Source organism: Serratia sp. CY56464, assembly GCF_052168435.1.
GTDB lineage: Bacteria > Pseudomonadota > Gammaproteobacteria > Enterobacterales > Enterobacteriaceae > Serratia > Serratia marcescens.
Genome location: NZ_JBJNMV010000007.1, coordinates 56835 through 170880, shown reverse-complemented (window position 1 = coordinate 170880; position 114046 = coordinate 56835). Strand labels below are relative to the sequence as shown.

The following is a 114046-nucleotide window of genomic DNA, read 5'->3' as shown; positions in this document are numbered from 1 at the left end:
GCGCATAAAAAAGGGCAGCCAATGGCCGCCCTCTTGTCTCGGGATTGCGTTCTGCTTAGTGGCAGCCGCAACCGCCGTTACCGCAACCGCCTTTACCGTGGTCGTGACCATGGTCGTGATCGTGGCTGTGGCCATGACCGCCGCAGCAGCCTTCACCGTGCTCGTGGTGATGGTCGTGCTCGCCGTGTACGTGACCGTGCGCCAGCTCTTCTGCGGTCGCTTCGCGGATCGCGACAACTTCCACGTTGAAGTTCAGGTTTTGGCCGGCCAGCATGTGGTTGCCGTCAACCACCACGTGGTCACCGTCAACTTCGGTGATTTCAACCGGTACCGGGCCCTGATCGGTGTCAGCCAGGAAACGCATGCCGACCTGCAGTTCGTCAACGCCCATGAAGACGTCTTTCGGTACGCGCTGCACCAGGTTTTCGTCGTAGTTGCCGTACGCGTCGTTCGCGCCGACGTGAACGTCAAAACGATCGCCAACGTCGTGGCCTTCGAGCGCTTTTTCCAGACCTGCGATCAGAGAACCATGCCCGTGCAGATAGTCCAGCGGTGCGCTCACCGGAGACTCATCAACCAAAACACCGTCTTCTGTACGTACTTGGTAAGCCAGGCTGACCACCAAGTCTTTTGCTACTTTCATGATATCTCCTACCGTTGGCTACTAGGACGCGCACCGTTATCGGGATGCGCGCCTTTTCCGGACAGATTGTAACGGAAATCTGCCTCGCTGTACCCTCCGGGATAAAAAAACGCTACTTCGGCTGGAAAATGCCGATCACCTGCTCTTGCGGGCGAACGTGTTTTTCCACCTGTTGTTCGGTCTGGCGCTGATGGTGGCCGCACTTGACGCACTCCACCACTTCCACCTGATTCTCCCGCCATACCGCCAACGTATCCATAGCGCTACAGCTCGGGCACACCGCCCCGGCGATAAATCTCTTACGTGTTGCAGACATCGTTATGCTCCCGCTTATTCGTATTCGTCCCAGCCGTCGAACTGGCGACTTTCTTTTTGCATTTCGCGATGGAACAGCTCTTCCAGCTCGCGCCGCGCCTCTTTCACGCGGGAAATTTGCGCCACGTCGCCCTGATGCGGCGGCATCAGTTCACGCAGCATGCGCATATCCAAGCGGCGGAAATGCTGCTGGGCGCGGAAGGCCTGATGCGGGTGCATGCCCAACTCCATCAACGCCTTGCGCCCCAGTTCCAGCGCGCTGGAGAAGGTTTCGCGGCTGAACTGTTTCACGCCCGCCTGCAGCAGCTCATGCGCCTCCACGCGGCCGCGTGCCCGCGCCAGAATGCTCAGATTCGGGAAGTGCTGTTGGCACAACCGCACGATCTCCATGGTGTCTTCCGGCTCATTGCAGGTGATCACGATCGACTTGGCCTTTTCGGCGCCCGCCGCGCGCAACAGCTCCAGCTCGGTGGCGTCGCCGTAATAAACCTGATATCCGTAACGCCGCAGCACACCGACGGCGCTGACATCGCGTTCCAGTACGGTAATGCGCATTTTGTTGGCCATCAACAGGCGGCCGATCACCTGGCCGAAACGCCCGAAGCCAACGATGATCACCTGCGGATCGTCGTCCTCTACGTACGGCGTCTCCTCGTCTTCGCCTTTGGCGTTGTAGCGGCGCGCCAAAATGCGGTCGATGGCCTGCATGAGTAGCGGCGTGGTCATCATCGACAGCGTCACCACCACCAGCAGCAAAGAGAGTTGATCCGGCTGCAGCACCTTTTGCGCGCCCGCCGCAGAAAACAGCACGAAGGCAAACTCGCCGCCCTGGCTGAGCACGCCGGCAAACTGCAGGCGCACCGAACTACGCAGGCCGAACAGCCGCGACACCCCGTAGAGCACGCCGGATTTGACCGCCACCAGCGCCAACACGCCGATCAACACCTCGGCCAGATGGGTGTAGAGCACGCCGATATTCAACACCATGCCCACCGAGATAAAGAACAGTCCCAGCAGCAGCCCTTTAAACGGCTCGATGGAGATCTCCAGTTCGTGGCGGTATTCGCTCTCCGCCAGCAGCACGCCGGCAATGAAGGTGCCGAGCGCCATCGACAGGCCAAGCGTCTCCATAAACAGCGCCGAGCCGAGCACCAGCAACAGCGCCGCGGCAGTGAAGATCTCGCGCACGCCGGAAGCGGCGATATAGCGGAACAGCGGCCGCAGCAGGAAGCGGCCGCCGATCAGCATGCCGCCGAACGCCGCCACCTTGAGCGCGATCTTCGCCCAGTCGTCGCTGGTGCCGCCAGCGCCGGCCAGAATGGGGATCAACGCCAGCGCCGGGATCACCGCCATATCCTGGAACAGCAGCACCGAGAAACCCAGCTGCCCGCCTTCGTTGCGATTCATGCCCTTTTCGCGCATCAGCTGCAGCGCCATGGCGGTGGAAGACATCGCCAGGCCGATACCGCCGATCACCGCCGCCTGCCAGGCGAAGTGCGTCAGGTACAGCAGCGCGCCCAGCACCGCCGCGGTGATCAACACCTGGCCGGCGCCGGCGCCGAAAATCGAGCGCCGCAGCTCCCACAGCTTGCTGGGATTCAGCTCCAGGCCGATGATGAACATCAGGAATACCACGCCCAACTCGGAGAAGTGCAGGATCTCGTCGACGTCGCGAATGAAGCCCAACCCCCACGGGCCGATGGCGATGCCGGCGATCAGATAGCCCAGCACCGCGCCAATCCCCAGACGACGGGCGATCGGCACCGTCACCACCGCGGCGAACAGGAACAGCAAAATGGCGGTCAGTAAGGTCGATCCTTCCATGATCACCGCCCTCCATGCGGCAGCGGGTGGCTCAGCCACTCCCCGTAGGCGTCCGCGTGGCTGCGCAGCACCTCCGGCTTTTGCCGCCGCGCCCAATAGACCACGAACGGCGTCAACCAGTGCATATGGCACATCCCGGCGGTCAGCTCGAACGGCCGCAGGATATCTTCCATCGGATAGTGGTTATAACCGCCGGTGCGGTAGGCGCCTTCCGGCTCGCCGGTGGTGATCACCGAGCGCCAGTATTTGCCCGCCAGCGCATTGCCGCCCACGCCGCTGGCGAAGCCGCGCGCCAGCACGCGATCCAGCCACTCCTTCAGCAGCGCCGGGCAGCTGTAGGTGTACAGAGGGTGCTGAAACACGATGACCTGATGCTCACGCAGCAGCTGTTGTTCGTGATGGATATCGATAAAAAAATCAGGATAGTGCGCGTAGAGATCGTGCACGGTGACATGTTCCAACTGCTGCGCCGGTCGAAGCAAAACCCGGTTCGCCACCGAGTCATGAGATTCCGGATGGGCATACAGCAGCAAGACCTTGGGCGGCTGCGACATCATTCCCCTCCAAAGCGTCGTCAGGGTAGCGGTTTTCCGTTACCATGCATCGCAAAGACAAAAACAGCGCGCGGTGCGCGTTCTGTTACCTTAATGATAATTTAACATACTCTGAACATACGGCGCTTTATGATTGTATTCTCCTCGCTACAAATCCGACGCGGCATCCGCGTCCTGCTGGACAACGCCACGGCGACGGTTAATCCAGGTCAGAAGGTCGGCCTGGTGGGCAAAAACGGCTGTGGCAAATCCACGCTGTTGTCACTGCTGAAGGGCGAGATCGCGGCGGACGGCGGCAGCTTCACCTTCCCCGGCAACTGGGCGCTGGCCTGGGTCAACCAGGAGACGCCGGCGCTGGACGTGCCGGCAATCGAGTATGTTATCGACGGCGACCGCGAGTTTCGCCAGCTTGAAGCCGAGTTGCAGGCGGCCAACGATCGCAACGACGGCCACGCCATCGCCACCCTGCACGGCAAGCTGGACGCCATCGACGCCTGGACCATCCGCTCCCGCGCCGCCAGCCTGCTGCACGGTCTCGGCTTCTCCAACGAACAGCTGCAAAGCCCGGTGCGCGACTTTTCCGGCGGCTGGCGCATGCGTCTTAACCTGGCGCAGGCGCTGGTGTGCCGTTCCGACCTCCTGCTGCTCGACGAACCAACCAACCACCTGGATCTCGATGCGGTGATCTGGCTGGAGCGCTGGCTGAAAAACTATCCCGGCACGCTGGTGCTGATCTCGCACGATCGCGACTTCCTCGATCCGATTGTCGACAAAATCCTGCATATCGAACAGCAGACCCTGAACGAATACACCGGCAACTACTCGTCGTTCGAACGCCAGCGCGCCACCAAATTGGCGCAGCAACAGTCGCTTTATCAGCATCAGCAAGAAAAAGTGGCGCACCTGCAAAGCTATATCGACCGTTTCCGCGCGCAGGCCACCAAGGCCAAGCAGGCGCAGAGCCGCATCAAGATGCTGGAGCGCATGGAGCTGATCGCCCCGGCGCACGTCGACAACCCGTTCACCTTCAGCTTCCGTCCGCCGGAAAGCCTGCCGAACCCGCTGCTGCGCATGGAAAAAGTCAGCGCCGGATATGGCGATAAAGTGATCCTGAAATCAATCAAGCTGAACCTGGTGCCCGGCTCGCGCATTGGCCTGCTCGGCCGCAACGGCGCCGGGAAATCGACGCTGATCAAACTGCTGGCCGGCACCCTTGAGCCGCTGAGCGGCGAGATAGGTCTGGCGAAAGGCATCAAGCTGGGTTACTTCGCCCAGCACCAGCTGGAATTCCTGCGCGCCGACGAATCGCCGTTGCAGCACCTAAGCCGCATCGCCCCACGGGTGCTGGAGCAGCAGCTGCGGGATTACCTGGGCGGTTTCGGCTTCCAGGGCGACAAGGTCAGCGAAGTGACCGAACGTTTCTCCGGCGGCGAGAAGGCGCGGCTGGTGCTGGCGCTGATCGTCTGGCAGCGCCCTAACCTGCTGCTGCTCGATGAACCGACCAACCACCTGGATCTCGACATGCGTCAGGCGCTGACCGAGGCGCTGATCGATTTCGAAGGCGCGTTGGTGGTGGTATCGCACGACCGTCACCTGCTGCGTTCCACCACCGACGATCTGTACCTGGTGCACGACGGTCAGGTCGAGCCTTTCGAGGGCGATCTCGACGACTACCAGCAGTGGCTTGTCGACCTGCAGCGCCAGGAAAGCCAGCAGGACGCACCGGAAAAAGAGAGCGGCGGCAACAGCGCGCAGGCGCGCAAGGATCAAAAACGCCGCGAGGCGGAGTTCCGTACGCAAACCCAACCGCTGCGCAAGCAGATCGCCAAGCTGGAACAGCAGATGGAAAAACTGGGCGCCGAGCTGGCGGCGGTGGAAGAGCAGTTGGCGGATCCCGCGCTGTACGACATCAGCCGCAAGGCCGAACTGACCGACTGCCTGCAAAAGCAAAGCCAGGCCAAATCCGCGCTGGAAGAGACGGAAATGACCTGGCTGGATGCGCAGGAACAGCTGGAGCAGTTAACGCAGGCGTTCGACGCCTAAGCCTCAGGCTTTGTAAAAAGGCCTATCCCCCAGAATGGTCGCGCGGTGCATGATGCGCCGCTGCGGCAGATAATCCGCGTTGGCGTAGTGCTGCGTCACGCGGTTATCCCAGATCGCCACGTCATTTTCCTGCCATCGCCAGCGCACCTGAAACTCCGGTTTGGTGATGTGAGCAAACAGGAAGTTCAGCAAAGCGTCGCTCTCCTTCGGCGCCAGATCGACGATCCGCGTGGTGAACCCTTCATTGACGAACAGCGCCTGCCGGCCGCTGACCGGATGGGTACGCACCACCGGATGCAGCAGCGGCGGGTTTTTCTGCACCGCCAGTTGCCAGCGCTGATGCTCCTCTTCACTGCCGCGATGCTTGTGCTCCGGGAACGACTTGGTGAAGTCATGCTCCGCGCGCAGCCCCGCGAGCAGCGTTCTGAACGGCGCCGACAGCGCCTCATAGGCGGCGATGCCGCTGGCCCACAGCGTATCGCCGCCGGTGGCAGGCAGCGTCTTGGCCGCCAGGATCGCTCCCAGCGGCGGGTTCTCGATAAAGGTCACGTCGGTGTGCCAGTTGTCGTTGTCCGGCGGGTTGTCGTCGTGGGTATCGAGCACGATGATCTCTTCCACGTCGGTGGCGTGCGGATAGACCGGATGGATGTGCAGATCGCCGAAGCGGCCGGCCAGATCGCGCTGCTGCAACGGCGTGATCGGCTGGTTGCGGAAGAACAGCACCTGATGCTTGAGCAGCGCATGATAAAGCTGTTCAAACTGGCCGTCGCCCAGCGGCCGGGCCAACTCGACGTTTTCCACCAGCGCCCCGATGTAAGGCCCCAGCGGGGTGATATTCAGACGTTCGTTCATTGCTGTACTCCATGCCACGGGGTCAGTCGGCGCTGCAGGGCGCGCAGCCCCAGCTCCAACCCAAATGCAATCACCGCAATCACGCCGATGCCGGCCAACACGACGTCGGTCGCCAAAAACTCACCGGCGGATTGCACCATAAATCCCAGGCCGCGCGTGGCGGCGATCAGTTCGGCGGCCACCAGCGTCGACCAGCCGACGCCCAGCCCGATGCGGATGCCGGTCAGGATCTCCGGCAGCGCGCTCGGCAGCACCACGAAGCGCAGCACCTGCCAGCGCGTGGCGCCCAACGCGCGGGCGGCGCGCACCCGCACCTGCGCCACGCTGCGCACGCCGGCCACGGCGGACAGCGTCACCGGCGCGAAGATCGCCAGATAAATCAGCAAGATTTTCGAGGTCTCGCCGATGCCGAACCAAATCACCATCAGCGGCAAATAGGCCAGCGGCGGCACCGGGCGATAGATCTCAATCAGCGGATCGAGGATGCCGCGCACCGTGTCGTTCAGTCCCATGGCGATGCCCACCGGAATGCCGACAATCACCGCCGCCAGCAGCGCCACCAAAATGCGCCCCAGGCTGGCCGCCAGATGCTGCCATAGCGTGGCGTCCATAAAGCCTTGCGGGCTGGCAATGGTGATCAGTTGGTGCAGCACCTGCTGCGGCGCCGGCAAAAATAGCGGGCTGATCAGCTGCAGCGCCGTCACGCCCCACCACACCGCCAGCACCGTCAACAGCGTGGCGCCGCTCAACCAAACGTTGCGCGGCACGCTGAAACGGCGCGCCGCTTTGCCCTGCGGCTGGGCCGCGGCCTTCATAGTGGAATGCAGGCTCATAGCAAGGCCTCGCGCTGTTGGAAAACTTTGCCCAGCACGTATTCGCGCTGCGCGATAAATTCAGGATCGGACTTAATTGAGCGGCAGGCTTCGCCGTCGGCATAGCGCTGGCCGAAGTTCAGCGACAGCCGCTCCACCACCTGCCCCGGCCCCGGCGACAGCAGCAACAGCTCGCTGGCGAGGAACACCGCCTCTTCGATATCGTGGGTGATCAGCAGTACCTGCTTGCCGGTATCACGCCAGATGGTCAGCAGCAGCTCCTGCATTTGCTCGCGCGTGAACGCGTCCAGCGCGCCGAATGGCTCATCCAGCAACAGCAGACGCGGATCGGCGGCCAGGGCGCGGGCAATGCCGACGCGTTGGCGCATGCCGCCGGAAAGCTGCCAGATGAAGTGCTGTTCATAGCCCGCCAGCCCCACGCGCTGCAGCATCTGCTCCGCCACCTGGCGGCGCTGCGCCTTGCCGATGCCGGCCAGTTGCAGGCCGAACTCGACGTTGTCCACCACGTTGCGCCACGGCAGTAAGCCCTCATGCTGGAACACCACGCCCCGTTCGGCCCCCGGGCCGTGAACGGGCGTTCCATCCAGCGTGATGCTGCCAGCTGAAGGCTCGATAAACCCGGCGATCAAATTCAGCAGCGTGGTCTTGCCGCAGCCCGATGGGCCGAGCACCACCACCAGTTGCCCAGCGGCGATCTGGAACGACACGTCACGCAGCGCGGGCCGCCCCTGATACTCTGCTGAAAGATGATTGACGTTTAGCATCCTGCTTCCTTACGACTGCGGCGCAGCCTGCACCTGTTTCACAAAACGGTCGGTGACGTAAGCGCTGTAGTCGCTGTCGACCTGCGGGATCTTGCCCTGCTGCTTGAGGAATTCGGCGGTATCGCGGATTGCCTTGTCCACCGGCTGGCCGAGTTGGGCAACCTGATCGGCCACCGGCAGATAACGGTTCCCCTTAACCAGTTCAGGCACCTGCGCTTCCGGTACGCCGCTCAGGCGCGCCAGCGTGCTGAGATGGCTCGGATCTTTCAGCCACTGTTCCGGCGCCGCCAGGTAGGCCTTTTGCGCCTGCAGGGCGCTGGCGGCAAAGGCGGTCACTACGTCGGGATGTTTCTCGGCGAAGTCTTTGCGCACCACCCACACGTCCAGCGTCGGTGAACCCCATTCGCCCACCTGCGCGGAGTCGGTCAGCACCTTGCCCTGTTTGGCCAGTTCGTTGACCACCGGCGCCCAGACATAAGCGCCGTCGATGTCGCCGCGCTGCCAGGCGGCGGCGATGGCCGGCGGCTGCAGATTGAGGATCTTCACCTGTTCAGGCTTGATGCCCCAATGTTTGAGCGAGGCCAGCAGGCTGTAATGGGTGGTGGAAATAAACGGCACCGCAATGCGCTTGCCGATCAGATCCTGCGGGGTTTTGATGTCATTTTTCACCACCAGCGCTTCGGAGCTGCCGAGCTGCGAGGCGATGAGGAACACTTCGATGGGGAGTTTTTGGCTGGCGGCCACCGCCAGAGGGCTGGAGCCGATATTGCCGATCTGCACGTCGCCGGAGGCCAGCGCGCGCAGCACGCTGGAACCGCTGTCGAACTTACGCCAGTCGACGGTCGCGCCGGACTGTTTGGCGAAGCTGTTTTCCGCCTGCGCCACCTTGGCCGGCTCCGCCGACGTCTGGTACGCCACGGTCACGTCCACCGCGTAGGCGCTGGCCGCGCTGAGCGACAACGCCAGCAGCGCCGCGTTACGTAAAGAAAAGAGTTTGCCCGCCATGTTGCGCTCCGTTGATAAAAATCTGTTCAGTTGCTGACAGTTTTATCTGAGCGATGACGGGCGATAAAAGAATAAAAAAGTCTTCTTTATTACCTTAGGTAATATTAAAGCGGATCACAGCGCGATCGACCCGCGCAAGAACACGTGAGCGTAGCCGCCCAGCAGCGTGCGGTCCCCTTGCAGTTCGCAGAACAGCTCGCCGCCGCGCGCCGAAATCTGCCGGGCGTGCAACCGATGGCGGCCGAGACGCGCCGTCCAGTAAGGCATCAACGTGCAGTGCGCGGAGCCGGTGACCGGATCCTCACCGCCGTCGAGCGTGAAATAGCGCGAAACGAAGTCCACGGTGTCACCGGGCGCGGTGACGATGACCGCACGCCCGGCCAGCGCGATCAACGCGGGAATGTCCGGCCGCAGCGCGCGCACCTGCGCCTCGTTTTCCACCACCACCAGCAGCGCTTTCGCCTGCCACACTTCCCGCGGCTGCAAGCCCAGCAGCGCCGCGAGGCCCGCCGGTTCGGCGACTTTTTGCGGCGGCCGGGCGGGGAAATCAAGCACCAACCGTTCCCCGTCTTGCGCATCGCGCTTGACGAACAGCTCGCCGCCGGCCGAACGGAAGCGAATATCCTTCAGCGCCGGGTTAACCGCGCTGAACATCACATGCGCCGCCGCCAGGGTGCCGTGGCCGCAAAGGTCGACCTCGCGTTCCGGAGTAAACCAGCGGATGGCGGTCATGTCGCCGTCATCCCAGACAAAGCTGGTTTCCGGCAGGCCGATCTCGTTGGCGATCGCCTGCAGCCGCTCCGCCGGCAGCGGCTGCGTCAGCAGGCAAACCCCGGCCGGGTTGCCGCGCAACCCTTCGCCGGTAAAGGCGACCACGTGATAATAGTTTTCCGCCATCGTTCCGCTCCTTAATGCCAAATCAGTAATACGCAGGCTGCCGTCAGCAGCCCCATGGAAACGTTGAAGATAACCCAGGCCTTTTTACTGCGCAGCAGGCGGCCGATCAGGGTGCCGAACGCCAGCCAGATAATGCCGGCGACGATGTTCACCGCCACAATGCCCAGCGCGATCGCCGCTATGGAACCGTTGTACTTATCGCCCGCCAGGCTGAAGCTCGCCACCGCGCCCAGCGCCATCAGCCAGGCTTTCGGGTTGAGGAACTGCAGCAGCCAACCCTGATACAGCCGCACCGGCTGCGGCGGCGCCACGTCGGTTTCCAGTTTTTCATAGGCGGCGGTGGCGACTTTCCACGCCAGCCACAGCAGGTACAAACTGCCGAGGATTTTCAGGATCAGGTGCAGCGACGGGTAAACCAAGATCAGGCTGCCGACGCCAAACGCCACCAGCAGCAAAATGCTTTGCATGCCGAACATGATGCCAATCATCAGCCACAGCGAGCGCATAAAGCCAAAGTTAGCGCCGGAGGTGGTCAGCAGCAGGTTATTGGGGCCTGGCGTGATGGCGGCGACCCACAGGAAGCCCAGCATCGAAAGGAATAAACTCGGTTCCATGGCACGGGTGCTCCTCACCCAAGGCGCTTTTTTGCAGTATCATTGTTAATTCTTGGTATTGAAGCTAACAGTGCGCTAGGGATCTCACAATAGCCGCCCACAACATTTTACTCAGCCTATGCCTAACACCTTTCGCCCCCTGACCGGGGCCAGTAACCCGCACCTGCAAACGCTGTTGCCGCGGCTGGTGCGCCGCCGCGTGTTATTGAAACCGCATTGGCAACGGCTGGAATTGCCCGACGGCGACTTCGTCGATCTCGCCTGGAGCGAGGATCCGGCGCAGGCGCGCGACAAACCGCGCGCGGTGCTGTTCCACGGTCTGGAGGGCAGCTTCTACAGCCCCTACGCGCATGGCCTGCTCAACGCCTAGCGCGATCGCGGCTGGCTGGGCGTGGTGATGCACTTTCGCGGCTGCAGCGGCGTGCCCAACCGCAAACAGCGCATCTATCACTCCGGCGAAACCGAAGACGCGCGCTTCTTTCTGCGCTGGCTGCGCGACCGCTACGGCGAAGTGCCAACCGCGGCGGTAGGCGTTTCGCTCGGCGGCAACATGCTGGCCTGCTATCTGGCGCAGCAAGGCGCCGACAGCCTGCTGCAGGCGGCGGTGGTGGTCTCGGCGCCGCTGATGCTGGAACCCTGCGCCTACCGCATGGAGCAAGGCTTCTCCCGCGTTTATCAGCGCTACCTGCTGGGGCAGCTGAAACAAAACGCCACCCGCAAGCTGTTGCACTATCCGGACACCCTGCCGCTCAAGCTGTCACAGCTGAACGGTTTGCGGCGCATCCGCGAGTTCGACGATGCCATCACTTCGCGCATTCACGGCTTCAGCGACGCCACCGACTATTATCGCCGCTGCAGCGCCCTGCCGCTGTTGCCGTCCATCCAGACGCCGCTGCTGATCATCCATGCGAAGGACGACCCTTTCATGACCCCTGAGGTGATCCCCGACGTCGCCGGCCTGCCGCGCAATATCGAATATCAGCTGACTGAGTTCGGCGGCCACGTCGGCTTCGTCGGCGGCACGCTGAAAAAACCGCACATGTGGCTGGAGCATCGCATTCCGGCCTGGCTTTCCCCTTATCTGGACATTCCGACGTGATTATTCCCTGGCAAGAACTGGCAACCGACACCCTGAACAGCCTGATCGAATCCTTTGTGCTGCGCGAAGGCACCGATTACGGCGAGCACGAACGATCGCTGGAGCAGAAGGTGGAGGACGTGCGCCGCCAGCTGAAAAACGGCGAAGTGGTGCTGGTGTGGTCGGAACTGCACGAGAGCGTCAACATCATGCCGCGCGGCCAGTTCCGCGCCGGGCAGGAAGAAATTTAGTGGCGCCCGGTTCTATGACTGACGGAAAAAATCAGGTAACAATGGGACATTGCAAACCAGCGCGCGCCATTTTTTCCTGACATAGAGAGCGTCAACAAGAGCCACAATAATCCCCTGACGCCGGCGCATTCAACACGGAGTGACAACCACCATGTCTGCCAAACATCCCGTTATCGCGGTGACCGGTTCCAGCGGCGCCGGCACCACCACCACCAGCGTGGCGTTCCGCAAAATCTTCCAGCAGCTCAACATTCGCGCCGCCGAGCTGGAGGGCGACAGCTTCCACCGCTATACCCGGCCGGAAATGGACGCGGCGATCCGCAAGGCGCGCGATCTGGGCAGACACATCAGCTATTTCGGCCCCGAGGCCAACGACTTCGGCCTGCTGCAGCAGAGCTTTATCGAGTACGGCAAAAACGGCACCGGCCGTTCGCGCAAGTACCTGCACACCTACGACGAAGCGGTGCCCTACAATCAGGTGCCGGGCACCTTCACCCCGTGGGAGCCGCTGCCGGCGCCGACCGACGTGCTGTTCTACGAGGGGCTGCACGGCGGCGTGGTCACCGAGCACCATGACGTGGCCAAACACGTCGATCTGCTGGTCGGCGTGGTGCCGATCGTCAACCTGGAGTGGATCCAGAAGCTGATCCGCGATACCGGCGAACGCGGCCACTCCCGCGAAGCGGTGATGGATTCGGTGGTGCGCTCGATGGAAGACTACATCAACTACATTACGCCGCAATTCTCGCGCACCCACATCAACTTCCAGCGCGTGCCGACGGTGGACACCTCCAACCCGTTCGCCGCCAAGGCCATTCCCTCACTGGATGAAAGCTTCGTGGTGATCCACTTCCGCGGCCTGGACCAGATCGACTTCCCCTACTTGCTGGCGATGCTGCAGGGCTCGTTTATCTCGCACATCAATACGTTAGTGGTGCCGGGCGGCAAAATGGGGCTGGCGATGGAGCTGATCATGGCGCCGCTGGTGCAGCGGCTGCTGGAAGGCAAGAAGATCGAATAAGCGCGTTGAGCGCGGCGCCGAGCCGCGCTCCGTCTCGATTACGCCGGCTGGCGGATCTCGAAGCTGTGGGTCACCGTGGCGGCCTTGTTGAGCATCAGCGCCACCGAGCAGTACTTCTCCGCCGACAGGTTCACCGCTCGCTCGACGATTTTGTCGGTCAGATCCTGGCCGGTAACGATGAAGTGCAGGTTGATATGGGTGAACATGCGCGGGGCTTCTTCGCGGCGCTCGGAGGTCAGCTTCACCTCGCAGTCGCGCACGTCGTTGCGCCCTTTTTGCAGGATGGAAACCACGTCGATCGCGCTGCAGCCGCCCACCGACATCAGCACCATCTCCATCGGGCTGGGCGCTTTATCACCGGCGTTGCCGTCCATCAGCACCTGATGGCCGGAGGCCGATTCACCCAAAAACGTTAACCCTTCCACCCATTTAACTCTTGCCTGCATTCTGGTCACTCCGGTTGATTTCTTAAAATCAGAGTACGCTTTCGCATAGAAACAGGCAACGTAACCTGATGCTAATCATGCTGAAGCGAGACAACACGAGACACCCGCCTTACTCTGTGCTACAAACAGAGCCGCAATAAATCTTTCCGGGACACTGTATTTCAGGGAAACGCCCAGAGAAAGGCTCCTTTACCGGTATGTTAACAGAATGTAGCTTGCAGCGCTTACGGCAAGTTAATATGCTAGAGCGACAGCGTATTTTTATGACACGCCTCAAAACTTGCCGGTAGCCCTCGCTCATGACTGCGGCTACAGGTGGGTTTTACAGGGAACTCTGACCCCTGTGACACAAGGCAGCGATAACAACAGAGGATAACAGCGAATGGTTCTCGGCAAACCGCAAACAGACCCTACTCTCGAATGGTTCCTGTCTCATTGCCATATCCACAAATATCCATCGAAGAGTACGCTGATTCACCAAGGTGAAAAGGCCGAAACGCTTTACTACATCGTGAAAGGCTCCGTCGCGGTGCTGATCAAGGATGAAGAAGGTAAAGAGATGATCCTGTCCTACCTCAACCAGGGGGATTTCATCGGCGAGCTCGGATTGTTCGAAGAAGGCCAGGAGCGCAGCGCTTGGGTTCGCGCGAAAACCGCCTGTGAAGTGGCCGAAATTTCCTACAAGAAATTCCGCCAACTGATCCAGGTGAACCCGGACATCCTGATGCGTCTGTCCGCCCAAATGGCGAGCCGCCTGCAGGTCACCTCCGAAAAAGTGGGCAACCTCGCCTTCCTGGACGTGACCGGCCGCATCGCGCAAACCCTGCTGAATCTGGCGAAGCAACCCGACGCCATGACTCACCCGGACGGCATGCAGATCAAGATCACCCGTCAGGAGATCGGCCAGATCGTCGGCTGTTCGCGTGAAACCGTTGGCCGTATTCTGAAAATGCTGGAAGATCAAAACCTGATTTCCGCCCACGGCAAAACCATTGTCGTCTACGGCACCCGTTAATCTCCGAAGAAACGGCGCAATCTGCGCCGTTTTTTTATCTGCTCTCTGCCATGTGGCGCCGCCTGATCTACCACCCGGAAATCAACTACGCACTGCGACAAACGCTGGTGTTGTGCCTGCCGGTGCTGTTCGGCCTGCTGATAGGCCAGCTGCAGCTCGGCCTGATGTTCTCTCTGGTGCCCGCCTGCTGCAATATCGCCGGTCTGGACACGCCGCATAAGCGCTTCTTTAAACGGCTGATCGTCGGCGGCTCGCTGTTCGCCTTCAGCAGCGTGCTGTTGCAACAGGCGCTGCTGTGGCACGTGCCGCTGCCGGCACTGATGCTGGGCCTGGCGCTGCTGCTCGGCGTCACCGGTGAAATCAGCCCGCTGCACGCCCGGCTGTTGCCGGCGGCGCTGGTGGCCGCCATTTTCGCCCTCAGCACGGCCGGCACGGTGCCTCTCTGGCAGGCGCCGCTGCTGTACGCGATCGGCACCGTCTGGTACGGCTTATTCACCTGGTTCTGGTTCAAGCTGTGGAAAGAGCAGCCGATGCGCGAGACGCTGAGCCAGCTCTACCTGGAGCTGGCGGACTATTTCGAAGCCAAATACTCGTTGCTGACCCAGCACACCGATCCGCAAACCGCGCTGCCGCCGCTGCTGGTACGCCAACAAAAGGTGATGGATCTGATCAGCCTTTTGTACCAACAGCTCAATTTCCTGCCGCACGCCAACAACCTCGAACAAAAGCGCCTGCAGCGCGCCTTTCAGGTGGCGATGGATCTGCAGGAGCACATCACCGTCAGCCTGCATTTGCCGGAGGAAGTACAAAAACTGGTGGAGCAGAGCCAGGCCGAAGCGATCATTCGCCGCAATGCACTGGTGATCGCCGGCCGGCTGCGCGTGGTGGCGCACGATATCCTCTACCATCAGCATTCGAAGCGCTTCTCCATGAGCCACGAACTGGCGGCGCTGGAAAAAATGGCGGCGCAGCATCCCGATAACCCGGTCGGCCAGTTTTGTTATTACCACTTCAGCCGCATCGCCCGCCTGCTGCGCACCCAGCATCCGCTGTACCGCCGCGACCTGATGCCCGGCCAGCACCGCCTGCCGTTTTGGCCGGCGCTGGCCAGCTATCTGTCGTTCAAATCCACCGCCCTGCGCAACGCCGCGCGGCTGGGGGTGACGCTGGCGGTCGGCAGCAGCCTGGGTGCGGTCTTCAACCTGCCGAAGCCATACTGGATCCTGCTCACCATCATGCTGGTGAGCCAAAACGGGTATAACGCCACCCGGGTGCGTATTCAGCACCGTGCGCTGGGCACGATTGCCGGACTGTTGCTGGCGGCCGGGCTGTTGCAGCTGCAGCTGCCGGAAGGAGAAACGCTGAGCATCATGCTGGTGATCACGCTGTTGGCCTACCTGGTTTCGCGCAAGAACTACGGGCTGTCGGTGATTGGCTTTACGGTCACGGCGGTTTACACCCTGCAACTGCTGGCGCTGAACGGCTCGCATTTTCTGGTACCGCGCCTGATCGATACGCTGATAGGCTGCGTGCTGGCGTTCGGCGGCACCATTTGGCTGTGGCCGCAGTGGCAAAGCGGGCTGCTGCGCAAGAATGCCCATCAGGCGCTGGAAAACGATCAAGCCGCGCTGCGGCTGATGCTGAAGCAACCGGAACCGGACGCCACCGCATTGGCCTATACCCGCATGCAGGTCAACCAGGCGCACAACGCGCTGTTCACCTCACTCAATCAGGCGATGCAGGAACCGGGGTTCGCGTCGAATTATCTGGCGGACATGCGGCTGTGGGTCACTCACAGCCAGTTCATCGTCGAACACCTGAACGCCATGACCATTCTGGCGCGCGAGCACTACATGCTGACGCCGAAACTGGCGGAAGCCTATCTGCAAACCTGTGAAATCGCGCTGCAAAGCTGCCAGCAGCGGTTGGAATACGACGGCCCGAGCAGCGGCAACAGCGGCATCATGCAGCCACCGGATCTGCATCCGGAGATGCCCGTCACCGAGATGGAACGTCATTTGCGCCGCATCCTGTCGCACCTGAACGTGATGCATACCATTTCGTCGCTGGCCTGGCGCCAGCGCCCACACCACGGCATCTGGCTCAAGCGCAAACTGCGCGATCAATAAGGGCGCGGCATGCCGCGCCCCGTCATGCGCCGCACGGGCTTCAGGCGTTGATCACATCCTGCACCGCCAGCTCGAACAGCGCCATGCCGGCCTCGATATCCTGCAGCTCCACCACCAGCGACGGCGCGAAACGGATCACGTTCGGCCCGGCGTTGAGGATCATCAGCCCACGCGCGGCGGCGGCGGTGAGGAAATCGCGCGCTCTGCCGTGATAATGCGGCGTCAGTTCGGCGCCGATCAGTAACCCCATGCCGCGAATGGCGGTGAAAATACCGTATTTATCGCCGATATCCTGCAAAACCTGCACATACAGCGCGTGGCGCTGTTCGATGCCGCTCAGCACTTCCGGCGTATTGATCACATCCAACGCCGCCTCCGCCACCGCGCAGGCCAGCGGGTTGCCGCCGTAGGTGGTGCCGTGAGTGCCCACCTGCATCACCGACGCAATCTCTTCGGTGGTCAGCATGGCGCTGACCGGGAAACCGCCGCCCAACGCCTTGGCGGTGGTGAGAATGTCCGGCGTCACGCCATAATGCATATAGGCGAACAGCTTGCCGCTGCGCCCCATGCCGCTTTGCACTTCGTCGAACACCAGCAGCGCCTGATGTTGGTCGCACAGCTCGCGCACGCCTTTGAGGAAGCCGGCGTCGACCGGCGTAATGCCGCCCTCGCCCTGAATCGGCTCCATTACCACCGCGCAGGTATGGTCGTCCATCACCGCTTTCACCGCCGCCAGATCGTTGAACGGCACGTGTACGATGTCGGCCGGCTTCGGCCCGAACCCGTCGGAGTATTTGGCCTGCCCGCCCACCGACACGGTGAACAGCGTGCGGCCGTGGAACGCGTTATAGAAGGCGATGATTTTGGTTTTGTACGGGCTGTGGCGGGTGATCGCGTAATGACGCGCCAGTTTGAACGCCGCTTCGTTGGCCTCTGCGCCGGAGTTGGCGAAGAACACCCGGTCGGCAAAGGTGGCGTCGATCAGCTTGCTCGCCAGGCGCAGCGCCGGTTCATTAGTGAAGACATTGCTGGTATGCCACAGAGTCTCGCCCTGACGCTTGAGCGCCTCGACCAGCGCCGGATGGCAGTGCCCCAGCGCCGTCACAGCGATGCCGCCGGAAAAATCGATGTACTCTTTTCCCTGCTGATCCCAGACTCGGCTGCCTTGGCCGCGCACCGGCACAAACTGGGCCGGTGCATAAACAGGCAGGATCACCTGATCAAAGGTGCTGCGGCTCACTGCGGATTTTTCAGTCATTTTCGGCTCCACCCTGAAGGTTTTTCAGCGCTATCGTAATATTGGATTGAAAACATAATCACGAAATATGCATAAAAAACCAATCAAGCGCAAACGCAAAACGCCTGACGAGCGAAAAAAACGCATCGGGATTAACGGTTGAGGAAGTTATCCAGCAGCTGATGGCCCTGCTCGCTGAGCACGCTTTCAGGATGGAACTGCACGCCTTCCAACGCCAGCGTGCGGTGGCGGATGCCCATGATCTCGTCGCGCACGCCGTCGCGTTCGCTCCAGGCGGTCACTTCAAAACAGTCCGGCAGCGTATCGGCTTTCAGCACCAGCGAGTGATAGCGGGTCACGGTCAGCGGATCGTTCAGGCCGCGAAACACGCCGACGCCCAGATGGCGAATGGCCGAAGTTTTGCCGTGCATCACCGCGCGGGCGCGCACCACCTCGGCGCCGAACGCCTGCCCCAGCGCCTGGTGCCCCAGGCACACGCCGAGGATCGGCAGTTTGCCGGCGAAATGACGAATAGCGGCCAGCGAGATGCCCGCTTCGTTCGGGGTGCAGGGGCCAGGGGAAATCACCAGATGCTGCGGCGCCAGCCGCTCGATATCGGCCAGCTGCAGCTCATCGTTGCGCTTCACCATCACCTCAGCGCCCAATTCGCAGAAGTACTGGTAAAGGTTATAGGTAAAGGAGTCGTAGTTATCGATCAGCAGCAGCATGTTAGGTCCGGCAGAGAAAAATGCCGCCACAGTGTACTGATTTAACCCGCCGCTGCCGACGATAATTTCCGCTTACTTTTTACGGCCGCCGGTGATCGACCCTAGCACGCCGCGCAGGATCTGGCGGCCGAGATCGCGCGCCATGCTCTTGGCGGCGGTCTGGACGATGCCGTCGCGTTTGCCGCCGCGCGGGCCGGTGGAACCGAACAGCAGTTCGTTCAAACCGTCCATCAGGCCGCCGCCCGTCTGTTGCTGCGCTTGCGCCTGCGGTTGCTGCCCCTGCTGCGCAGTGCCGACGGTGGCGAAACCGCCCGACGACAGTTTCTCGTAGGCGGACTCGCGGTCGATCATGTCTTCATAGCGGCCATACAGCGGCGACTTGTTGATCGCGCTGTTCAGCCCTTCCGCGCCGAGCATGCCCATCTTGGATTCCGGCGCGATCACCATCGCCCGCTCCACCACGTTCGGCCGGCCCTTCTCGTCGAGGAACGACACCAGCGCTTCGCCCACGCCCAGCTCGGTGATCGCCGTTTCGGCATCGAAGGCCGGGTTGGCGCGCAGGGTTTGCGCCGCCGTCTTCACCGCCTTCTGATCGCGCGGGGTAAAGGCGCGCAGCGCATGTTGCACGCGGTTGCCCAACTGGCCCAGCACGCTGTCCGGGATGTCCAGCGGGTTCTGGGTGACGAAGTAAATGCCGACGCCTTTCGAGCGGATCAGGCGCACCACCTGTTCAATCTTGGTCAGCAGCGCCGCCGGCGCATCGTTGAACAGCAGGTGCGCCTCATCGAAGAAGAACACCAGCTTCGGCTGTTCAGGGTCGCCCACTTCCGGCAGGTGCTCAAACAGCTCGGCCAGCAGCCACAGCAGGAACACCGAATACAGCTTCGGCTGATTGATCAGCTTGTCCGCCGCCAGCAGATTAATCACGCCGTGGCCGTTGGCGTCGGTTTTCATCAGATCGTTGATGTCCAGCATCGGCTCGCCGAAGAACTGGTTGGCCCCCTGCTCTTCCAGCGTCAACAATCCGCGCTGAATGGCGCCGATAGAGGCGGCAGAGATATTGCCGTACTGGGTTTGGAATTGTTTGGCGTTGTCGCCGACGAACTGCACCATGGCGCGCAGATCCTTCATGTCCAGCAACAGCAGCGCATTGTCATCGGCGATTTTGAACACCAGCTGCAGCACGCCGCTTTGCACCTCGTTCAGATCCAATAGTCGCCCCAACAGCAGCGGCCCGAGATCGGAAATCGTGGCGCGGATCGGGTGGCCCTTTTCGCCGTAAATATCCCACGGGATAATGGTGCAGGCCTGCGGCTGCCAGTCGGTGACGCCAATCGCCGCCAGACGCGCCTGCAGTTTCTCGGAAGGCGCGCCCTCAGCGCCAATGCCGGACAGATCGCCCTTCACGTCCGACAGGAACACCGGCACGCCGATGCGCGAGAACTGCTCGGCCATTTTCTGCAGCGTCACCGTCTTGCCGGTGCCGGTTGCCCCGGTGATCAGCCCGTGGCGGTTGGCCAACGCAGGCAAAATCACCAGATCCTGCTCCGGTTTTCCGTCTTTCATCGCTTTGGCGATAATCCGTGGTTCACTCATTTTCGGTTCCTTTGACGCTGACGCGGCGCAAAACGCGCCTGTTGATGCAATAAAGCTATAAGCGCCGCGTAACCCCGTCAAGGACAAACAAAAAGGGCGCCGTCGGGACGCCCATGATGCCTGTCTTTTCAGAATCCCCCTAAGATCTGCGTCACCCCCGCAGCCCCAGTTGCTCCTTCAGCGCCTTCAAATAGCGCCGGCTGACCGGCACCGGATCGCCGGCCGACATGATCATCTCCGCCGCACCGCCCTCTTCGAAGCGGATCTCGCGCACCTGCTCCAGGTTGACCAGATACTGCCGATGGCAGCGCACCAGCGGCGTACGGCTTTCCAGCGTGCGCAGCGTCAGCTCGGTGAAACACTCCATGCCGTCGCTGCGCACCACGAATACCCCGCTCAGCTTGGAACGGATCGCCAGCACTTCATCGAATCGCAACAGATAGATGCGGCTATGGCCGGTGCAGGGAATGTATTTCAGGTAACCGGCGCTCTCATCCAGCGCCGTCACATCCTGCGGCGCACTGCGCTGCCGCAGGCGTTGCAGCGTCTTGCTCAGCCGCTTCGGCTCCGCCGGCTTCAGCAGATAGTCGAAGGCGTGCTCCTCGAATGCCTGCACCGCGTATTCGTCGTAGGCGGTCAGAAACACGATGTGCGGCATCCGGTTGGGATCCAGCATGCCGACCATTTCCAGCCCGCTGATGCGTGGCATCTGGATATCGAGAAACACCACGTCCGGCTGCAGCCGGTGGATCTGGCTGATGGCTTCGATGGCGTTGGCGCACTCGCCGATAATCGAGATCCCCGCTTCAGCTTCCAGCAGGTGGCGCAGGTTGTCGCGCGCGGAAGGTTCATCGTCAACAATCAGTGCGTTTAACATCAGGCGGCCCTCTCCATAGGGACATTAAGCGTAATGCGAGTGTAGGCATCCGGCCGGCAATCCACCTGCACGCCATAGCCTTCGCCGTAGCGCACGCGAATGCGTTTATCCACCAGGTTCATGCCCAGGCCGCTGCCGTCCGGTTTCGGCTGGAACAGCCCGGCGTTGTCCGTCACCTGCAACAGCAGATGCTCGCCTTCGCAGCAGGCGCCGATTTCGATGCGGCCCACGCCCAACAGATGCGAGGTGCCATGCTTGATGGCATTCTCGACGATCGGCTGCAGCGAAAACGCCGGCAGCCGCGCCGCCAACAGCGCCTCCGGCAACGATACCGCGATCTCCAGCCGATCGGCGAAGCGCGCTTTCTCTATCTGCAGGTAGGCGTTCACATGTTCAATTTCGTCCGCCAGGCTGACTTCGTCATCCGAGCGTTTGAGGTTTTTACGAAAGAAGGTCGAGAGGGACTGCACCAGATCGCAGGCGCGCTCGCCATCGCGGCGGATCACCGCTACCAGGGTATTCAAGGCATTGAACAGGAAATGCGGATTGACCTGCGCATGCAGCAGCTTGATCTCCGACTGCGCCAGCAGTTGCTTGTGGCGCTCGTACTGTCCGGCCATGATCTGCGCCGACAGCAGGCTGGCGATGCCTTCGCCCAGCGTACGGTTGATGGTGCTGAACAGCTGGCTTTTCGGTTCATACAGCTTGATGGTGCCGATGACCCGCTGGTTTTCGCCGCGCAGCGGGATCACCAGCGTCGATCCCAGCTTGCAGGCCGGATTGATCGAGCAGCAGTAAGAGAGCTGATTGCCGTCGGCGTACACCACCTCGTTGTTGTCGATGGCGCGATGCGAATGCACCGAGGCGATCGGCGTGCCCGGCAGGTGGTGATCGTCGCCGATGCCGATAAACGCCAGCAGCTTGTCGCGATCGGTGATCGCCACCGCGCCGATGCCCAGCTCCTGATAAATCACCCGAGCAACCTTCATGCTGTTTTCCTGATCGAAGCCCTGCCGCAGGATGCCCTCGGTGCGCTCGGCGATCTTCAGCGCCTTGGAAGAGAAAGCGCTGGTGTATTTCTCGAACATCGCGCGCCGATCCAGCAGGATTTGCATAAACATCGCCGCGCCGACGGTATTGGCGATCATCATCGGCAGCGCGATGTGTTCCACCAGCTGCAACGCCTCGTTATAAGGGCGCGCCACCGCCAGAATGATCGCCATCTGCAGCACTTCCGCCACCAGCGCCACGCCGCCGACGAACAGCGGATTGAACAGCAGCTCGATGCGCCCCCGGCGCATGGCGATGCTGTGCACGATGCCGCCGACCAGCCCCTCGGACACCGTGGAGATCGCACAGGCAACGTCGGTCATGCCGCCGAGCGTATACCGGTGCAAGCCGCCGGTCAGCCCGACTAGAAAACCCACGGACGGCCCGCCCAGCAGCCCGCCCAGGACCGCGCCTATCGCGCGGGTGTTGGCGATCGAATCCTGAATATGCAGCCCGAAGTAGGTGCCCATGATGCAAAACACCGAGAAGATCACGTAGCAGAGCAGCTTGTGCGGCAAGCGAATGGTCACCTGCATCAGCGGAATGAACAGCGGGGTTTTGCTCAGCAGATAGGCGATAACGAGATAGACGCACATCTGCTGCAACAGCAACAGCACCTGGTTAAATTCATACATGGCAGTAACTCATCCAGAGACAACAAAGGGCGAACGCCGGATTTCCGGTCTGGTTATTGTCTGCCGATTAGAGCATGGGGCGCGGGAGAAAACAGTGATGAAGGCAAGGCTTCGGGAGGAAGGACGGCCGACCCCGACGGGATCGGCCAAAAAATTTACGGCAGCACCTTGGCCGACAGAATCACTACCGGTTTGGTCGGCACATTCTGGTAAGGGCCGACGTTGCCGGTCGGCACCTGAGCGATCTTGTCCACCACGTCCATGCCTTTCACCACTTTGCCGAACACCGCGTAGCCGAAGTCGCGCTGGCCGTGATCCAGGAAGGCGTTATCCGCCACGTTCAGGAAGAACTGGCTGGTGGCGCTGTCCTTGTCGGCGGTGCGCGCCATCGAGATGGTGCCGCGCAGGTTGCGCAGGCCGTTGTCGGCTTCGTTCTTGATTGGCGCCTTGGTGGATTTTTGCTGCATGTCAGCGGTGAAACCGCCGCCCTGGATCATGAAGCCCGGGATCACGCGGTGGAAAATGGTGTTGTTGTAATACCCGCTGTTCACGTAATCGACGAAGTTCTGGGTGGAAACCGGTGCCTTCTGGCTGTCGAGCGCCAATTCGATATTCCCCGCCGAGGTCGTCAGCATGACGTGGGTCTCACCGGCGGCGAGTGCGGCTGGTGCCACTGCGGACAGGGAACACAGCGCGACGAAGGTCACTAAAGTACGTTTGAACATTAACGGGTCCTTTCTCTGAGAGACAAACAACGGAAAAGCGCTTTGATTCTAAAGAGCTGTATCGGCAAGTGCCAGCCATTTACCTATATTTACCCAATTACGGGACATATCCTAGGCGGCCCTGAATTTTGCTGCGGAAAGTATGGGCGCAGAAGGCTTTTTTGCCAACCGCATCACGCATTTTTTGCCCCGTGCCGCCCCGGGGCGGTTTTTGCGATCTCCCTCCCAGTTTGCACACGCATTGTCGTTACTCTATATAAATGAGAGCGCTCTCATTATAAAAAGAACGGATACTGAAGCATCCCACGGCGGCGTCGCCGCGCAACCCCTGGAGAAATGACGTGAGTGAATTGATGACTGAAGTCAGCCCCGAGTTTGAAAGCACCATCATGGAACTGCTGGTGTTCTCCGGCAGCGCGCGCAGCAATGCGTTGATGGCGTTGCGGCAAGCGCGCGCCGGCGACTTCGCCGCCGCGGCCAAACACATGGCCGAATCCAAAGAATGGGTGAAGAAAGCACACCTGATCCAGACCGAGCTGATCGGCCTGGACGAAGGCTGCGGCAAGCTGGCGATCAACCTGATCACGGTACATGCGCAGGATCATCTGATGAACGCCATGGTGATCCAGGATCTGGCCGACGACATGATCGAGCTCTATCGCCGTCAGTCGCAAACGGAGGGCCGCCAATGAGCACGCTCAAAATCGCGGTGATCGGCGGCGGCAGCAGCTACACTCCCGAACTGGTCGATGGGCTGATCCAGCGCATCGAGGAGCTGCCGGTCACCGAACTGGCGCTGGTGGACGTCGAGCCGGGCCGGCAAAAAGTGGAAACCATCGCCGCTCTGACCCGCCGCATGCTGGCGCGCCACGGGCTGGAGCAGGTGAAGGTCAGCGTGCACTTCACGCTGGACGACGCCATTCGCGGCGCCGCTTTCGTGCTGACCCAGTTCCGCGTCGGGCAACTGCCGGCGCGCGCCGCCGATGAACGGCTGGGCCTCAAATACCAGCTGCTCGGCCAGGAGACGACCGGCGTCGGCGGCTTCGCCAAGGCGCTGCGCACCATTCCGGTGATGCTGGATATCGCCCGTCGGGTGGAAAAGCTGGCGCCGGACGCCTGGATCATCAACTTCACCAACCCGGCCGGCATCGTCACCGAGGCGGTGTCTCGCTTTACCAAAGCGAAGATCATCGGCCTGTGCAACGTGCCGATCAGCATGCATCACATGATCGCCAACATGCTGCAGGCGCCTTACGCCGACGTGCAGCTGCGGTTCGCCGGCTTGAATCACATGGTCTGGGTGCATCAGGTCACGCAGCAGGGGCGCGACGTCACCGCCAAAGTGATCGACATGCTGTGCGACGGCGCGGCGCTGACCATGAACAACATCAAGGAAGAGCCCTGGCAGCCGGACTTCCTGCGCGCGCTCGGCGCGATCCCCTGCCCGTACCACCGCTATTTTTACCAGACCCGTGAGATGCTGGCGGAAGAGATGGCCGCCGCCGGCGAGCGCGGCACCCGCGCCGAGCAGGTGATGCAGGTGGAGAAAGAGCTGTTCGAGCTGTATGCCGATCCGCAATTGAACACGAAACCGGAACAGCTCAGCTTCCGCGGCGGTTCTTTCTATTCCGAGGTTGCGCTGGAGCTGATTCGTGCTATCCATAATAATCTCGGCACGCAATTAGTGGTCAACACCGCAAACCGCGGCGCGATCCATGGCCTGCCGGACGATGCTGTGATAGAAATCAACTGTATCGTCGATGCCCAAGGCGCGCATCCGCTGACGTTCGGCCCGCTGTCGGAGCCGATGCAGGCGCTGACGCAGCAGGTGAAAGCCTACGAACGCCTGACCATCGAGGCCGCGGTGCACGGCGATCGCCGCAGCGGCTTGCTGGCGCTGATCGCCAACCCGCTGGTGGGCAACGCCAACCTGGCGCAGCCGTTGCTGGACGAGGTGTTGACGATAAACGCGCCGTATTTGCCGCAGTTCAGGTAAGCGCCTGCGCGGTATGACAGGGGTTCGGCGCGCCGAACCCATTTTTTTAGCCGTAATCAGGAGTTGGACGATGGTGACACTGGAAGATGTCGCGGCGCTGGCGGGCGTTTCGCGCGCCACCGTATCGCGGGTAGTGAACGGCGACAGCAACGTCAAGGCGCCGACCCGCGAGAAGGTTGAACGCGCCGTCGCCCAGCTCGGTTACACCCCCAACCCGGCAGCCCGCGCGCTCGCCTCCAGCCACAGCAATACCCTCGGGCTGGTGACCACGTCGTATCGCGGCGGCTTCTTCGGCGCGCTGATGGACTTCGTGCAGACCGAGGCCGAATCCCACGGCAAGCAGCTGCTGGTGACCCAGGGCCGCAACAGCGCCGAAAACGAATGGCAGGCGGTGCAACGGCTGTTCAGCCTGCGCTGCGACGGCGTGATCCTGCACGTGCGTTTTCTCAGCGACGATCGGCTGCGCCAGCTGGCGGCGGAACAACGTGATTTCGTGTTGCTCGATCGTCTGGTGCCGGGGCTGGAAGATCGCTGCGTCACCTTCGATCACCCGCTCGCCAGCCGCATGGCGACGCAGCAGTTGCTCGACGCCGGGCACCGGCGCATCGCCTGCATCAGCGGCCCGCGCGAGCGCCCGTCGAGCCGCCTGCGGCTGCAGGGGTTTGAAGAGGCGATGCAGGCGGCGAATATCGAGCCGGTGGCCTGTCTGGAGGGCGTCTACGATCTGGAAAGCGGTTACCGCTGCGCCGATCACCTGCTGCAGCAAACCGCACGGCCCAGCGCCATCTACTGCTGCAACGAAGAGATGGCGATCGGCGCGCTGCTGGCGATCAACGAGCACCGCCTGCGGGTACCGCAGGATATCTCCTTGATCTGTTACGACAGCGGCGAACGCGCACCTTTCGTGCGCCCGGCGTTGAGCAGCGTACATTTTCCCATCAGCGAAATGGCCCAATACGCGGCGCGCAGGCTGATCGACCCCGCCACCCCGGCGCACCGGTTTGAGCCGACGATCATCAGCCGTGATTCCATTGTGACGGCACGCAAATAGATCACAATAATGCGTATCATCCCTTCATGGGTTGCATCAAAAAATCGACAGCCATCACAAAAAATCCCGTTGTCTGTGCTAGGATCCGCCCCCTGGTGGCCTGATCGGGACTTTTTTCTGCGTTTGCCAGGAAAAGCCAGCGGCCTTATGCCAGCGTTAAAACCTCTAACAGACATATTCAGGCCTATACAATGAATGACAGTAACCGCATACGGCTTACCTGGATCAGCTTCTTTTCGTACGCGCTGACCGGTGCTTTAGTGATCGTCACAGGGATGGTGATGGGAAACATTGCAGAGTACTTTAATCTGCCGGTTTCCAGCATGAGTAACACCTTTACTTTCCTCAACGCCGGTATTTTGATTTCGATCTTCCTTAATGCCTGGCTGATGGAAATCATCCCGCTGAAGCGTCAGTTGATCTTCGGCTTTGTCCTGATGGTGCTGGCGGTCGCAGGGCTAATGCTCGGCAAGAGCCTGACCATGTTCTCGCTGTGCATGTTTATCCTCGGCGTGGTGAGCGGCATCACCATGTCGATCGGCACCTTCCTGATCACCCACATGTATGCCGGCCGCCAGCGCGGTTCGCGCCTGTTGTTCACCGATTCCTTCTTCAGCATGGCCGGGATGATCTTCCCGATCGTCGCCGCGATGCTGCTGGCCCGCCATATCGGCTGGTACTGGGTTTACGCCTGCATCGGCCTGCTGTACGTGGCGATCTTCGTGCTGACCCTGTGCTCCGAATTCCCGGTGCTGGGCAAGAAAGGCGCCGATGCCGGTCAACCGGTCGAGAAAGAAAAATGGGGCATCGGCGTGCTGTTCCTGTCGATCGCCGCGCTGTGCTACATCCTCGGCCAGCTGGGCTTCATTCAGTGGGTGCCTGAGTACGCGACCAAGTCGTTCAACATGGACATCGGCCAGGCCGGTAAGCTGGTGAGCGACTTCTGGACCTCTTACATGGTCGGCATGTGGGTGTTCAGCTTCATCCTGCGCTTCTTCGATCTGCAGCGCATCGTCACCGTACTGGCCGCGCTGGCTACCGGCGCGATGTACCTGTTCGTCAGCACCGACAATCCGGAACACCTGGGCTACTACATCATGGCCCTGGGCTTCGTTTCCAGCGCCATCTACACCACGCTGATCACCCTCGGCTCGCTGCAGACCAAGGTCTCCTCGCCGAAGCTGGTCAACTTTATCCTGACCTGCGGCACCATCGGCACCATGCTGACCTTCGTGGTCACCGGCCCGATCGTGGCGAAAGGCGGCGCGCACGCGGCGCTGACTACCGCCAACGGCCTGTACCTGGCGGTGTTCGTGATGTGTCTGCTGCTGGGCTTCGTGACCAAGCACCGCAGCCACGGTCACGTGACGCACTAACGTCTTCGCATCAAATACATCAAGGGCGCCCGCAAGGCGCCCTTTTTTATGTACATTTTTCACACTTAATTATACATTGTTTATACATGAACAATGGAGAGGGATTGCTCATGAAAGTCTTTATCAAAAAATGGGGCAACAGCGCGGGAATGCTGGTGCCCTCAGCGCTAATGAACGAGCTGGAACTACAGGTAGGTCAGGAAATGGACATGCAGGTCATCGATGGAGCGTTGGTCATTAAACCGGTTAAGAAACGCTATTCACTGCAGCAATTGCTCGATGGCTGCGACGGTGAAGCGCCGGCCGCCGCAGACGACAACTGGGAACACATGCCGCCGGCGGGGAAAGAAGTATGGTGAAGCGCCCCGTTTTTCAGCGCGGAGATCTTATCCGGGTCAGCCTGAATCCCGTGGTTGGCCGTGAGCAGCAAGGCGACTTTCGTCCGGCACTGGTGCTCTCTCCCCGCGAGTTTAATGCGTTGGGCATGGTGCTGGTCGCCCCTATTTCGCAAGGGGCTAATTTTGCCCGTACAGCGGGTTTCACCGTCAGCCTGAGCGGGAGCGGCACCGCAACGCAGGGCGTCATCTTGATCAACCAGGTTCGCATGATGGATCTGGCCGGGCGCAGCGCGCAATTCATTGAACGTGCCCCTGGCGAAGTCATCGCCGACGCGCTGGCGCGGCTTCAGGCAATCATCGACTAGCGCCGAAAATCCACCGTCTCATCCTGCTGCAAATGCAGCGTGGTTTCCGCCGGCCGCGTTTCGGCGATCACCGCGCCCTGGCGAATCGAATAACGCACCGGCGTCTGGCGGCGCACCGCGTCGAAACCGCTTTCCGCCGGCAGGATCACCAGGTTGGCGCTGTTGCCGGCCGCCAGGCCGTAGTCGCTCAGGTTAAGGGTGCGCGCGCTGTGGTGGGTGATCAGCTTCAGTCCGTCGTCGATTTGGCCATAGCCCATCAGCTGGCACACGTGCAGCCCCATGTGCAGCACCTGCAGCATGTTGGCGGTGCCGAGCGGATACCAGGGATCGAACACGTCGTCGTGGCCGAAGCAGACGTTGATCTCCGCCTCCAACATCTCCTTCACTCGGGTCACGCCGCGCCGTTTCGGGTAACTGTCGAAACGGCCCTGCAGGTGAATGTTCACCAGCGGATTGGCGACGAAGTTGATGCCGGACATTTTCAGCAGGCGGAACAGCCGCGAGGCGTAAGCACCGTTGTAAGAGTGCATCGCCGTGGTGTGGCTGGCGGTGACTTTCGCTCCCATCTCCAGCTTCAGCGCCAGCGCCGCCACGGTTTCGACGAAACGCGATTGTTCGTCGTCTATCTCGTCGCAGTGCACGTCCACCAGCCGATCGTATTTTTGCGCCAGCGCGAACGCCTTATGCAGCGACTCCACGCCGTATTCGCGGGTGAATTCGAAGTGCGGAATGGCGCCCACCACGTCGGCCCCCAGCCGCAGCGCCTCTTCAAGCAGCGTTTCGCCGTTGGGATAGGAAAGGATCCCCTCCTGCGGAAAGGCGACGATCTGCAGCGTCACCCAGGGCGCCACCTCCTGCTTCACCTCCAGCATGGCGCGCAGCGCGGTCAGCGTAGGATCGGAAACGTCGACGTGAGTGCGCACATACTGCACGCCGTTGGCGATCTGCCACTTGAGCGTTTGCCAGGCGCGCTGTTTGACGTCTTCATGGGTCAACAGCGCTTTGCGTTCGGCCCAGCGCTCAATGCCCTCGAACAGTGTGCCGGACTGGTTCCAGGCCGGCTGACCGGCGGTTTGCGTGGTATCCAGGTGGATATGCGGTTCGACGAACGCCGGCAGCGCCAGCCCGCCCTGCGCATCCAACACGTCGCTGCGCCACTCCTGTCCTTCCGGCTGCGGCACCAGATGCGCGATGCGCCCCTGCTCGATCGCCAGTTGCCACAATCCTTCATGCCCGCTTAAACGCAGGTTGTCGATAAACTTCAATGGACGTTTCGCCACCCTTCACCTCTGCCGTTGCGCTGGTTTTCTTCATCATACTGGCAGCGGATCGCACTGACAAAGTCGCCGTGTCGTGCCTACCCCCTGCGTTTACTCCCTGCGGGGTAATTTACATGCAAACTGACTCGCTTCAGCTAAAGATGAATAAAATCCGCAACTTATCAAAAAACGTGAAAAATCATTCATATACCACATTGGAGGTATATGGAAGTGTGATTGATTTGCATCAATAAATTGCTCATCGGGAGGGATAAGGTAACCCTAGGAAACCAGAATTTTGAGGCAATAATGAGCAGAGTCAAACTTGCCGTCATTGGCAATGGCATGGTCGGCCACCGGTTCATCGAAGATCTGTTGGATAAAGCAGACAAAGACCAATTCGAGATCACCGTATTTTGCGAAGAGCCGCGCATCGCTTACGATCGCGTGCACCTCTCTTCCTACTTCTCTCACCACACCGCCGAAGAGCTGTCGCTGGTGCGCGAAGGCTTTTACGAAAAACACGGCGTGAAGGTGCTGATCGGCGAACGCGCTATCACCATCAATCGCGACGAAAAGGTCATCCACTCCAACACCGGCCGCACCGTCTATTACGACAAGCTGATCATGGCCACCGGCTCCTATCCGTGGATCCCGCCGATTAAAGGCTCGGATAGCCAGGACTGCTTCGTTTACCGCACCATCGAAGACCTGAACGCCATCGAAGCCTGTGCGCGCCGCAGCAAACGCGGCGCGGTAGTCGGTGGCGGGCTGTTGGGGCTGGAAGCCGCCGGCGCGCTGAAAAGCCTGGGGGTGGAAACGCATGTGATCGAGTTCGCTCCGGTGCTGATGGCCGAACAGCTCGACCCGATGGGCGGTGACCAGCTGCGCCGCAAGATCGAGCGCATGGGCGTCAAGGTGCACACCGGCAAAAATACCCAGGAGATCGTCAACGGTGGCGGCACGGCGCGCAAAACCCTGCATTTCGCCGACGGCAGCCTGCTGGAAGTGGATTTCATCGTGTTCTCCACCGGCATCCGCGCCCAGGACAAGCTGGCGCGCCAGTGCGGGCTGGAGATCGGCCGCCGCGGCGGCATCGCCATCAACGACAGCTGCCAGACGTCGGATCCGGACGTGTACGCCATCGGTGAGTGCGCCGCCTGGCGCGATCGCACCTTCGGCCTGGTGGCACCGGGATACAAAATGGCGCAGGTGGCCGCCGATCGCCTGCTGGGCCGCGAAAACGGCTTCCAGGGCGCCGACATGAGCGCCAAACTGAAACTGCTGGGCGTGGACGTCGGCGGCATCGGCGATGCCCACGGCCGCACCGAGGGCGCCCGCAGCTACGTTTATCTGGATGAAAGCAAAGAAGTCTACAAACGCATCGTGGTCAGCGCCGACAACAAAACCCTGCTCGGCGCGGTGTTGGTGGGCGACACCAGCGACTACGGCAACCTGCTGCAGCTGGCGCTGAACGGCATCGCGCTGCCGGAGAACCCGGACGGCCTGATCCTGCCGGCTCATGCGGGCAGCAAACCGGCCATCGGCGTGGATTCGCTGCCGGAAAGCGCGCAGATCTGCTCCTGCTTCGACGTCAGCAAAGGCGACATCATCCAGGCGGTCAACAAAGGCTGCCACACCGTGGCGGCGCTGAAGGCCGAAACCAAGGCCGGCACCGGTTGCGGCGGCTGCATCCCGCTGCTTACCCAGGTGTTGAACGCAGAGCTGAGCAAGCAAGGCATCGAGGTCAACCATCACCTGTGCGAACACTTCGCCTATTCGCGCCAGGAGCTGTTCCACCTGATCCGCGTCGAAGGCATCAAGTCGTTCGAGGCGCTGCTGGCCAAATACGGCAAAGGCTACGGCTGCGAAGTCTGTAAGCCGACCGTCGGCTCGCTGCTGGCCTCGTGCTGGAACGAGTACATCCTCAAGCCGCAGCATACGCCGCTGCAGGATACCAACGACAACTTCCTCGGCAATATCCAGAAAGATGGCACCTACTCGGTGATCCCGCGCTCCGCCGGCGGCGAAATCACCCCGGACGGCCTGCTGGCCATCGGCCAAATCGCCAAGGAGTACAACCTCTACACCAAAATGACCGGTTCGCAACGCATCGGCATGTTCGGCGCGCAAAAAGACGACCTGCCGGCCATCTGGCGCAAGCTGCTCGCCGCCGGCTTTGAAACCGGCCATGCTTACGCCAAGGCGCTGCGCATGGCGAAAACCTGCGTCGGCAGCACCTGGTGCCGGTATGGCGTCGGCGACAGCGTCGGTTTCGGCGTCACGCTGGAACATCGCTACAAAGGCATCCGCACCCCGCACAAAATGAAATTCGGCGTCTCGGGCTGCACCCGTGAATGCGCCGAAGCGCAGGGCAAGGACGTCGGCATCATCGCCACCGAGAACGGCTGGAACCTGTATGTCTGCGGCAACGGCGGCATGAAACCGCGCCACGCCGACCTGCTGGCCGCCGACCTCGATCGCGAAACCCTGGTGCGCTACCTCGACCGCTTCATGATGTTCTATATCCGCACCGCCGATAAGCTGCAGCGCACCTCGGTGTGGCTGGAAAGCCTGGAAGGCGGCATCGATTACCTGCGCAAGGTGATCGTCGACGACAAGCTCGGCATCAACGCGCAGTTGGAAGCCGAGATCGCCCGCCTGCGCGACGCGGTGGTCTGCGAGTGGAAAGAGACCGTCGAGCACCCGGAAACGCAGCTGCGCTTCGCCCACTTCATCAACAGCCCGCTGCGCGATCCGAACGTGCAGGTGGTGGCCGAACGCGACCAGCACCGCCCGGCCCGCCCTGACGAGCGCATTCCCGTCACCCTGATCGATACCGAGGAGAGCCACGCATGAGCCAGTGGATTACCGTTTGTCCCGTCGCCGACATTCTGCCCGGCACCGGCGTGTGCGCCCTGATCGGCGATCGGCAGGTGGCGGTGTTCCGCCCCTATGCCGACGAACAGGTGTTCGCCATCAGCAATATCGACCCGTTCGCCCAGGCCAGCGTGCTGTCGCGTGGCCTCATCGCCGAACATCAGGGCGAACTGTGGGTCGCCAGCCCGCTGAAGAAACAGCATTTCCGCCTGTACGACGGCCACTGTCTGGAAGATGACAACCGTTCCGTTGCCAGCTTCACCAGCCGGGTGGTCGACGGCATCGTGCAAGTCGCGGCATAACCTTTCGGGAGGCAACATGTTTACCGATACGATCAACAAATGCGCCGTCAACGCGGCGCGCATCGTCCGCCTGGCGAAGGAGAGCCCGCTCGGCTTCTGGATCAGCTCGGCGATGGCGGGCGCCTACGTCGGCCTCGGCATCATCCTGATCTTCACCCTCGGCAACCTGGTCGACCCAAGCGTGCGGCCGCTGGTGATGGGCGCCACCTTCGGCATCGCGCTGACGCTGGTGATCATCGCCGGTTCCGAGCTGTTCACCGGCCATACGATGTTCCTGACGCTCGGCGTCAAGGCCGGCACCATCCGCCAAAGCCAGATGTGGGCGGTGCTGCCGCAAACCTGGCTCGGCAACCTGCTCGGCTCGGTGCTGGTGGCGCTGATGTATTACTACGGCGGCGGCAGCCTGCTGCCGGTGGATACCAGTCTGGTGCACAGCGCCGCGCTGGCGAAAACCACCGCGCCGGCCGAGGTGCTGTTCTTCAAGGGCGTATTGTGCAACTGGCTGGTTTGTCTGGCGATTTGGATGGCGATCCGCGTTGAAGGCGCCGCCAAGTTCATCGCCATTTGGTGGTGCCTGCTGGCCTTTATCGCCTCGGGTTACGAACACTCCGTCGCCAACATGACGCTGTTCGCCCTCTCCTGGTTCGGCAACCACAGCGAGGCCTACACCCTCGCCGGCATTGGCCACAACCTGCTGTGGGTGACGCTGGGCAACATCCTGTCCGGCTCGGTGCTGATGGGCCTGGGGTATTGGTATGCCACGCCGCGCGCCGAACGCCCGCTGGCGGCGAAAGCCGCCGCACGTCAGACCGCCTGAGTTTTCGGGGGCCCATTTCGCCCCCCACCCTGATGACCCCGAGGAGTGCCGATGGACTACCTGCCGATTTTCTGCCAACTGCAACATAAAGCCTGTCTGCTGGTCGGCGGCGGCGAGATCGCCGAACGCAAGGCGCGCCTGCTGCTGGACGCCGGCGCGGCGCTGACCGTCAACGCCCTGGACTTCACCCCGCAGTTCCGCCTGTGGGCGGAAGAAGGCCGGTTGACCCTGGCAGCAGGCGAATTCAGCCCGGCCCTGCTGGCGGAAAAATGGCTGGTGATCGCCGCCACTGACCGGCTGGAGGTCAACGCGCGGGTATACCAGTGCGCCAACCAGCAACGGGTGTTCTGCAACGTGGTCGACGATCCGAAACGCGCCAGCTTTATCATGCCGTCGATTATCGATCGTTCGCCGATCATGGTGGCGGTGTCCTCCGGCGGCAAAGCACCGGTGCTGGCGCGGCTGCTGCGCGAGAAGCTGGAAGCGATGCTGCCGCAGCACCTCGGCAAGCTGGCTCAACTGGGCGGCTCGCTGCGGCAGCGGGTAAAACAACGCTTCAGCGGCCTCGGCGCACGCCGTCGCTTCTGGGAAAGGTTGTTCGCCCACGATCGGCTGGCGCAATCGCTGGCCAACGGCGACGCCGCGCTGGCCGAACGCCAGCTCGAGCTGTTGTTCAGCGAACAACGGGAAGATCGCGGTGAAGTGGTGCTGGTGGGCGCCGGGCCAGGCGATGCCGGTTTGCTGACGCTGAAAGGGCTGCAACAGATCCAGCAGGCCGACGTGGTGGTTTACGACCGGCTGGTCTCCGAAGAGATCATGACGCTGGTGCGCCGCGACGCCGAGCGCATCTTCGTCGGCAAACGCGCCGGGCACCACTGCGTGCCGCAGGAACAGATCAACCAAATCCTGCTGCAGCAGGCGCTGCAAGGCAAACGCGTGGTACGCCTGAAGGGCGGCGATCCCTTTATCTTCGGCCGCGGCGGCGAAGAGCTGGAGACGCTGGCGGACGCCAACGTGCCGTTCTCTGTGGTGCCTGGCATTACCGCCGCCTCCGGCTGTTCCGCCTACAGCGGCATCCCGCTCACCCACCGCGACCATGCGCAGAGCGTCCGCCTGGTGACCGGCCACGCCAAGGCCGACGGTGGATTGGACTGGGCGACGCTGGCCGCCGGGCAACAGACGCTGGTGTTCTATATGGGGCTGTCGCAAGCGACGGAAATCCAGCGCCGGCTGATCGCGAACGGACTGCCGACCGCCACGCCGGTGGCGCTGGTGGAAAACGGCACTTCTTGCCGCCAGCGGGTGATCGAAGGCGAACTCCACCAACTGGGCGCCTTGTCCCTGCAGGCCGCCAGCCCCAGCCTGATCATCGTCGGCAGCGTGGTCAGTCTGCGCAGCAAGCTCAATTGGTTCGCCAGCGAGGAATCGCCCGCCAGCCTGGCGCAAATGGCGTGATACCGACGTAAAAAAAGCGGCCTAAGGCCGCTTTTTTATTTGCGCCGGCGTTACGCCTGCGGCGGTACGAAACCGACGGCCTGATAGACCTTCGCCAGGGTTTCCTGCGCGCGCGCGCGCGCCTTGGCGGCGCCGTCGCGCATCACCTGCTGCAGATAGGCTTCGTCGTTGCGGAAGCGGTGGTAGCGCTCCTGCAGCTCAGCCAGCATGCCGGAGACGGCTTCCGCCACCGCGCCTTTCAGGTGGCCGTACATCTGGCCTTCGAACTCGGCTTCCAACTGCGCGATGCTCTTGCCGGTCACGCCGGCGAGGATATCCAGCAGGTTGGAAACGCCCGCCTTGTTGACCACGTCGTAACGCACGACAGGCGGCTCTTCCGAGTCGGTCATTGCGCGTTTGATCTTCTTGGTCACCGCTTTCGGATCTTCCAGCAGGCCGATCACGTTGTTGCGGTTGTCGTCCGACTTGGACATCTTCTTGGTCGGCTCCTGCAGCGACATCACGCGCGCGCCGGATTTAGGAATAAACGGCTCCGGCACTTTGAACACGTCGCCGTACAGCGCGTTGAAACGCTGACCCACGTCGCGGCTTAGCTCCAGGTGCTGTTTCTGGTCTTCGCCCACCGGCACCTGGTTGGTTTGATACAACAGGATATCCGCCGCCATCAGCACCGGATAGCTGAACAGCCCGGCGTTGATGTTCTCGGCGTAGCGTGCGGATTTGTCCTTGAACTGCGTCATGCGGCTCAGTTCGCCGAAATAGGTGTAACAGTTCAGCACCCAACTCAGCTGCGTATGCTCAGGCACGTGCGACTGCACGAAGATGGTGCTTTTTTCCGGATCGATGCCGCAGGCCAGATACAGCGCCAGCGTATCCAGCGTGGCCTTGCGCAGCTTCTCGGCGTCCTGGCGCACGGTGATGGCATGCAGATCGACGATGCAGTAGATGCAGTCGTAGTCGTCCTGCATCTGCACCCACTGACGCAGCGCACCCATGTAGTTGCCGATGGTCAGTTCGCCGGACGGCTGCGCGCCGCTAAATACGATGGGCTTACTCATGTTTAAATTTCCTGATTCTCTAAAGATGACAGCCCAAGAGCGGGCAACAAATCGGCGAAGCGCTCCAACACCCGATCGGGGTGGCTCAGGGCGATCGATTCGCCGTAGTTATAACCGTAGGTAAAGCCGACGCTCGGACAACCGGCGCCCTGCGCGGCTTGAATATCGTTGCGTGAATCGCCGACGAACAGCAGCTCATGCGCGCGCAGCCCAAGCTTGCCGAGCACCAGGTACAACGGCGCCGGGTGCGGTTTCTTTTCCGTCACGTCGTCGCCGCCGATCACCAGCGAGAAATAGTCGCCAATGCCCAACGATGCCAACAGCGGCGCCACGAACGGCGTCGGCTTGTTGGTCACCAGCGCCATCGGGTAACCGTGCGCGGCCAGGCGGGCCAGCGTCTCTTGCACCTGTGGGAACAGACGACTGCCGCTGTCGACGGTCTGCGCGTAGAAATGGTCGAAGCGTTCACGCAGCCGGCTGCACTGCGCCGGCGTGCCTTCCGCCTCCGCCCAACGCAGCGCGCGCTGCACCAGCACGTCGGCGCCGTTGCCGATCCAGGTGCCGACCCGTGCCTCACCCGCTTGCGGCAGGCCCGTCTCTTCCAGCGCCATATCGATGGCGGCCGCCAGACCCGGCGCGCTGTCGACCAGCGTGCCGTCCAGATCGAAGGCCAATGCGCGGATCGCGCCGAAATCAGCCATGGGTAACCTTCGCCAGCTCGCTGCGCATTTCGTCAATCACCTTGCGGTAGTCCGGCTGGCCAAAGATGGCGGAACCGGCGACGAACATATCGGCGCCTGCGGCGGCGATTTCGGCGATGTTATCCACCTTCACCCCGCCGTCGACCTCCAGGCGGATATCGCGACCGCTGTCGTCGATCAGTTTGCGCACCTGGCGCAGCTTGTCCAGGGTGCCGTGGATGAACGACTGGCCGCCGAAGCCCGGGTTGACCGACATCAGCAGGATCACGTCAATTTTATCCATCACGTAATCGAGGTAGCTCAGCGGCGTCGCCGGGTTAAACACCAGACCGGCCTTACAACCGTGCTCTTTGATCAGCTGAATGGTGCGATCGACATGTTCGGAAGCTTCGGGGTGGAAAGAGATATAAGACGCGCCGGCCTTGGCGAAATCTGGCACGATGCGATCTACCGGCTTGACCATCAGATGCACGTCAATCGGCGCGGTAATGCCGTAGTTGCGCAGCGCTTCGCACACCATTGGACCGATGGTCAGATTGGGCACATAGTGGTTGTCCATGACGTCGAAGTGCACCACGTCGCCGCCTGCGGCCAGCACGTTAGCGGTATCTTCACCTAACCGGGCAAAATCTGCCGACAGAATGGACGGGGCAATCAAAAACTTTTTCATCCGCTTCTCCAAACGTAGGGTCGAGTTGTTATGCGCCGGGGTGCCCCCGGCTTAGCGATACAGCGCCAAAAGCTCGTTCACTTTACTGCGGCCGAGAATGTTGCGGCTGATTGTGCGGCGCGCTTTCACCACATACAGCGCAGCATGCTGGTACCAGTCGCGCGTCAGCTCGGTATCGTGATTGGAGATCAATACCGGTACCTGGCTCTCTACCGAGAGCTGGTGCGCCAGATGCGCCAGGCTCTGCTGATCGGCGATGCTGAAGCTGTTGGTGTGGTAAGCGGTGAAATTCGCCGTCGCCGACAGCGGCGCGTAAGGCGGATCGCAATACACCACGGCACCGGCCACGGCCTTCGCCATGGTATCGCGGTAATGCTCGCAGACAAAAGTGGCATTGCGCGATTTTTCGGCAAACCAGTAGAGCTCTTCTTCCGGGAAGTACGGTTTCTTGTACCGGCCGAACGGCACGTTGAACTCGCCGCGCAGGTTATAGCGGCACAGGCCGTTATAGCAGTGACGGTTCAGGTACAGGAACAGCAGCGCCCGGCGGTAAGGCTCGGTGCTAGTATTAAACTCTTCTCTCAGCAGGTAAAACTGATCCGAGTTATTGAATTCATCGGCGAAAAGCGTGCGGGCATCACGCACAAAGTCATCCGTGCGCAGCTTAACGATGTTATACAGGTTGATAAGATCGCTATTGATGTCGGCGAGAATGTAGGCGTCGTAATCCGTATTCAGAAAGACGGATCCCGCACCCACGAAGGGCTCGATTAAGCAGTCTCCCGCCGGCAGATGGCGACGAATCTCATCTACCAGCGGGTATTTTCCACCAGCCCATTTTAAAAAAGCGCGGTTTTTCTTCATGCCGTCAATTAGCTACTTATACAATTCAGAGCGGCGGATTGTACTCTGTTTCAGACAGCACATCAGCGCACAAATTTAAATGATTTATTTTTTAAGATCTTGCTGCACTTGGTGTACAGGTCGGACCCACGGTTTTTTCGCCTGCACATCCGCCGGCAACGAAGCAATGGCGCGCTTCGCTTCTGCGGAAGAAGCATAGTTGCCACTCACCAGCACGTACCACGGCTTGCCGTCACGCTTGGTGGCGTACACCAGGTAATTCTGCAGTTTCTGCTGTTTGGCGTAGGCGTTCAGCGTATCGGAACGCGAAGCGCTGCTCAGTTGCAAGGTATAGTGGCTGCCCGGCGCAGACTGCAGAGAGCTGCCGCTGCTGGCGACCGCTCCCGCTTTCGCGGTGGAAGACGGCTTGGCCGGCGGCGTATACACCGTGGTCGGTGATTTATGCTGCGTTGCGGTCGGTTTGGCGGCGGCGGTTTTCGCCGGCGTTTTATGCTGTTGCGGCGCGGTTCCCTGCACAGGACGCGTCGCTTCGCGCGCTGCGGCACCGCTCATCACCGTCGCCGGTGCGGTCGGCAACGTCGACGCTGCGCCTGTCATGCCTTGGGTCGCCGCATCCACCTGCCCCTGCTGCTGCGACAGCGCATCCGCCATGTTGCCCGGCAAATCGACGCGCTGCTGCGCACCGCCCTGCTGAGGCTGCGTTTGCGCTTCGGTCGGCGTGCCGGAGATCGGCGGAACGCTGACGTTCTGCGGTTGCTGCGGCTGAGTCGCGCTCACGCCGTTGTTATCGTGGGTATCCGTCGTGCCGCCCGGCACGCCGTTGTTGGCGGTGGTCAGCGACGAAGAACTGGACAGGTTGATATCGCGGGCTCCGCCGTTTTGCGCGCCGTTCTCCTGAGCCGCTTCATGTTTGGTCGGCGCCTTCAGGGCTGAACCGATGCCGATAATCAGCAGCAGCAGCACCAAAATGCCGATGCCAATCATCAAATGTTGGCGCGAAACGGCGAAGCGCGGCGCGGCGGCCGGCTTGCGCGAGCGCGTAGGGCGACGATCGCTGCTATCAGGTCTGAGATCGTCTTCCGGTTTAAACTCGTCCATCTGAAACCCTCCAACTAGAGGCAAAAGCCCGCCACCGTAGACCTACCGTGGCACGGGCAGATTAACCCGATGATGGCAAAGCGACACCCGTCGTGCTCTGCTCACTGTATTAATATAGATGCAAATGGCGGCTAAGCCACTGTTACTTAGTCCGATTTAATTACTCGCCCGCTCAGGCAGGCAGGCGGCGATCGACGCCAACACCAGCTCATGCCCTACGCCGCCGCGCACTTCCGCCGCACCGATCGCGGTCGGCAGCACCAGACGCAGTTCACCCGCCAGCACTTTCTTGTCGCGCAGCATGTGCGGCAGATAGGATTCCGGCGTCATTTCCTGCGGCCCGCAGACCGGCAAGCCGGCGCGCAGCAGCAGCGTTTTGATGCGCTCGATGTCTTCAACGGAGAACTGGCCGAGACGGTGCGCGGTTTCCGCCGCCATCACCATGCCCGCAGCCACCGCTTCGCCGTGCAGCCATACGCCGTAGCCCATTTCGGCTTCGATGGCATGGCCGTAAGTATGGCCAAGATTCAGCAAGGCTCGCAGGCCGCTTTCGCGTTCGTCGGCGGCCACAACCTCGGCCTTGAGCTCGCAGCAGCGGCGGATACAGTAGGCCAACGCCTGCATATCCAGCGCCATCAGCGCATCGATGTTGTTTTCCAACCAGACGAAGAACTCGCGATCGAGGATGATCCCGTATTTGATGACTTCTGCCAGGCCGGAAGAGAGTTCACGCGTCGGCAACGTTTTCAGGCAATCCAGATCAACCACCACCGAAGCGGGTTGATAGAAAGCGCCGATCATGTTTTTGCCGAGCGGGTGGTTGACGGCGGTCTTGCCGCCCACGGAAGAGTCCACCTGCGACAACAGCGTGGTGGGAACCTGAATGAAGCGCACGCCGCGTTGGTAGCACGCGGCGGCAAAGCCGGTCAGATCGCCCACAACGCCGCCGCCGAGGGCGATCAGCGTAGTATCGCGCCCGTGCGGTTTTTCCAGCAGCGCCGAAAACACCTGCTCCAACACTGCCAGAGATTTGTACTGCTCACCATCAGGAAGGATCACCTGATCCACCACGACGCCGCCCTGCTCCAGCACCTGCCGGACACGCTCCAGATAAAGCGGCGCCAGGGTCTGGTTGGTGACCAACATCGCTTGCTCACCCGCCTTCAACGGCATAAAAGAAGCCGGATCGTTGAACAATCCGGCGGCGATGGTAATCGGGTAGCTGCGCTCCCCAAGCGTTACAGTAATTCTCTCCATGTCGCGCTCAGTTCTCTGTATGGTGCGGCGGTGGTTGATCCCCGCAACTGCGGGGAACACAAATCAGTTCTCCGCATTGGCCGACGGCGAACGCGGAAAGCGGCAATCAGTTGCTTTCCAGCATGTTGATGATCTGGTTGGCAACCACTTTAGCGCTCTGATCGTCGGTGCGGATGGTGACATCGGCAATCTCTTCATACAACGGATTGCGTTCTTTCGCCAAGGCTTCCAGCACTTCACGCGGCGGAGAATCGACCTGCAGCAGCGGGCGTTTTTTATCACGCTGGGTACGAGCAAGCTGCTTCTCGATCGTGGTTTCCAGATAGACCACCACGCCGCGCGCGGACAGACGGTTGCGCGTTTCGCGCGACTTCACCGAACCGCCGCCGGTCGCCAACACAATCCCTTGTTTTTCCGTCAGTTCATTAATGACTTTTTCTTCACGATCGCGGAAACCTTCTTCCCCTTCCACGTCGAATACCCAGCCCACGTCAGCTCCGGTACGTCGCTCAATTTCTTGATCGGAGTCGAAGAACTCCATATTGAGTTGCTGAGCTAACTGACGGCCAATAGTGCTTTTGCCGGCACCCATAGGCCCAACCAGAAAGATATTGCGTTTCTCTGCCATGTTTTTCGGTATTACTAAGACAATTCGTTAATGTTAACCCGCCCCGCCAATCAAATCAGCGGCGGGACCTAAACTGAAACCTCATGAGCGATAGTGCGAGATCAGACGAAAAATTATCTCAACACTCTTGGTAGTTTGGCAACCGAATAAATCGCAATCCACGCCGCGGGAGGGAAACCATATGTTTTTAACGGCGTCTTGACGCTAACAAAAAACCTCGGTGCTCAATTCGGTAACCCTTGTAAGCTAAATCGGCCGCAGCGTCAAACGCAGATCCCCCCAAGGGGATAAAAAAGTGTATCTGCTCATCAACTTTAGGAGATTTGCCGCCCAGCCGACAGGCAGCCGCTTATCCCTTAATCAGAGTCGGCGTAATGAAGATCACCAGTTCGCGTTTTTTCTGTTGTGCGCCGCTTTGCCGGAACAAGCCCCCCAGCAGTGGCGCATCCCCCAATCCCGGCACCTTGTCCGCCGTCTTGCCGCTATGCCGTTGAAAAATACCGCCGAGCACCAGGGTTTCGCCGCTTTTCACCGTGATCTGCGTCTTAATCTCTTGTTTATCGATGGTCAATGCCTCACCCGCCCCGCGGCTGATGGCGCGCCCCGGCATATTTTGGCTGATGTGCAGCGTCAGCGTGATGCGCCCGTCCGGCAACACTTTCGGCGTCACCTCCATGCCCAGCACCGCCTCTTTGAACTCGATGGCGGTCGCACCGCTGGCGCCGCTCGACACTTCATAAGGGATCTCCGTCCCCTGTTTGATGCTGGCGGTTTGCAGGTGCGCCGTCAGCAGGCGCGGACTGGCGATGATCTCCACCTGATTCTCCTGCTCCAGCGCCGTCAGCTCGAGGCTCAACAAACGCCCGCTGATGCGCGCCAGATGAAAACCGGCGTTCACGGCGCCGCGTTCCAGCGGCAGATTGACACCGACATTGCCCGGCCGCAACGGCCGCGCCGGCCTGTCGTCGGCCGCCAACCCCCAACGCACGCCAAGCTCACGCAGGCTTTCGCGGTTGATGGTCACGATATGCGCCGCCAGTTGCACCTGCGCCAGCGGCGCGTCCATTTCCGTTATCCGCTTTTTCAACTGCGTCAGGATTGGCGCGGTGTCGCGCAGCAGCAACGTATTGGTGCGTTTATCCGCCAACACGCTGCCACGCTCGCTCAGCAACGCGCCGCGTTGGGCGTTGAGGCTTTCGGCAATTTCCGCCGCATCGCCGTTCTGTAACGTCAGGGTCAGGCTGTGCAGCGGTTGCCGCTGCGCCAACGCCTCTCGTTGCTGCCTTTTTTCCTGCGCGTCCGGCTCCGGCGAGATCAGTATCACGTTGCCTTCCCGCGTCATCGCCAGTTTGCCCATGCGCAGGGTCAACGCCAGCGCCTGAGGCCAGGGCACATTCTCCAGCCGCAGCGTCAGGTTGCCGCTCACGCCGGGCGCGGCGATCAGGTTCATCTGCCGATAATCCGCCAACGCCTGCAGGATGACCGTGACCGGCGCATCCTGAAATTCCAGGGAAACCCGCTGCTTATCCTGCGCCTGCGCGGTGCCGAGCGTCAGGCACCACAGCGCCACGCCCAATCCAGCACATCCTTTCATGGTTTGCCATCCTTGTTGTCCATCATGAGCGAGACGTCGCCCTGGCTCGCCGGGCAATCCGGTTCGGCCGTCAGCGCCGTTAACGTCAAGCTACGCGCCTGCACCTGAGTCACCTGCCAGCGCTCGGCCAGCACCCGTTGCTGCGGCCGCAGGCGCAACCATTGTCCCGCCGGCGTCACCACCCAGCCATAGCGCAGCGTCGGTTGCCCGATGACGCCTTTCAGTCGCCAGCTCGCCGGCGACGCCTCCGTTTGGGCACAAGCAGGCATCGGAAGCGGCGCAAACGGGTCGCGCGGCTCAGCGCATAATGCCCATGGCCACAGCAGCCACCACCAACGGCCGGGTCTTTTACTCATTGGGCTGATCCTCGGCGGCATCCTGCAAAACCAACCGCGCCGTCATGCCAAGGGACGGCGTCTCCACGCTCAGTTGCTCGAGGCGTAAATCGGCGGGCAGCGCCTCCAGCAGCGCCAGCAAACCGGCGTAGTCAATGCGCAAGCTCAGCGTTTGCCGCGGCGGTTTTTCCTGCCGCTGCCAGCGCAACAAGGCGCCTCCCGCCCGTTGCAGCACGCTCGCCAGATCGCCGTTGGTGGACGGAGGAAGCGGCGCCGCCGGGATAGCGGTTTCCGGCACCTCGTCCAGTTGGCGTTGCACCATGGCGATCTGTTGCAACAGGCGCTGTTGCCGCTCCCCCGCGCTTTCCCGCTGACGCCATTCGTCTTGCAGCATCCAGCCACCGCCCAACAGCGCCAACGTGCCGATACCCAACCCTTGCGACAGCAGCAATAGCCAGCCCGGCAAGCTCAGCCAGAGGCGCAGCCCGGATGACAAACGGTTATCCATCACGCCCCCACTGCGCCGCCAGATGAAAGGTGTACAGGCCGTCGTCGCGTTGCGCCACCTCAGCCAAACGCAACCGCGGCAACGCAGGCATCCCCGCCAGCCGCCGTTCGAACTGCGTGATGGCCGCAGGAGAACGGCTCAATCCACGCAGCCGTAGGCCGTTCACCGCATCGCTCTCCAGCGCCGTGAGCCACAGCGGTGGAGGAATGCTGGAGGACAATTGCTGCAGCAGCTGAAAATAAAGCCGGTTATGCTGGGCATTGCTCGCCTGCCGTTCGGCGCGGGCGCGGTGCAGCGCCCGCTGCGCCCGCTCTTGCTGTTGCTGACGGGCGAGCAACGTCAGTGCCGCCAGCTCTTCACCCAGCATCGCCAGCCGCGCCTGCCGCTGCGCCTGTTGGTGACGCAATTGGCCGGCGACCAGGAACAGCGCCAGCAGCAGTGCCGTTACCTGCAACATCAGCACGCCCAACCAGAAATAGCCGCGTCGCCGATCGCGGCGTTGTCGCCAGGGCAGAAAGTTGACCTGATACATCAGCGATCCTCCTCGCGCAGCGCCAGGCCACCGGCCAACGCGAACGCCGAAGGATGCGCAGGCAACGGCGGACGCAGCTGCGTGAAGGCGCTGAGCGGCGACCAGGCAAGGCAACCGGCGGGCAAGGCTTCCGCCAGCACGCTGCCGGCATAGACCGGCCGATCGTCGCCCGCCGGCATCTGAGCTTGCAGCGCCCGCAACGCCTGCGCGTCATCGTCGCCCGGCGCCAGACCAAAAGCGAACGCGCCGTCGGCCGGCGCCACCCACAGCCATTCTCGTTCGAGACGGTGCATCAGCCCCGCAGCGGGCGGCACGCCTGCCGCCGTCGCCATCATCCGCAGCGCGCAGGGGGTGATATCGACCGCTTGCGGATGCAGGCCAGCCTGACGCAGACAATGCAGCCACTGCTGCAGCTCCTGCCGCCGCGCGGCGGTCAGCAACAGCGCCGCCTCATCCGCCGGCGCGGTGCGATAGTCGAGCGCCAGCGTCTGGCCATCGAGCGGAAACTGCTTCACACCGTGACCGCCGATATAGTCGCTGCGTTCCGGCTCGCGCAGCCGCACGTCCGGCTGCGCCATGCGTTGCTGCAACACGCGCTGCGCCGGCAGGGCAATGCGTAAGGAAATATGTCGCGGCAGTTGGACACGCCATTGCCGCAGCGCCCGGATCAGGAATTCGGAAGGTTCCAGACAGCCATCGCGTAAAACCGCCTGCGGCAGCGCCTGCTGCCACCAGTGGCGCAACTGCCAGCCGTTGCGGCGGCGTTGGGCCGCCACCGCCCGCACGCAGTCGATTTGTATATCCAGCCCCACCTGCCATGCTTGAGGGAACATGTTTCGCAAGCCTCCATAACATCAGATGATAAAAGAACATATCCATGTCGCAGGCTTGCCTTTATACTACCGCGCGGTTGTTTATAAACTGCCCAAATGACTTAGAAATGGGAAATCTCAGGTGAAGTTCGTAAAGTATTTACTAATCCTTGCAGTATGTTGCATCGTGCTGGGAGCAGCCTCGATTTTCGGCTTGTACAAATATGTCGAGCCGCAGCTGCCCGACGTCGCAACGCTGAAAGATGTGCGGCTGCAGATACCGATGCAGGTCTACAGCGCCGATGGCGAACTGATCGCCCAATACGGCGAGAAGCGCCGCATTCCGCTGAAACTGGATCAAATTCCACCGGTGATGGTGCACGCATTCATCGCCACCGAAGACAGCCGCTTCTATGATCACCATGGCGTCGATCCGGTCGGCATCTTCCGCGCCGCCTCCATCGCGTTGGTCTCCGGACACGCTTCGCAGGGGGCCAGTACCATCACCCAACAGCTGGCGCGTAACTTCTTCTTAAGCCCGGAACGCACCCTGATGCGTAAAATCAAGGAAGCCTTCCTGGCGGTGCGCATCGAGCAGATGCTCACCAAGGATGAAATCCTTGAGCTGTATCTGAACAAGATCTATCTGGGTTACCGCGCCTACGGCGTAGGCGCCGCCGCGCAGGTCTATTTCGGCAAAGACGTCAGCCAGCTGACCCTGAGCGAAATGGCGACCATCGCCGGTCTGCCGAAAGCGCCGTCCACCTTCAACCCGCTCTATTCGCACGATCGCGCCGTTGCCCGCCGCAACGTGGTGCTGTCGCGCATGCTGGACGAACACTACATCACGCAGGCGCAGTACGATCAGGCGCGCTCCGAAGATCTGGTCGCCAATTACCATGCGCCGGAAATCAGCTTCTCCGCGCCGTATCTCTCCGAGATGGTGCGTCAGGAGATGATCAAGCGTTACGGTGAAAACGCCTATACCGACGGTTACAAGGTTTACACCACCGTCACCAAACGGCTGCAGTTGGCGGCGCAGGAGTCGGTACGCAACAACGTGCTGGCCTATGACATGCGCCACGGTTACCGCGGCCCATCCAACGTGTTGTGGAAAGTCGGCGAAGCGGCCTGGGATCGCAAACAGATTGTCGATTCGCTGAAAAACCTGCCGAACTACGGCCCGCTGGCGCCGGCGGTGATCACCGCCGCCAACCCGCAGGAAGCGACGGCGATGCTGGCCGACGGCAGCAGTATTGCCCTGCCGATGGCGACCATGCGCTGGGCACGCCCATACCGTTCGGACACTCAGCAAGGCCCAACGCCGAAACGCGTCACCGACGTAGTGCAGGCCGGCCAGCAAGTGTGGGTGCGTAAAGTGAACGAAGCCTGGTGGCTGTCGCAGGTGCCGGACGTCAACTCGGCGCTGGTCTCTATCAACCCGAACGACGGCGCGGTGAAAGCGCTGGTTGGCGGCTTCGACTTCAATCAGAGCAAGTTCAACCGCGTCACGCAGGCTCTGCGTCAGGTGGGCTCGAACATCAAACCGTTCCTGTACACCGCCGCGATGGATAAAGGCCTGACGCTGGCCACCATTCTGAATGACTTGCCGATTACCCGTTGGGATGCCGGCGCCGGCACCGACTGGCGGCCGAAGAACTCGCCGCCGACCTACGACGGCCCGATTCGCCTGCGACAGGGGCTGGGGCAGTCGAAGAACGTGGTGATGGTGCGTGCGATGCGCGCGATGGGCGTCGACTACGCGGCGGAATATCTGCAGCGCTTCGGCTTCCCGGCGCAGAATATCGTGCATACCGAATCGCTGGCGCTGGGGTCCGCCTCCTTCACCCCGATGCAGCTGGTGCGCGGCTACGCGGTGCTGGCGAACGGCGGTTATCTGGTCGACCCGTACTTCATCACCAAAATTGAAGACGATAACGGCAATACGGTGTTCGAAGCCAAACCGAAAGTGGTGTGCGGCAGCTGTAACCTGCCGGTGATCTACGGCGACACCCACCGTTCGGCGGTGCTGTCCGACGACAACATCGAAAACGTCGCCACCTCGCAGGAAGGCAACAACAGCACGGTGCCGATGCCTCAGCTGGAGCAAGTCACCCCGGCTCAGGTACAGCAGGACGGCGATCAACAGTATGCGCCGCACGTCATCAGCACACAGCTGGCCTTCCTGATCCACGACGCGCTGAACAGCAACATCTTCGGCGAACCGGGTTGGATGGGTACCGCCTGGCGCGCCGGCCGCGATCTGAAACGTCATGATATCGGCGGCAAAACCGGTACCACCAACAGTTCCAAGGACGCCTGGTTCTCAGGCTATGGCCCGGATACCGTGACCTCGGTGTGGATCGGTTTCGACGATCACCGCCGCGACCTGGGCCGTTCGACGGTATCCGGCGCCATCCCGGATCAGATTTCCGGCGGTGAAGGCGGTGCCAAGAGCGCCCAGCCGGCGTGGGACGACTTTATGAAAACCGCGCTGGAAGGCATCCCAGAGCAGAAAGTCACGCCGCCGCCGGGCATCATCAGCGTCACCATCGACAAGAGCAGCGGCAAGCTCTCTGGCGGTGGCGGCGGCAGCCGTTCCGAGTACTTCATCGAAGGAACGCAGCCGACGGACTACCCATCGCGCGATACCGGCACCACGTTGACCGATCCGGGCGGTGAAAGCCACGAGCTGTTCTGATCGAAAAGGGCCAGAGAAATCTGGCCCTTTTTTTATTCGGCGTGAAGCGTATCAGCGCGACGCGCGCAAAAATGCCTCGGAAAGGAACAGCGCGCTGACGTTGCGCGCCTCACGGAAATCCGGTTCCGCCAGCAGCGCCATCATGTTGGCGATCGGCCAGCGCACCTGCGGCAAGGGCTCCGGCTCATCCCCCTCCAGGCTCTGCGGATAGAGATCGTGCGCCAGCACGATATTCATTTTGCTGGAAAAGTAGGACGGCGCCATCGTCAGCTTACTGAGAAAATCAAAGCGTTTCGCGCCGTACCCCACCTCTTCCATCAGCTCGCGGTTGGCCGCCTCCAGCACCCCTTCACCGGGATCGATCAGCCCTTTCGGGAACCCCAGCTCATAGGATTCGGTGCCGACCGCATATTCGCGGATCAGCAGCAGGTCATCGCCAATCACCGGCACGATCATCACCGCTTCGCGATCCGAAGGCCGCATGCGTTCATACACCCGCCGAACACCGTTGCTGAATTCCAAATCGACCGACTCGACGTTAAACAAACGCGAACGCGCGACCGTTTCCACTTTCAGAATTTTAGGTTTTTGCAGGTGTTTATCCATGATTGCCTCAAAGAGGTTACCCAGGCGCGGACGGGGCAACCGAAAAAATGATTGGCGTAACGCACGGCTCGTTGGCGCTCAAACGCTGACCAAATTCGATCCTGATCACATTGTGCGTTAAGGGCAAGCTCCGCCGCAACGCGCATGAACAGTAATTTACTTTCTTTTAACAAGCGTAGCCAGCGGCCGGCGATTTTCCGTACTGATTCAGCAAACAGCGCGCAAGAAAATAGGATAATACCGATATCGACGGCAGAGACCGGTTGCTAGTATCACGCAGGCAAGAATCAGTGATAAAATGGCCTTGCGTCATGAAGGAATGAGATCCAGAGCGAGAATCTGTTTGTTCCCTCATTAGTTCTGGGTGCCTCCTGGCGGTTTACTCCGTATAATATTCAGCTTTTCATCAGGTTGGCGAAATTCACGGGTGTGAGATGGGGATTGCATGAGCACAATAGTGTTGATATTGGCCTTAGTGCTTGTCTGCCTGATTGCCGCCGGCCTGTACCTGTGGTTCAAGGCCCGCAACCCGTCGGCGCTGGCGCACGCATTGCCGTTTATCAAGCCTGCCCACCGCAAGCTGACCGACGAAGAGCGCGCCGCGGTCGAGTTCTATCTCAATCAGCAAAACAAGCTGAGCAACAAACTGTTGCCCGGCGGCGGCGCTACGCTGCCCGCGGCCAAGCTGGCGCTCACACCGCAAAGCGATAACGTATATCCGGTCACGCACGCCATTACCCGCTACGGGCTGGCCAGCGACGATCCCAATAAATGGCGCTATTACCTCGACGCGGAAGAGGTACATCTGCCGCCGTTTTGGGAACCCTATATCACCGCCGACAACCATGTGGAAGTGATCAGAACCCAGACGCTGCCGCTGGTGATTTCGCTCAACGGGCACTCGCTGAAAGATCATATTCACGATCGGCCGCAGCCGCCGGTGGTGGCCGCCACGCCGACCAAAAACGCCTCCATCCGCAAGGAAGAGAGCGAGCATGTCGAGCTGGTCAATATTCGCAAGGAAACGCCGGAAGAGCATGCGCTGAACCGGCCGAACGGCATCCGTGAAGCCGTCATCATCTCCGCCGCGCTGCTGCTGCTGTTCTTCAGCCTGATAAGCCCGGTGCTGGTTATCCCCTGGATGATTTTTGTGGCGGTGCTGATGATCGCCTGGGGATGCTGGAACCTGTTCCGCCGTCCGGCGTCGCGTGAGCTGAAAGAGATCCACTGCCTGCGCGGCACGCCGAAGCGCTGGGGCCTGTTCGGCGAGTCCGATCAGGGGCAGATCAGCAACATTTCGCTCGGCATCATCGATCTTATCTACCCGCCGCATTGGCAGCCGTACCTGACGCAGGATCTGGGCAAGACCACCGATGTGGACGTCTACCTCAATCGGCAGGTAGTGCGCCAGGGGCGCTTCCTCTCGCTGCATGACGAAGTGAAGAATTTCCCGCTGCAGCAGTGGGGCCGCAACGCGGTGCTGGTCGCCAGCTCGGCGCTGGTACTGCTGTTGCTGCTGATCTATATTCCGCTCAACCTGCCGCTGACCCTCAGCATGGCCTGGCTGCAGGGTGCGCAAAAAGTGGAAGTGACCAGCGTACAAGCCCTGGAAGCCACGCCGCTGCGCATCGGCGACACGCTGAAAGTGCGCGGCAGCGGCATGTGCTATGTGCCGCCGCCGGCCAACGGCGGCGGCACCGTCAATTTTGCGCCGTTCGACTGCTCCGGCATCTATTGGAACAACGCCGCCCCGCTGCCGCAGCCGGAATCGGAAGTCATAGACAAAGCGACGGCCCTGCTGGCCACGGTCAACAGCCAGCTGCATCCGAGCGGCGCCGATCAGAAGGTCAACCCGCAGCTGGCCAGCGCCATCGAGAAATCCGGCATGATCCTGTTGGATGACTTCTCTGATATCGTTCTGAAAACACAGGATTTGTGCCAGGCAGAAAACGACTGCGTGCGGTTAAAAAACGCCTTGGTCAACCTGGGCAACGCCAAAAACTGGAGTGGCCTGGTGAAACGCGCCAGATCCGGCGCGCTGCAAGGCGTCAACGTCCTGCTGCGCCCGGTAAGCGCAGAGTCGCTGGAAAGCCTGACCAAAGTGGCCACGTCGTCGTTCATCTTCAATGAAACGCGCCTGGCCGCCGCGGCGCTCAACAGCCCGCCGCCGGGCGGTTTCCTGATCCGCAGCGATGAAGGCCGCCAGCTGGTCAGCCATCCGCAATCCTCAGCGCCGCAGAGCGAATACAACGCCCTCGACCAGTGGAATGAGCTGCAGCGCCTTTCCACTCTGCTGCTGCATACCCCGTTCCAGGCGCAAGGGGTAATCACCAGCCTCAGCGTCGATGCCAACGGCACCCGCCACGTGGCGCTGCACAGCGAACCGGACATGATCACCCTGTGGCGCTACCTCGGCACCAGCCTGCTGTTGCTGGCGGTGGTCGTCAGCCTGGGCTATAACGCCTGGCGGCTGGTGCAGCGTCGGCGCATCAATCAGCACCGCGTCGCCGATATCCAGCGGTACTACGACAGCTGCTTCAATCCGCAGATCAATCCGATGTCGATGCGGCCGATGGCCTGAACCTGACGCCGGGCCTCCGCCCTGTCATCTGCTTATGCTACGCTAACGCTATTATTCTCATCTGCGGACCGCCCGTCGGTCCGCCCGTGGAGTTTTTATGGTTCCCGAATTTGATTGGCCGCAGATCGATACCGTGCTGCTGGATATGGACGGCACCTTGCTGGACCTGGAATTCGACAGTCACTTCTGGCTCAGCCTGGTGCCGCAAGCGCTGAGCGAAAGGCGCGCCATTCCGTTTGACGAAGCCCGTCATATCATTGAGCGGGAATATCAGGCGGTGCAGCACACCATGAATTGGTATTGCTTCGATTACTGGAGCGAGCGGTTGGATCTGGATATCTACCGCATGACCAGCGAAGTGGGCAGCCGCGCCCGGCTGCGCGAGGATACCGAGCCGTTTTTACGGGCGCTGCGCGGCGCCGGCCTGCAAACCATTTTGCTGACCAACGCCCATCCGCACAGCCTGGCGGTGAAAATCGAGCATACCGGTCTGGATCGGCACCTTGATTTATTGTTTTCCACCCACACATTTGGTTATCCGAAAGAAGATCAGCGTCTGTGGCAGGCGGTGCAACAGCACACCGGGTTCAACCCGCAGCGCACGCTGTTTGTCGACGACGGCGAGCCGATCCTCGACGCGGCGCGCACTTTCGGCATTCGTTACTGCCTGGGCGTGCAAAACCCGGACTCCAGCACGGCGGAGAAAAGCTTCCAGCGCCATCCGTCGATGCGCGACTATCGCCTGTTGATACCGGCGCTGGCCAAGGGGGAAGCATGAAGGACAAAGCGACGCGCGACGACGCAGTCCGGCTGGATAAATGGCTGTGGGCCGCACGCTTCTACAAGACCCGCGCGCTGGCGCGCGAAATGATCGACGGCGGCAAGGTGCATTACAACGGCCAGCGTGGCAAGCCGAGCAAGATTGTCGAACTTAACGCCGAGCTCAAGCTGCGGCAGGGCAACGAAGAACGTACGGTGATCGTGCTGGCGCTGACCAGCCAACGCCGCGGCGCCGGCGAGGCGCAGCAAATGTATCAGGAAACCGAAGCCAGCATCGCCAACCGCGAAAAAATGGCGCTGGCGCGCAAGATGAACGCGTTGACCATGCCGCATCCGGACCGTCGTCCGGACAAAAAGGAGCGACGCGACCTGATGAAATTTAAATTTGGTGAGCCGGAATAAGCCCTCACCGCAATGAGAGAAGATTATGTCCAACCATGACCAATTGCACCGTTACCTGTTTGAAAACTACGCGGTGCGCGGCGAGCTGGTTACCGTCAGCGAAACCTATCAGCAGATCCTGAATAACCACGACTACCCGGCGCCGGTGCAAAAGCTGCTGGGTGAACTGCTGGTCGCCACCAGTCTGCTGACCGCGACCCTGAAGTTCGACGGCGACATCACCGTTCAGCTGCAAGGCGACGGCCCGCTGAAGCTGGCGGTGATCAACGGCAACAACCGCCAGGAGATGCGCGGCGTTGCGCGCACCCAGGCGCCTATCGCCGACGACAGCACCTTGCATCAGATGATCGGCAACGGCGTCATGGTCATCACCATTTCCCCGACGGAAGGCGAGCGCTATCAGGGCGTCGTCGGCCTGGAAGGTGAAACCCTGGCCGAATGCCTGGAAGCCTACTTCCGCCAGTCCGAGCAGCTGCCAACCCGCCTGTTCATTCGCACCGGCGAAGCGGAAGGCAACGCCGCGGCGGCCGGTATGCTGCTGCAGGTGCTGCCGGCGCAGGACGGCAACCTCGATGATTTCGATCATCTGGTGCAACTGACCAACACGGTCAAAAGCGAAGAGCTGTTCGGCCTGCCGGCCAACGAAGTGTTGTACCGCCTGTACCACCAGGAAGAGGTCACCTTGTACGAACCGCAGGACGTGCAGTTCCGCTGCACCTGTTCTCGCCAGCGTTGCGCCGACGCGCTGCTGACCCTGCCGACCGACGAAGTGGCGGACATGCTGGAGCAGGACGGCAACATCGACATGCACTGCGACTACTGTGGCAGCCACTATGTCTTTGACCCGGTTGATGTTGCCGCGTTGTATGCGGGTAACACCGGCGAAAGCGACCAGTTGCACTAAGTTACACCCTTTCGGCGGGCGCGCCCGGCGCCCGCCAACGCCCGCCGTTTGCACGTTTGCTTTTTTCCGTGTGCTATCTCTCAGATCGTAACGAAATACCGCCTAAAACGTTAAATATTTGATACCCATCGCGGTTACGCACCGTTAGATCCCTACAATTGCCGCCAGAAATTCTGTGACCAAGGAGTAGTAACATGCGCGTTAAAGGTATAACCCCTCAGGATCTGGCCGCTTACGGCATTCACGACGTTAGCGAAATCGTTCACAACCCGAGCTATGAACTGCTGTTTAAGGAAGAAACAGACCCATCTCTGGAAGGTTTTGAGCGTGGGGTAGTCACCAAGCTGGGTGCCGTCTCCGTCGATACCGGCATCTTCACCGGCCGCTCGCCGAAAGACAAATACATCGTCCGCGACGACATCACCCGCGATACCGTGTGGTGGGCCGATCAGGGCAAAGGCAAAAACGACAACAAACCCCTCAGCCCGGAAGTGTGGGCCGATCTGAAACACCTGGTCACCGAACAACTGTCCGGCAAACGCCTGTTCGTGGTGGATACCTTCTGCGGCGCCAACGCCGACTCGCGCCTGAAAGTGCGCTTCATCACCGAGGTGGCCTGGCAGGCGCACTTCGTGAAAAACATGTTTATCCGCCCGAGCGACGAAGAGCTGGCTGACTTCGAGCCGGACTTCGTGGTGATGAACGGCGCCAAGTGCACCAACCCGAACTGGCAGCAGCAAGGCCTGAACTCGGAGAACTTCGTCGCCTTCAACCTGACCGAGCGCATGCAGCTGATCGGCGGCACCTGGTACGGCGGCGAAATGAAGAAAGGCATGTTCTCGATGATGAACTACCTGCTGCCGCTGAAAGGCATCGCCTCGATGCACTGCTCGGCCAACGTGGGCGAGAAAGGCGACGTGGCGGTGTTCTTCGGCCTGTCCGGTACCGGCAAGACCACCCTCTCCACCGATCCTAAGCGTCAGCTGATCGGCGATGACGAGCACGGCTGGGACGACGACGGCGTGTTCAACTTCGAAGGCGGCTGCTACGCCAAGACCATCAAGCTGTCTGAAGAAGCCGAACCGGACATCTACCACGCCATCAAACGCGATGCGCTGCTGGAAAACGTCACCGTGCTGGCCGACGGCAGCATCGACTTCAACGACGGTTCGAAAACCGAGAATACCCGCGTTTCTTACCCGATCTATCATATCCAGAACATCGTCAAGCCGGTGTCCAAGGCGGGTCACGCCACCAAGGTGATCTTCCTGACCGCCGACGCTTTCGGCGTGCTGCCGCCGGTATCGCGCCTGACCGCCAACCAGACTCAGTACCACTTCCTGTCCGGCTTCACCGCCAAACTGGCCGGCACCGAGCGTGGCGTAACCGAACCGACGCCAACCTTCTCCGCCTGCTTCGGCGCCGCGTTCCTGTCGCTGCACCCGACGCAGTACGCCGAAGTGCTGGTGAAACGCATGCAGGCCGCCGGCGCCCAGGCTTACCTGGTCAACACCGGCTGGAACGGCACCGGCAAACGCATCTCGATCAAAGATACGCGCGGCATCATCGACGCCATCCTGAGCGGTGAAATCGACAAGGCGGAAACCGTCACTCTGCCTATCTTCGATCTGGCGATGCCGACCGCGCTGCCGGGCGTGAACCCGGAAATCCTCGATCCGCGCAACACCTACGCCAGCCTCGAGCAGTGGCAGGAAAAAGCGCAGGATCTGGCCGAGCGCTTCATCACTAACTTCGACAAATACACCGACACGCCTGCGGGCGCGGCGCTGGTTAGCGCCGGCCCGAAGCTGTAATTCGGTAACGTTACCTCTTCAGCTAAGGCGCGGATCCCGCGCCTTTTTTTATTTCAATTGATTGCTTTTTAACCGGCAAGACGAGAAAATAAGTCAATGCAATCATTGATAGCAAAGGAGGTTTCAATGGCTACTATCACCGTCAGAAATCTGGACGACGAAATCAAAGAGCTGCTGCGTATCTCAGCGGCGAAAAACGGCCATTCCATGGAAGAGGAAGCGCGCATGATCCTGAAACAGGCGCTGGTGAAAAAGCCGCCGCGCTATGGATTGGGTACCTGGATGCATCAGCACTTCGCCGAATTCGGCGGCGTTGAGCTGGAGATCCCACCGCGTGACGCCGTGCCGCCACGCATCGTCACCTTTGATGATGAAGATGACAACGCATGATCATTATCGACACCAACGTCATTTCAGAAACGCTGCGTCCCAGCCCGTACTACAACGTCATTAACTGGTTAAATGAAAAGGACAATGACGAGCTCTATCTCAGCGCCATTGTCCTCGCCGAACTGTTTAGCAGCGTCGCCTGCATGCCTGACGGCAAGCGCCAGCGGGATCTCAAGCTGAAATTGGCGGACGCCATTGAATTGAAGTTCGAGGGGCAGATATTGCCGTTTGATGGGCTGTGCGCGATGCAATACGCGGAATTGACGGCAAGGAATCGGCTGCTGGGTAAAGCGATGAGCGTGCCGGATACCCAAATCGCCGCCACCTGCCTGCATTACGGCGCCGCCCTGGCCACCCGCAATACCAAAGGCTTCCTCCACTGCGGCATCGAGTTAATCGATCCGTGGCAGGCGCCGACCGGCCGTCGGTTGCATGAAGATGCGGCGGAATACTACGTGATGAGCAGAAAGTCCTGACAGGGCCGCAGCGGCGCGGCCCACACCAGAGTGTCAGGCGTTTTCCCTGGCCGTTTGATGGCCGTTGGTCGACTCTTTTTTCTCCATCGGCAACGGAATATACGCGCGGATCAACAGCCCACCGCGCTCGCTGGTGCCGATATCCAGTTCGCCGTCATGCGCGTCGATAATACGCTGCACGATCGCCAGCCCCAGACCGGTGCCGCTGGTGCTGCGCGCGCTGTCACCGCGTACGAACGGCTGCAGCAGGTGTTTCAATTCTTCCGGCTTGATGCCCGGGCCGTCATCTTCCACCTGGAACCAGCCGCGCTGCAGCTCGCGACCGCTGCTGACCTTGATCCAACCGTTGCCGTAACGCGCCGCGTTCACCACCATGTTCACCGCCGCCCGCTTAATCGACAGCGGATGCACATTCATCATCAGCTCGCCCGGCGACAGCGCGGTTTCAATTACCCGCTCATAGCCGCTTTCCGCCGCGACCACTTCGCCTAAAATGGCGTTCAGATCGCTGCTTTCGGTCGGCATCTCCTGCCCGGTGCGCAGATAATCGATGAACTGCTCGATGATGGCATTGCACTCTTCGATGTCTTTATTGATCGACTCGGCCAGATAACCGTCTTCGGCGCTCATCATCTCCGTCGCCAGCCGAATGCGCGTCAACGGCGTGCGCAGGTCATGGCTGACCCCGGCCATCAGCAAGGTGCGATCGTCCGCCAGCTGCTTGACGCCCGACGCCATCTGATTGAATGCGCGAGTCACTGACCGCACTTCGGAAGCGCCATACTCGCGCAGCGGCGGCGGAATGATGCCCTTGCCCACCTGCAGCGCCGCATGTTCCAGCTCCACCAACGGGCGGTTTTGAATGCGGATAAACAGCCAGGCGCCGCCGATCGCGAGCAGCATGATCGCCAGCGTATAGCGGAACAGCGGCGAGAAGTCGCCCTGGTGGATTTCCGTCAGCGGCACGCGCACCCAGATATCGGGCTGCAGCCAGGTTTTCAGCCACACCACCGGGGAGTTCTTGTTCACCTCCACCCGCACATCGGTCGGCCCGCCGAGCTGTTGCGCCATCTGCTGGCTGAGGAACTGGTAGTGCTGCGCCCAGCGCAGGCCGCTCTCCTCCGCCGCCGAATTCGTGTAGAGAGAGATGCCCAGTTCGCGGTAGATCTCACGGCGGAATGCCGGCGGCACTTCCAGCAGCGTGCCGTCTTCCAGCTGCAGCCGATCGGTCATCAGCATACGCACTTCGTAGGCCAACACCTTGTTGAACTGCTGCAGGCTGGGCAGGATGGCGAAGTTCAGCACCACCAGATAGGTCGTCACCAGGCTGACGAACAGCAAGGTGACGATCAACAACAGGGTTCGGGCAAACGAGCTACGCGGTGAAAAGCGCAATCGCCTCATGCCTTGCTGCCGTCCGGTACGAAGACGTAGCCGAGACCCCACACGGTCTGGATATAACGCGGATGCGCCGGATCTTCTTCAACCATGCGGCGCAGGCGAGAGATCTGCACGTCAATGGAACGCTCCATGGCGCTGTATTCGCGGCCACGCGCCAGGTTCATCAGCTTATCGCGCGACAGCGGTTCACGCGGGTGGCTGACCAGCGCCTTCAGTACCGCGAACTCGCCGCTGGTCAACGGCATCGGTTCGTCTTCGCGGAACATTTCGCGGGTGCCGAGGTTCAGTTTGAATTTGCCGAACGCGATCACCGCCTCTTCCTGCGAAGGCGCGCCCGGCAGTTCGTTCGCCTGGCGGCGCAACACCGCGCGGATACGAGCCAACAGCTCACGCGGGTTGAACGGTTTAGGAATGTAGTCGTCGGCGCCGATTTCCAGCCCCACGATGCGATCGACCTCTTCGCCTTTGGCGGTGACCATAATGATCGGCATCGGGTTGCTCTGGCTGCGCAGGCGGCGGCAGATGGACAGGCCGTCTTCGCCCGGCAACATCAGATCGAGCACCATCAAATGGAAGGATTCACGAGTCAGCAAGCGATCCATTTGCTCAGCGTTGGCAACGCTGCGAACCTGGAAGCCCTGCTCGGTTAAATAACGTTCTAAAAGCGCGCGCAGGCGCATGTCATCATCGACAACCAGGATCTTATGATTCTCTTGCATGGTATTACTCCCAAAGGCTTTATTGCCTGACTCGAATATTGTTAGAAAACCTTGCCATTTGAGACAGCGTTTAATGGTATGTATTCTAGACGAAATTGTTACAAAGCTTATTCTTTTCCCCATTTATCAACAATTTTCAGTGAATGTCGACGGGGGTTCGTTAAAATTTCGCCCTTTATCGGCGCAATGTGGGGCGACGGCCCAATTTTGCACAATTTCGCCACCGGCGAACCGACCGGTGGCGTTTAGCCGTCGGGTCAGGAAGTCTACAGGAAACGCGCCAGCTGCCGGCGCAACTGCCGGTTCTCTTGCTGCAGCGCATCAACCCGATCGAGCAACGTCAGCGCCATGGCGATCCCCGGCCAATCCAGATCCAGCTCGGCACGCAGCCTGCGCGCGCGCTGCAGATGGCTCAGCGCCGGGTAATCGAACTCCCAGCGCGGCTGCGCCGGCTCCAGCGGCACGATCACGCCCAGGCCGACGATCTCGACCAATTCGTCCTCTGAAATCTCCACTCGCTGACACAGTTCCACCACGGTGAATGTGATCTCTTTCTTCATCATGTGCTTTACTCCCATTCCGCACGCGGGTTGAACGCCGCCTGCTCAGCCAGCTCTCGCCACAGGGCGCTGGCCTTCTCGTTCGGCTTCGGCGGCATCACCACCTTGAGAATGACATACAGATCGCCGGGCTCTTTCTTGCCCGCCAGCCCTTTGCCCTTGACCCGCAGCCGTTTGCCGCTCTGGCTGCCGGCCGGCACGGTCAACGCGATTTTGCCGGTCAGCGTCGGCACCTCGATGCTGGCGCCGAGCGCCGCTTCCCACGGGGCGAGCGGCGCCACGATGCTCAGATTGTGGCCATCAATTTCGAACAGCGGATGCGGCGCGAGGCGGATGACCAGATACAGGTCGCCGTTCTGGCCGCCGCCCACGCCGGCAACGCCCTGCCCCTTGAGGCGAATGCGCTCGCCGTCGCCCACGCCGGCCGGGATTTTCACGTTCAGCGTTTTGCTGGCTTCGCTCACCTGCCGCCCCAGCTCGTCGTACACCGGCAGCGTGTAGGAGATCTCGCGGCTTTGGCCATGTAGCGTTTCCTCGAGGAACAGCGGCACCTCCATTTCGAGATCCTGGCCGCGGAAGCCATGCCCGCCGTGCGAGTGCGAAGCGGAGCGATGCCCGCCCGCCGCCCGCCCGCCGAACATGCTTTCGAAGAAATCGGAGAAGTCTTGCGCGTCGGCGCCGCCGCCGTGCCATGAAGCGCTCTGCTGATAGCCGCCGTGATCGCCGCGCGCCTGGCGGCCAAAGTTCGGATCGTTGCGGTGCAGCCGGATCTGATCGTACTCGGCGCGGCGCTCCTCGTCCTTCAGCACCTCATAGGCTTCGGCCACTTCCTTGAACTTGCTTTCGGCGTCGTCTTCAGTGCTCACGTCAGGGTGATATTTACGCGCCAGCCGACGGTAGGCCGTTTTGATGGTTTTCAGATCGGCGTTGGGCTCAACGCCCATCGTGGCGTAGTAATCTTTAAATTCCATGCGGTAATACCTTCAATGTGTTGGGTTGTGCGCCAAAATTCCTTGTCTCTCTCGCCAGATATCCTCCTTTCGTCGCATTCCTTTTCCGCTATCGCTAAGCATACTCCCGATTGTTAAAAGCTGCGCAAACTGAATAAAAACCGTGCGACAACGCGCAGGCCCGCGCGCCATTTCTAAAGCCCCCCGCATTCACGTACACTGTGGCGGTGACCCCATAAAGATAAATCACGATGAGAACTCAACTGATAACCCGTGAAGGGTATGACAAGCTCAAACAAGAGCTGGATTACCTCTGGCGCGAAGAACGCCCCGAGGTGACCAAGAAAGTGACCTGGGCCGCCAGCCTGGGCGACAGAAGCGAAAACGCCGATTACCAGTACAACAAGAAGCGGCTGCGCGAGATCGATCGCCGCGTCCGCTATCTGACCAAATGCCTGGAGCAGTTGAAGATCGTCGATTACTCCCCGCAGCAGGAAGGCAAAGTGTTCTTCGGCGCCTGGGTAGAGGTGGAGAACGAAGACGGCGAAATCAAACGCTTTCGCATCGTCGGTTACGACGAGATCTTCGGCCGCAAGGATTACATCTCCATCGACGCGCCTATGGCGCGCGCCCTGCTGAAAAAAGAGGTCGGGGACGTCGCCACCGTCAATACGCCGCTGGGCGAGGCGCAGTGGTACGTGAACGAGATAGACTACCCGAAGTAAGCTTTCAGCTTTTTCCGAACCGCCGCCAACGCCGCCGCCTGAGCTGTTCTCCACGCCGCGGCCGCGCGGCGGCGGCCCGCTCCACTGGCATTTTCCCCGATCAATCCGTATAACTGTCCCCTGTTTATTCACCGTTCTCAATACAGATACCAGACCTATGAATGACCCACTGAGCCGCATTATTGCAACAGAACTGCAGGCCCGGCCGGAGCAAGTCGACTCCGCCATCCGTCTGCTGGATGAAGGTAATACCGTGCCCTTTATTGCACGCTATCGTAAGGAAGTCACCGGGGGCCTGGACGACACCCAACTGCGCCAGCTGGAAACCCGCCTGGGTTATCTGCGTGAACTGGAAGATCGTCGCCAGACCATCCTGAAGTCGATCGATGAACAGGGCAAACTGACTGAACAACTGGCGGGGGCGATCAACGCCACTCTGAGCAAGACCGAACTCGAAGACCTCTACCTGCCGTACAAACCGAAGCGCCGCACCCGCGGCCAGATCGCCATCGAAGCCGGCCTGGAACCGCTGGCGGACACGCTGTGGCAGGATCCGCAACAGCAGCCGGAACAACTGGCCGAACGCTACGTCGACGCCGACAAGGGCGTGGCGGACGTGAAAGCCGCCCTCGACGGCGCGCGCTATATCCTGATGGAGCGCTTCGCCGAAGACGCCGCGCTGCTGGCCAAGGTGCGCGACTACCTGTGGAAAAACGCCCATCTGGTGTCCAAAGTGGTCGAGGGCAAGGAAGACGAAGGCGCCAAGTTCCGCGACTATTTCGATCACCACGAACCGATTTCCCAGGTGCCTTCGCACCGCGCGCTGGCGATGTTCCGCGGCCGCAACGAAGGCGTGCTGCAGCTGGCGCTGAACGCCGATCCGCAGTTTGAAGAAGCGCCGCGCGAAAGCCAGGCGGAGCTGATCATCATCAATCACCTCAATCTGCGCCTGAACAACGCTCCGGCCGACGCCTGGCGCAAGGCGGTGGTCAACTGGACCTGGCGCATCAAGGTGTTGCTGCACCTGGAAACCGAGCTGATGGGCACGGTGCGCGAGCGCGCGGAAGATGAAGCGATCAACGTCTTCGCCCGCAACATGCATGATCTGCTGATGGCTGCGCCGGCCGGCATGCGCGCCACCATGGGCCTCGATCCGGGCCTGCGCACCGGAGTGAAAGTCGCCGTGGTCGACGCAACCGGCAAGCTGGTCGCCACCGACACCGTCTACCCGCACACCGGGCAAGCGGCCAAAGCCGCCGCCATCGTCGCGGCGCTGTGCATCAAACACAATGTAGAGCTGGTGGCCATCGGCAACGGCACCGCGTCGCGTGAAACCGAGCGTTTCTATCTCGACCTGCAAAAGCAGTTCAGCGACGTCCGGGCGCAGAAAGTGATCGTCAGCGAAGCGGGCGCATCGGTGTACTCCGCGTCCGAACTGGCGGCGCAGGAGTTCCCGGATCTCGACGTATCGCTGCGCGGCGCGGTGTCCATCGCTCGCCGCCTGCAGGATCCGCTGGCGGAGCTGGTGAAGATCGACCCGAAATCCATCGGCGTCGGCCAGTATCAGCACGACGTCAGTCAGAGCCAGCTGGCGAAGAAGTTGGATTCGGTGGTGGAAGACTGCGTGAACGCCGTCGGCGTCGATCTGAACACCGCGTCGGTGCCGTTGCTGACCCGCGTGGCCGGCCTGACGCGCATGATGGCGCAGAACATCGTCAACTGGCGCGACGAGAACGGCCGCTTCAGCAACCGTGAACAGCTGCTGAAGGTCAGCCGCCTGGGGCCGAAAGCGTTCGAACAGTGCGCCGGCTTCCTGCGCATCAACCACGGCGACAACCCGCTGGATGCCTCCACCGTTCACCCGGAAGCCTATCCGGTGGTGCAACGCATCCTGGCCGCCACCGAGCAGGCGCTGCAGGATCTGATGGGCAACGCCTCCGCGGTGCGCAGCCTGAAAGCGGTTGATTTCACCGACGACAAGTTCGGCGTGCCGACGGTCACCGACATTCTGAAAGAGCTGGAGAAGCCGGGCCGCGATCCGCGTCCGGAGTTCAAAACCGCCACCTTCGCCGAAGGTGTGGAAACCCTCAACGATCTGCAGCCGGGCATGATCCTGGAAGGCTCGGTGACCAACGTCACCAACTTCGGCGCCTTCGTGGATATCGGCGTGCATCAGGACGGCCTGGTGCACATCTCCTCGCTGGCGGACAAATTCGTCGAAGATCCGCACACCGTGGTGAAGGCCGGCGACATCGTCAAAGTGAAGGTGATGGAAGTCGATCTGCAGCGTAAACGCATCGCGCTGAGCATGCGCCTGGATGAGCAACCGGGTGAAGGCTCGCCGCGCCGCGGCGGCAACGCGCCGGCACAGTCGCGCGACACCGCCAACCGTTCGGCGGGCGGCAACAAGGCCAAACCGCGCAACGCGGCGCCGGCCGGCAACAGCGCCATGGGCGACGCGCTGGCGGCGGCATTCGGCAAGAAACGCTAAGTCAGAGCCAACAGGGCGGAGCCTGCTCCGCCCTTTCTGATGAATAAAACTTGCGGCATTTCTTGACCCGTCTCAATAAACCGTCATCTTTTTATTTCCTGTTCCTGCGTGATCACCCTCTCATTATTCAGCCAGCAAAAATGCCTTCTGCAGCCATTTATTAACAACTTTGTTAACACGCATTTTTCATCTCGCCAATTGTGAGAGAAACACAAATGGTTACCGCTCGCATTACGGCGGAATAATGTTATCGCATTGCTTTTCAGCGGAAATAAATAAAGGGAAAAAACCCTCGATATTTGCAAACGAGAAAACTTGGCTACAAATACGCAACTGATTTAACTCGCCATTCTCATTTGTTCCCCATCGCAAGCGGTGGTAAAACGTCGTTAATCAAGACAACGCCATCAAAAACTGTCGACGCCATAATAATTGGTTACAATACCCCTACTTTTTGTATTGAACGCGATAATGATAATTACTATTATTTGCGCTCACTTTATTGCATGACCTTATGGATGAATACCGCCGACGGCGTGGCATTTTCGCCGGCAACGTCCAATTATCATCAGCCCGATGTTCATCGGCACCCGGAAGGTGAATCACATGCAGCTTCAACCTAAACACACATATAAGATTATCGGCTTTTCCGGTGAAATTGCGCCGGCCTACCGCCAGAAACTGTTATCGCTCGGCATGCTGCCCGGCTCTTCGTTCGACGTGGTGCGCGTCGCGCCGCTGGGCGATCCGATAGAAATTAAAACCCGCCGCGTCAGCCTGGTGCTGCGCAGGAAGGATCTGGCGCTGCTGCAGCTCGACGGCCAGCCCTGAACCGGCACGCCTCCATTTGCCGACGCGCCCTTGCGCCGGCGCTGTTCTCCTTGAAGACGACACGCTGAACTATGAAAAAACTCACCATCGGCTTAATCGGTAACCCGAACTCCGGCAAAACCACGCTGTTCAACCAGCTTACCGGCGCACGCCAACGGGTCGGCAACTGGGCAGGCGTGACGGTCGAACGCAAAGAAGGCCATTTCACCACCCCGCAGTCCGACGTGCGGCTGGTCGATTTGCCCGGCACCTACTCCCTCACCACCATCTCGGAGCAAACCTCGCTCGATGAGCAGATCGCCTGCCACTACATTTTGAGCGGCGACGCCGATCTGCTGATCAACGTGGTCGACGCCTCCAACCTGGAGCGCAACCTCTACCTGACGCTGCAATTGCTGGAGCTGGGCATCCCCTGCATCGTGGCGCTGAACATGCTCGACATCGCCAAAAGCCAGCATATCGATATCGACGTCGCCGCGCTGTCGGCGCGCCTCGGCTGCCCGGTAGTACCGATGATCTCCACCCGCGCCGACGGCATCGGCGTGCTGAAACAGATGATCGACAATCATCGCATCAACGAACAGCAGGCGCTGGTGAACTACCCGCCGTTGCTGCTGAAAGCGGTCGCCACGCTGAGCGACGCCATGCCGCAAACGCTGCCGGCGGTGCAACGCCGCTGGCTGGCATTGCAGATGCTGGAGGGCGACATCTACAGCCACCGGCTGGCCGGCCCCGCCGTCGCGCTGCTGCCTGCGGCCATTCAGGCGTTGCAACAGCAGCAGCAAGAAGACCCGGCGCTGGTGATCGCCGACGCGCGCTACCAGTCCATCGCCACCCTGTGCGACGCGGTCAGCAACTCGCAGCAGGCGATGCCCAACCGCCTGACCGATATGCTGGATAAAGTGATCCTCAACCGCTGGCTGGGCGTGCCGATCTTTCTGTTGGTGATGTACCTGATGTTCCTGCTGGCGATCAATATCGGCGGCGCGCTGCAGCCGATCTTCGATATCGGCTCGGCGGCGATCTTCATTCAGGGCATTCAGTGGCTCGGCTACACCCTGCACTTCCCCGACTGGCTGACCGTATTCCTGGCGCAGGGCGTCGGCGGCGGCATCAACACCGTGCTGCCGCTGGTGCCGCAGATCGGCATGATGTACCTGTTCCTGTCGTTCCTGGAAGACTCCGGCTACATGGCGCGCGCGGCGTTCGTGATGGATCGCCTGATGCAGGCGCTCGGGCTGCCGGGCAAATCCTTCGTGCCGCTGATCGTCGGCTTCGGTTGCAACGTGCCGTCCATCATGGGCGCCCGTACGCTGGACGCCCAGCGCGAACGCCTGATCACCATCATGATGGCGCCGTTCATGTCCTGCGGCGCCCGTCTGGCGATCTTCGCGGTGTTCGCCGCCGCCTTCTTCGGCCAGGACGGCGCTGGGGTGGTGTTCTCGCTGTACATGCTCGGCATCGCGGTGGCGATCCTGACCGGCCTGGTACTCAAATATACCCTCATGCGCGGCGAAGCCTCGCCGTTCGTCATGGAGCTGCCGGTTTACCACGTGCCGCACCTGAAAAGCCTGCTGCTGCAAACCTGGCAGCGGTTGAAAGGCTTCGTGTTGCGTGCCGGCAAGGTGATCGTGGTGGCCAGCATATTCATCGGCGGCCTGAACAGCTTCTCGTTCAGCGGCAAAACGGTCGACAACATCAACGACTCCGCGCTGGCCTCGGTCTCCAAGGTACTGACACCTCTTCTGCAGCCGATGGGCGTCCACAGCGATAACTGGCAGGCCACCGTTGGGCTGGTGACCGGCGCGATGGCGAAAGAAGTGGTGGTCGGCACGCTGAATACGCTGTATACCGCCGAGCACATCAACAAAGAGGCGTTCGACGCCGCCAACTTCAACCTGCTCGATGAACTGGGCGGCGCACTGCAGGAAACCTGGGACGGCCTGAAAAACACCTTCAGCCTGAGCGTGCTGTCCAACCCGATCGAAGCCAGCAAGGGCGACGGTGAGATGGGCGTCGGTTCGATGGGCGTGATGAGCAGCAAATTCGGCTCCGGCATCTCCGCCTACAGCTACCTGATCTTCGTGCTGCTGTATGTGCCTTGCGTTTCGGTGATGGGCGCCATCGCCCGCGAATCGAGCCGCGGCTGGATGACCTTCTCTATCCTGTGGGGGCTGAACGTGGCCTACTCGCTGGCGACGCTGTTCTATCAGGCGGCGACCTTCAACCAACACCCGCAGTACAGCCTGACGGCGATCCTGGCAGTGGTGCTGGTGAATCTGCTGGTGCTGTTCGGCCTGCGCCGGGCGCGCAGCCGCGTCACGGTGCGCCTGGGCAACGCCACGCCGGCGGCCTGTTGCCAGAGCGCCAAAGGGAGCTGTCACTGATGGCCGGGCTGCTGCAGGTGCGCGATGCGCTGGCGCTGCGCGGCAGCGCCCAGGCGCAGCAGCTCAGCCAATCACTGGCGACGCCGTTGCCGCTGGTGCAGGCGATGCTGGATCGTTTGACGGCAATGGGGAAAGTGGAACGTATCGAACAGGATGGCGGCGCCTGTCTGAGCGGCGGCTGCAAAAGCTGCCCGCAGGGCCAGGGATGCAGCACGGTGTTCTACCGGCTGAAGGCCTAACGATCAGGGGCGCCGCAACGGCGCCCCTTGCCGTTCAAGGCTTATTGCTTGTCTTTGTAAACTTCGGCGATGGCGCTGAATTTACCGTGTTCGCGGCCCGCCAGGATCACGTAGTATTGACCGCCCTTTTCGTCCGCCAGTTTGGACAGCTCTTCCTTGGCGTCCATCGGTGACGTGGTTTCCGCCGTCGTGGTGACGGTGCCGATCTTCTCGTATTTACCCGGATTCTTATCCAGATCTTCCTTGGTCAGCAGGGTTGCCGCCATGGAGCCGAAAGACACCGAACCCAGCACTGCCGCTGCAATAATCATCTTCAATGATTTCATGACACTAACCTCTCAATGGATAATTTATCTGTTATGAAAGCCGTCCAGGATCCATGCGTAGTACCGCAGGCTGCCGCGACATCCTCAGGCCTCGTTGCTTTCCCTGACGGGGCCTGTTTCCCAGAGACGAAACGCCAAAATGAAAATCGCCGCACGCGGTCTTTTCATTTTGCAGCCAACGCATTGACTCACTAAGTATTGAACAGCTTTGTCTTTTATCCACCCGGCGGCGTTTTTTTTCGCGCTCTATCGTGCGTTTTCCCGCTGCATTCAATGTGCTGCAATAAACGCTTCGATCATCGTCACAAATTCATCGGGATGAGAGATAAACGGCGCATGGGCGGCTTTGGCCACGATCTGCGACGTGGAGTTCGGCCAGGCGGCGTCGAGCAGCTCGGCGACCTTGCGCGGCACCAGCCCGTCCAGATATCCGTAGATCCGCAGCAGCGGCAGATTCAACTCCGCCAGCGTCGCGCGCAGATCGGCGGTGCGCAGGATCTCCAGCCCGCCGTTCAGTACCTCGACGCTCGGCGTCGGTTGGTTGAGCACTACCGCTTTCAGCTGGCGCGCATCCTGACGCGCGCTCTCGGTGCCCAGCGTCTGCAGCGCCAGAAAACGCTCGACGGTGCGCTGGAAATCCAGGCTTAGCTGGTGCTGGAAACCGCTCAGCACATCCGGACGGATCCCCGGCCACGCATCGCGGGCGGCAAAGCACGGCGAAGAGGCCACGGTGATGAGCCCGCTGACCCGCTGCGGCTGCATCAGCGCCGCCTGGCTGGCCACCAGTCCGCCGAGCGACCAGCCGAGCCACCAGGCCTGCGGCGGGGCAGCCGCCAGCACGATTTCCGTCATCTGCTCCAGCGACAGGGCGCCGAACCCCTGGCTGCGGCCGTACCCCGGCAGATCGACCAGGTGCAGGCGAAAATGCGGCGTCAGCCGCGCCTGAATGCAACGCCACACTTCGGCGTTCAATCCCCAGCCGTGCAGCAGCACAAGATCGCGTTCGCCTTCGCCTATTGTTTGCCAGTACAGCGCTGTCATTGGTTATTGTCCTTTCATGCTTACCCATCTCGGAGACGCTATGCTATCAATCCGCAGCCGCTGTTGGCTATGCCGACAACCGTTGAGCCTGATGCGTCATGGCATCTGCAGTTGCTGCCTGCGCCATCTGCCGGCCCACCCGCCGTGTTGCCCGCGCTGCGGATTGCCCGCCGGGAAGGCGCGAACGCCCTGCGGCCGCTGCCTGCAACGGCCGCCGCCCTGGCAACGGCTGGTATTCGTCGGCGACTACGCTGCGCCCCTCAGCCAACTGGTAAAAAGGTTCAAGTTCCACCGCGCGCCCGAGCTGGCGCCGACGCTGGCGCGCCTGATGCTGTTGCGGTGGCAGCAGGCGCGCAGAGAGCAGTATCTGAACAGACCCGACCTGATTTTAGCGGTACCCTTGCATGCATCACGCTGCTGGCGCCGTGGCTATAACCAGAGCGATCTGCTGGCGCGGCCGCTGGCGCGCTGGCTGGGCTGCGCCTATCAGCCCGCCGCCTTGCGCCGGGTGCGCAAAACCGCCCTGCAACAGCGGCTGAGCGCCTCTGCCCGCAGACGCAATCTGCAGCGCGCGTTCGCCTGTACCGTGCCGGTCGCCGGCCGGCATATCGCCTTGGTGGATGACGTGGTGACCACCGGCAGCACCGTCGCGGCGATCGCGGCGCTGCTGCGGCGGCAAGGCGCCGCCTCGGTGCAGATATGGTGCGTTTGCCGCACGTTGTAGTGCCACGGCAATGGGCGTATTATAACCGACTATAGAAGTCAACTATTGAGCTAATGCTATGATCCGTATAACAGATGCTGCACAGGAACACTTTGCCAAACTGCTGGCAAATCAAGAAGAAGGCACCCAAATCCGCGTATTCGTGATCAACCCGGGCACGCCGACGGCCGAATGCGGTGTCTCTTATTGCCCGCCGGACGCGGTAGAAGCGACGGATACCGAACTGAAGTTCGACAAACTGTCCGCCTATGTCGATGAGCTGAGCGCGCCGTATCTGGAAGACGCCGAAATCGACTTCGTGACCGACCAGCTGGGTTCCCAGCTGACGCTGAAAGCGCCGAACGCCAAGATGCGCAAAGTCGATGACGACGCGCCGCTGATGGAGCGCGTGGAGTACGTGCTGCAGTCGCAGATCAACCCACAGCTGGCGGGCCACGGCGGCCGCGTAACGCTGATGGAGATCACCGACGACAACATGGCTATTCTGCAGTTCGGCGGCGGTTGCAACGGCTGTTCGATGGTCGACGTCACGCTGAAAGAAGGCATCGAGAAAGAGCTGCTGCAGAAATTCCCGGAGCTGAAGGGCGTACGTGACCTGACCGAGCACCAGCGCGGCGAGCACTCCTACTACTGATACCCTTCTTACTTGAAGTTGCAGCGTTGTTGGCCGCATGCGCGCACCCCAGTCACTTACTTAAGTAAGCTCCTGGGGTTTTACGCTTGCCGCCTAGCTGCAACGCCAATTAATTCGGGTATCCGTCATTTGGATGGGACTAAAGTTCTCGTCCTTTGACCTAATACAACGACACCTCATCGTCACCCCACCGACACCTTGCGTCGGCGCTTGTCCAAATCCTTCAGCAGCCGGTTTATCCGCGGGTCGGCGAACATCTCCTCCAGCGTCCGGGTCAGCTTGCGCCGCCAGTTAGGGTACTGATCGCTGGTGCCGGGAATGTTGACCGGATCCGCCATATCCAGCCAGTCTTCCGGCTGCAGGCCGAGCAAGGCGCTGGCGCTGTCGGCGACATAACGCTGCAGGCCGCGGTTGAGCAGCGGGCTCATGCCGAGCAGCGCCGCCTTCTTGCCCACCTTCTGCGGCACGCAGCCATAGCGATGCAATCCGTCCAGCAATCCCTGCTTGGCGCGTTCCCGATCGGCGAACAGCGCCCGCAGGATTTCCGCGTCCGGGTAAAGACCCAGCCGGTTGCCGAGCGTCAGGTCGTCGCTTTGCCAGTAGCCGCGCAGCGTCGGCAGATCGTGGGTGGTGATGGTCGCCATCGCCTGCACCGGGTAGGCCTGCGGCGCGCGGAAATGGTGTTCGCCGTCGCTTTCGAAATAGAGCACTTTGTAGGAATAGACGCCGCTGTCGCGCAGCTTGCCGACGATTTCCACCGGCACCGTGCCGAGATCCTCACCGATCACCATGCAGCGGTGGCGCTGGCTTTCCAACGCCAGCACCGCCAGCAGATCGTCCACCGGGTATTTGACGTAGGCGCCGCGATCGGCGGTTTCGCCATACGGGATCCACCACAGCCGCAACAGAGCCATGACGTGATCGATGCGCAGCGCGCCGCAGCTGGTCATGTTGGCGCGCAAAAGATCGATGAACGGCTGATACCCGCGCGCCGCCATCACGTGCGGATCCATCGGCGGCAGGCCCCAGTTTTGCCCCAGCGGCCCCAGAATATCCGGCGGCGCCCCGACCGACGCTTTCAGGCAGTACAGCTCACGGTCACACCAGGTTTCCGCCCCGCCTTCCGCCACCCCGACCGCCAGATCGCGATACAGGCCAATCGGCATCTGCTGCTGTTGACTCTGGTCAAAACACTGCGCGAACTGCGTGCCCGCCAGCCATTGCAGCCACAGATAAAAGCGAACCGCGTCCTGATGTTCAGCGCAGAACTGCCGCACCGCTTCGCTCTGCCCCTGCCGATAACGTTCGGGCCAGGCCGGCCAGCCCCACTGGCTGGCGTCTTTGGCCGCCAGATGGGCGTGCAGCGCATCAAACGCCGCCTGCTGATACAGGCTGTCGCCGCCCTCAGCCACAAACAGCTCGAACGCCTGACGCTGCGCGTCGTTCGGCTGGCGCGCCTGAAACAGCGGGAACGCCAGCTTCAGCGCCGCCAGCTTCAGCTGCATCACGGCGGTGTAATCCACCCACTCCGCGGCGCGCGCCCTGGCCAGCTGCTTCTGCGTCGCCGGCTTCTGCCACCAGCGCTGCGCCGCGTCGCTGCGCTGGAAATCCTCCACCGCGTTGACGTCGATATACGCCAGATTCAGCCAGCGGCGCGACGAGGGGCTGTAAGGGCTGGCGCTCTCCGGGTTGGCCGGATACAGCGCATGGATCGGATTGAGGCCGACGAAGGCACCGCCGCGTTCCCCCACCTGCTCCACCATCAGGCGCAGATCGCCGAAATCGCCGATGCCCCAGTTGCGATCGGAACGCAGCGTATACAGCTGAACGCAGGCGCCCCACAGTTTCTTGCCGGTCAGCAAGGCGTCCGGCTCGAAGCAGCGCCTCGGCGCGACGATCACGCGGCATGACCACTGCCGCACGCCCTGGCTCAGCGTCAATTGATGGTAGCCCGCCGGCAAATCGCCGGGCAACGTCAGGGTCTTGCGCGCGCCGACGCGCCCCTGCAGGCATTCGCCGTCTTCACGCTGCAGCGCCCACAGGTACTCGCCTTCACCCGCCGGGGTCAACGCCAGCGGCGCGCCCTGATAGAACACCTTGACCGCCGGTAACGGCGACGCCGCGCCTTCCTGCGCGGCATCGGCCCGATTCATGGCCGCCAACAGCTTGCGCTTGGTCTCCGGTTCAATCGCCTGCCGCTTGCCGTGGGCATTGATGAAATCGGCAGCGATCCCCGCCTGCGCTGCCGCCTGATCGATACGCTTGCGATCCATTCGCTCTCCTTAACGTTTGGCTTGCCAGATGCGCTGCTGATAATCGCGGATCGAACGATCCGAGCTGAACATGCCGACGCGCGCGGTGTTAAGGATAGCCCGCCGCGTCCACTCGTCCCGATCGCGATACAGTTCATCGACCCGGCGCTGCGCCTGGCAGTACGAGGCAAAGTCCGCCAGCACCAGGTAGGGATCGCCGCCTTCCAGCAGGCTGTGCAGCATCATGTCGAACGCGTGCTTGTCGCCGTGGCTGAAGGCGCCGCTCGCCAGCTCGTCCAGAATCGCCTTCAGGTGCTTGTCTTTCTTGCGGTAGCTGAGCGGATCGTAACCCTTCGCCACTATCGCCTTCACCTGCTCCACGGTATTGCCGAAGATAAAGATATTGTCTTCGCCCACCTGCTCGGCGATTTCGACGTTGGCGCCGTCCAGCGTGCCGACCGTCAGCGCGCCGTTCAACGCCAGCTTCATGTTGCCGGTGCCGGAGGCCTCTTTGCCGGCGGTGGAGATCTGTTCGGAGATATCCGCCGCCGGGATCATCAGTTCGGCCACCGAGACGCGGTAGTCAGGGATGAACGCCACTTTCAGGCGATCTTTCACCAACGGATCGTTGTTGATCTTCTCGGCCGCCTGATTGATGGCGTAGATGATGTTCTTCGCCAGGTAGTAGCCCGGCGCCGCCTTGGCGCCGAACAGGAAGACGCGCGGCACGATGTCCAGGTTGGGGTTGTCGCGCAGCTGGCGATACAGCGACAGGATGTGCAGCAGGTTCAGGTGCTGACGTTTGTATTCATGCAGGCGTTTGATCTGCACGTCGAAGATCGCGTCCGGGTCAAGCGTCAACCCCATCACGCCGTGCACGTAATGGGCCAGCGCCACCTTGTTGTCGCGTTTGATCTGCTGATAACGCTGGCGGAACGCCGCGTCGTCGGCGAATTTTTCCAGCCCGCGCAGCGCGTCGAGATCGCTCGCCCACTCCACCTTCAGCGTCTCGTCGATCAGGCCCGACAGCGCCGGGTTGCACTGTTTCAGCCAGCGGCGCGGCGTGATGCCGTTAGTGACGTTATGGAATTTGTTCGGCCACAGCTGGTGATATTCCGGGAACAGATCTTTCACCACCAGATCCGAGTGCAGCTGCGCTACGCCGTTGACCGCAAAGCCGCTGACCACGCACAGGTTGGCCATGCGCACCTGCTTGTTGTGGTGCACCGCCAGTTTGGCCCACACCGCCTCGTCGCCCGGCCAATGCTTATCCACCAATTTTTTAAACCTGGCGTTGATTTGTTTGATGATGGAGAAATGGCGCGGCAGCAGGCTGCGCACCAATTTTTCATCCCAGCATTCCAGCGCTTCCGGCATCAGGGTGTGGTTGGTATAGGCGAAGGTGTTGCTGGTGATCGCCCAGGCCGCCTCCCACTCCAGCTGGTGTTCGTCCAGCAGAATGCGCAGCATTTCCGGAATGGCGATGGTCGGGTGGGTGTCGTTCAGTTGGATCACTTCGTACTTCGGCAGCTCTTCAATCTTGCGGCCGGCCTGATGGTGCTTGCGCAAAATGTCCGCCACCGAGCAGGCGCACTGGAAATACTGCTGCATCAGGCGCAGGCGCTTGCCGGCCTGATGGTTGTCGTTCGGGTAGAGCACCTTGGTCAGCTTGTCGGCTTCTACGCCCTGCTTCTCCGCCTGCAGGAATTTGCCGTCGTTGAAATCGCTCAGGTTGAACGGATGCTGATGGGTCGCCTGCCACAGGCGCAGCGGCTGCGCCACGCCGTTGCGATACCCCAGCACCGGCAGATCCCAGGCTTCGCCGCGCAGGGTGAAGGCGGGGCGCCACAGTTCGCGGCCGTCGGCCTGCTTTTCCAGCTTGCCGCCGATGCCCACGTCCACCGCCAGCGCGGCGTTGTGGCGGAACCACGGGTAGCTCTCGCGCTGCCAGTTATCCGGCGCCTCTTGCTGTTGCCCTTCGCGGAACGACTGGCGGAACAGCCCGTACTGGTAGTTCAGCCCATAGCCGGTGGCCGGTTGTTCCACCGTCGCCATCGAGTCGAGGAAACAGGCCGCCAGCCGCCCCAACCCGCCGTTGCCCAGCGCCGGATCGGTTTCCTGCTCCAGCAGATCCGCCAACTTGACGTTCTGCTCGGCCAGCGCCTGCTCGACGGTGTCGTACCAGCCCAGGTTGATCAGGTTGTTCGCCGTCAGCCGGCCGATCAGAAACTCCATCGAGATGTAGTTCACGTGGCGCAGCGGTTTGGCGCTTTTGCGCGGTGCCGGCTGCGCGGCCAACTGCTCGGCCAGCGCCGCACTGACGGCTTCCCACCATTGATGTTGCGTCATCTGCTGTGCGGAACTGAGGCCGAACCGTTGCCACTGACGGGCGAGCGCCGCCAGAAAAGCATCCTTCTTGAGCGTAGGCTGTGACATAAGGAAAACTCTCTATCCAGTAAGTGGGTCAAATTGCCGCTATCGTGCCGGTGAGAAAGCCTGACGGCATCATCCCGCTTGGGGATTAGCTGGGGAGGAGGATTGGGGCGTAGCTGGAATTGTGATCTCAGGCACTGTTTGACTCCCTTGCAACGATGCAAAAAAGCCCGCCAACGCGTGCGGCGAGCACTGAGAACGTTAACCATGACGTTAGCACAAGTATTCGCGCTGCTGAAGTTTTGTCCATGGCCGGAAATGCGATCCGCAACCGTATCGTCGCGCGCCGGCGCCAAACGTAAAAAAGTGTGATCGATAGCAACTTAACTCCAAGCCGATGCGGAAGCTTGTTGCAATACGTTTAGGGTTGGCAGAAGTTAGGGGGAGCTATTAATTACGAACCATAAAATAATTAGCGCCACTCCAATCCCGGCGGGAACCGCGATTTATACCCTGGAATACTATGCTGATCCCATCAAAACTGAGCCGCCCGGTACGGCTGCAAAATACCGTGATCCGCGATCGCCTGCTGGCCAAACTGGCCAGCGCGGGCAACTATCGCCTGACACTGGTCAATTGCCCGGCGGGATACGGGAAAACCACGCTGATCGCCCAATGGGCAGCCGGCAAGGCCGATCTGGGCTGGTATTCCCTGGATGAGAGCGACAACCAGCCGGAGCGCTTCGCCAGCTACCTGATCGCCGCGCTGCAGCAGGCCAGCGGCGGCCGCTGCGTCAAGAGCGAGGCGCTGAGCCAGAAACACCAGTACGCCAGCCTGTCGGCGCTGTTCGCCCAACTGTTTATCGAGCTGGCCGACTGGCATCAACCGCTGTACCTGGTGATCGACGACTATCACCTGATCACCAACGACGCCATTCACGAAGCCATGCGCTTTTTCCTGCGCCATCAGCCGGAAAACCTGACGCTGATCCTGCTCTCGCGCACCTTGCCGCCGCTCGGCATCGCCAACCTGCGGGTGCGCGATCAACTGTTGGAAATGGGCACGCAGCAGCTGGCGTTCACCCACCAGGAGGCCAAACAGTTCTTCGATTGCCGTCTGGCGGCGCCAATGGAACAGCAGGACAGCAGCCGCCTGTGCGACGAAGTCGAAGGCTGGGCCACCGCGCTGCAGCTGATCGCGCTGTCGGCCCGCCAATCCGCCTCCTCGGCTCAGCTGTCGGCCAAACGGCTGGCGGGGCTGAACGCCAGTCACCTGTCCGACTACCTGGTAGACGAAGTGCTGGACCACGTCGATGCCGATGCGCGCGCTTTCCTGCTGCGCTGTTCGGTGCTGCGCTCGATGAACGACGCGCTGATCGTGCGGCTGACCGGCGAAGACAACGGCCAGCAACGGCTGGAGGAACTGGAACGCCAGGGGCTGTTTATCCACCGCATGGACGATACCGGCGAATGGTTCAACTTCCACCCGCTGTTCGCCTCTTTCCTGCGCCAGCGTTGCCAGTGGGAACTGGCGCTGGAGCTGCCGGGGCTGCATCGCGCCGCCGCCGAGGGCTGGCTGGCGCTGGGGTATCCGGCGGAGGCCATTCACCACGCGTTGGCGGCCAGCGACGTCAGCATGCTGCGCGATATCCTGCTGCAACACGCCTGGTCGCTGTTCCACCACAGCGAACTGGCCTTGCTGGAGGAGTGCCTCAACGCGCTGCCCTATGAACGCCTGATCCAAAACCCCAAGCTGGCGCTGCTGCAGGCCTGGCTGGCGCAGAGCCAGCACCGCTACAGTGAGGTCAACACCCTGCTGGAGCGCGCCGAGCGCACCATGCGCGAGCAGAAAATCGAGATAGACCAAACGCTGCACGCCGAGTTCGACGCCCTGCGCGCCCAGGTGGCGATCAACGCCGGCAAACCGGAAGAAGCCGAGCGGCTGGCGACCGAAGCGTTGAAATTCCTGCCGCTGTCCAGCTACTACAGCCGCATCGTCGCCACCTCGGTGACCGGCGAAGTGCACCACTGCAAGGGCGAACTGGCGCGCGCGCTGCCGATGATGCAGCAGACCGAGCAGATGGCGCGTCGTCATCAGGCCAACCATTACGCGCTCTGGGCGCTGCTGCAGCAGAGCGAAATCCTTATCGCCCAAGGCTTCCTGCAGGCCGCTTACGAAACCCAGGATAAGGCGTTCGAACTGATCCGCGAGCAGCACCTGGAACAGCTGCCGATGCACGAATTTCTGCTGCGCATCCGCGCCCAGATCCTGTGGTCATGGTCACGGTTGGACGAAGCGGAAGACGCGGCGCGCGCCGGGCTGAAAATTCTGGCCAACTACCAACCGCAGCAGCAGCTGCAGTGCATCGCCATGTTGGCCAAATGCTCGCTGGCGCGCGGCGATCTGGACAACGCCAATACCCATCTGCAGCGCTGCGAAACCCTGCTGCACGGCGCCCACTATCATCGCGACTGGCTGACCAACACCGACAAGTCGCGGGTGATCCACTGGCAGATGACCGGCGACACCGCCGCCGCCGCCCAGTGGCTGCGCCACACCGAAAAACCCGGCATGGCGGACAACCACTTCACGCAGGGCCAATGGCGCAACATCGCGCGGGTGCAAATCCTGCTCGGCCAGTATGAAGAGGCCGGCGTGGTGCTGGATGAACTGAACGAAAACGCCCGTCGCCTGCGGCTGGTGAGCGATCTCAACCGCAACCTGCTGCTCAGCAACCAGCTCTACTGGCTGCTGGAGCGCAAGGGCGAAGCGCAGCAGGCGCTGATCGAAGCGCTGTCGCTGGCTAACCGCACCGGCTTTATCAGCCACTTCGTCATCGAAGGCGAAGCGATGGCGCAACAGCTGCGTCAGCTGATCCAGCTCAACACGCTGCCGGAGCTGGAGCAGCATCGCGCCCAGCGTATCCTGCGCGACATCAACCAGCATCATCGGCACAAGTTCGCGCATTTCGACGAGAACTTCGTCGATAAGCTGCTGACCCACCCGCAGGTGCCGGAACTGATCCGCACCAGCCCGCTCACCCAACGCGAATGGCAGGTGCTGGGGCTGATCTATTCCGGTTACAGCAACGACCAGATCGCCGGCGAGCTGGACGTGGCGGCCACCACCATCAAGACGCACATCCGCAACCTGTATCAGAAACTGGGCGTGGCCCATCGCCAGGAGGCGGTGCAGCAGGCGCAGCAACTGCTGAAGATGATGGGCTACGGCGCGTAAAAACCCTGATGTCCCTCTGGTCTTAAACGCCGCAGAGTTGGTTACAATAGCGGCGTCCCCCTATTACGAGGCAGTCAGCAGTATGGAACAGTTCGAAGCGATCAACGTTGAGCAGGCGTACACCCGCTGGAAAGAGGGCAGCGCCGCCCTGGTCGACATCCGCGATCCGCAAAGTTTTGAAGCCGGGCATACGCCGGGCGCCTTTCACCTCACCAACGCCACCCTGTCGGCCTTTATGCAGCAAAACGACTTCGAGCGGCCGGTGATGGTGATGTGCTACCACGGCAACAGCAGCCGCAGCGCGGCGCAGTACCTGCTGCACCAGGGGTTCGACGCGGTCTACAGCATCGACGGCGGTTTCGAGGCCTGGGCCCGCCAGTATCCGCAAGACGTGGAAACCTCTGCCTGATCCCCGCCGCCCGCCGCGCGTCGGCGGGCTTCCCCTTCGTTTTTATGCGCGTTTTCGCGGGTTTTTCGCAGATCCGTTTGCCAGCGCTCAGGATTTCGACGTTATAATCGGCCGTCAGGGTCGCCGGCGAGCAAGCCGCGGCCAAAATCATTCACTTACGACGGAAGAGCAATGGTTAGAGTAATCGCCATATCCAACCCGCGCCTGGCGCTGGCCTTTGTCGACTATATGGCGACCCAGGGCATCCGGCTTGAGCTGCGCAACAGCGGCGAGGCGGCGGAAATCTGGCTGGCCGACGACGGTCACCTCGAGCAGGTGCAACACGAGCTGCAGCAGTTTCTGGCCGATCCGCTCAACCGCCGTTATCAGGCCGCCAGCTGGCAGACCGGCCATACCGACGCCGGCCTGCATTATCAGAGCGAATCCTACCTGCACACCCTGCGCAGCAAGGCCGGTCCGCTGACGCTCGGCGTGATGGTGCTGTGCATCGCGGTCTATATTCTGATGCAGGCGCTCGGCGACGATACCGTGATGTATTGGCTCTCCTGGCCGCAGGACAGCAGCCAATACACCCAGCTGTGGCGCTGGATCAGCCATGCGTTCCTGCATTTCTCCCTGCTGCATATCCTGTTTAACTTGATGTGGTGGTGGTATCTCGGCGGCCAGATGGAAAAACGCCTCGGCGCCGGCAAGCTGTTCGTGCTGGCGGTGGTGTCGGCCTTTTTCAGCGGCTGGGCGCAATCGCTGTTCAGCGGCGCGCTGTTTGGCGGGCTGTCGGGCGTGGTCTATGCGCTGATGGGCTATGTGTGGCTGTCGGGCGAACGGGCGCCGGAGCGCGGCCTGATGCTGCCGCGCGGCCTGATGGTGTTCTCGGTGTTGTGGCTGGTGGCCGGATATTTCGATATTTTAGGAATGTCGATCGCCAACGCGGCACACGTAGCCGGTTTAGTGTTAGGGTTATTGATGGCATTTTGGGATACGCGTCATCGCGCACACAACGAACAATAACAGCCGAGAGCTATGTCCAGCGGGCATAGCGGGCGTTTTAGGGGATTATCGTGAAGCAAACACAGCGTCATGACGCAATTATCGAGCTGGTGCGCCTGCAGGGTTACGTCAGCACGGAAGAGCTGGTCGAACATTTTGACGTCAGCCCGCAAACGATTCGCCGCGATTTGAATGACCTGGCCGACCAGAACAAGATCCAGCGTCACCACGGCGGCGCGGCGCTGCCTTCCAGCTCGGTCAACGCTGCCTATAACGATCGCAAGGTGATGTGGTCGGAAGAGAAGGCCCGCATCGCGCAGCGCGTCGCCAGCCAGATCCCGGACGGCGCCACGCTGTTCATCGATATCGGCACCACGCCGGAAGCGGTGGCCCATGCGCTGATGAACCACAAGAACCTGCGCGTGGTCACCAACAACCTTAACGTCGCCACCCTGTTGACCGCCAAGGAAGACTTCCGCCTGATCCTGGCCGGCGGCGAAGTGCGCACACGTGACGGCGGCATCATGGGCGAAGCCACCCTGGACTTCATCTCCCAATTCCGTCTCGATTACGGCATTCTCGGCATCAGCGGCATCGATATGGACGGCTCGCTGCTCGAATTCGACTATCACGAAGTGCGCACCAAACGCGCGATTATCGAAAATTCCCGCTGCGTGATGCTGGTCACCGACCATTCCAAATTCGGCCGCAACGCCATGGTCAACCTGGGCAACATGAACCTGATCGACTACCTGTTTACCGACCAACTGCCGCCGCCGAGCGTGATGAAAATCATCGAACAGTACGACGTGCAGCTGGAGTTGTGCTGATTCGGCCTTAACCTGCGGGGCGCGCCGCCGTCCCGTTTCATACCTTCAGGCTCCCCTCATCGACAGCCGTTTGCGCGCCCGCGCCATATCCATACTGCTTGTGTGACTATCATCACCAAACTGTTACCTCTATCACGCCTAAATGTTTTTGTTTGGTTAACTCTTGGCTTGCCTGTTGGTTTTTGATTACAATCATGAGCGAAAACGAACATGAAAGAGCTATTTCGAACATCTGGAGGAAGATGACGTGGAAACCAAAGACTTGATCGTTATCGGTGGCGGCATCAACGGTGCCGGCATCGCGGCGGATGCTGCCGGGCGCGGGCTGTCGGTACTGCTACTGGAAGCGCAAGACTTGGCCTGTGCTACGTCTTCCGCCAGTTCCAAACTGATCCACGGTGGCCTGCGCTACCTGGAACACTACGAATTCCGTCTGGTGAGCGAAGCGCTGGCCGAACGTGAAGTGCTGCTGAAGCTGGCGCCGCACATCGCGTTCCCGATGCGTTTCCGCCTGCCGCACCAGCCGCACCTGCGTCCGGCCTGGATGATCCGTATCGGCCTGTTCCTGTACGATCACCTGGGCAAACGCACCAGCCTGCCGGGCAGCAAGGGTTTGCGCTTTGGACCAGAGTCGGTGCTGAAGCCCGAATTGAAGCGCGGTTTCGAATATTCCGACTGCTGGGTCGACGATGCTCGCCTGGTGGTGCTGAACGCGCAGGAAGTGGAAAAACGCGGCGGCGAAGTGCGCACCCGCACCAAAGTGACCCGCGCATGGCGTGAAAACGGCCTGTGGATGGTGGAAGCGGTCGATATCGACAGCGGCAAAACCTTCACCTGGCGCGCCAAAGGCCTGGTGAACGCCACCGGCCCGTGGGTGAAAAACTTCTTCGACGACGGCCTGAAGCTCAAATCGCCTTACGGCATCCGCCTGATCAAAGGCAGCCACATCGTGGTGCCGCGCGTGCACGATCAGCCGCAGTCTTACATTCTGCAGAACGAAGACCACCGCATCGTGTTCGTGATCCCGTGGAATGACGAGTTCTCCATCATCGGCACCACCGACGTGGAGTACAAAGGCGATCCGAAAGACGTGAAGATCGACGAGAACGAAATCGCTTATCTGCTGAAAGTGTACAACGATCACTTCAAGAAGCAGCTGGGCCGCGACGACATCGTCTGGACTTACTCCGGCGTGCGTCCGCTGTGCGACGACGAATCCGATTCACCGCAGGCGATCACCCGCGATTACACGCTGGACGTGCACGATGAGCAGGGCAAAGCGCCGCTGCTGTCGGTCTTCGGCGGCAAGCTGACCACCTACCGCAAGCTGGCCGAACATGCGATGGAAAAACTGGCCCACTACTACCCAGGCTGCGGCCCGGCGTGGACCAAAAACGCCACGCTGCCGGGCGGTGACATCGACGGCGATCGCGATGGCTACGCGGCCAAACTGCGCCGTGCGCACGGCTGGCTGCCGGAAGCCCTGGCGCGCCGCTATGCCCGCACCTACGGCAGCCAGAGCGAGCTGATCTTGGCCGGCGCCAACGGCCTCGCCGATCTGGGCGAAGATTTCGGCCACGGTCTGTATGAAGCCGAGCTGCGTTACCTGACCGAGAAAGAGTGGGTCGTAGAGCTGGACGACGCCATCTGGCGCCGCACCAAGCTGGGCATGTGGCTGGACGAGGCGCAGCAGGCGCGAGTGAAAGCCTGGCTGGCGGAACACGCGAAAACGAAAGCGCTGTCTCTGGCTTCCTGAGCTGCAGCGTAACGACAAAGGGCCGGTTATCCGGCCCTTTGCTTTTTTCCTCTCCCGCTTTACAGCTTCACCGGCTTAATGTGCCAAATTTCATCCGCGTATTCCTGAATGGTGCGATCGGATGAGAAGTAGCCCATATTGGCGATATTCAGCACCGCGCGCCGCGTCCACTCGTCCTGATTGAGATACACCTCGTCCACCTTGTCCTGCGTGTCCACATAGCTGCGGTAATCCGCCAACAGCTGATAGTGATCGCCGAGGTTGACCAGCGAGTCGAACAAATTGCCATAGCGTTTCGGCTCTTCCGGGCTGAACACCCCGGTGGCGATCTGCGTCAGCGCCTGATGCAGCTCCGGGTCTTGCTCATAGTACTGGCGCGGGTTGTAACCGTTGCGGCGCAGTTCCTCAACCTGCTCGGCGGTATTGCCGAAAATAAAGATATTCTCCTCCCCCACGTGCTCGCGCATCTCGACGTTGGCGCCGTCCAGCGTGCCGATGGTCAGCGCGCCGTTCAGCGCGAACTTCATGTTGCTGGTGCCCGAGGCCTCGGTGCCCGCCAGCGAGATCTGTTCCGACAGATCCGCCGCCGGGATAATGATCTGCGCCAGGCTGACGCCGTAGTTCGGAATGAACACCACCTTCAGTTGGGTATGCACGCGCGGATCGTTGTTGATCACTTTGGCCACGTCGTTGATCAGACGGATGATCTGCTTGGCGGCATAGTAGGCAGAGGCCGCCTTGCCGGCGAAGATCACCACCCGCGGCACGCGCTCGATGTCAGGGTCAGCCAGCAAACGGTTATACAGCGTGATGACGTGCAGCACGTTGAGCAGTTGCCGTTTGTACTCGTGGATACGCTTGATTTGCACATCGAACAACGCATCCGGGTTGACTACCACGTTGAGCGTTTTGGCGATATACAGCGCCAGCCGCTCCTTGTTCTGCCGTTTGGCGCGCTGCACCGCCTGCAGGAAGCTCGGGTAATCGACGTTGGCTTTGATCTCGCTCAGTTGGCTGAGATCGGTGCGCCAGGTTTGGCCGATGCAGTCGTCCAGCACCGCCGCCAGCGGCGGGTTGGCCAGCGCCAGCCAACGGCGCGGCGTCACCCCGTTGGTTTTGTTGCAGAAACGAGTCGGGAACAGCCGGGCGAAGTCGGCGAACAGCGACTGCACCATCAGTTCGGAATGCAGGGCGGAAACGCCGTTGACCTTGTGGCTGGCCACCACCGCCAGCCACGCCATGCGCACCCGGCGGCCGTTGGTTTCGTCGATGATCGAGACCCGCGCCAGCAGGTCGTTGTCGTCCGGCGCCACTTCCTGCACCATCTTGAGGAAGTGATCGTTGATTTCGAAAATCAGCTGCAGATGGCGCGGCAAGATGCGGCCTATCATGTCCAGCGGCCAGGTCTCCAGCGCCTCGCTCATCAGCGTGTGGTTGGTGTAAGAGAACACCTGCTCCACCACTTCCCAGGCGTCGAGCCACTTGAATTTGTGCTCGTCGATCAGCCGGTGCATCAGCTCGGGGATCGACAATACCGGGTGGGTGTCGTTGAGGTGAATGGCGATCTTGTCCGCCAGGTTGTCGAAGGTTTTGTGCATCAGCCAATGGCGGTTGAGAATATCCTGCACCGTGGCCGACACCAGGAAATACTCCTGCCGCAGCCGCAGCTCGCGCCCGGAGGAGGTCGAATCGTCCGGATAGAGCACGCGCGACACGTTCTCCGAGTGGTTTTTGTCTTCCACCGCCGCGAAGTAATCGCCCTGGTTGAACTTGCCGAGGTTGATCTCATTACTGGCCTGCGCGCCCCACAACCGCAGCGTATTGGTGGCGTCGGTGTCAAAACCGGGGATCACCTGATCGTAGGCGATGGCCACGACCTCTTCGGTCTCCAGCCAGCGCGCCTTGGCCCCCTCCTGCTGCACGCGGCCGCCGAAGCGCACCTTGTAGCGGGTGTTATGGCGCGGAAACTCCCACGGATTGCCGTACTCCAGCCAGTAGTCCGGCGACTCCATCTGTTGGCCGTTGACGATGTTCTGCTTAAACATGCCGTATTCATAGCGAATGCCGTAGCCGCGCCCCGGCAGCGCCAGCGTCGCCAGCGAGTCGAGGAAACAGGCCGCCAGCCGGCCCAGGCCGCCGTTACCAAGCCCGGGGTCGTTTTCTTCCTCCAGCAGCTCCGCCAGGTTCAGCCCCATCTCGTTCAGCGCGTTGTCGATGTCCTGATAGATGCCCATCGACAGCAGCGCGTTTGACAGGGTGCGGCCGATCAGGAACTCCATCGACAGGTAATACACCTGCCGCACGTCTTGAGACAGCTGGGCGCGGTTGGAACGCAGCCAGCGCTCCACCATGCGATCGCGCACCGCGAACAGCACGGCGTTCAGCCAATCGTGCCGGTTGGCGATGGCCGGATCCTTGCCGACGATAAACATCAGCTTATAGGCGATGGAGTGTTTCAGCGCTTCCACACTGACCGTAGGTGAGGTGTAACTAAACGGTGAAGTCATGGCTTTTTAATCCCTTGTGGGGAGCCCCGCCATTCGCCGCGGAATAGCGGGCTCCGCTGAACATGGACGCGGCACGCCGCGCCCCGACAATCTACCCTTACGGCTGCCCGCCGCGCGTCAACCCGAGACGCGAAACGCGGGCTACAAGCGTTGATAAAGCGATAAATACTCTTTCGCCGCCACCGGCCAGCCGAAGTCCACGCTCATGGCGTGGCGCTGAACGTGGCGCCAGTGTTTCGGCCGGCTCCACAGCACCATGGCGCGGCGGATGGCGTTGCCCAGCGCGACGGCGTCGCAATCGTCGAACACGAATCCGCTGGCGGTGCCGTCGGCCAGGTTCTCCAGCGCGCAGTCCACCACCGTGTCCGCCAGCCCGCCGGTGCGGCGCACCAGCGGCAGCGTGCCGTACTTCAGACCGTAGAGCTGCGTCAGACCGCAGGGCTCGAAGCGGCTCGGCACCAGAATAACGTCGGCGCCGCCGATGATGCGGTGGGAGAAGGATTCGTGATAACCGATCTGCACGCCGACCTGTTCAGGGTAGTCGGCGGCGGCGGCCAGAAACGCCTGTTGCAGCACCGCATCGCCGGCGCCCAGCAGCGCCAGCTGCCCGCCCTGCGCCAGCAGTTCAGGCAACGCCTGCAGCACCAGATCCAGGCCTTTTTGGCTGGTCAATCGGCTCACCACCGCGAACACCGGCAGCGATTCGTCCACCTTCAGCCCCATGGCCTTTTGCAGATGCAGCTTGTTTTTGACCTTGCTTTTCAGATCGTCGGCGTCATAGCGGGCGCTCAGCCGCGGGTCGTGGGCCGGATCCCAAATCTTGTCGTCCACCCCGTTGAGGATGCCGCTCAGCCTGCCCTGCCGCTGCCGCTCCTGTAGCAGCCCCTCCATGCCGTAGCCGAACTCCGGCCGGGTGATCTCGCGCGCATAGGTCGGGCTGACGGCGGTCACGTGGTCGGCATAAAACAGCCCGGCCTTGAGGAACGACATCTGGCCGTAGAACTCCAGGCCATAGACGTTGTAAAACGACGCCGGCAGCCACAGTTCGGTCACGTGATGGGCGGAAAACAGCCCTTGATAGGCCAGGTTATGCACCGTGAACACCGAACGCGCCGGGTGGCCGTTGGCGGCCAGATAGGCGCAGCTAAGACCGGCGTGCCAGTCGTGGGCATGCACCAACTGCGGCCGCCAGTAGCGATCCAGCCCCTTGGCCAGCTCGCAGGCCATCCAGCCCAGCAGCGCAAAGCGGCGGTGGTTGTCGGGGTAGGCGTACATAGACTGATCGTGGTACGGGCTGCCCGGCCGGTCATACAGCCAGGGCGCATCGATGAGATAGATGCCCACGCCATGGTAGGTGCCGTAACGCAGGCCAACCCGGCCGGCGAACGAGTCGATTTCCGCCACCAACACGGTGTCGGGTATGCCGTTGCGTACGTCAGGGAAAGCGGGCAATAGCACCCGAACATCGGCGCCTTCGGCGATTTGCGCCGCCGGCAGCGCGCCAACCACGTCTGCGAGTCCGCCCGTTTTCAGCAGGGGGAACATTTCAGAACATACGTGTAAGACCTGCATTATCACTCCTGAAAGTCGGCCGAAGGCCTCTGGATAAGAAATAAAGCAGGCTTGCCGCTGTTATGTGTGCCGCGTTGCGCAAGCCATCGAACCGTTCATCGGGCGGCAGGCTATCGTTCTGCCCCCACGTTAACTCACAATTTTGACAACATTTCGCGCGTCACCAGCACGATGCCGCCTTCCGAGCGATAGAAACGCTTGCTGTCCTCATCGGCGTTTTCCCCGATAACCATACCCTCCGGAATATGGCAGGCGCGGTCGATGATGCAGCGCCGCAGGCGGCAGGAACGGCCGACGTTCACGTCCGGCAACAATACGGTAGAGTCGATGGTGCAGAACGAGTTCACTCGCACGCGCGGGAACAGCACCGAATGCACCACCACCGACCCGGACACGATGCAACCGCCGGACACCAGCGAGTTCATGGTCATGCCATGGCTGCCGGAGCGATCCTGCACAAACTTGGCCGGCGGCAGCGGTTCCATGTGGGTGCGGATCGGCCAGGCGCGGTCGTACATGTCCAGCTCCGGCGTCACCGACGCCAGATCGAGATTGGCGCGCCAATAGGCGTCCAACGTGCCCACATCGCGCCAGTACGGCGGCAGATCGGGATTGGACGTCACGCAGGACAAGGTAAACGGATGCGCCCACGCCGCCTGCTGCGCGGTGATTTTCGGGATCAGATCCTTGCCGAAATCGTGGCTGGAGCCGGGGGTCGACATATCCTCTTGCAGCAGCTGGAACAGGTAGGCGGCATTAAAAATATAGATGCCCATGCTGGCCAGCGACATATCCGGGTTGCCCGGCATCGCCGGCGGATCGGCGGGCTTTTCCAGAAACTCGATGATACGGTCGCTTTCATCCACCTTCATCACGCCGAATTCGCCGGCTTCGCTGCGCGGCACCGGCAGGCAGGCCACGGTGCACTGAGCGCCCTTCTCGACGTGATCGATCAGCATGCGTGAATAATCCATCTTGTAGATGTGATCGCCCGCCAGGATCACCACGTATTCGGCCTCGTAGCGGCGGATGATATCCAGGTTCTGGTACACCGCGTCGGCGGTGCCCTTGTACCAATGCTCGGTGCTGAGGCGCTGCTGGGCCGGCAGCAGATCGACGAACTCGTTCATTTCCTCGTTGAGGAACGACCAGCCGCGTTGAATGTGCTGCACCAGCGTGTGCGACTGGTATTGGGTGATCACGCCGATGCGGCGGATGCCGGAGTTCAGGCAGTTCGACAAGGCGAAATCGATGATGCGGAATTTGCCGCCAAAGTGGACGGCGGGCTTGGCGCGGGTGGAGGTCAAATCTTTCAAACGTGAGCCGCGGCCGCCGGCCAGGATCAGCGCTACGGATTTAATCGGCAACTGGCGCGCCAACATCAGGGGGTCTTTATTTTCAAACCTAACCATAGCGGACTCCTTTTATTATTTCCGTACCAGTACGCAAAGCGAGCGCGCGGCCTGGTGCCAGGCGGGCAATACCGCCCGTGAGTCTTCCTGAGTGAAGGGAGCGACAACCTGCCAATCGCCTTCCGGCAATCTCATCTCCGTCGTTTGCGGCGTGGCGTTGACCAGCAACAGCCAGCGCTGCGACAGCAGGATCTGCATGAGCGGCTCGCCCCGCTCCCACTGCTGCGCGTCGAGCGGCTGGCCTTGCGCGTTCAGCCACTGCACGCTGCCGTCGTCCTGCTGCCACCAGCGGTCCTGCTGCAGTGCGGGGATCTGGCGGCGCAGCGCGATCAGCGCCGCGACGTAATCGGTCAGCGCATCGTCCGCCGTGGCCCAATCGAGCCAGGTGGTGGCGTTGTCCTGACAATAGGCATTGTTGTTCCCCTGCTGGCTGTGTCCCTGTTCATCGCCGGCCAGCAGCATCGGCGTACCCTGGGACAGCAACAGCGTGGCGAGCATCGCCCGCTGGCTGGCCCTGCGGCGTTGCACAATGGCGTCGTCGGCGACCAGGCCTTCGACGCCGTGGTTGTTGCTGAAATTGCGATCGCTGCCGTCGCGGTTGCCCTCGCCGTTCGGCTGATTGTGTTTCTCGTTGAAGCTGACCACGTCCTGCAGGGTAAACCCGTCATGGGCGGTCAGCATGTTGACGGTGGCGTAAGGCGCCCGCCCGCGCTGGTTGTACAGATCGCTGGAGGCGGCAAAACGCTGGGCGAACTGGCCGAGCGACACGCCGCTCTGCAGCCAGAAACGGCGCATGTCGTCGCGGTAATGATCGTTCCATTCGGCGAAGCGGCCGGGAAATGCCCCCACCTGATAGCCGCCGGGGCCAATGTCCCAGGGTTCGGCGATCAGCTTGCAGCGCGACAGCAGATCGTCCGCCAGCATCGCCTGGAACAGCGGCGCATCGCGATCGAACCCCGGCGTGCGACCGAGCACGCTGCCCAGATCGAAGCGGAAGCCGTCGACGTGGCACTCCCGCACCCAAAAATGCAGGCAATCCATCACCCAGGCCACGCCCTGCGGCTGATCCAACCGCAGCGTGTTGCCGCAGCCGGTGTCGTTGACGTAGTCCCCTTCGGGCGTCAGCCAGTAGTAGCTCAGGTTATCGATGCCGCTCAGCGACAGCATCGGCCCGTCCCTGTCCAGCTCGGCGCTGTGGTTGAACACCACGTCAAGGATCACCTCGATGCCGGCTTGGTGCAGCGCCTTGACCGCATCGCGGAATTCGTTCAGCGGCGTGGCATCGGTGCTCAGGCTGGCGTAGCGGTTGTCCGGCGCATAGGGCGCCAGCACGTTATAGCCCCAATAGTTGATCAGCCCCAACCGCTGCAGGCGCGGTTCGGAGGTATGTTGCTGCACCGGCAACAGTTCCAGCGCGGTGATGCCGAGGCGTTTGAAGTGGGCGATCATCGCCGGGTGCCCCAATGCGGCGAAGCTGCCGCGCAGCGCCGGTGGGATCTGCGGGTGCAGCAGCGTCAGACCGCGCACGTGCGCTTCGTAAATCACCGTCTGCCCCCAGGGCGTGGCGGGCGGGCGATCGTCCTGCCAGTCGTACCGTTCGTCCACCACCACGCACTTCGGCATCAGCTCCGCGCTGTCGTGCGGGTCCGGCTGCTCGTAACCGCCGTGCAGGTGCGGGTGGTCCGCCACCGGCCCTTCCACCGCGCGCGCGGCCGGATCGAGCGCCAGTTTGTTGGGGTTAAAACGCTGCCCGTTCGCCGGGTCAAACGGGCCGTAGACCCGGTAACCGTAACGTTGCCCCGGCCTGCCGCCCGGTAAGTAGCCATGCCAGATATCGCCGCTGCGCGCCGGCAGCGGCAGGCGCACTTCGCGCTGCTGGCCGTCGAACAGGCACAACTCCACCCGCTCGGCATGCGCCGAGTACAGGGTAAAGTTGATGCCTTCGCCGTCGTACTGCGCGCCCAGCGGCGCGGCGAGGCCGGCTGTCAGCTCCGTCATGGCGCCTCCCGCAGCAGATAAATGGTCGCCAGCGGCGGCAACGTTACGCAGATGGAGAAGTCACGGCCGTGGCTGCCGACCGCTTCGGAAGAAACCCGCCCCTGATTGCCGGCATTGCTGCCGTGATAGTGGTGCGAATCGGTATTGAGGATCTCGCGGTAGTCACCGGCGCGCGAGAGGCCGATGCGGTAGCGGTAGCGCGGCACCGGGGTAAAGTTGCTGATGGCGATCAACTCATTGCCCTGCGAATCGTAGCGCGCGAAGGCGAACACCGAGTTGTCGTGATCGTCGACCACCAGCCATTCGAAGCCGTCCGGGCGGTAGTCGCGCTCGTACAGCGGCGCCTGCTGCCGGTAGCAGTGGTTCAGATCGCGCACCAGCCGCTGCACGCCGTTATGCCAGTTATCCAGCCCTTCCAGTAAATGCCAGTCAAGGCTGGTATCGAAATTCCACTCGCGCCCTTGCGCGAATTCGCAGCCCATAAACAGCAGCTTCTTGCCCGGATGCGCCCACATAAAGCCGTAATAGGCGCGCAGGTTGGCGAATTTCTGCCAGGCGTCGCCCGGCATACGGTCGAGGACCGATTTTTTGCCGTGCACCACTTCATCGTGCGAGATAGGCAACACGAAGTTCTCGGTATAGGCGTACAGCATGCCGAAGGTCATCTGGTTGTGGTGATACTTACGGTGCACCGGATCGCACTTCATGTAATTGAGCGTGTCGTGCATCCAGCCGAGGTTCCATTTGTAGTGGAACCCAAGGCCGTTGGCGTCCGGCGGCAGGGTGACGCCGGGATAGTCGGTGGATTCCTCCGCCAGCGTCACCGCGCCCGGCTGCGCCTGGCCGATAGTCTGGTTGGTATAACGCAGGAAGGCGATGGCCTCCAGATTCTCGTTGCCGCCGTAGTAATTCGGCACCCACTCGCCGTCGGCACGGCTGTAGTCGCGATAGATCATCGACGCCACCGCATCGACCCGCAGCGCGTCGATGCCGAAGCGCTCCAGCCAATACAGCGCGTTGCCCGCCAGGTAGTTGCGCACCTCGTGGCGACCGTAGTTGTAAATCAGCGTATTCCAGTCCTGATGGTAGCCCTCGCGCGGATCGGCGTATTCGTACAGCGCAGTGCCATCGAAATTCGCCAGGCCGTAGGCGTCGCTGGGGAAGTGCCCCGGCACCCAGTCGAGGATCACGTTGATGCCCGCCTCATGCGCCGCCGCCACAAACGCCCTGAAGTCGGCCGGCGTGCCGAAGCGCCGGGTCGGCGCATACAGCCCCAGCGGCTGGTAGCCCCAGCTGCCGTCGAACGGGTGCTCGTTGACCGGCAGCAGCTCGATATGGGTGAATCCCATGTCCTTCACATAGTCGATCAGCTGCACCGCCAGTTCACCGTAGCTGAGCCAAAAGTGGTTATCGGTGTGGCGGCGCCATGAGCCGAGATGCACCTCGTAGATGGCGATCGGCTGGTCAAAATCGTTGGCGCGGCGGCGCGCCGGCGTCGACGGCACCACCTCCGGCAGCGGCGCCACCAGCGAGGCGGTGTCCGGGCGCATCTGCGCCTCGAAGGCGTAAGGATCGGCTTTCAGCTGGGTATTGCCGTAGCAATCGACGATTTCATATTTGTACAGCTGGCCGGCCCGCACGCCAGGCAGGAACAGCTCCCAGATGCCGTTTTCACGCCGCAAACGCATCGGATGGCGGCGGCCGTCCCAGAAGTTGAACTCCCCCACCACCGAGACGCGCTGGGCGTTGGGCGCCCAGACCGCAAAACTGACGCCGTCGATGTCATCCAGCGTAACAAGATGGGCGCCCAGCCGTTCATAGGGACGCAAATGCGTGCCCTCGGCCAATAGCCAACTGTCGATATCCTGCAGCAGCGGGCCAAACCGGTAGGGATCGTCGACGATCTGTTGATGATCGCGCCAGCTGACCTGCAGCTGATAGCGGAAAGGATTTTTTCGCCGCGGCACCACGGCGCTGAAGAAACCGCGCGGATCGTCGCAGTTCAGCTGCACCAGTCGCCGGCCGGTTTGCTGTTCCACCAGCCAGACTGCGCCGGCGTCCGGCAGCAGCGCGCGCACTTGCAGACCGTTATCGGTCGCATGCATGCCAAGCAGAGCAAAGGGATCGGCGTAATGGCCGGAGATGATCTGATCAATCACGTCACGATCGGGAAGTACAGGCATAGTCTTCTTCCTTAGATTAACAGCATGATCTAAGCACGGCTTGTTGGTTATTCCTTGGCCGTTTTGGTCATCATGCAATGCATTCGGACTCTAAAGCGTGATTGCGGTCGGTTATTGACCAATCTTTACTCTGCCGACCTGAATTTCGCTCTTTATGCTTATTTTTTGAAATATTTCAGTCATGGTGAAAAAGTGTTCACCCCTGCGTTAAGCATAGCCAATGTCTGTTAAAAACTGCTCGGCATTGGTGAGGAAAATTCTTCATTAAGAAAACTGCCAGCCTGGCGGCGTTTGCATGCAGTGACTGACGAGGAGATAGGCGGGATCCCGCCCATTGAAACGAGGCTTGCGATGACGTTGCCCGACGCGGTGCGCGGCGAACAAAAAAGCGGAAAATAAGGCGTTAGGGGGCTGAATGCGCTCAGCCCCCAGGAAGTATGGGTTTACAGCAGGATGCGCAGCATGCGGCGCAGCGGCTCAGCCGCGCCCCACAGCAGCTGGTCGCCCACGGTGAACGCCGATAGATACTCCGGCCCCATATTCAGCTTGCGCAGACGGCCGACCGGCGTATTCAGCGTGCCGGTCACCGCCGCCGGCGTCAGTTCGCGCATGGTCAGTTCGCGGTCGTTCGGGATCACGCGCACCCAGTCGTTGTGCGTCGCCAGCATCTGCTCGATTTCCGGCAGCGACACGTCTTTTTTCAGCTTCAGGGTGAACGCCTGGCTGTGGCAGCGCAGCGCGCCGACGCGCACGCACAGACCGTCGACCGGGATCACGCTGCCGGTATTCAGAATCTTGTTGGTTTCCGCCTGACCCTTCCACTCTTCACGGCTCTGGCCGTTGTCGAGCTGCTTGTCGATCCACGGGATCAGGCTGCCGGCCAGCGGGACGCCGAAGTTATCGGTCGGCAGTTTGCCGCTGCGCGTGGCTTCGGTCACCTTGCGCTCGATATCCAGGATGGCGGAAGCCGGATCCTGCAGCTCTTTCGCCACGTCGGCATGCAGCATGCCCATTTGGGTCAGCAGTTCGCGCATGTGGCGCGCGCCGCCGCCGGAGGCCGCCTGGTAGGTGGCGACCGACGCCCACTCCACCAGATCGTTGGCGAACAGGCCGCCGAGCGACATCAGCATCAGGCTGACGGTGCAGTTGCCGCCGACGAAGGTTTTGATGCCTTTGTCCAGGCCCTGCTGAATCACCGCGTGGTTGACCGGATCCAGGATGATGATGGCGTCGTCCTGCATGCGCAGCGACGAGGCCGCGTCGATCCAGTAACCCTGCCAACCGCTGGCGCGCAGCTTAGGATAAACTTCGTTGGTATAATCGCCGCCCTGACAGGTAATAATGATATCGAGCGCGCTCAGCGCGTCGATGTCATACGCATCCTGCAGCGTGCCCTGCTGGCCGCCGAAGGCCGGCGCGGCGGAACCGTGCTGCGAGGTGGAGAAAAAGACCGGGCGAATGGCGTCGAAATCGCGCTCTTCCGTCATGCGTTGCATGAGAACCGAGCCGACCATTCCGCGCCAACCGATGAAACCAACGTTTTTCATAATATCTGTGTCCCGCCCGGATAAGGGCTTATGTAGGTGATAACGAGTTGTGTGCAATATCTCCTCACCTTACAAAATGTCGGCGCGGGCGCAAAGTGAATTTATTCGATGGCTGAGGATTTCTCAGCAATCCTTCTTATATACCCGTCGTCTTTCAAACTGCAGCGTTGTTACCTGCACGTAGTTACGTGGCCCATCCGTGGGCCACGCCCCAAGGGGCCGCTGCGAGCAGCGTTCAAATCTGCTCCCGGCAGATTTGTCATACCCCAGTCACTTACTTGAGTAAGCTCCTGGGGATGCGATCGCTGGGCGCCTAGCTGCAATTTGAAATCCATAGGGGATAGGCAAGGACGCGGCCGGAAAGGCCGAGGCGTTTTCACGATCACGAGGTCACCATGACAGAGATGATTTCCGCTACGGTATTGCTGTTTTTAATTATGGATCCGCTGGGCAACCTGCCGATTTTCATGTCGGTGCTCAAGCACCTGGAACCGCGCCGCCGCCGCGTGGTGTTGATTCGCGAGCTGCTGATCGCCCTGCTGCTGATGCTGATCTTTCTGTTCGCCGGCGAGAAAATTCTGGCGTTCCTCAACCTGCGCACCGAAACCGTCTCCATTTCCGGCGGCATCATCCTGTTTCTGATCGCCATCAAGATGATTTTCCCCTCGCAGGAGGGAAACAGCTCCGGGCTGTCCGCCGGCGAGGAGCCGTTCCTGGTGCCGCTGGCGATCCCGCTGGTGGCCGGGCCGTCGATTCTGGCTGCATTGATGCTGCTGTCGCACCAATACCCGCATCAGTTGCCCCATCTGGTGGCGGCGCTGCTGATCGCCTGGGGTCTCTCTGCGGCCATTTTGCTGATGTCGAACCTGTTCCTGCGCCTGCTGGGCAGCAAAGGCGTCAGCGCGCTGGAGCGGTTGATGGGGCTGATTCTGGTGATGCTGTCGACCCAGATGTTCCTGGATGGCGTGCGGGCTTACATGAAGCTGTAGGCGCCTGGCGGCGCCGACAACGGCCCGCGCTCAGCGGGCGGTAACGCGGCGAATATAGGCGAGCGTATCGGCGACCACGCCGTCCAGCGGCTGGTTGATGTCGATCGCTTGCACATCCGGTTCCTGCTCGCCCGGCTCTTCCAGCGTGGCGAACTGGGAAATCAACATCTGCGGCTTGAAGAAGTGGCCCTTGCGTTGCTTCAGACGCTCCTCGATCACCGACTGGTCGCCTTTCAGGTAGAGGAAATGCAGGTTGAGATTGCCGTCGCGCAGGCGATCGCGATAGCTTTTCTTCAGCGCCGAGCACACCAGCAGCGACACGTCGTTGGTGCGCTGCATGGCGAAGATGGCGTCGTTCAGGGCCGCCAGCCACGGAGCGCGATCGTTGTCGTCCAACGCATGCCCGGAGGACATTTTGATGATGTTGGCGCGCGGGTGCAGGTAGTCACCATCCAGCATGGCGGCGTTGGCCTCGTGGGCGACGGCGCTGGCCACGGCGGATTTGCCGCTGCCGGAAACGCCCATCAAAACAAATACGTGATTCTGCGGATTACTCATTGTGTCATGCCCTTATGGGAACTGGCGCGAGCGCGCCAAATACGCCCCAACTGATAAAGATACTCTGGAACGCCGACGCCCCGCAGGGCGCCGGATAAAGATTATACGACCGTCGCCAGCAGCAGACAGCCCACCAGGCCACACACGGAGATAATGGTTTCCAACACCGACCAGGATTTGATGGTTTCCATGATGCTCAGGTTGAAGTACTCCTTGAACAGCCAGAAGCCCGGATCGTTGACGTGCGAGAAGATGACGCTGCCGGAACCGACCGCAATCACCATCAGCTCAGGGCTGACGCCGGTGGTGGCGATCAGCGGCGCGACGATGCCGCCGGCGGTGATCGCCGCCACGGTGGCGGAACCCAGCGCCAGACGCAGCGCGGCGGCGATTGACCAGGCCATCAGGATCGGCGAAACGTTGCTGCCTTCCATCAGGCCGGCGATGTACTGCTCGACGCCGCTGTCCACCAGCACCTGCTTGAAGGCGCCGCCGCCGCCGATGATCAACAGCATCATGGCGATGATTTTAATCGAATCGGTGATGGTGCCCATCACTTCATCCATGGTGCGCCCGCGGTTCAGGCCGAAGGTGAAGATGGCGATCAGCACGGCGATCAGGGTCGCCATCACCGGGTCGCCGAAGAACTCGGCGAAGCGCAGCAGGCTGTGGCCCTTCGGCAGCACCATTTCAGCGACCGCGCGCAGCGCCATCAGGATCACCGGCACCAGCGACGTGGCAACGCTGACGCCAAAGCTCGGCATCTCCGCGTCGGTAAAGGTTTTCGGGTTGTACAGGCCTTCCGGCACCGGCTTGTCAATGCCTTTCAGGAAGCGGGCATAGACCGGGCCGGCCAGGATCACCGTCGGGATCGCCAGCAGCGTGCCGTACAGCAGGGTTTTACCCATGTCAGCATGGAAGATGGTAGCGATGGCGGTCGGGCCTGGGTGCGGCGGCAGGAAGCCGTGAGTCACCGACAGCGCGGCGGCCATCGGCACGCCGACGTAAAGCAGCGGAATGCGCGCGGAGGCGGCGATGGTGAACACCAGCGGCAGCAGCAGCACGAAGCCCACTTCGTAGAACAGCGCGAAGCCGACGGTGAAACCGGTCAGCACCACCGCCCATTGAATGTGTTTTCTGCCGAACTTGTCGATCAGCGTGGTGGCGATGCGCTGTGCGCCGCCGCAGTCCGCCAGCAGCTTGCCGAGCATGGCGCCGAAGCCCATGATCAGCGCCAGGCTGCCCAGCGTGCCGCCCACGCCGGCCTTGATGGAGCCGATGACCTTATCGACCGGCATACCCTGTGCAATCCCGACCGCCAGGGCAACCAGAACCAGAGAGATAAAGCCGTTCAGCTTGAAGCGGATCATCAGCAGCAGCAGCAGCGCTACGCCGCCTGCAACAATCACTAATGGCATAGTTTTTCTCCAACCTTTTATCGCGACTCTCTTTACGATAGGCGTAAAGTGTGCGGTTGTTTTATTTTTAGGCTCTTTCCCGGTGTTTAAGAAGAGCTGTAGGTGTTGTTGAGTCAGAGGTTCAGTCTTGCAGCAAGATGACCGCGCACTCGTTGTTACCGGTATCATGATACCGGTAACAACATGAGCGCCGGAACCGGGTAACCGGCTAAAATTCGCGTTCTGGGACAGAGATCAAACTTATGTCGGCAACGAGCTGCGGGCTTACAGGCGGGATAACCAGCGCGCCTCAGGGCGCGCTGCAAAAAGAAAGGGTGTTAAAACAGAACGTTAAAATGGCTCAGATACTGCCGCCGGGGATCACGGTGAAACCGACGTCCACCATGCGCGGGCACACCGTTTCGCCGCGCAGCCGGGCCAGCAAGCGCTCGGCGCCGATCTGCCCCATGCGTTCACGCGGCGTCAGCACGCTGGCCAGCTTCGGCACCATCACCTGGCCGATGTCATGGCCGTGGAAGCCAGCGATCGCCATCTCCTGCGGGATCGACAGCCCCTGCCGCTGGCATTCGAAGGCCGCGCCGATCGCCAGGTCATCGTTGGTGCAGAAGATACTGTCGATCTGCGGATAGTCACGCTGCGCCTGGCGCAACAGCTCCCCGCCGGCGGAATAAGAGGAAGAACGCGCGGTCATGATGCTGTACGGCTCCAGGCCGGATTCACGCATCGCCTGCTCATACCCCTGCTGCTTGATAATAGTACGCTCATCCTGGCGAGCGCCGAAATAGACTACGTGACGGTGGCCGTGCGCGATGATCTGCTGGGTCATCTGGCGCGCCGCCTCGAAGTTGTTGAAGCCCACCGCCAGATCGATGCACGGCGAGACGCAGTCCATCAGTTCCACCACCGGAATGCCCGCCACCTCGATCATCTTCAGGGTGCGCGGCGTATGGTGGCGCTCGGACAGGATCAGGCCGTCGATATTGTAAGAAAGCAGTGAAGTCAGACGCTCTTCTTCACGCTCCGGCAGGTAACCATAGTGCGCCAGCATGGTCTGGTAGTTGTGCGCGTCGGTGACGCTTTCGATGCCGCGCAGCACTTCGGCGAACACCTGGTTGGTCAGCGACGGCAACAGCACGCCAATCGCCCGGCTGGTGGCGTTGGAGAGGATGTCCGGCGCGCGGTTGGGGATGTAGCCCAGCTCATCCAGCGCGACGGCGATTTTTTGCTGCAGGGCGGCGGAAACCTGGTCGGGATTGCGCAGATAACGGCTCACCGTCATCTTGGTCACGCCCACCTTGTCCGCCACATCCTGGAGTACCGGCCGTTTTTTCTTCATTATCAATGAACTGACTAACCGTGAATGGGCAGCCATTTTAGCAAAAAAAACGGCGGGCCGATATTGTCGGTTATGCGACGGCCAACGCAAAAAGGGCTCACGCCGTGAGCCCTTGAAATTTACCGCTTAATCACACCGGCGGCAGATCGAACAGCAGGATTTCGCTCTCTTCGTCGGCTTGAATGGTCAGCGCCGATTCATCCCACACCGCGAACGCGTCACTGATGCCGGCGGTCTGGCCGTTGACCGAGACCTTGCCGCGCACCACCTGGATCCAAACGCGGCGGCCGGCGGCGATCGGGCATTCCCCCTGCTCGCCTTTATTCAGCGCCCAACGCGACAGCGTCATATCCTGGAACACCTTCAGCGAACCGTCGCGCGCATCCGGCGACAGCACCAGCTGACGGCCCTGCGGCGCATCAAACATGCGCTGCTCGTAGCGCGGCTCCAGCCCGACCTGATCCGGAATGATCCAAATCTGGTACAGGTGCAACGGGCGATCCTGATTGGCATTGTACTCGGAGTGACGCACCCCGGTGCCCGCGCTCATGATCTGGAATTCGCCGGCCTGGATCTGCTCCTTGTTGCCCATGCTGTCCTGGTGTTCCACCGTGCCGCTCAGCACGTAGGTCAGGATTTCCATGTCTTTATGCGGGTGAGTACCGAAACCCTGCCCTGCGTCGATCACATCTTCGTTGATCACTCGCAGCGCCGAGAACCCCATAAAGTTCGGATCGTAATAATCGGCAAATGAGAAGGTGTGCCAGCTATCCAGCCAGCCATGATTGGCGTGGCCGCGGTCTTCCGCTTTACGTACATAAATCATTTTCAACTCTCCTCAATGTTTTTTTACAGTCTAGTCCTGCCAGCAGAATAAGAAAGCGTAAAAAACTCATGCCTCTGTTCAAAAATTTCGATGGAATGAAACAGCGAATGGGCAGCGGATTTGTTGAAAGCGGAACCGGCTGAAAAAGGGCAAAAAAAAAGCCAGCACCCGAGCTGGCTAAGTAAACACTGGAAGCAATGTGAGCAATGTCGTGCCTTCGCAGCGAGAGTATCAAGGGTTGATGCCCTCCCCGGAACGCATCGCAATAATAATCATTATCATTCGCACCTGTAAAGCGTTTTTTTTGACCCGTTGAAATAATATTGACTCAAGGCAGTAAACGGATAAATTCAGAGGTTATTCAACCGGTAAGCAAAAGGAGCAGCGAGATGAGCGAGATCGCGATACGCCACGTGGAAACATCGGATGCGCAGGCCCTGCATCATCTTTATTCTCAGATGCCCGTCTACCGCGATACGCTGCACCTACCGCTACCGACAGTCGACCTGTGGCATAAACGCCTCGCCAATCCCGAACCGGGCACGCATAACCTGGCGGCCTTCGTTGACGGACAGCTTGTCGGTCAGTTAGCCGTGATGCTGAATCAGCGCGTGCGCCGCCGCCACGTGGCCACCTTCGGCATCGGCGTCGATCCGCGCTACCACGGTAAAGGCGTCGGCAGCCGCCTGATGCAGGCGATGATCGACCTGTGCGACAACTGGGCGGCCATCGAGCGCATCGAACTGACGGTGTTTACCGACAACCCGGCGGCCATCGCGCTGTATCGCAAGTTCGGTTTTGAGATTGAAGGCACCAGCCGCGCTTTCGCCATGCGCGACGGCGTGCTGGTCGATGCCTACCATATGGCGCGTTTTCGCTCCGGGCAGCCGCGCGCCGATGCGTGATATCATCCCCCCGCAGGGGCCGCTGCGCCGGCCCCTGAATATCAACCGCCGAACCTTTTTACACGCGCTGGCCGGCCTGACCGCCGCCGGCATGTTCCCCCCCTTCACCCCATTAGGTGCCGCTATGCCAACTTCCGCCGCCGGGCGCCCTGGCGCCCGCAACCTGATTACCGATGTACCCGGCCTGAAGGTCGGCGTGGCGCAGGACAGCCGGGTGCGCACCGGCGCGACGGTGATCCTGCCGGACGGCCCGGCGATTGCCGCCGTGGACGTGCGCGGCGGCGGCCCCGCCACCCGTGAAACCGACGCGCTGGGTGAGGACAATTTGGTACAGACCATCGATGCGCTGACGTTCAGCGGCGGTTCGGTATACGGCCTGGCGGCGGCGGACGGCGTCGCGGCCTGGCTCGGGCTACAAGGCAGAGGCTATGCGCTGCGGCCGGCTCCCGGCGTGCCGGTGTCACCTATCGTGCCCACCGCCTGCCTGTACGACCTGGCCAACGGCGGCGATAAAAACTGGCAGCTCACGCCGCCGTATCGCCAACTGGGCATCGACGCGGTCGGCAAGGCCGGCCTGGACTTTCCACTGGGCACCGTCGGCGCCGGCTACGGCGCCATGACCGGCATGGGCAAGCTGAAAGGCGGGCTCGGTTCGGCATCGATCGTTGCCGCCAATGGCGCTACCGTCGGCGCACTGGTGGCGGTCAACAGCCTGGGTGCGGTGGTAGCGCCCGGCACCCGCGCCTTCTGGGCGACGCCCTATGAAATCGATGGTGAATTCGGCAACGGCGGCGCGGCGGCTCTGGCGCAGCTGCGCGCGCAGGGCGAAGACGGGATGGTGCAAGAGCCGCAGGGCGGCAGAAAGAACACCACCCTGGCCTGCATCGCCACCGACCTGGCGCTGACGCGGGTGGAGTTGAAACGGGTGGCCATCATGGCGCAAGACGGCATGGCGCGCGCCATCCGCCCGCTACACAGCCCATTTGACGGCGACGTGGTGTTCGCCCTGTCCACCGGGCAGCGCGAGGTGCAGGGCAGCCGTGAACTGGCGGTGCTGCAGATCGGCGCGCTGGCGGCGGACACCCTCGCTCGGGCGATCGCCCGTGGCGTATACGCCGCCACCCCGTGGCCGGGCAGCCAGGTCACAACCTGGCAAACGCTCGGCGGCTAACGCACCGCCATCAAAAAAGGGGCGCTGGCGGCGCCCCTCGATCTCTATTGCCCCTCGCCGCCTAAATGCCGGCGGTTTCCCGAATATAACGGCGCGCCTTCACCGCATACTCGAACGGGTTGGCCAGCGCCGGATCCTGCTCGGCCTCCACCACCATCCACCCTTTGTAACCGCGCTCGTCCAGCAGCTTGAACACCGGTCTGAAATCGATCACGCCATCACCCGGCACGGTGAAGGTGCCCTTCTTCACGCCATCGAGGAAACTCAGCTTGTTGGCCTTCACTTCCGCCACCACCTCATCGCGCACGTCCTTCAGGTGGACATGGTTGATGCGCGGCAGATACTTCTCCAGGATCGCCATCATCGCCTGTTGACTGCCTTCCGAATAGTAGGCATGGCCGGTATCGAACAGCAGATAAACGTCGTCGTTGACCATGCTCATGTAGCGATCGATTTCGGCCGTGGTCTGAATGCCGGTGCCCATGTGGTGGTGCAGGCACACCTGCATGCCTTTATCGGCGGCGATCTTCGCCAACTCGTTGTAACCGTCGGCCACCCGCCGCCACTCTTCATCGCTGAAATACGGCTTCTCTTCGAACACGCCTTTGGTGGTGCCCTGAATGCTCTTGCTCTGCTCGGAACAGCCGATCACCCTGGCGCCCATGGCATGCAGGAAATTCATGTGGTTGATAAATTCATCAATGGTTTTGTCTTTCTGGCCGTCGGCGAAAAAGGTACTGAACCAGGCGTTGCAGATCTGGATGCCGCGAATATCCAGCATCGGTTTCAGCACCGCCGGATCGCGCGGGTATTTGCTGCCCACTTCGCTGCCGGTGAAACCGGCCAGCGCCATTTCACTGACGCACTGCTGGAAGGTGTTTTCCTTGCCCAAATCGGGCATGTCATCGTTGGTCCAGCCGATCGGCGCAATGGCCAATTTCACGTTGTCTTTATTCATGGTTTGCCTCGGTCCTTGCAGGGCCGCCGGTACAAACGCCGCCGGCGAGCCGAATCAGATTATTTGCCCAACAGCTCTCTTTCGATGCGTTCTCTGGTCGCCACCGCCTGGCTCGGCATCTTTTCCGGGTAGCCGAACAACGAGGTGCAGATAATCGATTCGCCGCCGACCTTGAAGCTGCGGTTGGCGAATTCCATGTCGCGCAGCGTCTGGAACAGGGCGTCGAAATTCACTTCGCCTTCGCCGATGCCGACGTGCTGGTGCACCGCGGCGTCAACGCCTGGCGGGTTGACGATATAACGGCAATGCTTGGTGTGATTCATGGTGTCGGCGATCAGCACGTGGGAAAGATCGTCCCCGGCGTACTGCAGCATGCCGGCTACGTCACCCTGTCCCTTGTCGTAGTAGAAGGTGTGCGGCACGCTGTAGAGGTATTTGACGTGGTCGCTGCGCAGCGACTTCACCAGATCGGCGGTTTCGTTGCTCAGCTCGCAGAAGTCCCACGGGTGCGACTGGATCTCCATACGAATACCCTCGCGCTCAACGATCGGCAGCAGCTCCTCCATCGAGCGATACCACAGCTCCTCGCAGATCTCCGGTTCGTTGGGGTTGCCGGCCAGTTCGGTGTTGATCACCTGCACGCCCATTTCCACCGCGATTTCGATCATCCGCCGCCAGTTTTTGACCGCCGCCTGGCGGCGATCTTCCCCCGGCCCGGACCAGCGATACACCACGATAAATGAGGAGATCTCCACGCCGGTCGCTTTCAGGGCGTTTTTATACTCCGCCATGATTTCGCGGCTGGCCTTCGGATGTTTGTAAAACGGGTTGATCTGCGGGTGCGGCGACTGCTCGATGTATTTGTAGCCCCAGTCCGCCACCTGCTGAACCATTTTGGTGACGCCCAAATCCCGGATAACGTCGACATCAAAAGCGATCTTCATGGTCACTCCTCTACAATCATGGGTACGCGCTGCGAGCGGTTATTTGCCGTAAAACGCCGGGCGCGCCGGCAGGGTCACCGGCACGATCTCGCCGCTGAGCTGGGCGGCCACGCAGGCGTCAGCGGTCACGGCGGCGGCGTAGCCGTCCCAGGCGGAAGGGCCGGTCAATTTGCCCGCGGCCACGTCGTTGATGAACCCCTGCAGCTCGACGTCATAGGCGTCGATAAAGCGATCCTTCCAGTCGGTCAGGATTTCGGTCGACAGGCGGGCGCCGCTGCGCATCTGCACCGAGGACGGCTCCGGCAGTTTGGCGATGCCGGTTTCCCCTACCACTTCACACTGAATGTCATAGCCGTACTGGCAGTTGACGAAGATTTCGACGTCGATGCGCGTCCCTTTGGCGGTTTCAAACAGCACAATTTGCGGATCTTTCAGGTGCGGGAACGCCTTCGGGCTCTTGCGCGGGAACACCACCTGCACCGACACATAGTCGTCGTCGAGCAGCCAGCGCAACACGTCGATTTCGTGGATCAGGGTGTCGGTGATCGCCATATCGGTGGTGTAGGCCTCGCCGACCGTCGGATTGCGGTGCGCGCAGTGCAGCATCAGCGGCTCGCCGATCTGGCCGCTGGTCAGCACCTGTTTCAACGCGCGATAGCCCTGGTCATAGGGGCGCATAAAGCCGACCTGCACCAGCCGCTTGCCGTGCTTCGCTTCGGCGTCGACGATGTTTCTGCAGCCCTGCGCGGTCACCGCCAGCGGCTTCTCGCAGAATACCGGTTTGCCGGCGGCGATGGCCGCCAGCACGAACTCTTCATGACTCGGCCCCCAGGAGGTGACCAGCACCGCCTGCACGTCGGCGGCCTTGATCAGATCGTGGCCGTTGTCATACACCCGCGCATCCAGCTGCAGATCGCTCACCACCTTGGCGGCGTTGTCGCGATTGATGTCGTTCACCGCTACGACGCGGGCGCCCTGCAAAACTTTGCTGCAGCGACGGATATGATCGCGGCCGATGGCGCCGGTGCCGATAACCCCAATGTTCAATGTCATTTTCGCTACCCTCTGGAAAGTGTGTTGTGTTCGAAAACGAATCAGTAATCGCGCGCCTTATCGATGTTTTCCTGCAGCTTGCGCGCCACTTCGACGATTTTCTCGCTGTCGGCCACCTGAGCGCCGCCCACGCGCCACCAGCTGAGATATTTGTGCACCATGGTCTTCGGCAGCACCTTGATGTCGAGCAGCGTGGACACGGTCTGCCTGCGGGCGTCGGCCAGCGCATCGAGCAACTGCTGCTCGGTGGTGACGCGATAGGTTTTGCAGCCGTAAGCCGCTGCCAGCATGGCGAAATCGACCGGCACCAGTTTGCCGTCGAGCTTGCCGCCCTCTGGATTGCGGAAGCGGAATTCGGTGGTGTAACTGTCCATGCCATGTTCCATCTGCAGGTTGTTGATGCAGCCGTTGGTCATGTTGTCGAACAGCACCACGTTGATCTTGCAGCCTTCCTGAATCGAGGTGACCAGCTCGGAATGCAGCATCATGAACGCGCCGTCACCCACCATCGCGTACACCTCACGCTGCGGCTCGGCCAGCTTGACCCCCAATGCGGCGTTCACCTCGTACCCCATGCAGGAGTAGCCGTATTCCACGTGGTAACCGTGCTCGCCGCGGTTGTGCCACACCCGCTGCAGGTCGCCCGGCAGGCTGCCGGCGGCGGCGACGATCACGCTGTCCGGCGGCAGTTCGCGGTTCAGCACCCCCAGCACCCGGCTTTGCGTCATCGCCGAGTCGGTCTGAGCGATAAATTCGGCGAACACCCGCTCGCGATCGAGGTGATCGTCGATCTCCGGCACAAAGCCTGCGCCGCTGTATTCCACCGCGTAAACCCGCTCGGTCTCTTCATGCTGCGCGCTGCGCGCCGCGGCGATGGCGTCGCCCCAGCCGGCGCGATAATCGGCCTGCGCCAGCCGTGCGCCCAGTTCGCTCAGCGCCTCGCGGGCGTCCGCCAGCACCTGCACGCCGTCAAGCTTGCCGGCGTCGAAGGCGCTGACGTTGACGTTGAGGAAGCTGACGCTCGGATGTTGGAACAGCCATTTGGACGAGGTGGTGAAATCGGTGTAGCGGGTGCCGACGCCGATCACCAAATCGGCCTGTCGGGCCAGCGTGTTGGCCGCCAGGCAGCCGGTTTCGCCGATGCCGCCGAGGTTGAATTCATGGTCGCTCGGCACCGCGCCTTTGCCGGCCTGGGTCTCGGCGAACGGAATGCCGAAGCGCTCGGCGAATTCGCGCAGCGCCCGCCCGGCCTGCGAGTATTTCACGCCGCCGCCGCACACCAGCAGCGGTTTGCGTTTGGCCGTCAGCAGCGCCAAGGCGTCCGCCAACATGCCCTCGGTCGCCGGGCGGCGATCGAGCCGATGCACGCGTTTTTGGAAGAAATAGTCGGGATAGTCGTAGGCTTCACCCTGCACGTCCTGCGGCAGACACAGCGTCACCGCGCCGGTTTCCGCCGGATCGGTCAACACGCGCATCGCATTGATGCAGGCGCTCATCAGCTGTTCCGGGCGCACGATGCGATCCCAGTATTTGCTCACCGCACGGAACGCGTCGTTGGTGCTGATGCTGAGATCGTAAGACTGTTCGATTTGCTGCAACACCGGATCCGGCTGGCGAGAAGCGTAAACGTCGCCCGGCAGCAGCAATAAAGGGATGCGGTTAGCGGTGGCGGTGGCGGCGGCGGTGATCATATTGGCGGCGCCGGGGCCGACCGATGAGGTGCAGGCGTAAATTTGCCGACGCAGCTTCTGTTTGGCGAAGCCGATCGCCGCATGGGCCATCCCCTGCTCGTTGCGGCCCTGGTGCACCCGCAGATCGCCGCTATCCTGTTCCAGCGCCTGCCCCAGCCCCAGCACGTTGCCGTGGCCGAAAATCGCGAAAATGCCCGCGACGAATTTGGTTTCCACGCCGTCGGCCAGCAGATACTGGTTATCGAGAAATCTGACGAGCGCCTGCGCCATGGTTAACCTGATCTTGCCCATTTACTCACCCTTTAGATTGAGGGCCGCCCCGGAAAGCGCTCATGCCGAGCCGACAATCCCGTGTTTGTGTTACGCGGCGGCAGCTATTATCTTGAGCAGACGATGCCCGCGCTGCTCACGAAGTCGACAACCTGAAACGTGAAGCGATTATAAACAAATATATTTTTCATAAAATCACATTACAGAAGAAACATTTCATTTTGCGATAAAGATCGCATATTACATGAAAAGCGCGTTTCATCTCGTGGTTCAGCCTTCATGGGCTTCGTGCCGCGCACCGGCCGATAAAAGTCGTTGGCACATGGGCTGACAGCCTTTTACCCTGCCCTCACCCCCCTTTTATGTACGGCCCCGGCGGCCCTTATCCAGCCGGTTCACCGCCTTTTCCCACGCCTCTGTCGATGTTTTAAACGCATCACATTTTTGGGGTGTAAATTTCATTTCATATTGAAATTGAAATTTTCATTCCCCATACTGTCCCCATGCTTCCTGCAGGGCGCCACGCTCGGGCCGCCGCCGGAGTTTTGCTTAAACAGAAGGAAACGGGTATGGCTACACAACAAAAACAGCTTGATGTCATTTGTCTCGGGCGCATCGCCGTCGATTTCTATGCTCAGCAGATCGGCGCGCGTCTGGAAGACGCCGGCACATTCGCCAAATACCTCGGCGGCTCTTCCGGCAACGTGGCCTACGGCACCGCCATTCAGGGGTTGAAATCCGGCATGCTGGCCCGCGTCGGCGATGAACACATGGGCCGCTTTCTGCGTGAAGAGCTGCAGCGCGTCGGGGCCGATACCCGCTGTCTGATCACCGACAAGCAACGATTAACCGGCCTGGTGATCCTCGGCATCAAGGATCAGGAAACCTTCCCGCTGATCTTCTACCGCGAAAACTGCGCGGACATGGCGCTGACGCCGGACGACATCGACGAGGCCTACATCGCCTCCGCGCGCGCGCTGGCCATCACTGGCACGCACCTGTCGCACCCGAACACCCGCGCCGCGGTGCTGAAGGCGCTGGAGTATGCGCGCCGCCACGGCCTGCGCACCGCGCTCGACATCGATTACCGCCCGGTACTGTGGGGGCTGACGTCGCTGGGCGACGGCGAAACCCGCTTTGTGGAATCAGACCAGGTGACCCGCGAACTGCAGGAGGTGCTGCACCATTTCGATCTGATCGTCGGCACTGAAGAGGAATTTCATATCGCCGGCGGCAGCACCGACACGCTGACGGCGCTGAAAAACGTGCGCCGGGCCACGGCGGCCACGCTGGTGTGCAAGCGCGGCGCGCAGGGCTGCTCGGTGTTCGAAGATGACATCGCCGACGACTGGGAACAGGTGAAGCTGCACGCCGGCGTGCGGGTGGAGGTGCTGAACGTGCTGGGGGCCGGCGACGCCTTTATGTCCGGGTTGCTGCGCGGCTACCTGAACGATGAAGGCTGGGAGCAGGCCTGCCGCTACGCCAACGCCTGCGGCGCATTGGTGGTTTCGCGCCACGGCTGCGCGCCGGCGATGCCGACCAAACGGGAGCTGGACGACTACCTGCAGCGTGAACAACAGGTCACGCGCCCGGACCGCGACGCACGTCTGAACCACCTGCACCGGGTCACCACCCGCAAGCAACAGTGGCCGGAACTGTGCGTGTTCGCCTTCGATCACCGCAAGCAGCTGGCGGACATGGCGCGCGAAGCCGGCGTCGGCGAGGAACGCATTCCGCGCCTGAAGACCCTGCTGCTCACCGCGGCGCAACAGGCTGCCGCGCAGGCCGGCCTCGACGGCAACAGCGGCATTCTGGCCGACACCACCTACGGGCAGGCGGCGCTGAACGAAATCACTGGCCAGGGATGGTGGATCGGCCGGCCGGTGGAGCTGCCCAGCTCGCGCCCACTGCGCCTGGAGCACGGCAATATTGGCTCGCAATTGATCGACTGGCCGCAGGAGCACGTGGTGAAGTGCCTGGTGTTCTATCACCCGCACGACGCGGCGGAACTGCGCCGCGAACAGGATGCGCTGATCGCCGACGTCTACCGCGGCTGCTGCAAATCCGGCCACGAACTGCTGCTGGAGGTGATCCTGCCGGACAGCAACGCCGACAAAGACGAACGCTATTACCTGGAGATGATTGAACACTTCTACCACATGGGCATTCAGCCGGACTGGTGGAAACTGCCGCCGCTGAGCGCGGAAAACTGGCAGCGGGTCGGCGCGCTGATCGACGCCTGCGATCCCGACTGCCGCGGCGTGCTGATCCTGGGGCTCGACTCCCCGGAGGCGGTGCTGAAGGCGGGCTTTGCCGCCGCCGCGGATGCGCGCTGGGTCAAAGGTTTCGCCGTCGGCCGCACCATTTTCGGCCAACCTTCGCGCCGCTGGCTGCAGGGGGAAATCGACGACGCGGCCCTGATCGAGCAGGTGAAACAAAAATACCTGACGCTGATCGCTTTCTGGCGCCAGTACCGTCCACAGGTGGGCAGCGCGCACTGACAGCTACAGCAGGTTCACGTCCCCTTAAGGCCATTTCGCCGCTTTAAGGGGATTTTTTTGCCCATTTTCTGTGAAGTCGCGCAATGTGCAATCGAATAAATCGCTTTTTGAGGAAATGAAATTTCCGCTCCGTCTGTTAAAATACCCTGTCAATATTTCAGGCGTCAGGCCAATGCGCCTTCACCCCACTGCGAGCCGAATGGATGAACAACCCAACTCAACTTTCGCTGTTACAGGACGAGATCCGCCACCGTTATGAAACGCTGAGCAAGCGTTTGAAGCAGGTGGCGCGCTATATTTTGGATAACAGTAACAGCATCGCTTTCGATACCGTTGCCTCCATCGCCGCACAGGCCAGCGTGCCGCCTTCCACCCTGATCCGTTTCGCCAACGCCTTCGGCTTCAGCGGCTTCAACGAAATGAAGCAGGTGTTCCGTCAGCATCTGATGGAAGAAACGGTGAACTATACCGAGCGCGCACGCCTGTTCCGCCAAACCTCCACCGACGACAACGTCGCGCCGGAGAAGCCGGCGGAGATTCTCAACGTATTCACCATGGTCAACGCGCAGGCGCTGCAGCAGCTGGCGATGCAGATCGCCCCCGAGCAGTTGGATCGCGCCGTCGAGCTGCTCAACAACGCTGAAAACATCTACGTGATCGGCCTGCGCCGCTCGTTCAGCGTCGCTTCCTACCTTACCTATGCGCTGCGCCATCTGGAGCGCCGCGCGTTTCTGATTGACGGGCTGGGCGGGATGTTTACCGAACAGCTGAGCATGGTGAAACCGAAGGACGTGGTGATCGCCATCAGCTATTCGCCGTACGCCCGCGAGGCGGTGGAACTGGTGGAATTGGGCGCCAAGCGCGGCGCGCAACAGATCGCCATCACCGACAGCCAGGTCAGCCCGCTGGCCGCCTTCAGCGACGTCTGTTTCGTGGTGCGCGAAGCGCAGGTGGACGGGTTCCGTTCGCAGGTGGCCTCGATGTGTCTGGCACAGACGCTGGCGGTCTCGCTGGCGCTGAATAACGCCCGGGACGAGTAAGGCGGATGTGAACGCGCCCGACAGGCTCGGGCGCGGCGGGATTATTGCAGCAACAAATAGCGGTAGAGCGCGCTTTCCAGATCCTGCTTCATGCTGATGAAAAGCAGAATCTCCACCGTTTGGCCGTCGTAGTCATAGATGACGCGGTATTCGCTGTCGGGATCCAATCGTTCGTGCAACCGCACTCCCATGCCCGCCAGCACGGCGTTGAAGCGGTAGCGGGCGGGATCGTCGGCAATTGCAGCGAGGGACGATAACAACAGATTGTCCACGAACATCCCGGCTGCGACGGCCCCTATCGTTCCGCTCTTATAAGACTCGATGTCTTTCAGGCTCCATTCCGCCGCCGGCGCGACGGTAAAACGTATTTCCTGGGGCATCCTGCACCTCGGGTCTATTTCCGCGCGTCACGCAGCCGCTGCAAGGTTTCTTCGGGCGACAGACCGCGCTGATTTTTAATCTCTTGCTTCGCCATCATAGTCAGTTTCAACAACGCGTTGGACTGGCGCTCGAGATTGCGTTCCCGTATTTCGGCCTCTCTCTCAGCCGCCGTTTGCACAAACAGCTCGGCAACACCATTTTTTGTGACGTAAACCCCGCCTTCAAACAGATCGGGCGAACCTAATCCTTCCCGCGCCGCTTTTTGGGACATGGTGGTCGTCATAGTTTTTCCTCCTGCGCATAGGCAATCACGCTGTATCACAGCGATTCTTTGGATTCACTCAGCCAGGGAGCGATCGCGTGTGGACAGGTTATCATTTGAGCAAGATAGAGGGCAAATTTAGGTCAAATTTATACCCTGATAAAGAGAAAGCCCGGCAAGCCGGGCCTCAAGCGCCTATTGCGCGGCGGGGTAACCTTCGCCGTTAATCCAGGCGTGGTCTTTTTCCCAGGTGAATTTCCACTGCCGCACCGGCCCGGCCATCACGTTGAGATAGTAGTTGTCGTAGCCCGCCAGGGTCGCCACCGGATGATAACCGCGCGGCACTTTCACCACGTCGCGATTGTAGACCGGCATGCATTCGTCGAGCGTGCGATCGTCGGTATAGACGCGCTGCATGCAGAACCCTTGCTCCGGCTGAATGCGGTGATAGTACGTCTCTTCGAGATAGGTCTCGTCCGGCGAATCTTCTTGATCGTGCTTGTGGCTCGGGTAGGAGCTGGTGTTGCCCTCATCGGTGTAAACCTCCACCACCAGCAGACTGTCGGCCGGCTCGCTGTCCGGCAGAATGTTATGCACCAACCGCTGGTTGCGCCCCTTGCCGCGCCGCTCCACGCCGATTTCCGCCGGCGTGATCAGGCGTGAAGGCAGATGGCCGCTGCCGGGCGCGCTGCACACCGCCAACTCCAGATCGGTTTCTGCCCGCACGTCGATGCGATCGTGGTGCGGCACGTACACCGCGTAAGGCGGCGTGCGCTCGAACGGGCTCATGCGTTTGCCGATATGCGGGTATTCGGCGCGCAGCGTGGCGACGGAGGCGATACCGGCCACCAGTACCAGACACAGTTCCCTGCCACCGCATTCCAACTGCAGCGACTGCCCGGCGGCCAGGCGGTAAACGTCAAAGCCGACATAGCCCCAACCGGCATTTTCCGGCGTCACGTGCTGGATACGCCCCTCGGCGTTCGGCGCCTGACATTTGGCAAGCAGTGAAGACATTTCGATTCTCCTGTTAACTCCCCGTGCAAAGGCCGCTGCCCCAAAGGAGCAACGGCCCGCTCATACTCTGCGATCGCTTAGCCCAGCGTCGGCATGCTGAATTCGGACACCGTCTGCTGCCCGGCCGGCCAGCGCGCGGTGGCGGTCTTCATGCGCGTGTAGAAGCGCACGCCGTCGGTGCCGTGCACGTTCAACGCGCCGAACACCGAGCGCTTCCAGCCGCCGAAGCTGTGGAACGCCATCGGCACCGGCACCGGCACGTTGACGCCGACCATCCCGGCCTGCACTTCCTGCACGAACTGACGCGCGTAGTGGCCGCTGCCGGTAAAGATGGCGCTGCCGTTGCCAAACTCGTGACCGTTGACCGTGTCGATGGCGGTGCGATAGTCCGGCACCCGCACGATGCCCAGCACCGGCCCGAAGATCTCTTCGCGGTAGATGCGCATGTTCGGCTTCACATGGTCGAACAGCGTGCCGCCGACGTAGTAGCCTTCAGGGTAGCCCGGCACCTGATAATTGCGGCCGTCGGCCACCAGGGTGGCGCCTTCTTCCACGCCCAGATCGATGTAGCCCAGCACCTTTTTCTGATGGGCGGACGACACCAGCGGCCCCATTTCATTCTCTTCGCCACCCTGCTGCAAGCCCGGCCCGACGCGGAGCTGCGCGATCAGCGGCTTCAGTTTGGCGATCAGTTTGTCTGCGGTATCGTCACCGACCACCACGGCGATCGGCAGCGCCATGCAGCGCTCGCCGGCAGAGCCGAACGCGCCGCCCATCAACGCGTTGACCGTGGCGTCCAGATCGGCGTCCGGCATGACGATCGCCTGGTTTTTCGCCGCGCCGAAGGCCTGTACCCGCTTGCCGTGCGCGCTGGCGGTGGTATAGATATGTTCCGCCACGGTGGAGGAACCGACGAAGCTCACCGCCTGAATGCGCGGATCGGTGCACAGCTGCGCCGCATCTTCATTGGCGCAGTGCACCACGTTGAACACGCCGTCCGGCAGGCCGGCTTCTTTCAGCAACTCCGCCAAGCGCACCGAGGCCGAAGGCACCAGCGCCGGCGGCTTGAGGATAAAGGTATTGCCGCAGGCCAGCGCGATGGGGAACATCCACATCGGCACCATCGCCGGGAAGTTGAACGGGGTAATGCCCGCCACCACGCCCAGCGGCTGCATCAGCGAGAAGCTGTCGACGCCGCTGCCGACGTCCGGCGAATACTCGCCCTTGATCAGATGCGGGATACCGCAGGCGAATTCGACCACTTCCATGCCGCGCGTCAGTTCGCCCAGCGCATCCGAATACACTTTGCCGTGCTCGCTGACGATAAGCTCGGCCAGCTCGTCACGGTGCTGTTCCAGCAGCGCCTTGAAATTGAACATGATGCGCGCGCGGCGCAGCGGCGTGGTGCGCGACCAGTCGGCGAACGCCCGGTGGGCCACGTCGATGGCCTGTTTGACTTCGGCGGCGGTGCTCTGCGTAACGCGCCGCTCAACCTGCCCGCTGGCCGGGTTGTGCACGTCGACGGTTTGATTGCTGCTGCTCAGGCACACCTGCCCGTCAATAAAGTTACCCACGGTTTTCATGTCACGCCCTCTTTTCAAGTCCGCTGTCGCCTGGCCACACCCAGGCGGCGCGGCGTTAATCGTCCCGCTCGCCAAACTCCGTCGGCAAGCCGGCTAAATCCTGACCGGATGCAGCAAACTCTATTTCATTGAAAAAAAAGTTTCAAATAAATTGTTTTGAAAAATTTGTTTTTAGTGCGTGAGGTCGCAATTTTGCGGTGTCGATCGGGCGGGCGCTTGCATTGCCGTGCCAGGGAAAGCGCAACGGCGGCGGCGAAAGTTGGGGGAATACACACTGACTTTGCTACAGAAAACCCGCACTGCGCCTGCCCTGTCGCCGTTACCGCACGCCCTCGTTCGCCCAAGAGACCCGGCACAGAGGTGACGGTTTTTTTTGAACTGGATCTAAAAATCAATATTCCATTATTCACTAATTATGAAATAAATGTTCTTGTTTGTTCCAGCATTTATCGACGACATCGCCTTGATGACAGGCACGGTTCACACCCTTCCGCTCGCCCCCTTCCCGACACCCCAACCGTGCGGACGGAAGCCAGGATAAAAATCGGAGCAACACATGTCATATCAGCGTAAGCACAATACCGGCTACATATTGCGAATTTGCGGCATCGCCGCCCTGGGCGGCATTCTGTTCGGCTACGATACCGCCGTGATCTCCGGCGCGATCGAAGCGTTGAAAGCCTATTTCGATCTCAGCCCGGCCGAAACCGGCTGGGCAGTCTCCAACGTGGTGATTGGCTGCGTGGTCGGCGCCTTCGCCGCCGGGCCGCTGGCGGCGCGCTGGGGCCGTAAAAAGGCGCTGATGCTGGCGGCGCTGCTGTTCACCGTGTCCGCCGTCGGCGCAGCCTTGGCCCCGACCTTCACCTGGTTCGTCATCTACCGCATCATCGGCGGGCTGGCGGTCGGCATTGCCGCCACCGTGTCGCCGATGTACATGTCGGAGGTGTCGCCGAAAGACATGCGCGGGCGGGCGCTCAGCATGCAGCAATTCGCCATCGTCTTCGGCCAGATCGTGATTTTCTACGTCAACTTCAAAATCGCCAGCATCGCCAGCGAAGCCTGGCTGGTGGAAATGGGCTGGCGCTGGATGTTCGCCTCGGGCGTGATCCCCTGCATTCTGTTCTGCATCCTGGTATTCGTCATTCCTGAATCGCCGCGCTGGAACGTGATGATGGGCCGCGACGATCAGGCGCTGGCGATGTTGACCAAGGTATCCAACGCCGCCCACGCGCAGAATCTGCTGAAAGAAATCAAAGACTCGCTGCAGCAGGATCAACAGCAGCAGCACCGGAAGCTGAACTACGGCGATGTGCGGGTGCGGTTCATTCTGTTCGTCGGCTGCATGATCGCCATGTTGCAGCAGGTCACCGGCGTCAACGTGATGATGTATTACGCGCCGGTGGTGCTGAAAACCGTCACTGAAAACGCGCAGGAAGCGCTGTTCCAGACCATCTGGATCGGCGTGCTGCAGCTGGTCGGTTCGGTCATCGGCGCCATGCTGATGGATCGCATGGGCCGCATTCCGCTGATGCGTTACGGCACGCTGGGCGCCATCGCCGGCCTGCTGCTCACCTCGTACGCGCTCTACACGCAGGCCACCGGCTATTTCGCGCTGTTCGGCATGCTGTTCTTCATGGTGTTTTATGCGCTGTCCTGGGGCGTCGGCGCCTGGGTGCTGGTATCGGAAATCTTCCCGAACCGCATGCGCGCGCAGGGGATGAGCATCGCCGTCGGCTGCATGTGGGTCGCCAACTTCGCGGTGTCGCAGTCGTTCCCGATGATCAACGACCACCCTTACCTGTTCTCGCATTTCCACGGCGCCTTCCCGATGTGGATCTTCGCCGCCTGCTGCCTGTTCAGCTACTGGTTTATCGGCCGCTATATTCCGGAAACCAAAGGCGTCTCGCTGGAAAAAATGGAACAGGTGGTGCTGGCCAAACGCCACCGCCAACCCCTGCCCGACGGTAAGCCGCTGCCGCTGGAAAACGGCAAATCCTGATCTCTCACCCCTGACCGCTGGAGTAATGCCTCATGACCATTGCGCTGAACCGCTTCTGCATTAACCGCAAGATCGCGCCGAATCTCGATCTGGACAATTTTTTCCGCCTGGTGAAACGCTGCGGGCTCAGCAAAGTTGAGCTGCGCAACGACATGCCCAGCGGCAAGGTGACCGACGATCTGAGTAACGCGCAGCTCAACGCGCTCGCCGCGCAATACGGCATTGAAATCGTCACGATCAACGCCCTCGGCATGTTCAATCGGGTGGATGACCCGGCGGCGCTGCAGCAGCGCGCCGAAGCGTTGCTGGCGCAGGCGCAGGCTATCCACAGCCGGGCGCTGGTGCTGTGCCCGCACTGCAGCGCCGACGACACGCGCAGCGAGCAGCAAAAACGGGACGACACCCTCGCCGCGTTGCGTCTGCTGGCGCCGCTGTTTGCCCGCTATGGCGTGCAGGGATACGTCGAACCGCTGGGCTTCGGCATCAGCTCGTTGCGATCGTCGCTGCTGACCCAAGCGATCATCCGCGATTCGGGCGCGCCGTACCGCATCGTGCTCGATACGTTCCACCACTACCTGAGCGATGTGACGCAGGCCGACTTCGACGCGCAGATCCAGGTGGCGCAGATCGGCCTGGTGCATCTGTCCGGCGTGGAGGACGGGCGGGATAAAGGCGCGTTGAGCGACGAAGAACGCATTATGCTGAGCGAGGGCGACCGGCTGGAAAGCCGCCGCCAGGTGCAGAACCTGGAACGCCTGGGCTATACCGGCGTCTATGCCTTCGAGCCCTTCTCTTCACAGCTGGACGGCTGGAGCGAGGCCGATATCGAACGGGAAATCCGCCAGAGCATCGCCCTGCTGCAAGGGTAAAAAAACGGCCTCCGCGGAGGCCGTTTTTCATGGCGTTACTTCAGGTTGCCGACCACCAGTTGGTGACGCGCGTTGTAGAACTTACGGTAAGCCAGATAGCAGGCGATGATGGTCGACAGGCTGGCGGTGGAAAGCAGCATAAAGGTCACCATAATCTGGTATTTGATCGCTTTCACCGGGTCGATGCCGGCAAAGATCAGCCCGGACATCATGCCCGGCAGGCTGACCAGCCCAACGGTTTTCGCCGAGTCCACGGTCGGGATCAGCGAAGCGCGGATGCTGTCGCGGATCAGCGCCGCCGATGCGAACTTGGGCGTCGCCCCCAGGCTGAGCATCTCCTGAATCTTCTGCTGCTCGCTTTTGAAACGCTGGCCGAGGTTGGTGTAGCACAACCCCACCGCCACCATGGCGTTGCCGGCGATCATCCCGGAGATGGGGATCACCTGCATCGGCGTAAATTCGATGGAACCGGTCAATACCAACACCGCCAACGTCAGCACC

General features: G+C 61.3%; 100 protein-coding genes and 1 pseudogene (1 of these 101 running past the window's edge). 43 read left to right on the top strand and 58 right to left on the bottom strand.

What is annotated here, in order from left to right; genetic code table 11:
• Positions 1–55: 55 nt before the first annotated feature.
• The 4 genes from slyD to kefG all read right to left on the bottom strand — a co-directional run bounded on the left by slyD (position 56) and on the right by kefG (position 3336).
• A complete protein-coding gene (slyD, locus tag ACJ8KE_RS22480) occupies positions 56–643 on the bottom strand; it encodes a peptidylprolyl isomerase (RefSeq protein ID WP_004930407.1) in 588 nt (195 codons plus the stop codon).
• Between the two features lie 112 nt (positions 644–755).
• Positions 756–959: a YheV family putative zinc ribbon protein gene (locus tag ACJ8KE_RS22475; RefSeq protein ID WP_079452453.1), complete on the bottom strand. Its 204-nt coding sequence runs from the start codon at positions 957–959 to the stop codon at positions 756–758.
• Between the two features lie 14 nt (positions 960–973).
• A complete protein-coding gene (gene kefB / locus ACJ8KE_RS22470; protein ID WP_015379275.1) occupies positions 974–2782 on the bottom strand; it encodes a glutathione-regulated potassium-efflux system protein KefB in 1809 nt (602 codons plus the stop codon).
• 2 nt (positions 2783–2784) lie between these two features.
• The gene (gene kefG / locus ACJ8KE_RS22465; RefSeq protein ID WP_028127618.1) at positions 2785–3336 is read right to left on the bottom strand and encodes a glutathione-regulated potassium-efflux system ancillary protein KefG; all 552 of its coding nucleotides are present in this window, start codon (positions 3334–3336) and stop codon (positions 2785–2787) included.
• 129 nt (positions 3337–3465) lie between these two features.
• On the opposite strand from kefG, the gene ACJ8KE_RS22460 reads away from it, so the two are divergent.
• Entirely contained in the window at positions 3466–5379 is a 1914-nt protein-coding gene (locus ACJ8KE_RS22460) for an ABC transporter ATP-binding protein (RefSeq protein WP_016930336.1), read from the top strand.
• Between the two features lie 3 nt (positions 5380–5382).
• On the opposite strand, the gene tauD is transcribed toward ACJ8KE_RS22460, so the two are convergent.
• The 6 genes from tauD to ACJ8KE_RS22430 all read right to left on the bottom strand — a co-directional run bounded on the left by tauD (position 5383) and on the right by ACJ8KE_RS22430 (position 10344).
• The gene (gene tauD / locus ACJ8KE_RS22455) at positions 5383–6231 is read right to left on the bottom strand and encodes a taurine dioxygenase (protein ID WP_016930337.1); all 849 of its coding nucleotides are present in this window, start codon (positions 6229–6231) and stop codon (positions 5383–5385) included.
• Complete coding sequence (gene tauC / locus ACJ8KE_RS22450; RefSeq protein ID WP_028128297.1) at positions 6228–7064, bottom strand: taurine ABC transporter permease TauC; 837 nt, start codon at positions 7062–7064, stop codon at positions 6228–6230. The genes tauD and tauC overlap by 4 nt, the downstream gene beginning before the upstream one ends.
• The gene (tauB, locus tag ACJ8KE_RS22445; protein ID WP_079452452.1) at positions 7061–7828 is read right to left on the bottom strand and encodes a taurine ABC transporter ATP-binding subunit; all 768 of its coding nucleotides are present in this window, start codon (positions 7826–7828) and stop codon (positions 7061–7063) included. Before tauB ends, tauC begins: the two co-directional genes overlap by 4 nt.
• A gap of 9 nt (positions 7829–7837) precedes the next feature.
• Positions 7838–8833: a taurine ABC transporter substrate-binding protein gene (gene tauA / locus ACJ8KE_RS22440; protein ID WP_079452451.1), complete on the bottom strand. Its 996-nt coding sequence runs from the start codon at positions 8831–8833 to the stop codon at positions 7838–7840.
• 114 nt (positions 8834–8947) lie between these two features.
• Positions 8948–9730, bottom strand: a complete 783-nt coding sequence (locus ACJ8KE_RS22435; RefSeq protein ID WP_274872017.1) for a PhzF family phenazine biosynthesis protein — start codon at positions 9728–9730, stop codon at positions 8948–8950.
• Positions 9731–9741: 11 nt separating this feature from the next.
• Entirely contained in the window at positions 9742–10344 is a 603-nt protein-coding gene (locus tag ACJ8KE_RS22430; protein ID WP_079452449.1) for a LysE family translocator, read from the bottom strand.
• Between the two features lie 118 nt (positions 10345–10462).
• Between ACJ8KE_RS22430 and ACJ8KE_RS22425 the strand changes: the two are divergent.
• The 3 genes and pseudogenes from ACJ8KE_RS22425 (at position 10463) to ACJ8KE_RS22415 (ending at position 12694) form a co-directional block, all read left to right on the top strand.
• Positions 10463–11443: pseudogene (locus ACJ8KE_RS22425) on the top strand (hydrolase).
• Entirely contained in the window at positions 11440–11673 is a 234-nt protein-coding gene (locus ACJ8KE_RS22420) for a YheU family protein (RefSeq protein WP_004930376.1), read from the top strand. Before ACJ8KE_RS22425 ends, ACJ8KE_RS22420 begins: the two are co-directional and overlap by 4 nt.
• A 151-nt stretch (positions 11674–11824) precedes the next feature.
• A complete protein-coding gene (locus ACJ8KE_RS22415) occupies positions 11825–12694 on the top strand; it encodes a phosphoribulokinase (RefSeq protein WP_016930343.1) in 870 nt (289 codons plus the stop codon).
• 38 nt (positions 12695–12732) lie between these two features.
• On the opposite strand, the gene ACJ8KE_RS22410 is transcribed toward ACJ8KE_RS22415, so the two are convergent.
• Positions 12733–13140, bottom strand: a complete 408-nt coding sequence (locus tag ACJ8KE_RS22410; RefSeq protein ID WP_397609291.1) for an OsmC family protein — start codon at positions 13138–13140, stop codon at positions 12733–12735.
• Positions 13141–13522: 382 nt separating this feature from the next.
• Between ACJ8KE_RS22410 and crp the strand changes: the two genes are divergently transcribed.
• Both crp and ACJ8KE_RS22400 read left to right on the top strand, forming a co-directional pair.
• Positions 13523–14155: a cAMP-activated global transcriptional regulator CRP gene (crp, locus tag ACJ8KE_RS22405; protein ID WP_004090925.1), complete on the top strand. Its 633-nt coding sequence runs from the start codon at positions 13523–13525 to the stop codon at positions 14153–14155.
• 50 nt (positions 14156–14205) lie between these two features.
• On the top strand, positions 14206–16284 hold the full coding sequence (locus ACJ8KE_RS22400; protein WP_049300707.1) for a YccS/YhfK family putative transporter: 2079 nt from the start codon (positions 14206–14208) through the stop codon (positions 16282–16284).
• 40 nt (positions 16285–16324) lie between these two features.
• Here ACJ8KE_RS22400 and argD read toward each other — a convergent pair whose 3' ends face one another.
• From argD to ppiA, 6 genes are all read right to left on the bottom strand, one after another.
• The gene (argD, locus tag ACJ8KE_RS22395) at positions 16325–17542 is read right to left on the bottom strand and encodes a bifunctional acetylornithine/succinyldiaminopimelate transaminase (RefSeq protein ID WP_049300709.1); all 1218 of its coding nucleotides are present in this window, start codon (positions 17540–17542) and stop codon (positions 16325–16327) included.
• Positions 17543–17673: 131 nt separating this feature from the next.
• A complete protein-coding gene (locus ACJ8KE_RS22390) occupies positions 17674–18249 on the bottom strand; it encodes an aminodeoxychorismate synthase component II (RefSeq protein WP_016930347.1) in 576 nt (191 codons plus the stop codon).
• Positions 18250–18321: 72 nt separating this feature from the next.
• Positions 18322–19845 (bottom strand): helicase HerA-like domain-containing protein, encoded by a 1524-nt coding sequence (locus tag ACJ8KE_RS22385; RefSeq protein ID WP_016930348.1) that lies wholly within the window; start codon positions 19843–19845, stop codon positions 18322–18324.
• 151 nt (positions 19846–19996) lie between these two features.
• Positions 19997–20722 (bottom strand): two-component system response regulator BtsR, encoded by a 726-nt coding sequence (btsR, locus tag ACJ8KE_RS22380; RefSeq protein WP_060445023.1) that lies wholly within the window; start codon positions 20720–20722, stop codon positions 19997–19999.
• Positions 20722–22407: a sensor histidine kinase gene (locus ACJ8KE_RS22375; RefSeq protein ID WP_016930350.1), complete on the bottom strand. Its 1686-nt coding sequence runs from the start codon at positions 22405–22407 to the stop codon at positions 20722–20724. The genes btsR and ACJ8KE_RS22375 overlap by 1 nt, the downstream gene beginning before the upstream one ends.
• Before the next feature lie 155 nt (positions 22408–22562).
• Positions 22563–23132, bottom strand: coding sequence for a peptidylprolyl isomerase A (gene ppiA, locus ACJ8KE_RS22370; protein WP_015379288.1), 570 nt, complete (start codon positions 23130–23132; stop codon positions 22563–22565).
• A gap of 353 nt (positions 23133–23485) precedes the next feature.
• Between ppiA and ACJ8KE_RS22365 the strand changes: the two genes are divergently transcribed.
• The 6 genes from ACJ8KE_RS22365 to ACJ8KE_RS22340 all read left to right on the top strand — a co-directional run bounded on the left by ACJ8KE_RS22365 (position 23486) and on the right by ACJ8KE_RS22340 (position 28258).
• Positions 23486–23824 (top strand): PTS lactose/cellobiose transporter subunit IIA, encoded by a 339-nt coding sequence (locus ACJ8KE_RS22365; protein WP_016930352.1) that lies wholly within the window; start codon positions 23486–23488, stop codon positions 23822–23824.
• Positions 23821–25128 carry a 6-phospho-beta-glucosidase gene (locus tag ACJ8KE_RS22360; protein WP_442517375.1) on the top strand — a complete coding sequence of 436 codons (1308 nt, stop codon included), beginning with the start codon at positions 23821–23823 and terminating at the stop codon, positions 25126–25128. Before ACJ8KE_RS22365 ends, ACJ8KE_RS22360 begins: the two co-directional genes overlap by 4 nt.
• A 70-nt stretch (positions 25129–25198) precedes the next feature.
• Entirely contained in the window at positions 25199–26179 is a 981-nt protein-coding gene (locus ACJ8KE_RS22355) for a LacI family DNA-binding transcriptional regulator (protein ID WP_016930354.1), read from the top strand.
• Between the two features lie 191 nt (positions 26180–26370).
• Positions 26371–27555, top strand: coding sequence for an MFS transporter TsgA (gene tsgA, locus ACJ8KE_RS22350; RefSeq protein WP_004930336.1), 1185 nt, complete (start codon positions 26371–26373; stop codon positions 27553–27555).
• 110 nt (positions 27556–27665) lie between these two features.
• Positions 27666–27914, top strand: coding sequence for an AbrB/MazE/SpoVT family DNA-binding domain-containing protein (locus ACJ8KE_RS22345; protein WP_049300713.1), 249 nt, complete (start codon positions 27666–27668; stop codon positions 27912–27914).
• The gene (locus ACJ8KE_RS22340) at positions 27908–28258 is read left to right on the top strand and encodes a type II toxin-antitoxin system ChpB family toxin (protein ID WP_049300714.1); all 351 of its coding nucleotides are present in this window, start codon (positions 27908–27910) and stop codon (positions 28256–28258) included. Before ACJ8KE_RS22345 ends, ACJ8KE_RS22340 begins: the two co-directional genes overlap by 7 nt.
• Here ACJ8KE_RS22340 and ACJ8KE_RS22335 read toward each other — a convergent pair.
• Positions 28255–29523 (bottom strand): cytosine deaminase, encoded by a 1269-nt coding sequence (locus ACJ8KE_RS22335; RefSeq protein ID WP_370531002.1) that lies wholly within the window; start codon positions 29521–29523, stop codon positions 28255–28257. The two genes, ACJ8KE_RS22340 and ACJ8KE_RS22335, sit on opposite strands and share 4 nt — an antisense overlap.
• 303 nt (positions 29524–29826) lie before the next feature.
• Here ACJ8KE_RS22335 and nirB point away from each other — a divergent pair, with 303 nt between their 5' ends.
• The 4 genes from nirB to cysG are packed head-to-tail and all read left to right on the top strand — an operon-like array spanning position 29827 to position 34971.
• On the top strand, positions 29827–32376 hold the full coding sequence (nirB, locus tag ACJ8KE_RS22330) for a nitrite reductase large subunit NirB (protein ID WP_117287518.1): 2550 nt from the start codon (positions 29827–29829) through the stop codon (positions 32374–32376).
• Positions 32373–32699: a nitrite reductase small subunit NirD gene (gene nirD, locus ACJ8KE_RS22325; RefSeq protein ID WP_016930361.1), complete on the top strand. Its 327-nt coding sequence runs from the start codon at positions 32373–32375 to the stop codon at positions 32697–32699. Before nirB ends, nirD begins: the two co-directional genes overlap by 4 nt.
• A gap of 16 nt (positions 32700–32715) precedes the next feature.
• Positions 32716–33516, top strand: a complete 801-nt coding sequence (gene nirC / locus ACJ8KE_RS22320) for a nitrite transporter NirC (RefSeq protein WP_016930362.1) — start codon at positions 32716–32718, stop codon at positions 33514–33516.
• Positions 33517–33567: 51 nt separating this feature from the next.
• Positions 33568–34971 carry a siroheme synthase CysG gene (cysG, locus tag ACJ8KE_RS22315; protein WP_079450510.1) on the top strand — a complete coding sequence of 468 codons (1404 nt, stop codon included), beginning with the start codon at positions 33568–33570 and terminating at the stop codon, positions 34969–34971.
• 50 nt (positions 34972–35021) lie between these two features.
• Here cysG and trpS read toward each other — a convergent pair whose 3' ends face one another.
• The 12 genes from trpS to pilM form a co-directional block, all read right to left on the bottom strand.
• Positions 35022–36029, bottom strand: coding sequence for a tryptophan--tRNA ligase (gene trpS, locus ACJ8KE_RS22310; RefSeq protein ID WP_004930324.1), 1008 nt, complete (start codon positions 36027–36029; stop codon positions 35022–35024).
• A 2-nt stretch (positions 36030–36031) separates the two neighbouring features.
• Positions 36032–36730, bottom strand: coding sequence for a phosphoglycolate phosphatase (locus ACJ8KE_RS22305; RefSeq protein ID WP_033639220.1), 699 nt, complete (start codon positions 36728–36730; stop codon positions 36032–36034).
• Complete coding sequence (gene rpe / locus ACJ8KE_RS22300) at positions 36723–37400, bottom strand: ribulose-phosphate 3-epimerase (RefSeq protein WP_004930320.1); 678 nt, start codon at positions 37398–37400, stop codon at positions 36723–36725. The genes ACJ8KE_RS22305 and rpe overlap by 8 nt, the downstream gene beginning before the upstream one ends.
• 51 nt (positions 37401–37451) lie before the next feature.
• Entirely contained in the window at positions 37452–38264 is an 813-nt protein-coding gene (gene dam / locus ACJ8KE_RS22295; RefSeq protein WP_004930319.1) for an adenine-specific DNA-methyltransferase, read from the bottom strand.
• 84 nt (positions 38265–38348) lie between these two features.
• Positions 38349–39362, bottom strand: a complete 1014-nt coding sequence (locus tag ACJ8KE_RS22290) for an SPOR domain-containing protein (protein WP_442517374.1) — start codon at positions 39360–39362, stop codon at positions 38349–38351.
• 156 nt (positions 39363–39518) lie between these two features.
• On the bottom strand, positions 39519–40619 hold the full coding sequence (aroB, locus tag ACJ8KE_RS22285; protein ID WP_016930366.1) for a 3-dehydroquinate synthase: 1101 nt from the start codon (positions 40617–40619) through the stop codon (positions 39519–39521).
• 106 nt (positions 40620–40725) lie between these two features.
• Positions 40726–41247: a shikimate kinase AroK gene (gene aroK, locus ACJ8KE_RS22280; RefSeq protein WP_004391482.1), complete on the bottom strand. Its 522-nt coding sequence runs from the start codon at positions 41245–41247 to the stop codon at positions 40726–40728.
• A gap of 349 nt (positions 41248–41596) precedes the next feature.
• Positions 41597–42841, bottom strand: coding sequence for a DNA uptake porin HofQ (gene hofQ, locus ACJ8KE_RS22275; RefSeq protein WP_049300722.1), 1245 nt, complete (start codon positions 42839–42841; stop codon positions 41597–41599).
• Positions 42838–43197: a HofP DNA utilization family protein gene (locus tag ACJ8KE_RS22270; RefSeq protein WP_028127614.1), complete on the bottom strand. Its 360-nt coding sequence runs from the start codon at positions 43195–43197 to the stop codon at positions 42838–42840. Before ACJ8KE_RS22270 ends, hofQ begins: the two co-directional genes overlap by 4 nt.
• The gene (locus tag ACJ8KE_RS22265) at positions 43190–43684 is read right to left on the bottom strand and encodes a hypothetical protein (protein ID WP_049300723.1); all 495 of its coding nucleotides are present in this window, start codon (positions 43682–43684) and stop codon (positions 43190–43192) included. The genes ACJ8KE_RS22270 and ACJ8KE_RS22265 overlap by 8 nt, the downstream gene beginning before the upstream one ends.
• Entirely contained in the window at positions 43677–44216 is a 540-nt protein-coding gene (locus ACJ8KE_RS22260) for a PilN domain-containing protein (protein WP_234213251.1), read from the bottom strand. Before ACJ8KE_RS22260 ends, ACJ8KE_RS22265 begins: the two co-directional genes overlap by 8 nt.
• Complete coding sequence (pilM, locus tag ACJ8KE_RS22255; RefSeq protein ID WP_442517373.1) at positions 44216–45049, bottom strand: pilus assembly protein PilM; 834 nt, start codon at positions 45047–45049, stop codon at positions 44216–44218. Before pilM ends, ACJ8KE_RS22260 begins: the two co-directional genes overlap by 1 nt.
• A 121-nt stretch (positions 45050–45170) precedes the next feature.
• Between pilM and mrcA the strand changes: the two genes are divergently transcribed.
• Positions 45171–47729, top strand: a complete 2559-nt coding sequence (gene mrcA / locus ACJ8KE_RS22250; protein WP_031300057.1) for a peptidoglycan glycosyltransferase/peptidoglycan DD-transpeptidase MrcA — start codon at positions 45171–45173, stop codon at positions 47727–47729.
• A gap of 51 nt (positions 47730–47780) precedes the next feature.
• On the opposite strand, the gene nudE is transcribed toward mrcA, so the two are convergent.
• Positions 47781–48335: an ADP compounds hydrolase NudE gene (gene nudE / locus ACJ8KE_RS22245; protein WP_015379304.1), complete on the bottom strand. Its 555-nt coding sequence runs from the start codon at positions 48333–48335 to the stop codon at positions 47781–47783.
• A gap of 445 nt (positions 48336–48780) precedes the next feature.
• Between nudE and ACJ8KE_RS22240 the strand changes: the two genes are divergently transcribed.
• The 7 genes from ACJ8KE_RS22240 (at position 48781) to ACJ8KE_RS22210 (ending at position 55682) form a co-directional block, all read left to right on the top strand.
• Positions 48781–50916, top strand: a complete 2136-nt coding sequence (locus ACJ8KE_RS22240) for an intracellular growth attenuator family protein (RefSeq protein ID WP_028127610.1) — start codon at positions 48781–48783, stop codon at positions 50914–50916.
• A gap of 97 nt (positions 50917–51013) precedes the next feature.
• Positions 51014–51694 (top strand): GMP/IMP nucleotidase, encoded by a 681-nt coding sequence (gene yrfG / locus ACJ8KE_RS22235; protein WP_016930376.1) that lies wholly within the window; start codon positions 51014–51016, stop codon positions 51692–51694.
• Positions 51691–52098 (top strand): ribosome-associated heat shock protein Hsp15, encoded by a 408-nt coding sequence (hslR, locus tag ACJ8KE_RS22230; protein WP_016930377.1) that lies wholly within the window; start codon positions 51691–51693, stop codon positions 52096–52098. Before yrfG ends, hslR begins: the two co-directional genes overlap by 4 nt.
• A 25-nt stretch (positions 52099–52123) precedes the next feature.
• Complete coding sequence (gene hslO / locus ACJ8KE_RS22225) at positions 52124–53002, top strand: Hsp33 family molecular chaperone HslO (RefSeq protein ID WP_015379307.1); 879 nt, start codon at positions 52124–52126, stop codon at positions 53000–53002.
• A gap of 194 nt (positions 53003–53196) precedes the next feature.
• Positions 53197–54816, top strand: coding sequence for a phosphoenolpyruvate carboxykinase (ATP) (gene pckA, locus ACJ8KE_RS22220; RefSeq protein WP_015379308.1), 1620 nt, complete (start codon positions 53197–53199; stop codon positions 54814–54816).
• 126 nt (positions 54817–54942) lie between these two features.
• Positions 54943–55206, top strand: coding sequence for a FitA-like ribbon-helix-helix domain-containing protein (locus tag ACJ8KE_RS22215; protein ID WP_004930730.1), 264 nt, complete (start codon positions 54943–54945; stop codon positions 55204–55206).
• The gene (locus tag ACJ8KE_RS22210) at positions 55203–55682 is read left to right on the top strand and encodes a type II toxin-antitoxin system VapC family toxin (protein WP_240293757.1); all 480 of its coding nucleotides are present in this window, start codon (positions 55203–55205) and stop codon (positions 55680–55682) included. Before ACJ8KE_RS22215 ends, ACJ8KE_RS22210 begins: the two co-directional genes overlap by 4 nt.
• Positions 55683–55715: 33 nt before the next feature.
• Here the strand turns inward: ACJ8KE_RS22210 and envZ are convergent, their stop codons facing one another.
• The 4 genes from envZ to cbpA all read right to left on the bottom strand — a co-directional run bounded on the left by envZ (position 55716) and on the right by cbpA (position 59333).
• Positions 55716–57086 (bottom strand): two-component system sensor histidine kinase EnvZ, encoded by a 1371-nt coding sequence (gene envZ / locus ACJ8KE_RS22205; RefSeq protein WP_015379311.1) that lies wholly within the window; start codon positions 57084–57086, stop codon positions 55716–55718.
• On the bottom strand, positions 57083–57802 hold the full coding sequence (gene ompR / locus ACJ8KE_RS22200; protein ID WP_004709363.1) for an osmolarity response regulator transcription factor OmpR: 720 nt from the start codon (positions 57800–57802) through the stop codon (positions 57083–57085). The genes envZ and ompR overlap by 4 nt, the downstream gene beginning before the upstream one ends.
• A gap of 266 nt (positions 57803–58068) precedes the next feature.
• Complete coding sequence (locus ACJ8KE_RS22195; RefSeq protein WP_442517372.1) at positions 58069–58365, bottom strand: chaperone modulator CbpM; 297 nt, start codon at positions 58363–58365, stop codon at positions 58069–58071.
• 5 nt (positions 58366–58370) lie between these two features.
• Positions 58371–59333: a curved DNA-binding protein gene (cbpA, locus tag ACJ8KE_RS22190; RefSeq protein WP_016930380.1), complete on the bottom strand. Its 963-nt coding sequence runs from the start codon at positions 59331–59333 to the stop codon at positions 58371–58373.
• Between the two features lie 230 nt (positions 59334–59563).
• Between cbpA and greB the strand changes: the two genes are divergently transcribed.
• The 5 genes from greB (at position 59564) to ACJ8KE_RS22165 (ending at position 65985) form a co-directional block, all read left to right on the top strand.
• Complete coding sequence (greB, locus tag ACJ8KE_RS22185) at positions 59564–60037, top strand: transcription elongation factor GreB (RefSeq protein ID WP_016930381.1); 474 nt, start codon at positions 59564–59566, stop codon at positions 60035–60037.
• Positions 60038–60194: 157 nt separating this feature from the next.
• A complete protein-coding gene (locus tag ACJ8KE_RS22180; RefSeq protein WP_033639208.1) occupies positions 60195–62528 on the top strand; it encodes a Tex family protein in 2334 nt (777 codons plus the stop codon).
• Positions 62529–63134: 606 nt separating this feature from the next.
• A complete protein-coding gene (gene feoA / locus ACJ8KE_RS22175; protein ID WP_028127609.1) occupies positions 63135–63359 on the top strand; it encodes a ferrous iron transporter A in 225 nt (74 codons plus the stop codon).
• Positions 63360–63430: 71 nt separating this feature from the next.
• Positions 63431–65746 (top strand): Fe(2+) transporter permease subunit FeoB, encoded by a 2316-nt coding sequence (gene feoB, locus ACJ8KE_RS22170; RefSeq protein ID WP_016930384.1) that lies wholly within the window; start codon positions 63431–63433, stop codon positions 65744–65746.
• Positions 65746–65985, top strand: a complete 240-nt coding sequence (locus ACJ8KE_RS22165) for a FeoC-like transcriptional regulator (protein WP_016930385.1) — start codon at positions 65746–65748, stop codon at positions 65983–65985. Before feoB ends, ACJ8KE_RS22165 begins: the two co-directional genes overlap by 1 nt.
• Before the next feature lie 41 nt (positions 65986–66026).
• Here ACJ8KE_RS22165 and ACJ8KE_RS22160 read toward each other — a convergent pair whose 3' ends face one another.
• Both ACJ8KE_RS22160 and bioH read right to left on the bottom strand, forming a co-directional pair.
• Positions 66027–66311, bottom strand: a complete 285-nt coding sequence (locus ACJ8KE_RS22160; RefSeq protein WP_004930765.1) for a YdgH/BhsA/McbA-like domain containing protein — start codon at positions 66309–66311, stop codon at positions 66027–66029.
• A 270-nt stretch (positions 66312–66581) separates the two neighbouring features.
• Entirely contained in the window at positions 66582–67352 is a 771-nt protein-coding gene (gene bioH, locus ACJ8KE_RS22155) for a pimeloyl-ACP methyl ester esterase BioH (RefSeq protein ID WP_442517371.1), read from the bottom strand.
• Positions 67353–67392: 40 nt separating this feature from the next.
• On the opposite strand from bioH, the gene gntX reads away from it, so the two are divergent.
• Both gntX and nfuA read left to right on the top strand, forming a co-directional pair.
• Positions 67393–68076 carry a DNA utilization protein GntX gene (gntX, locus tag ACJ8KE_RS22150; RefSeq protein ID WP_028128296.1) on the top strand — a complete coding sequence of 228 codons (684 nt, stop codon included), beginning with the start codon at positions 67393–67395 and terminating at the stop codon, positions 68074–68076.
• A gap of 58 nt (positions 68077–68134) precedes the next feature.
• The gene (gene nfuA, locus ACJ8KE_RS22145) at positions 68135–68710 is read left to right on the top strand and encodes a Fe-S biogenesis protein NfuA (RefSeq protein WP_004930777.1); all 576 of its coding nucleotides are present in this window, start codon (positions 68135–68137) and stop codon (positions 68708–68710) included.
• Positions 68711–68892: 182 nt separating this feature from the next.
• Here the strand turns inward: nfuA and malQ are convergent, their stop codons facing one another.
• Positions 68893–70983, bottom strand: a complete 2091-nt coding sequence (gene malQ, locus ACJ8KE_RS22140) for a 4-alpha-glucanotransferase (RefSeq protein WP_110147487.1) — start codon at positions 70981–70983, stop codon at positions 68893–68895.
• Positions 70984–70992: 9 nt separating this feature from the next.
• Positions 70993–73398 (bottom strand): maltodextrin phosphorylase, encoded by a 2406-nt coding sequence (gene malP, locus ACJ8KE_RS22135; protein ID WP_110147488.1) that lies wholly within the window; start codon positions 73396–73398, stop codon positions 70993–70995.
• Between the two features lie 460 nt (positions 73399–73858).
• Between malP and malT the strand changes: the two genes are divergently transcribed.
• The 5 genes from malT (at position 73859) to glpD (ending at position 80555) form a co-directional block, all read left to right on the top strand.
• Positions 73859–76573 carry an HTH-type transcriptional regulator MalT gene (gene malT, locus ACJ8KE_RS22130; RefSeq protein ID WP_033639202.1) on the top strand — a complete coding sequence of 905 codons (2715 nt, stop codon included), beginning with the start codon at positions 73859–73861 and terminating at the stop codon, positions 76571–76573.
• A gap of 82 nt (positions 76574–76655) precedes the next feature.
• Positions 76656–76982 carry a thiosulfate sulfurtransferase GlpE gene (glpE, locus tag ACJ8KE_RS22125; RefSeq protein WP_004930790.1) on the top strand — a complete coding sequence of 109 codons (327 nt, stop codon included), beginning with the start codon at positions 76656–76658 and terminating at the stop codon, positions 76980–76982.
• A 171-nt stretch (positions 76983–77153) separates the two neighbouring features.
• A complete protein-coding gene (glpG, locus tag ACJ8KE_RS22120; RefSeq protein ID WP_016930391.1) occupies positions 77154–77990 on the top strand; it encodes a rhomboid family intramembrane serine protease GlpG in 837 nt (278 codons plus the stop codon).
• Between the two features lie 50 nt (positions 77991–78040).
• Positions 78041–78799, top strand: coding sequence for a DeoR/GlpR family transcriptional regulator (locus tag ACJ8KE_RS22115; protein WP_004930797.1), 759 nt, complete (start codon positions 78041–78043; stop codon positions 78797–78799).
• Positions 78800–79046: 247 nt separating this feature from the next.
• Positions 79047–80555, top strand: a complete 1509-nt coding sequence (gene glpD / locus ACJ8KE_RS22110) for a glycerol-3-phosphate dehydrogenase (protein WP_004930801.1) — start codon at positions 79047–79049, stop codon at positions 80553–80555.
• Positions 80556–80614: 59 nt separating this feature from the next.
• On the opposite strand, the gene glgP is transcribed toward glpD, so the two are convergent.
• The 6 genes from glgP to asd form a co-directional block, all read right to left on the bottom strand.
• Positions 80615–83062 (bottom strand): glycogen phosphorylase, encoded by a 2448-nt coding sequence (gene glgP, locus ACJ8KE_RS22105; RefSeq protein WP_004930804.1) that lies wholly within the window; start codon positions 83060–83062, stop codon positions 80615–80617.
• A gap of 141 nt (positions 83063–83203) precedes the next feature.
• Positions 83204–84634, bottom strand: coding sequence for a glycogen synthase GlgA (gene glgA / locus ACJ8KE_RS22100; RefSeq protein WP_004930807.1), 1431 nt, complete (start codon positions 84632–84634; stop codon positions 83204–83206).
• A gap of 134 nt (positions 84635–84768) precedes the next feature.
• Positions 84769–86046: a glucose-1-phosphate adenylyltransferase gene (gene glgC, locus ACJ8KE_RS22095; RefSeq protein WP_016930394.1), complete on the bottom strand. Its 1278-nt coding sequence runs from the start codon at positions 86044–86046 to the stop codon at positions 84769–84771.
• A gap of 15 nt (positions 86047–86061) precedes the next feature.
• Positions 86062–88044 carry a glycogen debranching protein GlgX gene (glgX, locus tag ACJ8KE_RS22090; protein WP_016930395.1) on the bottom strand — a complete coding sequence of 661 codons (1983 nt, stop codon included), beginning with the start codon at positions 88042–88044 and terminating at the stop codon, positions 86062–86064.
• Positions 88041–90227 carry a 1,4-alpha-glucan branching protein GlgB gene (glgB, locus tag ACJ8KE_RS22085; protein ID WP_097101253.1) on the bottom strand — a complete coding sequence of 729 codons (2187 nt, stop codon included), beginning with the start codon at positions 90225–90227 and terminating at the stop codon, positions 88041–88043. Before glgB ends, glgX begins: the two co-directional genes overlap by 4 nt.
• A 443-nt stretch (positions 90228–90670) precedes the next feature.
• Positions 90671–91774 (bottom strand): aspartate-semialdehyde dehydrogenase, encoded by a 1104-nt coding sequence (asd, locus tag ACJ8KE_RS22080; protein ID WP_016930397.1) that lies wholly within the window; start codon positions 91772–91774, stop codon positions 90671–90673.
• A 395-nt stretch (positions 91775–92169) separates the two neighbouring features.
• Here asd and ACJ8KE_RS22075 point away from each other — a divergent pair, with 395 nt between their 5' ends.
• Entirely contained in the window at positions 92170–92763 is a 594-nt protein-coding gene (locus tag ACJ8KE_RS22075) for a YhgN family NAAT transporter (RefSeq protein WP_025159894.1), read from the top strand.
• A gap of 30 nt (positions 92764–92793) precedes the next feature.
• Here the strand turns inward: ACJ8KE_RS22075 and gntK are convergent, their stop codons facing one another.
• The 4 genes from gntK to ACJ8KE_RS22055 form a co-directional block, all read right to left on the bottom strand.
• Positions 92794–93321: a gluconokinase gene (gntK, locus tag ACJ8KE_RS22070; protein ID WP_261420380.1), complete on the bottom strand. Its 528-nt coding sequence runs from the start codon at positions 93319–93321 to the stop codon at positions 92794–92796.
• A gap of 101 nt (positions 93322–93422) precedes the next feature.
• Positions 93423–94739 (bottom strand): gluconate transporter, encoded by a 1317-nt coding sequence (gene gntT, locus ACJ8KE_RS22065; RefSeq protein WP_016930400.1) that lies wholly within the window; start codon positions 94737–94739, stop codon positions 93423–93425.
• Between the two features lie 340 nt (positions 94740–95079).
• The gene (gene gntR, locus ACJ8KE_RS22060) at positions 95080–96075 is read right to left on the bottom strand and encodes a gluconate operon transcriptional repressor GntR (protein WP_016930401.1); all 996 of its coding nucleotides are present in this window, start codon (positions 96073–96075) and stop codon (positions 95080–95082) included.
• Between the two features lie 130 nt (positions 96076–96205).
• Positions 96206–96901 (bottom strand): pirin family protein, encoded by a 696-nt coding sequence (locus ACJ8KE_RS22055; RefSeq protein ID WP_004930835.1) that lies wholly within the window; start codon positions 96899–96901, stop codon positions 96206–96208.
• 389 nt (positions 96902–97290) lie between these two features.
• Between ACJ8KE_RS22055 and ACJ8KE_RS22050 the strand changes: the two genes are divergently transcribed.
• A complete protein-coding gene (locus ACJ8KE_RS22050; protein ID WP_049300445.1) occupies positions 97291–97806 on the top strand; it encodes a GNAT family N-acetyltransferase in 516 nt (171 codons plus the stop codon).
• Positions 97799–98977: a P1 family peptidase gene (locus ACJ8KE_RS22045; protein ID WP_016930403.1), complete on the top strand. Its 1179-nt coding sequence runs from the start codon at positions 97799–97801 to the stop codon at positions 98975–98977. Before ACJ8KE_RS22050 ends, ACJ8KE_RS22045 begins: the two co-directional genes overlap by 8 nt.
• A gap of 61 nt (positions 98978–99038) precedes the next feature.
• On the opposite strand, the gene iolE is transcribed toward ACJ8KE_RS22045, so the two are convergent.
• Genes iolE through iolD form a run of 4 tightly spaced genes read right to left on the bottom strand, consistent with a single transcriptional unit; the run spans position 99039 to position 103914 of the window.
• The gene (gene iolE / locus ACJ8KE_RS22040) at positions 99039–99935 is read right to left on the bottom strand and encodes a myo-inosose-2 dehydratase (RefSeq protein ID WP_016930404.1); all 897 of its coding nucleotides are present in this window, start codon (positions 99933–99935) and stop codon (positions 99039–99041) included.
• A gap of 59 nt (positions 99936–99994) precedes the next feature.
• Positions 99995–100879, bottom strand: coding sequence for a sugar phosphate isomerase/epimerase family protein (locus ACJ8KE_RS22035; RefSeq protein ID WP_004930845.1), 885 nt, complete (start codon positions 100877–100879; stop codon positions 99995–99997).
• Between the two features lie 39 nt (positions 100880–100918).
• The gene (locus ACJ8KE_RS22030) at positions 100919–101932 is read right to left on the bottom strand and encodes a Gfo/Idh/MocA family protein (RefSeq protein ID WP_016930405.1); all 1014 of its coding nucleotides are present in this window, start codon (positions 101930–101932) and stop codon (positions 100919–100921) included.
• Between the two features lie 41 nt (positions 101933–101973).
• Entirely contained in the window at positions 101974–103914 is a 1941-nt protein-coding gene (gene iolD / locus ACJ8KE_RS22025) for a 3D-(3,5/4)-trihydroxycyclohexane-1,2-dione acylhydrolase (decyclizing) (RefSeq protein WP_048796030.1), read from the bottom strand.
• 548 nt (positions 103915–104462) lie between these two features.
• Here iolD and ACJ8KE_RS22020 point away from each other — a divergent pair.
• Together ACJ8KE_RS22020 and ACJ8KE_RS22015 are read left to right on the top strand one after the other, a co-directional pair.
• Positions 104463–106394 (top strand): bifunctional 5-dehydro-2-deoxygluconokinase/5-dehydro-2-deoxyphosphogluconate aldolase, encoded by a 1932-nt coding sequence (locus ACJ8KE_RS22020; protein WP_306376994.1) that lies wholly within the window; start codon positions 104463–104465, stop codon positions 106392–106394.
• Between the two features lie 203 nt (positions 106395–106597).
• Complete coding sequence (locus tag ACJ8KE_RS22015; RefSeq protein ID WP_004930856.1) at positions 106598–107434, top strand: MurR/RpiR family transcriptional regulator; 837 nt, start codon at positions 106598–106600, stop codon at positions 107432–107434.
• 41 nt (positions 107435–107475) lie between these two features.
• Here the strand turns inward: ACJ8KE_RS22015 and ACJ8KE_RS22010 are convergent, their stop codons facing one another.
• The 4 genes from ACJ8KE_RS22010 to ACJ8KE_RS21995 form a co-directional block, all read right to left on the bottom strand.
• Positions 107476–107814, bottom strand: a complete 339-nt coding sequence (locus tag ACJ8KE_RS22010) for a type II toxin-antitoxin system RelE/ParE family toxin (RefSeq protein WP_004930859.1) — start codon at positions 107812–107814, stop codon at positions 107476–107478.
• A 14-nt stretch (positions 107815–107828) separates the two neighbouring features.
• Positions 107829–108098, bottom strand: a complete 270-nt coding sequence (locus tag ACJ8KE_RS22005; RefSeq protein ID WP_004930864.1) for a hypothetical protein — start codon at positions 108096–108098, stop codon at positions 107829–107831.
• A gap of 174 nt (positions 108099–108272) precedes the next feature.
• On the bottom strand, positions 108273–109094 hold the full coding sequence (gene iolB, locus ACJ8KE_RS22000) for a 5-deoxy-glucuronate isomerase (RefSeq protein WP_016930408.1): 822 nt from the start codon (positions 109092–109094) through the stop codon (positions 108273–108275).
• A gap of 77 nt (positions 109095–109171) precedes the next feature.
• The gene (locus tag ACJ8KE_RS21995; RefSeq protein WP_015379335.1) at positions 109172–110677 is read right to left on the bottom strand and encodes a CoA-acylating methylmalonate-semialdehyde dehydrogenase; all 1506 of its coding nucleotides are present in this window, start codon (positions 110675–110677) and stop codon (positions 109172–109174) included.
• Between the two features lie 556 nt (positions 110678–111233).
• On the opposite strand from ACJ8KE_RS21995, the gene ACJ8KE_RS21990 reads away from it, so the two are divergent.
• Together ACJ8KE_RS21990 and ACJ8KE_RS21985 are read left to right on the top strand one after the other, a co-directional pair.
• On the top strand, positions 111234–112676 hold the full coding sequence (locus ACJ8KE_RS21990) for a sugar porter family MFS transporter (protein WP_016930409.1): 1443 nt from the start codon (positions 111234–111236) through the stop codon (positions 112674–112676).
• 32 nt (positions 112677–112708) lie between these two features.
• Complete coding sequence (locus tag ACJ8KE_RS21985) at positions 112709–113545, top strand: TIM barrel protein (protein WP_016930410.1); 837 nt, start codon at positions 112709–112711, stop codon at positions 113543–113545.
• Positions 113546–113580: 35 nt separating this feature from the next.
• Here ACJ8KE_RS21985 and fetB read toward each other — a convergent pair whose 3' ends face one another.
• Positions 113581–114046, bottom strand: the 3' portion of a protein-coding gene (gene fetB / locus ACJ8KE_RS21980) for an iron efflux ABC transporter permease subunit FetB (protein ID WP_004930878.1). It continues 308 nt past the right edge of the window; only the last 466 of its 774 coding nucleotides appear in the window; its start codon lies off the right edge, out of view — the gene reads right to left on this strand; the stop codon is at positions 113581–113583.

Bases quoted from the DNA above. Each gene is read 5' to 3' on its own strand.
- slyD (WP_004930407.1), bottom strand. From the start codon at position 643: ATGAAAGTAGCAAAAGACTTGGTGGTCAGCCTGGCTTACCAAGTACGT.
- ACJ8KE_RS22475 (WP_079452453.1), bottom strand. From the start codon at position 959: ATGTCTGCAACACGTAAGAGATTTATCGCCGGGGCGGTGTGCCCGAGC.
- kefB (WP_015379275.1), bottom strand. From the start codon at position 2,782: ATGGAAGGATCGACCTTACTGACCGCCATTTTGCTGTTCCTGTTCGCC.
- kefG (WP_028127618.1), bottom strand. From the start codon at position 3,336: ATGTCGCAGCCGCCCAAGGTCTTGCTGCTGTATGCCCATCCGGAATCT.
- ACJ8KE_RS22460 (WP_016930336.1), top strand. From the start codon at position 3,466: ATGATTGTATTCTCCTCGCTACAAATCCGACGCGGCATCCGCGTCCTG.
- tauD (WP_016930337.1), bottom strand. From the start codon at position 6,231: ATGAACGAACGTCTGAATATCACCCCGCTGGGGCCTTACATCGGGGCG.
- tauC (WP_028128297.1), bottom strand. From the start codon at position 7,064: ATGAGCCTGCATTCCACTATGAAGGCCGCGGCCCAGCCGCAGGGCAAA.
- tauB (WP_079452452.1), bottom strand. From the start codon at position 7,828: ATGCTAAACGTCAATCATCTTTCAGCAGAGTATCAGGGGCGGCCCGCG.
- tauA (WP_079452451.1), bottom strand. From the start codon at position 8,833: ATGGCGGGCAAACTCTTTTCTTTACGTAACGCGGCGCTGCTGGCGTTG.
- ACJ8KE_RS22435 (WP_274872017.1), bottom strand. From the start codon at position 9,730: ATGGCGGAAAACTATTATCACGTGGTCGCCTTTACCGGCGAAGGGTTG.
- ACJ8KE_RS22430 (WP_079452449.1), bottom strand. From the start codon at position 10,344: ATGGAACCGAGTTTATTCCTTTCGATGCTGGGCTTCCTGTGGGTCGCC.
- ACJ8KE_RS22415 (WP_016930343.1), top strand. From the start codon at position 11,825: ATGTCTGCCAAACATCCCGTTATCGCGGTGACCGGTTCCAGCGGCGCC.
- ACJ8KE_RS22410 (WP_397609291.1), bottom strand. From the start codon at position 13,140: ATGCAGGCAAGAGTTAAATGGGTGGAAGGGTTAACGTTTTTGGGTGAA.
- crp (WP_004090925.1), top strand. From the start codon at position 13,523: ATGGTTCTCGGCAAACCGCAAACAGACCCTACTCTCGAATGGTTCCTG.
- ACJ8KE_RS22400 (WP_049300707.1), top strand. From the start codon at position 14,206: ATGTGGCGCCGCCTGATCTACCACCCGGAAATCAACTACGCACTGCGA.
- argD (WP_049300709.1), bottom strand. From the start codon at position 17,542: ATGACTGAAAAATCCGCAGTGAGCCGCAGCACCTTTGATCAGGTGATC.
- ACJ8KE_RS22390 (WP_016930347.1), bottom strand. From the start codon at position 18,249: ATGCTGCTGCTGATCGATAACTACGACTCCTTTACCTATAACCTTTAC.
- ACJ8KE_RS22385 (WP_016930348.1), bottom strand. From the start codon at position 19,845: ATGAGTGAACCACGGATTATCGCCAAAGCGATGAAAGACGGAAAACCG.
- btsR (WP_060445023.1), bottom strand. From the start codon at position 20,722: ATGTTAAACGCACTGATTGTTGACGATGAACCTTCCGCGCGCGACAAC.
- ACJ8KE_RS22375 (WP_016930350.1), bottom strand. From the start codon at position 22,407: ATGTATGAATTTAACCAGGTGCTGTTGCTGTTGCAGCAGATGTGCGTC.
- ppiA (WP_015379288.1), bottom strand. From the start codon at position 23,132: ATGTTCAAACGTACTTTAGTGACCTTCGTCGCGCTGTGTTCCCTGTCC.
- ACJ8KE_RS22365 (WP_016930352.1), top strand. From the start codon at position 23,486: ATGACTGAAGTCAGCCCCGAGTTTGAAAGCACCATCATGGAACTGCTG.
- ACJ8KE_RS22360 (WP_442517375.1), top strand. From the start codon at position 23,821: ATGAGCACGCTCAAAATCGCGGTGATCGGCGGCGGCAGCAGCTACACT.
- ACJ8KE_RS22355 (WP_016930354.1), top strand. From the start codon at position 25,199: ATGGTGACACTGGAAGATGTCGCGGCGCTGGCGGGCGTTTCGCGCGCC.
- tsgA (WP_004930336.1), top strand. From the start codon at position 26,371: ATGAATGACAGTAACCGCATACGGCTTACCTGGATCAGCTTCTTTTCG.
- ACJ8KE_RS22345 (WP_049300713.1), top strand. From the start codon at position 27,666: ATGAAAGTCTTTATCAAAAAATGGGGCAACAGCGCGGGAATGCTGGTG.
- ACJ8KE_RS22340 (WP_049300714.1), top strand. From the start codon at position 27,908: ATGGTGAAGCGCCCCGTTTTTCAGCGCGGAGATCTTATCCGGGTCAGC.
- nirB (WP_117287518.1), top strand. From the start codon at position 29,827: ATGAGCAGAGTCAAACTTGCCGTCATTGGCAATGGCATGGTCGGCCAC.
- nirD (WP_016930361.1), top strand. From the start codon at position 32,373: ATGAGCCAGTGGATTACCGTTTGTCCCGTCGCCGACATTCTGCCCGGC.
- nirC (WP_016930362.1), top strand. From the start codon at position 32,716: ATGTTTACCGATACGATCAACAAATGCGCCGTCAACGCGGCGCGCATC.
- cysG (WP_079450510.1), top strand. From the start codon at position 33,568: ATGGACTACCTGCCGATTTTCTGCCAACTGCAACATAAAGCCTGTCTG.
- trpS (WP_004930324.1), bottom strand. From the start codon at position 36,029: ATGAGTAAGCCCATCGTATTTAGCGGCGCGCAGCCGTCCGGCGAACTG.
- ACJ8KE_RS22305 (WP_033639220.1), bottom strand. From the start codon at position 36,730: ATGGCTGATTTCGGCGCGATCCGCGCATTGGCCTTCGATCTGGACGGC.
- rpe (WP_004930320.1), bottom strand. From the start codon at position 37,400: ATGAAAAAGTTTTTGATTGCCCCGTCCATTCTGTCGGCAGATTTTGCC.
- dam (WP_004930319.1), bottom strand. From the start codon at position 38,264: ATGAAGAAAAACCGCGCTTTTTTAAAATGGGCTGGTGGAAAATACCCG.
- ACJ8KE_RS22290 (WP_442517374.1), bottom strand. From the start codon at position 39,362: ATGGACGAGTTTAAACCGGAAGACGATCTCAGACCTGATAGCAGCGAT.
- aroB (WP_016930366.1), bottom strand. From the start codon at position 40,619: ATGGAGAGAATTACTGTAACGCTTGGGGAGCGCAGCTACCCGATTACC.
- aroK (WP_004391482.1), bottom strand. From the start codon at position 41,247: ATGGCAGAGAAACGCAATATCTTTCTGGTTGGGCCTATGGGTGCCGGC.
- hofQ (WP_049300722.1), bottom strand. From the start codon at position 42,841: ATGAAAGGATGTGCTGGATTGGGCGTGGCGCTGTGGTGCCTGACGCTC.
- ACJ8KE_RS22270 (WP_028127614.1), bottom strand. From the start codon at position 43,197: ATGAGTAAAAGACCCGGCCGTTGGTGGTGGCTGCTGTGGCCATGGGCA.
- ACJ8KE_RS22265 (WP_049300723.1), bottom strand. From the start codon at position 43,684: ATGGATAACCGTTTGTCATCCGGGCTGCGCCTCTGGCTGAGCTTGCCG.
- ACJ8KE_RS22260 (WP_234213251.1), bottom strand. From the start codon at position 44,216: ATGTATCAGGTCAACTTTCTGCCCTGGCGACAACGCCGCGATCGGCGA.
- pilM (WP_442517373.1), bottom strand. From the start codon at position 45,049: ATGTTCCCTCAAGCATGGCAGGTGGGGCTGGATATACAAATCGACTGC.
- nudE (WP_015379304.1), bottom strand. From the start codon at position 48,335: ATGGATAAACACCTGCAAAAACCTAAAATTCTGAAAGTGGAAACGGTC.
- ACJ8KE_RS22240 (WP_028127610.1), top strand. From the start codon at position 48,781: ATGAGCACAATAGTGTTGATATTGGCCTTAGTGCTTGTCTGCCTGATT.
- yrfG (WP_016930376.1), top strand. From the start codon at position 51,014: ATGGTTCCCGAATTTGATTGGCCGCAGATCGATACCGTGCTGCTGGAT.
- hslR (WP_016930377.1), top strand. From the start codon at position 51,691: ATGAAGGACAAAGCGACGCGCGACGACGCAGTCCGGCTGGATAAATGG.
- hslO (WP_015379307.1), top strand. From the start codon at position 52,124: ATGTCCAACCATGACCAATTGCACCGTTACCTGTTTGAAAACTACGCG.
- pckA (WP_015379308.1), top strand. From the start codon at position 53,197: ATGCGCGTTAAAGGTATAACCCCTCAGGATCTGGCCGCTTACGGCATT.
- ACJ8KE_RS22215 (WP_004930730.1), top strand. From the start codon at position 54,943: ATGGCTACTATCACCGTCAGAAATCTGGACGACGAAATCAAAGAGCTG.
- ACJ8KE_RS22210 (WP_240293757.1), top strand. From the start codon at position 55,203: ATGATCATTATCGACACCAACGTCATTTCAGAAACGCTGCGTCCCAGC.
- envZ (WP_015379311.1), bottom strand. From the start codon at position 57,086: ATGAGGCGATTGCGCTTTTCACCGCGTAGCTCGTTTGCCCGAACCCTG.
- ompR (WP_004709363.1), bottom strand. From the start codon at position 57,802: ATGCAAGAGAATCATAAGATCCTGGTTGTCGATGATGACATGCGCCTG.
- ACJ8KE_RS22195 (WP_442517372.1), bottom strand. From the start codon at position 58,365: ATGATGAAGAAAGAGATCACATTCACCGTGGTGGAACTGTGTCAGCGA.
- cbpA (WP_016930380.1), bottom strand. From the start codon at position 59,333: ATGGAATTTAAAGATTACTACGCCACGATGGGCGTTGAGCCCAACGCC.
- greB (WP_016930381.1), top strand. From the start codon at position 59,564: ATGAGAACTCAACTGATAACCCGTGAAGGGTATGACAAGCTCAAACAA.
- ACJ8KE_RS22180 (WP_033639208.1), top strand. From the start codon at position 60,195: ATGAATGACCCACTGAGCCGCATTATTGCAACAGAACTGCAGGCCCGG.
- feoA (WP_028127609.1), top strand. From the start codon at position 63,135: ATGCAGCTTCAACCTAAACACACATATAAGATTATCGGCTTTTCCGGT.
- feoB (WP_016930384.1), top strand. From the start codon at position 63,431: ATGAAAAAACTCACCATCGGCTTAATCGGTAACCCGAACTCCGGCAAA.
- ACJ8KE_RS22165 (WP_016930385.1), top strand. From the start codon at position 65,746: ATGGCCGGGCTGCTGCAGGTGCGCGATGCGCTGGCGCTGCGCGGCAGC.
- ACJ8KE_RS22160 (WP_004930765.1), bottom strand. From the start codon at position 66,311: ATGAAATCATTGAAGATGATTATTGCAGCGGCAGTGCTGGGTTCGGTG.
- bioH (WP_442517371.1), bottom strand. From the start codon at position 67,352: ATGACAGCGCTGTACTGGCAAACAATAGGCGAAGGCGAACGCGATCTT.
- gntX (WP_028128296.1), top strand. From the start codon at position 67,393: ATGCTATCAATCCGCAGCCGCTGTTGGCTATGCCGACAACCGTTGAGC.
- nfuA (WP_004930777.1), top strand. From the start codon at position 68,135: ATGATCCGTATAACAGATGCTGCACAGGAACACTTTGCCAAACTGCTG.
- malQ (WP_110147487.1), bottom strand. From the start codon at position 70,983: ATGGATCGCAAGCGTATCGATCAGGCGGCAGCGCAGGCGGGGATCGCT.
- malP (WP_110147488.1), bottom strand. From the start codon at position 73,398: ATGTCACAGCCTACGCTCAAGAAGGATGCTTTTCTGGCGGCGCTCGCC.
- malT (WP_033639202.1), top strand. From the start codon at position 73,859: ATGCTGATCCCATCAAAACTGAGCCGCCCGGTACGGCTGCAAAATACC.
- glpE (WP_004930790.1), top strand. From the start codon at position 76,656: ATGGAACAGTTCGAAGCGATCAACGTTGAGCAGGCGTACACCCGCTGG.
- glpG (WP_016930391.1), top strand. From the start codon at position 77,154: ATGGTTAGAGTAATCGCCATATCCAACCCGCGCCTGGCGCTGGCCTTT.
- glgP (WP_004930804.1), bottom strand. From the start codon at position 83,062: ATGACTTCACCGTTTAGTTACACCTCACCTACGGTCAGTGTGGAAGCG.
- glgA (WP_004930807.1), bottom strand. From the start codon at position 84,634: ATGCAGGTCTTACACGTATGTTCTGAAATGTTCCCCCTGCTGAAAACG.
- glgC (WP_016930394.1), bottom strand. From the start codon at position 86,046: ATGGTTAGGTTTGAAAATAAAGACCCCCTGATGTTGGCGCGCCAGTTG.
- glgX (WP_016930395.1), bottom strand. From the start codon at position 88,044: ATGACGGAGCTGACAGCCGGCCTCGCCGCGCCGCTGGGCGCGCAGTAC.
- glgB (WP_097101253.1), bottom strand. From the start codon at position 90,227: ATGCCTGTACTTCCCGATCGTGACGTGATTGATCAGATCATCTCCGGC.
- asd (WP_016930397.1), bottom strand. From the start codon at position 91,774: ATGAAAAACGTTGGTTTCATCGGTTGGCGCGGAATGGTCGGCTCGGTT.
- ACJ8KE_RS22075 (WP_025159894.1), top strand. From the start codon at position 92,170: ATGACAGAGATGATTTCCGCTACGGTATTGCTGTTTTTAATTATGGAT.
- gntK (WP_261420380.1), bottom strand. From the start codon at position 93,321: ATGAGTAATCCGCAGAATCACGTATTTGTTTTGATGGGCGTTTCCGGC.
- gntT (WP_016930400.1), bottom strand. From the start codon at position 94,739: ATGCCATTAGTGATTGTTGCAGGCGGCGTAGCGCTGCTGCTGCTGCTG.
- gntR (WP_016930401.1), bottom strand. From the start codon at position 96,075: ATGAAGAAAAAACGGCCGGTACTCCAGGATGTGGCGGACAAGGTGGGC.
- ACJ8KE_RS22055 (WP_004930835.1), bottom strand. From the start codon at position 96,901: ATGATTTATGTACGTAAAGCGGAAGACCGCGGCCACGCCAATCATGGC.
- ACJ8KE_RS22050 (WP_049300445.1), top strand. From the start codon at position 97,291: ATGAGCGAGATCGCGATACGCCACGTGGAAACATCGGATGCGCAGGCC.
- ACJ8KE_RS22045 (WP_016930403.1), top strand. From the start codon at position 97,799: ATGCGTGATATCATCCCCCCGCAGGGGCCGCTGCGCCGGCCCCTGAAT.
- iolE (WP_016930404.1), bottom strand. From the start codon at position 99,935: ATGAATAAAGACAACGTGAAATTGGCCATTGCGCCGATCGGCTGGACC.
- ACJ8KE_RS22035 (WP_004930845.1), bottom strand. From the start codon at position 100,879: ATGAAGATCGCTTTTGATGTCGACGTTATCCGGGATTTGGGCGTCACC.
- ACJ8KE_RS22030 (WP_016930405.1), bottom strand. From the start codon at position 101,932: ATGACATTGAACATTGGGGTTATCGGCACCGGCGCCATCGGCCGCGAT.
- iolD (WP_048796030.1), bottom strand. From the start codon at position 103,914: ATGGGCAAGATCAGGTTAACCATGGCGCAGGCGCTCGTCAGATTTCTC.
- ACJ8KE_RS22020 (WP_306376994.1), top strand. From the start codon at position 104,463: ATGGCTACACAACAAAAACAGCTTGATGTCATTTGTCTCGGGCGCATC.
- ACJ8KE_RS22015 (WP_004930856.1), top strand. From the start codon at position 106,598: ATGAACAACCCAACTCAACTTTCGCTGTTACAGGACGAGATCCGCCAC.
- ACJ8KE_RS22010 (WP_004930859.1), bottom strand. From the start codon at position 107,814: ATGCCCCAGGAAATACGTTTTACCGTCGCGCCGGCGGCGGAATGGAGC.
- ACJ8KE_RS22005 (WP_004930864.1), bottom strand. From the start codon at position 108,098: ATGACGACCACCATGTCCCAAAAAGCGGCGCGGGAAGGATTAGGTTCG.
- iolB (WP_016930408.1), bottom strand. From the start codon at position 109,094: ATGTCTTCACTGCTTGCCAAATGTCAGGCGCCGAACGCCGAGGGGCGT.
- ACJ8KE_RS21995 (WP_015379335.1), bottom strand. From the start codon at position 110,677: ATGAAAACCGTGGGTAACTTTATTGACGGGCAGGTGTGCCTGAGCAGC.
- ACJ8KE_RS21990 (WP_016930409.1), top strand. From the start codon at position 111,234: ATGTCATATCAGCGTAAGCACAATACCGGCTACATATTGCGAATTTGC.
- ACJ8KE_RS21985 (WP_016930410.1), top strand. From the start codon at position 112,709: ATGACCATTGCGCTGAACCGCTTCTGCATTAACCGCAAGATCGCGCCG.